Below are 113,378 nucleotides of genomic sequence, written 5' to 3'. Positions count from 1 at the left end.
TTTATCCGCTGCTTGCAGCGTAATCTTCATATCGACTCGATCCAAGAAAGGACCCGATAGTTTTCGTTGATAACGCTTTATTTGTTCTGGAGTACAAACACAAGGCTGGCGTTGACTACCAAAATAACCGCAAGGACAAGGATTCATCGCAGCAACGAGCTGAAAATCAGCTGGAAATTCCGCTTGATAAGCCGCACGTGAAATCGTCACCCGACCTGACTCGAGTGGTTCACGTAATGATTCTAAAGCACGTTGATTAAACTCAGGCAATTCATCGAGAAAAAGAACACCACGATGCGCTAAAGACACTTCTCCGGGTCGTGGTGGACGCCCCCCACCCACCAGTGCCGCGCAGGAAGCCGTGTGATGCGGCGCGCGAAAACTTGGATATTGCCAATGATTCGATTTCCATTCTTTTTGTGTAATCGAATGAATCGTTGCCGCTTCAATGGCTTCCTCTTCAGTTAACAACGGAAGAATACTGGTTAAGCGATTCGCTAACATCGTTTTCCCCGTACCGGGTGGCCCAACCAATAACAAACTATGACGACCACTTGCCGCAATTTCGAGTGCACGTTTAGCATGCGCTTGCCCAGTAATTTCATTAAAATCGTATCGGAAAATCGGCGGTGAACACATCGGCGCCCGATTATACGCACAAAGTAAGGTTTCTTGATGAAGATGCGCACAAATTGCCAATAAATTTTTAGCGGGCAAAATACGAGTATGCCCACTAAAACTGGCCTCTTGAGCATTTTCTTCCGGTAAAATTACGGCATGATCCGCTTTTTTCGCAGCTAATGTAAAAGGCAATATCCCAGATACCGGACGCAACTCGCCGGATAAAGCGAGTTCACCAATAAATTCATACTGATCTAACGCTTGTTGTGGAATTTGTTGTGATGCCGCAAGAATCCCTAACGCAATTGCTAAATCAAAGCGACTGCCTTGTTTCGGTAAATCCGCCGGTGCGAGGTTAATCGTAATCCGGCGGGTGGGAAAATTAAACTGGCTATTTAAAAGCGCACTGCGCACGCGATCGCGACTTTCTTTAACAGCCGTTTCCGGTAAACCGACGATCACTAAACTCGGTAATCCATTGGAAAGGTGCGCTTCGACCGTGACGCTAGGCGCCGTAATCCCCAGACTAGCGCGTGTTTGAATCAGTGCTAATGACAAAATAGTTCCCTCTATTCTTATTATTCGTTATTAGAATGTCATAATGTCGTGTTTATTTACTTTAGCCTTAATTTTCGGCTTAGATAAACCTTTTTCGAGTTCTGCAACTTGTTTTCCTAAGGTATTTAATTTTGTTCGTGTCTTGAGAAGTACGTTTTTTTGTAAATCAAATTCTTCTCGCGTCACTAAATCCATCTTCATTAACATTGATTTAAGCACGGCACGAAAATTTTTTTCAACTTCTTTTTTCGCTTTTTTTAAGTCCGTGGGCAAACTTTCACTCAGTCGTTTAGCCATATCATTAATAAATTTTGTATCAAACATAAAATAAAAACTCCAATTAAAGGGTACGTATATGATTAATAATGATTAAGATAACATTTCTATATGATTATTGGAAAAAATTTTTTCGAGTGCTTTTTTTTGACTCGCTTTCTCTTCGGTAAGAAGAAAAGTATACTTTTTTTCTGCTTCATTTAATGGTTCAATTATCTTTTGTTGTTCTGTTAAAATAGATAAATCCGCTTCAGAAATCGTATCGCAGCGTGCATGGCGCTGTTTTACTCTTTTTTCTAAGATTTTTTCGCTCATTTGACAATGTAAAATATAAAAATCGACTGCATGTTTTTTCGCTAAATTTTGAAATGCTTCTCGTTGCGCACATTGCAAGAACGTAGCGTCCACTAGCACACTAAAACCACTATCGAGAATTAAGTCCGCTAAATCCAGTAAGGTTTGATACGTTTTTTGAGTCGCCTGTGGGGAATAAATACCTTGGTTCAACGCTGAATGCGAACTCGCCTGTAAAGGAATTCGATGGAGTCGTTTACGAACCACATCTGAGTTAATTTGAATCACACCACTTTCTTTGACAAATTCTCGCGCCACCGCGTTTTTCCCGAACCAGATAATCCATGCATAATTAACAAACAGGGTTTGACGGCTTGTGTATAGAACGTAGCAAGCCGCATGAAATTATGATAATCCTCTTGAATCCGCTTTTTTTCTTCACTGTTCACATCGATTTGTTTTAAGCGCAATAAAGCGATTTTCGCACGAACCACAGCGCGATAACTTAAATAATACGGTAAAATGTAAAGGCCTTGATAATCACTGGTCGCCTGTAAATACGTATTCAACAATTGACGCGCAAACCCAATATATTTTTTTCCGTTAAATCCATCATTAAAAATGCCAAATCCGCCATCACATCGGTCCAACGAAATGTTTCATTAAATTCTAAACTATCAAAGAGTAGCGGCTGACCTTTATAAAGAACAATATTGGCTAAATGTAAATCACCGTGCCCATTTCGAATAAATCCATTTTTTTTCTGGCTAAAAACCGTGCATAATGTTGTTGGAATTGTTGATCAGCCCAGTTTTTTAAGTTATTTAACTGCACTAGATCGGCCTGATCCTCAAGAAGAGGCGTAATCTGCGTAAAATTTTGCTGAGTAGGTGCATGCACTTCTTCTGGTGTACCAAATGAACTTTCTTCTGTTGCCGAAGCAATATTTTGATGAAAATCAGCGAGTAATAGACCCAGTGCTTCAACCATCGCTCCGGTCAACAACCCACGTTGAAGGAGATGATTAAATAAATTTTCCTGAGGAAATTCACGCATCATTAAGGCATATTCCAAGATGGGCCCTTCTCCAGATAACTGAGGATGCGCTACACTTCCTGTGATGGGAATAACTTTTAGATAAATTTCAGGCGCTAATCGCTGACCTAAATCAAGTTCTTTTTGACAATAAAAGCGCCGTTTTTCAAGGCTAGAAAAATCAAGAAACTTTAATCTTATAAGCATATTGTCCAGTCAAAAGCACCCAAGAAACATGGGTTTCAATCAATTTAGCATGAGGAAAACTTGCAAGTAAATTTTTTATCAAATTTGTACTGGACATAATCGTTTTGCACCGAGTTAACTATAGACAAGAAAACTATAACGTAACTTTACTTCGGTTGTAAAAGGAATACTGGATTTATTGAGCGTTTCCAAGGAGATTTTATGGCATTTACCATTACAAAACGTATCATTGAATCGCTATTAAATGAAGTCGATATTCAAATAAACGGCACGCGTATTCATGATATTCAAGTGCACACTGATCATTTTTATCGCCGTATCTTGCGTGATCCCATACTCGGTTTAGGAGAAGGCTACGTTGCAAAAGAATGGGATTGTGCACATCTGGATTGTTTTTTTTATACGATTTTGCGCACAAATCTAGAAAAAAAAATCTATAAAAATCCGTTTTTTTCCTACTTTATTTTGAAAAGTCTTTTTAATGAATTGATTGCCCGTTTTTGGAATCGACAAAGCATTGCACGCGCGCCCACTGTCGCAAAACGGCATTATGATAAAGGAAATCTTCTTTACACGTTGATGCTCGATTCAGGACTCAATTATAGTTGTGGTTATTGGAAACAAGCCGAGTCACTCGACGACGCGCAATATGCCAAATTAGCGTTAATTTGTCAAAAATTAGGCTTAAAACCAGGGATGCGCGTCCTCGATATCGGTTGTGGTTGGGGAAGTTTCTGTCGTTATGCCGCAGAAAATTATGGTGTTTCGGTTGTCGGAATCACCCTATCTCAAGAACAATACCAATTCGCTACCACTCTTTGTGCACATCTACCGGTACAGATTCATTTACTGGATTACCGTGCGGTGCGTGGCACGTTTGATCGAATTTGCTCGATTGGAATGTTTGAACATGTTGGACCTAAAAATCATCGCCACTACATGAAAATTGTACACCGCTGTTTAACTGACGAAGGATTATTTTTATTGCATACCATCGGCAGTAATGTATCTCTGTATCGGCCGAACCCATGGATTGATCGCTATATCTTCCCAAATGGGGTTTTGCCTTCAATGCGCCAAATTAGTTCAGCCAGCGAAGCGTTTTTTGTAATGGAAGATTGGCATAATTTTGGTGCAGATTATGATCAAACGCTTATAGCATGGGTCAACAATTTTGAAAAAAACTGGGGGCGCTTATCCAACACCTATGACGAAACGTTTTATCGCTTGTGGACGTATTATTTACGCGCCTGCGCTGGTGCATTTCGCGCACGAGTTCTTCAGCTCTGGCAAATTGTTTTCTCAAAACAAGGTATGCGCGGCGGCTATTCCTCGATTCGCTAGCATCGAAATAAATAGTTTAGTTTATTATAAAACCTTTATCTTTTTATATCTTGATTGATTCATCTATAAACGCCTATGACTGAATATTGAAATGATCTCTCATGAAGATTGCCATCAAGATAAAAGGAAATAGACTACTTTATCTTGAAAAATGGCATAAATACGTTAAAAATCTGAGCAAAACGCGTGTTTTTACTGGTAATTAATAACGTAGTTCTATATAGTGATACGTTTTCCATTCTAACGCGACTTTGTGTTTTAAGTTAATAATGAAAGGAGCATCTTATGGCTATCCGTGAACTCGAAGAAATCACCTTACGGCTCAAGGCTTATGGAAAAGGGATCTTGGCTGCAGATGAAAGCCAAGCGACCATTGAAAAACGCTTCTCTGGACTACAAATCGAATCTACCGTAGAGAATCGACGTGCTTATCGTGAAATATTATTTACAACGCCCGGTCTTGAATCATTCATTAGTGGCGTCATTCTTCATGAAGAAACCCTAGGACAACGCAATAAAGAAGGCGTTCTTTTTCCTGAACTGCTCACCGAACAAGGGATTATTCCCGGTGTTAAAGTAGATAAAGGCTTGATCCCACTCAATGCTGAAGAAAAAATTACTGAAGGATTTGACGGCTTAGCCAAGCGACTTGAAGTTTACAAACATTTAGGTGCTTGTTTTGCAAAATGGCGCGCAGTTTTTACGCTTTCCGATCAACTTCCTTCTTCTCTAGCACAATTTGCGAATGCGCAAGCACTTGCTCGTTATGCCGCGATTTGTCAAGCGAATGACGTGGTTCCAATTGTCGAACCCGAACTTTTAATAGATGGTAATCATTCTCTCGAACGCTGCGCAGAAGCGACGATAAAAACCTTAAATATTGTTTTTGAAGCGCTTGCCCAACATCAAGTAATCACTCGCTGTATTTTATTAAAACCCAGTATGCGGGAATCAATATCATCCACAACCGAGCATTCATGAAGTCGCCCAAGCAACGCTTAATGTACTCCTCAAAACAGTTCCTCCAGAAGTTCCCAGCATTAATTTTCTTTCAGGCGGACAATCTCCTGAGTTGGCCACCGCACACTTAAACGAAATGAATCGTTTAACCGACTTATCTCGTCCTTGGCATTTAAGTTTTTCATACGGTCGGGCACTGCAAGATCCTGCTTTAAAGGCTTGGAATGGCAAGGCACATAATGCAAAAATAGCTCAATCCGCTTTATATCATCGTGCAAAAATGAATGCCGCCGCCAGTAAAGGAACTTATGACAAGACGATGGAAGTCGAAGATAGCGAAACGGAGCCAGTTTTTGTTTAATATTTATTTAAATCGCTTTGCTTAAAATAACGATGATATAAACAATGCTTAGCCTAGGTAAAAAGATTGGCTATCTAGGCTGTCTTGGTTCTGTTTAATCAGTTATATACCGTTTGTTCAAGCTGAATTCTTGGATTCCTCGGCGCAGGCGATTGCTAAACGTCTTGCGCCAATTGGTTCTGTAAAAATCGATCGGCCCCAGCCCATTTCCCCAGCAAACACACATACTTTATTGGCTTCTTCAGAACACCTAGGTCAACAGATCGTGACGACGCGTTGTATTTTGTGTCATGGCCACGGGATAGGTGATGCGCCGCGATTAACAGTAAAAACAGATTAGGCTAAACGTCTTGAGCAAAATAAAGCGGTGTTATTTGAGCATCTTGAACACGGCTATCGGGCCATGCCACCCAAAGGTGCTTGTTTAGAATGTTCAAATAACGATTTACATGCCACATTGGATTATTTACTCAAGAAAATTGAAGTACTTGCTTCCTAAGAACAGTAAACTAATTTAATAGTAAGACGTTACGAAACGTTTATCTATTTTTCAAATTGAATAGGCCACTATCCAAAAAACTTTTTTGATCAAATAGTTATTTTTTAATAGAAAGACCCCTCACGTGTCGCTCCATTCGACAAAGTGAGGGGTCAATAATAAATAAACTAGCTGGAGTCATTCCAATTAAACAGCTGTGTTTGTTATTCTTTTTATTTGAAAACCACCTGTTTAATCTCCATTGACCCAAAATAGTAGGTAATTAACCAATCACAATGCGATCACGATTTTTGTCGACCGTATGTTTACCAATTCCTTTGACATCCGTTAACGCATCGATTGACTTAAACGGGCCATGTGCATCGCGATATTCAATGATCGCTTGCGCGCGTTTTTGGCCAATACCACTGAGCCCATGCGCTAACGTTCCCGCATCGTCATGATTAATATTGACTTGATTATTAATCACTTGCGGGGCAACGTTCGTTAACGAAACCGAATAAACTTTTGGTGATACCGTCTGAGTTTCACCATGATTAGGCAGTGTGGTTGCAACCGCATTCACGGCAAGAAAAGAAGTAAACAGGGTCATTAAAAAAGCAGAACGAACACTCATAAACGAATCTCCTTATTATTTTTATGAATGAGTGGAGGTATTATCGTAAGCCGAGAAGCACAATGATGCAATGAATCAATTGGTCATGTGCTTATGCATTATTGTCAAATAGTCCTGCACGCCTTGCTCAATTGATCGAAACGTTCCGTCATAACCGGCTTGTCTTAATTGTGCAAGATCGGCTTGGGTAAAACTTTGATAGCTTTTTTTAAGTGATTCTGGAAACGGAATATAACGAATCGATCCATGACCATAGAATCGTATTACCGCGTTGGCCAACTGATTAAACGTTTCACTCTGACCCGTTCCGACATTATAAATACCACTTTTTCGTGATTCTAAACACCACAAATTGACATCGACGACGTCTTCAACATACACAAAGTCACGGCACTGCTCACCATCAGGATAGGTGCCACACCCTGCAAATAAAGTAATCGTCCCTTTTTCTTGTAGCTGGCGAGACGCATGAAAAACCACACTGGCCATCGATCCCTTATGCGCTTCACCGGGACCATACACATTGAAATAACGTAAACCGACAATGGGACTTTTTGCAGAAGGCAATACACGCCGAACAAAATGATCAAAGAGATATTTTGAGTAGGCATACATATTAATTGGCTTTTCATTGCGTGGATCTTCAGCGAAAAGGGTTCCCGTACCATACACCGCCGCGCTCGAAGCATAAATAAAGGGTACGCGCCGTTGTAAGGCAACTTGCAATAAGCGTTTTGAATATTCGTAATTCGTTTTCATCATATATCGCCCGTCCCACTCAGTGGTCACGGAACAAGCACCTTGATGAAAAATCGCTTTTAGCTTTGGAAAAGCAGTCTTTTTTTCAATTTGGAGAAGAAAGTCGTCTTTGTCGAGATAATCACAAATCTGACTACCACAAAGATTGGTAAACTTAATACCCTGTTGTAAATCATCCACTACCAAAATATCGGTATCCGGATAACGTCGATTTAATCCGCGAACTAATTGACTGCCAATAAACCCCGCGCCTCCTGTTACAATAATCATCTCTGAACCCTTATTCATTTTTTAATGCAGTCAAAACCGCCGTTGTCGAGCACCCTTTTACTAAATCGAGTAACTTCATTTCGCCACCATAACGTTGTACCACTTGCGCTTCAGGAAGCTCACTCAATTGATAGTCGCTGCCTTTTACCCAAACATCGGGTTGAATCCATTCGATCAAACGTTCTGGTGTCGCGTCATTGAATGAAACCAACCAATCTACGGCGCTTAAACCTGCCAATACTTTTATCCGTTGCTCTAACGTATGAATAGGGCGCTTTTCACCTTTAAGACGTTTAATCGAAGCATCGTCATTGACTGCCACAATTAAGTAATCACCCAGTGCTTTCGCTTCAGTTAGATACGACACATGTCCGGCATGAAGTATATCAAAGCAACCACCGGTCATAACAATCTTTTTACCTTGTGCTTTGACCGCTTTAACAACAGTTTTTAATGCCGCTTCGGACAACCTTCCGGTTTGGAGTGAAGTCGATTTTATTGAAGCAGCCAAAGTCAGTTCCGCAGGATCAATCGTTGCCGCGCCCAGTTTACCGACCACCAAACCGGCGGCAATATTGGCTAACGCAGCGGCGGAAACCCATTCTTTTTGAGTCGCTTGATAAGCCAAGGCCAAACAAGCGACAACCGTGTCGCCTGCACCGGTCACATCGTAAACTTGCTGAGCGAGCGCTGGCAAATGCATGGCTGGTTGATCACGTTGCACCAAGGTCATCCCTTGTTCGCCACGCGTAATTAACAAGGCTTCCAGCGCATACTGCGCCAACACCGCACGTGCTTTTTTGACGAGTCATCTGCGCAAGGACCAACCATCTCTTCAAAATTCTCGACGATTCGGCGTCAGAACCGTAGCACCTTGATAAACATTCAAGTCACTGTGTTTGGGATCAACAAAAATAGGTTTATTTGCCTGGCGGGCTAAACCAATCCACGTTGCCATATTCTGCAAGCAACCTTTGCCGTAATCAGAAAAAATAATGATATCGGCGGATTCAACTCGACGCTCAAAATCAAGTTTTAATTGTTCTAATGTTAACTGCGGCGTGCCTTCTTCAAAATCAAGGCGAAGCAATTGTTGATGGACACTTAATACCCGTAACTTCAGCGTCGTGCTAATCGATGCTAAGCGATGCACATGACAAGCAATACCCGCATCACTCAACATGTTTATTAAGCGATCGCCCGCTTCATCTTGTCCACAATAACTGATTAAGTCGACTTGTGCGCCTAACGCGGCAAGATTCAGCGCGACATTCCCGGCACCCCCAGGGCAACCTTCGTCACCTGGACAACGGGAACCGGTGCTTCAGGAGAAATTCTTGATGTCGGTCCTGACCAATAACGATCCAACATCAGATCGCCAACCACAAGAACACGGATGGATCGAAACGAAGAAATATCAATTTTCATGGTGATCTATATAGTGATGAGTGGTTAGTTTATGCGATAATGACGTGCAGAGTCTATTCTTGCTCTTGATTTTCACACACAGAAGGTATCCTCGCTATGACTGACGCCAGAAAGAAAGCCCTGAGTATCGCATTAAGTCAAATTAAAAAACAACACGGCGAAGGCGCCGTCATGCGTTTGGGTGATTCCAGCCAAGTACCGGTCGAAGCTGTTTCAACCGGCTCATTAGGTTTAGATATTGCATTGGGAATTGGTGGCTTACCTCGTGGTCGGATTATTGAAATTTACGGTCCGGAGTCGTCAGGTAAAACGACGTTAACGCTCCAAACGATTGCAGAATGTCAAAAAAAAGGCGGTATCGCCGCGTTTGTCGATGCGGAACATGCATTAGATCCGATTTATGCTGCGAAACTCGGTGTTAACATTGATGATCTATTGGTTTCACAACCGGATACCGGTGTCGTTGTCGATTCGGTCGCCGCGCTCACGCCGCGTGCAGAAATTGAAGGTGAAATGGGTGATTCACACATGGGTTTACAGGCTCGTTTAATGTCGCAAGCACTGCGTAAATTAGCGGGAAATATTAAACGTTCCAATACATTAGTTATTTTCATCAACCAAATTCGTATGAAAATCGGCGTCATGTTTGGTAACCCAGAAACCACCACCGGCGGTAATGCACTGAAATTCTATGCCTCTGTACGTCTCGATATTCGGCGTATTGGCGCAATAAAAAAAGGAGATGAAATTGTCGGCAGTGAAACACGGGTTAAAGTCGTGAAAAATAAAGTCGCGCCTCCGTTCCGACAAGTTGAATTTGAGATTCTCTACAATCAAGGTATTTGTCACCTTGGTGAAATCCTAGATTTAGGTGTCAACGCCGGTCTTATTGAAAAAGCGGGTGCTTGGTACAGCTATCAAGGTGAGAAGATTGGACAAGGGAAAGATAATGTTAAGCAATTTTTGCGTGAGCGTCCGGAAATCAGGCAAACTCTAGAAACACAAATACGTGAGCAGCTCCTTGCCCCACTCACATCCAGCGCAACCCCTTCGGTGGAAGAATTAGAAACTGAAACGTTTGAATAATTCATTCGGCGAAAGATAAACCAGGGATGGTTTTTTATTGATAGGAAAGAACGTACGTCATGCCTGCGAATGAACCAAATATAACTGAAGAAAAGTTAGTCGAGCAACAAGCCTTGGCTTATTTACAAAATCGAGAATATACCCCGTTATTGTTACAACGCAAGTTGCAGCAAAAGGGGTTTTCGATGACGTTAATCCAGCTCAGCTTGCAACGCTTAAGTGAAAAGGGCTGGCTGAGTGAAGCCCGTTTTACCGAAGGTTGGCTGGCACAACGTCTTCGTCAAGGTTATGGTCCGGTGCGGATTGAAATGGAATTACGTCAGCAGGGCGTCACTGAGCCCACGATTAAAGACCAATTTACCGAAATAAGTGAAGCACGCTGGCTTGATAGTTTGGGCAAAGCACTGCAACGCAAGTTTCCTACCTCATCCACCCAAACAACACTGACTTTACAACAAACAAAATATCTCCACTATCGTGGGTTTACCCGTGAACAGATTAAAGCATACATGCAATCGGATAATAAGGCTTAAATTGAAACTATGAATTCCACAACGATGCAGTTACCACGGTTTAATGAAATTAATCCGCAAACGATTGTCCAAGATTTAGAAAAATTATTGGACAAAAACCGTATAGAATTAGCGCAATTACTGACTGAAGTCACGCCATTAGACTGGAGCTTTATCGAAAAAATCGACGATTTAAGTAATCAAATTGATCATTTTTGGTCGCCGATTAATCATCTTTATGCTGTCAACCAAACGCCTGAATTACGTGCTGCTTATCATCAATGTCTACCCAAGTTAAGCGCATACCAAACCGAATTGCGTCAAAACCATGCGTTATATCAAGCAATTCAATCTTTAAGCCGAAGTGAATACCCTTTTAATTATGCACAAGAAAAATATCTCCAAAATGAACTGCGCAATTTTCATTTAAGTGGGGTCGATCTTAATGAAGCAGATAAACAACGTTATGCAGCGATTCAAGCACGTCTGACGGAGCTGAGCAATCAGTTTGAAGAAAATTTACTCGATGCCACCGCCGTGTGGTCTTATCAAGTCACTGATCACCAAGCGCTATCCGGTCTTCCCGATTACGTATTTGCCGTTCCGGCCAAACGGGGGGGGGGGGGAAACCAACCTGGGCCTTTCTTTACACTGGATTACACGTGTATCCGGTCTTCCCGATTACGTAATTGCCAGTACCGCCAAAACGGCGGAGGAGAGAAAACAAACTGGGCATATCTTTACACTGGATTACACGTGTTATTTTGCGGTACTCACTCATGCAGATCAACGTGAATTACGTGAAAAACTTTATAAAGCACATATTACCCGCGCCTCGGATCTGGGCTCTCCGGTTGATTTTGACAATAGTGCCATTTTATTTGAAATTCTCCAATTACGTCATGAAGTCAGTCAATTACTCGGATTTGCGAACTATGCTCAAAATAGTCTTGCTGCCAATAAAATGGCAAAAAATGTACAGGAGGTGATTGAGTTTTTAGAAGGATTACTCAAAACAGCGCGGCCAAAGGCACAAAAAGAATGGCAATCTTTAGTCGATTTTGCAAAAGATAGAGACGGAATCGATCATTTACAACCCTGGGACATCTTATATTATCGAGAAAAACAGCGTGAAGCTTTGTTTAACATCCGAGAAGATCAGTTACGTGCTTATTTTCCAGTAAAACAGGTGTTATCTGGTCTTTGTAAACTGGTTAACTACCTATTTGGTATTCAAATACAAGAAGTCGCCGATGTCGAAGTTTGGCACCCTTCAGTCCGTTTTTTTCGATTACCGATGATCAACAGCAAATACGTGGTCAATTTTATTTAGATTTATATGCCCGCCCCAACAAGCGTGAAGGTGCTTGGGTGGACGATTATCAATCCCGGCGTCGTTTGGCGGATCAAACGGTGCAAATTCCGATTGCCTTTTTAACGTGTAATTTTTCTGCACCTTGTGATAAAACACAAACGGCGTTACTGAACCACGAGGAAGTATTAACTCTTTTTCATGAATTCGGGCATGGTTTACAACATATGCTCACGCAAATTGAGTATGAAGGTGTTTCCGGAATCAATGGAGTGGCATGGGATGCCGTAGAACTACCGAGTCAGTTTTTGGAATATTTTGCTTGGGAAAAATCGATAATTGATCTGATCAGTTGTCATGAGAAAACGCGTGTATCCTTACCTGAAGATCTGGTCCTAAAAGATGTACGCCGCTAAAAATTTTCAATCGGGTTTGCAATTACTACGCCAAATTGAACTAGCTTTATTTGATTTTCGATTGCATGCTGAATTTGACCCAACGAAAGGTTATCCACAAATTCAACAATTGCTTGAGCAAATACGACAACATATTAATATCACACCCACTTCTGAATGTAATCGATTTCAGCACGGATTTTCTCATATCTTTGCAGGCGGTTATGCCGCCGGTTATTACAGTTATCTCTGGGCGGAAGTTTTAGCTTGTGATGCTTTTTACGCTTTTAAAGAAAACGGTATTTTTAACCAAGAAATCGGTAAATTGTTTTTAGAAACAATTTTAGAGCAAGGTGGCGCAATCGATGCGGTGGAATTATTTAAAATGTTTCGTGGTCGTGCTCCGAAAATTCAACCTTTTCTAGAAAGCTTGAGTATTTTTTCCTGAAAAAGATAGCGTTTCAAATAACTTAAACTTTCTTTTAAAATTTTGATCATTCTAATTATATGATCAAATCAGTCTTTCTAAATAATCTGAAAAAATAGATTCCATCTTGTTTTATTAAACAATACTATACTTTTTCCAAGTAATAGAAATTCTTTGTCTTGCAAGAAATGGCTACTTAACCACATTTTTTTAAAAAACGTGTAAACAAAAAATGTATTTTTAAATTACGATACGTTACAGAAATAAAATTTTTCTATTAATAAGAAGAAACGCTTAATTTTGTCGAGTACATCCAGATTATTTTTATATCCTTATTAAATAAAATTATAGTATTGAAGATATTATTGAGGTATCATAATCTAATGTTTTCTTGGATTATCCATTAAAACATTAAAAAATCTATTTTGGTAATAACAATTAAAAACATGCGAATCACACTAAGGCAATTACAAGTTTTCGTCGCCATCGCCAAATCAGGGAACGTTAGCCACGCCGCAAAAAAAATGCATCTCTCTCAATCGGCGTGCAGTATGGCGCTTGCAACACTCGAGGAACAATTGCAAGGCTCGATCTTTGATCGACACGGGAAACAACTTTTTCTGAATGAAAGAGGGCGTACATTACTTCCCAAGGCTACGACAATCATATCTCAGATAAAAGAACTCAAAGATATGATGAGTGAAAATAAAAAAGAAAATCTATCTGGGCAGTTGATCATAGGTGCCAGTAAAACGATTGGTAACTATTTACTGCCACAGCTTATTTCTGAGTTCATTCAAGATCATCCGAAAATACAAATTAAATTAGAAATCTCTAATACGGAAGCAATTCTTAGCAAATTACTCTCATTTAGTATTGATTTAGCACTCACCGAAGAGAATTGCTATACAGACAAAATCTGTTCTCATCCCTGGCGAAAAGATCAGTTGATTATTATCGCTTCGCCTCGAGACCCGATCACTACGAAGAAAAAACTAAATTTTTCAGATATCGCGAATGCACGTTGGTTACTACGAAAAAATGCTTCGGAAACACGTGTTAAACTGGAAGAAGCCATGGGCGGTAAAATACGTCCTTTCTTGGAGCTGGATGATGTCGAGGCGATTAAACAATCTGTTCAAGCTGGATTAGGAATTGGATGTTTATCGAGAATTTCTGTAGAGGATGCCCTAAAAAATAATCAAGTCATTGAACTTAGAACACCTTTTTTAAATTTAGATCGTGAATTTTTTGTGCTTTTACACAAAGAAAAATACAAATCAACAATCCTGTCTGAGTTTTTACGGTGCTGTAGTTGACGATCGGTTCTAAAAAGTCACTTATGGTATATCAAGCGATTCCACGATAAACTCATAGTTATCTGAATCGCTATACTTTAGGAGTAATGCCTTTGGGGGCTATATTAATTCTGGGGGCAACGTCGTCTATTGCGCGCGCTTGTGCGGAGCTTTTTGCCCAACAAGGTTATTCATTGTTTCTCGCTGGGCGTGATGTATCTGAACTGTCACGTCTAGCGAAGGACTTACAGATACGCTTTAAAGTAACTGTAGATTACGCATGTTTCAATATCTTAGAAAAAACTTCCTGCACTCACTTTTTTGAACAAGTTCTCCATCAAGTCCAAACGTTACAAGGCATCGTTATGGCCGTTGGCTTATTAGGAAGCCATTATTCTCAAAAAGAGATTATTACTGCAAATTTTCTAGGTCCGGCTTGCTTTTTAGAAACGTGTCTTCCTTATTTTATTGAACAAAAAAAGGATTTATTTTAGGGTTAAGCTCTGTCGCCGGTGAGCGGGGACGGCGCGCGCACTACGCGTATGGAGCAAGCAAAGCGGCTCTCACTACTTATCTACAAGGGTTACGTAGCTATTTACACCCATACTCGGTACAAGTGTTAACCATAAAACTAGGGTTAATTGATACTAAAATGACCTTTGGAGCGACACCTTATCCTCTTTTTTTGGCCGCCACCCCACAAAAAACGGGAAAAAAGATTGTCCAAGCGTTAAATAGTAAAAAAGAAAGCGTTTATATCCCAAAACCCTGGAGAACGCTTATGTGGATCATTCGCATCATACCGGAAAAAATTTTTAAACATTTTTCTTTTTAACCCGACGGTAAAACCAATCGATTTTATATATACGAGATATAGGTAATATTATCTTTTTGATTTTTATCCTATAAAACATAATTTTTTTATTTTTTATGTCTATATAGTTTGAGGGGTTAACAATAATCTTCTTGATAAACTAGAACTGTAAATGGATTTAGGATCCCATTGGTGTTTAACATTCAACCATTGTGCATAACGCGGATACATCTCACGAAAATTTTCTGGTTTTAAGCGCGCGTCTTTTGCAAGATATACACGACCACCCACTCGGATAAGCAAAGCATCTAATTCATCTAAACACAAAAAAAGTTCGGGGTGGCGAATCGGTAAATCGATAGCAAGCGTCAGTCCTGGACATGGAAAAGAAAGAAAAGCCTGGTTCTCCACTCCTAAACGTTTAAGCACTGCTAAATAAATAGGGCAATGTTTTTTACGTAAAATCTCAAAAGCCGTTTGAATCGTCGATGCCGCCACTTCGTTAGGCATCACACACTGATACTGCAAAAAACCACGTTTCCCATATAATTTCGGCCAAGCGTGAAGGCGATCCAGTGGATAAAAATAGTTACAATACGTTAAAATTTTAGGGCTTGTTTTTTTAGTTGCCTGTTTATAATAATAGCGATTAAATGCTCGAACAAAAGTGGGGTGCAGCATACCGTTTGGTAAATAACCAGGAAACGTATAGGTTGCTTGAGAAGGCACCTCCAATGGTTTTTTTTGATGGGCTAAGGATAAATCTTCAAGAATCGCATGTCGCGCGCACATAAACACACCGGGAATCGTCGATCCGCTTAACCCATCTAGCCAAGCAACTTGATATTCTAATGATTCATTCTTATCTTGATCAAAAAAAAATCGGCGACGTACGTTTGAACATGCATCAATGCACTTTTGATCGGCTTTAACTGAATGGTGACCGTGCCAATTAATCCGGTCAAACCCATCCCACCCAACGTTGCCCAAAAAAGCTCTGGATTTTTTGTTGGGCTGCACACGACAGCCGGGTCGTTGGCTGTTGCCAACGTCAACGATAAAACGTGTTGACCAAAAGCACCTTCTACAAGATGATTTTTACCATGTACATCTGCCGCCACACAACCACCCAATGTAACCTGCATTGTGCCTGGAGTCACCGGTAAAAACCATCCACGTGGGACAATCACCGTTAAAATCTTGGCTAAACTGATTCCAGCCTCGGCACACAAAATTCCACGTGTTTCGTCAAACTCTAAAAAACGATCCAAACGTTCTGTTAAAATGATCCGCCTATTCTGATTCAGCGCCGCATCACCATAGCTACAACCCAATCCGCGCGCAATCCCTGGCGTATTATGTAATGCCTCTAAAGCTGAATAACTTTCAGGACGTTCAATTGTTTGCGGCAAATGACAAGGGAAACCATTAAAGCTTGTTTTATACTTTTGATAAATATTCATAGGTTCAGATCCAACGCAGAAGAAGAGACAGAATGCATACCTAAGTTTAAATACGAAAAAGTATGATTCAAATAAGCTTTAATTTTTGCAGACGTTTCCTTTTGCAAAATAATTTTTAATACGTCCTGTGCTTGCTTAAAGGTAATTTGGCGAATCACCGATTTAATATGTGGAATCGAAAATGAATTCATACTTAACGCATCAAACCCCATGGCCAATAATAATGGAACAGCTAAAGGGTCACTAGCCATTTCACCACAAATACTAATTTGTTTTTTTGCTTGGTGCGCGGCTTGCACAATCTGGAAAAGAGCTTGCAAAACCGAAGGTTGAAAAGAATCATAAAGCGGAGCGACGCGTGCATTGTTTCGATCGACCGCTAACATATATTGTGTTAAATCGTTACTCCCGACTGATAAAAATTCAACACGATCGGCTAGGGCTGAGACTTGATAAATTGCTGAAGGGACTTCAATCATAATTCCGATGGGTGGTTTTATCGTGTTACCTTCTTCAGCCAGCAAACTAATCATCGGTAACATAATCCGTAAATTACCAAACTCTTGATTTGCACGTAACATGGCACGAATTTGAATCAAAAAAATTTCAGGGTGATCTAACGTGACTCGAATACCGCGCCAACCTAAAAAAGGATTATCTTCTTTTATTGGAAAATAGGGGAGCGCCTTATCGCCGCCAATATCGAGTGTACGCATCACCACCGGGCGTGGTGCAAACGCAGCAAGTAATTGCCGATAGAGACCATATTGTTCCTCTTCTGCCGGGAAACAATCACGAATCAAAAAAGGCATTTCAGTACGATATAGGCCAATACCTTCAGCACCGGCAGTTAAAGAAAGATTGGCATCAGCCATCAATCCGGTATTGACCCACAGTGCTATACTATATCCATCCAAAGTCTGTGCAGGTAATTCCCGCAACGCTTCTAAACTATTTGTAAAAGCACGTTGTTGCTCAATAAGTTGAGTGAAATTTTCACAGACCCGTTCAGAAGGCGCAACGGTAATTCGTCCCTGTGAACCATAACCGGTAATTATCAACGCCGGTGACAGCAGGAATCCCCAAAGAACGTGCCAAGATAGATAAGTGCGAATGACTCGAACCTTTAATCGAAATAATTCCGACTAACCGTCCTTCTGGAATTTCAATTAAACTAGAAGGCATCACTTCTTCACCCACCAAAATCGTTTTTTCTGGGTAAAATACCGGCGCCAACGCCCCCTGAGTTTGTAAATGCATCAAAACACGTCGTCCTAAATCGCGTAAATCGGCGGCACGCTCGCGCAAATAATCATCATCGACTTTTTCAAACTGATGAACATGTGAATCAATCACTACTTGCAATGCAGATTGCGCCCATTGATTGGTTTCTTTAATTACATTAATCACTTCTTTCTCTAAACTGGCTTTATCCAAAATAGCCAGATAAACATCAAACAGGGCGCGCTCTTCTTCGGGTAAAACTGAAAACATATGCTCTTTTAAACGATGAATATCCTTACGAGCGGCCTTAAATGCTTTATTCAACAGCGCAATTTCACTGGAGACTTCTTCGGTTTTTTTATAAGGAACTGCTTCTAAATCCGCGGCCGGGTAGGTCACAACCGCTTGACCCATTGCAATACCTGGCGCACTGGGAATACCGTGAAAAACAATATCTTGTTGAATCTTTCTTTTATGCTCTTCAGGTGTCGAAATAAGTTCACCGGTCGCTTCAGCATGCGCTAAAACACCGCCCAGTTGCGCAGCCATAGTGACAAGAAACGCTTCTTCTGTCTCATCAAAGTAGCGGCGCTCTTCTTGCTGCACAACCAAAACCCCTAACAAGGCTCGATTATAGATAATCGGGACACCAAGAAACGCTTGATAACGTTCTTCGCCTAAATCTTCTATATAGAAAAAATTTTCATGCTCTTGTGCGTTATCAATATTAATGAGCTCACGACTATTGCCAACTAAACCCACAAGACCTTGATCAATTCCCAAACGAACGTTACCCATGGCCTTAGGATTTAAACCTTGCGTCGCAAATAACACATAATGTTGATTATTATCGAGTAGAAAAACCGTACAGGCATGCGTATGCAATGCCTCGCGAACTCGACTCACTAGAATTTGTAATGCTTGTGCAAAGCTTGGCGCACTACTTACTTCTTGAACAATACGACGTAGTACTTTTAACATAGGTGATCACCTAGGTGGGCAAACAAAGAACGATCCTGTTTTGTTAAAAAATAAATTTCGGCTCTCCTTTTTTGCCGAGTTAAAGACGATTTAGTTAATCCACATCTTCAGCATGGCGTTATAAGTCCGCTCAGAGGAAAAAACAAGTCCAACGAAGGGGGCTAACTCTTCTAACGCGCGGCGGTAAACGTGCCGTTTAAAATTGATTACCTGTTTTATCGGATAAAAATACGGCACCCAACGCCATCGATCAAACTCAGGTGAAGGAGTCGTATCGAAACGTATTTTAGCAGGATCGCCGATCAGTTTAAGTAAAAACCACTTCTGTTTTTGGCCAATACACAATGGTTGAAGATAGGATCGGCGCAAATGTCTGGGTAACCAATAATATAACCAACTTTTCGTATTACCTAATAATCTAACATCAAATGGCTCTAACCCCAACTCTTCATAGAGTTCTCGAAAAAGAGCTTGTTCAGGAGTTTCATATCTATTTAAACCACCTTGAGGAAATTGCCAAGCGGTTTGCTTGATTCGACGCGCCCAAAGAACTTGTCCTTTATCATTTGTAACAATTATTCCTACACCCAAACGAAAACCTTCCTCATCAATCACACTATAATCCCCCCTGATTTAAGCTACATTGTTCCATAAAAATAAAAACGGGTAAACCAGAACTAAGTTTATCTTAAATTGATTAGAGTCATTCCTAAAATTTAGAAAAAACGAAGGCGATAGATAACCACAGAATTATGCCGCTTAAACGGTCTAAACATCGAAACTTTTAGAAAAAAGTCTAAATAAAAACTGCATCGCAGCTATTCCGGCATGCAATCACTTGTCACCCATTATTACAAAGTTCTTTCTGTTCTATTTAAGAAAGAATACTTTACATCAAGATAAGCTAGTTAGCTCGACTTGTTTTATTAGAAAATACTCTATCTATTTAATCACTAAAAATTATTGTCTTTTTTATATTGACTATGTTTATCTTGTTTACTTATCAATACAAACCAGAGTAAAAACACGGCAAAGAAAAATTAAGTATTGAAATGAACCATAAAACTAACTAAATATTCTACACAAAAAATCAGTAGAAATTTTATAGGGATTGTTTATTATAAAAAATATTTTTTCGGTGATAAGTTGATATTTATCTAAAAATATTCACTTTTCCTATTTTTAGACAAGAATCCTTAATGAGCAAATCAAACAATAATGATCGGGACAATAGGTACTATTCAGAAAAGATTCATTTTCACAAAAAAAACAGTAGGATTTGGTATCCAAGGATAAGGAGCAAGAACAGATCGTATAAACGCATCGCCCGATCTGAACAATCAGGTTTTCAAAAATATTAACGAGAAAGTTTGATTTTTTTAAAAAAGGTGGGCAAACTGCACCACTAAAGTCGGTTTTACAATTTGCCCAAGACAAATGACAATCTAATCTTTTGTGATGATATCCGTTACTTGAGTCGAAACCGTTTGATAGTCCGGCATCTGATCAAAGTTTAAGTAACGATATAATTCAGCGGCCATGCTATCAATCAAGTTCATTTTTGAATGATATTCCTCTAATGTTGGGAGATGACCGAGAATAGAAGTAATTGCCGCTAACTCAGCCGAGGCTAAATAAACTTGAGCACCACGCCCCATCCGATTGGGGAAGTTACGTGTCGATGTCGATACCACCGTTGCATTATCTTGAACACGTGCTTGATTACCCATACACAAAGAACAACCCGGCATTTCAGTTCGAGCCCCAACCGATCCATAAACCGAATAATAACCTTCTTCCATTAATTGATGCGCATCCATTTTTGTCGGTGGTGCAATCCAAAGGCGACACGGTAATGCCTGTCCAAAATTTTTCAGTAATTTTCCAGCTGCACGATAATGCCCAATATTCGTCATACAAGTAGCCAATAAACACTTCATCCACATGGACATTCGCCACTTCAGAAAGTGGTTTAATCTTATCGAGCTAAAAGTGGTTCTTTAATTATATTGAGGATCGATCTCAATCACCGCGGCGTATGAAGCATCCTGATCTGGGGCTAATAATACAGGGCTCTCTAACCAACGCTGCATCGCATTGATACGTCGTTGCAAGCTCCGTGCATCCTGATAACCATTGGCTATCATCCACTTGAGTAATGAAATGTTCGACGTTAAATATTCGATAATCGGTTCTTTATCTAAGCGCACGGTACAACCATTTGCCGATCGCTCAGCAGAGGCGTCCGCAAACTCAAAGGCTTGTTCGACTTTCAGCTGAGGCAAACCTTCAATTTCGAGAATACGCCCAGAAAAAATATTTGTTTTATTGGCACTATCTAACGTCAACAACCCTTTTTGTAAGGCTACATAGGGGATGGCATTGACGAGATCACGTAACGTGATACCTGGCTGAATTGCCCCGGAAAAACGTACTAATACCGACTCAGGCATGGTGAGAGGCATCACTCCCATGGCCGCCGCAAATGCCACCACACCTGATCCACCTGGAAAACTAATTCCAATCGGAAAACGAGTATGTGAATCACCACCTGTTCCGACGGTGTCTGGCAACAACATACGGTTTAACCAAGAGTGAATAATGCCGTCGCCAGGTCGTAAAACGATACCGCCACGCGAAGTAAAGAAATCTGGCAAGCTATGCTGGGTTTCAATATCAACTGGCTTAGGATAAGCGGCTGTATGACAAAAACTTTGCATCACTAAATCGGCTGAAAAACCTAAACAAGCCAGCTCTTTTAATTCGTCTCGTGTCATCGGTCCAGTCGTATCTTGTGAGCCCACAGAAGTAATCTTAGGTTCGCAATACGTTCCAGGACGAACACCAGGTAATCCGCACGCTTGTCCCACCATTTTTTGGGCAAGCGTAAATCCTTGTCCACTTTTTTGTTCCACAGGGGGTCGATAAAAAGCATTTGATAAGGGCATTTTAAGCGCTTCGCACACTTTGTCGCTTAATGAACGGCCAATGATCAGTGGAATTCGACCTCCGGCACGTACCGCATCGATCAGTGCTAAATTAACCTCAAACGTCGCAACAACTTCATCTTGCTCATTATGGATTTGCCCAGTATAAGGGTAAATATGCAGAATATCGCCCGTATTAAAATGACTTACATCCACTTCAATCGGAAAAGCCCCTGAATCTTCCGCCGTTGTCCGAAAAATAGGCGCTATTTGGCTCCCCAAAATAATACCGCCGCGATGTTTATTTGGCACAAACGGTATCGGATCACCTATATGCCAAAGTAAAGAGTTTATTGCGGATTTACGCGACGATCCAGTTCCCACGACATCACCGACAAAGGCAACCGGATAACCTTTCGTTTTCAGCTGTTGAATTACTTGCAACGCGTCCGGCAAACGATTACGAAGCATCGACAGACTGTGTAGCGGGATATCGGGTCGACTCCACGCTTCAGTTGCTGGAGAAAGATCATCTGTATTAATTTCTCCAGGCACTTTAAATACGGTTACTGTTATTTTTTCAGGTACTTTCGGTTTATTGGTGAACCATTCCGCTTTCGCCCAAGCATCAACAATCGATTGCACAAAAGGATTTCCGGCCTGCGCAATTTCCAGCACATCGTGATAAGCATCAAACATGAGTAAAGTGTGTGCTAATTGTTGCGCCGCCATCTCGCCCAAAGCAGCTGATTTAAGCAGCTCTACCAAAACTGGTACGTTGTAACCACCTAACATCGTACCAAGCAGAAAAACCGCTTGCTTTGGGTCGATAAAAGAAGAGTGTACTTCACCTTTCGCCACAGCGGCGAGAAAACTTGCTTTCACATAGGCCGCTGCATCCACGCCAGGCGGAACACGCTGGCTTAATAAATCCACTAAAACTAAGCCTTGCTCTTGGGTTAAGGGTTCTTTTAACAAGGCGACTAACTTAGCAACTTGTTCTGCTGTCAAGGGCAAAGGCGCCATTCCTTCTGCGGCGCGTGTTGCCACATGCTGTTCGTAGTCCGCTAAAAATGAGGTGATCGACACAACGGGGCCTCCGATTTGTTTTTTTAACTCAGCCGGATTATACGCTTTTAGCGAGGAGAGGGAAGCAATAGACCCAAGTTCTCTCTACTTAATGAAGACTCAGCGTTACTTTACCTAAACCCCATTTATAGCCCTTCAATGAGGGGAGACGCGGGCATGAAGCGCGAATGCGTGCCGGAGGACGCCGGAAGAATCGCGGCCACTGCCAGCCGCGTGATTCGAGCTAAATTTTGGGTCAGATGGCCAAAATTTTTCGTGAGAATAGTGGCCGATTAGTTTTAGAGCCTAAAACGTGAATTCAAGTAATTAATGCAACGCTTTTTTTGTTATTCGAGTCAAAAACTTAACAAGTTGTTGGAACACCATTCAACAAGCAAGTTACTCCTCCGCTCAATGTAGTATTTGGACCTGAACTAATAATAGCGCTATCTACTGATAATGTACCGTCTATCCTGTTTTGAGACGAATAAATTGTGTCTGTAGTAAGTGAATTTCCGGGTCCAGTAGTTGCTACTGCACTTACAGCACTATCATTAATAATCGTGACAGAAGATCTCTTATAGAACGAATACCAACTACAGAGCTTGTAGTTCCTGAAACGGTTATTTGGCTATTATCAAGTAATAAGTTGCTTACCGATAGTCTTATACCCGATATTGCTACGCCGGTTGTATCTAAAGTATCAAACTGACTATTCTTAACAGATACTCTACTCTGATTTTGTGCACTCAGACCGATTGAATTACCAAAAATACTATTATTAGTAACGTTAAGCTGGCTTGCATTTAATATAAGTCCTATCGTATAGCGGTCTCCTGTACTACAAATTTGACTTCCGGTAACGACATTATTGGTACCACCTGTAATCCTGACCCCATTGCCGCCAATGGTTGCAGGAGTGGATAGTAAAATAATATCGTTCAGGGCATTATTACCATAAAGGATAAATGCTCCATTAAAGGTCGAGCGTCCTGCGTCTGTGGCGGGCTGATTATAATCAGCTGTACGCGAAGAAATGCTTTGGCTCGCCTGTAAAGTTACTCCGTTTGTTCCTAAAGGCACATTTAAAGCGTCATAGGCACCGCCATTAAAATACATTTGCGTATTGGGGAGTAAACTATTTAAGGTACTAGCACCTAAATCAGTTAGATCGGTCGGTCCATAAGGACTCTCGAATGTGCAATTTTCCAAAGTTAAACCTATCCCACCATTATGAGGTTCACCGGTTTGACTAAAAATACAATATTGTTTGCTATAACCGTTTGGCCTAATCTTTGTGTTGGAGCTTTTCGAGACGAAATAGCAGAACCTCGCCCTAACTCAGAAAGATAACGTTCAACCGGATCCGTTATACGTTCTTCTAAAGTCGGATTAATACGCTCTGTATGTGTACCACCAAATTCTCCACCTAAACCAAAGGCCACCGTACTATGACGCAGATTGTCGTAGGTATAACTTGTAAAGACTTTAACGTTGCTATCCATCCAATAATCTAAACCTGCTGCCCCGCCTCAAATATTGTTAGTTTTTACGGGATTAAAGAAATAACTACCCATATACCCCTTTAATGAAGACTGGGGGAAAAATTGATAACCGAATTTCACATCGACACCATTACTCGCATATTGTATCACTGGAAAAGATTCCCAACCTGAGAATGTCCAGTAAATGAAAAAGGGCCAAAGACTTGGCTTCCTAAGGTGTAGCTACGGTCACCCATCGTAATATATCCGTTTAGGCGAGCATCCCAGCGCGAACCTAAAGCCTCTATCCAAAGATTAGTACCCACAAGCGTGCATTATTATCGATGCGCGTGTAGCCTCCAAATAGGTATAAACCTAAAATAGGTGCATCATTTTTTATCTAACGATAGCCTAGACCTAAATCGGCATAGCCTTGATTGTCTGTTCCATAAGCAAGGTTAGGATCCAGATAAAAATTGTGACGTCGATCACCTGCTATCGGTAACATCAGATCCGCCCCTCCTATTATATAATCACTCGCATATCCATTCGCCGATAATCGAGGGGGTAAGGGAAAAGCGAGGGTCTGAGTTGTTTCTGTCAAAACACCAAGACTGAAAATAAAAGCTACAGTAAGATGCGAATAAACGGTAGTGATTATAGCGTATTTAATTTCCTCATCTAAGCGAGGATAATAATATTTTTCTAGGATTAAGGCTTAGCTTATCTTAGTAGAAATAATCGGAAATTAACAATTTTTTAGAGCCCGCCTGCATGCTATTTTATCCGTTTAAGAAGCTCAAAAAAGGAGCGCCAATGACGTTATTTTCAGCTGAAACAGTTGTTATCTCATAATCTTTTGATAAGCTACGAAAATGGTTGAATCATGAGAAAGTTCTTTCTACCCCCATTTTTGGGTAAAAGAGACCTTTGCTGTACTATCCATTTTGAAATTTTAATCGTTTTCTTTAACGCATGGATAACAAAAATTTTGATTGTTTTTCGATAACCCGTATCCGCACAAACACCAAGTAAACTAGGATATTTTTGAACCGGTTTTTCAAAAACTTTACAGCCAGCTACGGTACATGTGTATTCGCTGCATCCGCCGTTTTCCAGGTGGAAAATTATTGGGTAATTGGTGCCATTGAAAACCTGTCCTGGTTAAGTAAAAAACTGCATTTATAAGTTCTGTTTTCTCATGTTTGCTACGATTTCGATAATTTTCATATTCAAAGTATCCTTTAATTCGTTTCGGTGGCATGTCTGTTACGTCACTTGGATAGAACATTTTTTCTTATTATTAATTTCATAGCTTGTCTTTATAACCTAGTTTGCTTTTTATTCGAATCATAAAGACAGGTTCTAAAATCCGATAATAAAAATTTATCAGGTATGCTTTTTAGATTTAGGATAAGATCGTTGCTAACCTCCCACTCAAACTTTACTTTTTTCATCTCTTATGACTACGGCAAATATATTTCATATTGTCAAAATGATTAACCCATACTTTCATATTGATATCCTTTGCGAGGTTATTAAGAACCTGTCTTTATGATTTAAATTGCAGTCTTTTTTATAAGACGATTTAAGCGTATCTGAACATTATTGAACTTTTTATTCAAAAAAAATCGGAAATTAAACCATATAATTCTTTAGGGTAAACAGGTTGATAGCCTCTTACAAAAATTAAAGGTATCTCTTTTTCAAGTGTTATACTTTCTTCTTTATACCAACCCCCTTGAGAAGTTTGTATTTTTAGCAATGAAATCACTAATTATTTTGTAAGCAAGCGAAGCTTGTAATAAAAAATTCTTATATCGTTTTCTAAAATAATAGTTATTTTGATCTTCATCCGTAAAATATTTCATTAAAATTTTTAAGTAAATTAAATAAACGCTGTAGTTTCTCTCTAAGAAAAAAAGTTAAATCTATCTTCTTTATTTTATTTGATATTTTAGAAAAAGTTTTATTTTCCCTAATACAAATGAAAAACTATTTTTTATATAACTATTAAATTTGTCAACGCCGCATCGCTCAAATACTTAATAAACCAACACTTAACTCTATTTTTATTGGAACAATACAGTCCATATCGACTAACAAACCTTATTCCAAACCAAAATCGATTAAATTAACATCGAAGATGCTTTTTACAAAGTCAACGGGGCTCGCTAAAGATTGGCAACAGGTGAACCGCTTAAAAACGCTCGGTATAAACCGTCTGATTGGCAAAGACTTCCTGTAATTTACAATTAAGATCGATAAGATATTTATCAAATTGCTTTAAATTAGTCTGATAAATCACCATATAGATTTTTTGCTCAGACCAAACATGAGCGATAATATTTTGCAAGAAAAGATATTTATCTGTATTAAAAATAAATTTTTCAGGATTCATCTATCAACAAATTAATTGGTTATCTGTCTAAGCTATATTCATTACTGAATATAGCCTTATTGTGGGAAAAATAAATAAAAAGATAGGTAATAAAGAATAACTCACGTAAAAAAATAAAAATTATTGTTTTTTTACTATAAAAAGAAAAGTATATATTTAAAATAATTATTACCTCTTAACTTAAGAAATAATTTTCATATTCTTTAAAATATGCCACTTAAAATAAAGTTTTTTACAAAACTATTTATAACTAATTATTTTTTTAAAATAAAGAATTGATTATTAATCATTAATATGATAAAATAAAAATTAAATACTTAATTTATTTTAAAATTAATAATAAAAATTTTTACTTTTATTTTTTATTGTTATTTAATTATTTCTTATTTAATTTAAAATTTTTTAATTTTAGTTGATAAATTTTTTAAAAAATACCGTATAATAAATTAGATGGTTTTCTTCTTGCTTTTATTCTCTTATGTCACAATTATCCAGCAAACAATGTTACCAACAATTTAAAAAAAATCTTAATGAAGTCGAACAGCATTTTGGTCGAAAACCAGGCTCCGTCCAAGTGATCGCCGTCAGTAAAGGACAATCGATACAAAGTATCGAGGGGCTTGCTCAATGGGGTCAAATGCTTTTTGCTGAAAATTACTTACAAGAAAGCCTATTAAAAATAATCTCTTTATCTGACTTACCCTTACAGTGGCATTTTATTGGCGGCATTCAAGGTAATAAAATTCAAAAAATTAGCCAGTATTTCTCTTGGGTACATAGTCTTTGTGATATAAAAACGGCCCGAAAGTTCAATGATGCGCGAGAAAAAAGCGGGCAGGGCACGCTACAAGTTTGTCTACAAATCAATTTAGATCAAGAAAGCACAAAATCTGGTTTAGAAAAGGGCTCTGTCTTGCATGTTGCACAACAGTTACGCTCTTTATCCCATCTTCACCTCCGCGGAATTATGGTATTACCCAAAACAAGCGTTGATTTTGATCAACAAAGACAAACCTTTAAACGTGCTTGCTGGATTTTTGAACACTTAAAACAAGCTGGATTTGAAGTTGATACGTTATCGATGGGTACTTCACGTGATTTTATTGCTGCAATTGCCGAAGGCGCGACCCACATCCGTGTCGGTGAAGCACTCTTTGGCCCTAGAAAATAAGTCGCTCATCTAAAAAAGGGGGGAGTCACCCGCACTACGCATTTATTTTTAACGATAAAATCTCTGTATATATTCAATCAACTCGCTCACGGGGATACGTTTTTGTGCCATCGAATCTCGTTCACGAATGGTAACGGTTCCCGATTTTTCATTTTCCTCTGTTGTACAGAGCGTATCATAATCAATGGTAATACAAAGAGGCGTTCCAATTTCATCATGACGTCGATAACTTTTTCCAATATTTCCAGTATCCTCATAAGCAATTCGCCCTAAACCTAAACGTTGCAGGGAATGTTTTATCGTTTGCGCGGTTTCAACCAGTGCGGGTTCATTACGCTTTAAGGGAATAATTGCTGCTTTAATCGGTGCTAAATGGGGTTTTAATTTTAAGACAATTCGCTTGCGATCGTCAGATAAGGTTTCCTCATGAAACGCTTCAGTTAACACCGCTAAAACGCCTCGATCTAAACCCGCTGATGGCTCAATCACGTAAGGAATAAAGTGTTTTCCAGGCGGGTCTTGGACCGTTAACTTATGGACACTGTCTTTATTGACGGCTACATTTGCCTGAATAGCCACTTGCGCTTGACCTTGTGTATGCGAACCTAAATCATAATCGGTTCGATTGGCCACACCTTCTAGTTCTTCAAAACCATGCGGAAATTGATAGAGGATATCGACGGTCGCTTTAGCGTAATGTGCTAACTCTTCTGGACCTTGTGCACTCAGCGTTAAACGTTTTTCAGATAAGCCTTGTGCTTTCCACCAGGTCAATCGGCGCTCGACCCATTCTTGGTGCCAAGGCTCATCTTCACCTGGTTTTACAAAAAACTCTATTTCCATTTGTTCAAATTCACGGACTCGGAAAATAAAGTTACGTGGTGTGATTTCATTACGGAAGGCTTTCCCTATTTGGGCCACCCCAAAAGGTAACTTAGGTGAGAGGGAATCCATGATGTTTTTAAAATTAGTAAAAATCCCTTGTGCTGTCTCAGGACGTAGATACGCATAAGAATCTTGATCTTCAACCGGTCCAACAATGGTTTTAAACATCATGTTAAACGGTTTTGGTTCGGTTAAATCTTGAGAACCACAGTGTTCACAGCGTGCGTCGACTAAATGATCGACTCGCCAACGTTTTTTACATTTTCGGCAATCGACCATTTGATCGCAAAACGTAGTCTCATGTCCGGAATAAAAAAAGATTTTTTTCTGCGCTAAAATCGACGAATCTAAACCATAAATATTATCATTTTCATAAACATTCGCCTTCCACCACGCCGCTTTTAGATTATTTTTTAATTCAACGCCTAACGGGCCGTAATCATAAACGCCTTGTAATCCGCCATAAAGCTCGCCACTTTGAAAAATAAAACCTCTTCGTTTACAAAGTGAAATAATTTCTTCTAAATTTTGTGCGGCCATGGGATTTTTCCAAAAAAGCGTGAAAACGGTTCTTTTTCACAAAAAACAAGCTTGTCGATATAAAAAAATACTAAAGTAGGAAATTTATAACAGGTTTCAATTCATCTGTTAAGGGGGAAAGGGCATCTAGGTAAATAAAAAAGATCCCTGCAAGAAAGGAAAAGAGCAGAATCAGATTATAATCCTTATAAAAAAGGTAAGAAAATTATTCAAGAACCAGTATGTATTGAAAGAAAGTGGCTTCACTCTCGATAATTTTTGATCACCGGCGGATTCAGATCATAAGTGCAAGAACCTGTAAGTATTATCATTTAGTAAAACCTTTTTGCTTAGCAATGTTCTCAATTTCGACCATTTCAGTAGTATGATGTATCATGTTTCCATGAAATAAAATATCGAGATTTGGTCAAGTTTTTTTAATGCTAAACAACGTAATTGCCCCTGTTTTACCAATTTGGTTAAATTGTATACTAAGGGTTTGTAATTGCTTAAAATTACTTAAACATTATTCGGCTGAATTTTTTTAATTATTTTCATTATTTCTGGAATTTCATCATTAACTATTTCACAACCTGCTAAATTAGCAATTACTGAATCTACACTCTTATATATTTTATTTAATATTTCCGCTCTCATATTTCTTTCCTTAAAAATATTAAGCTTTTTAATATAAGTTTTATTTATATCTAGTATACTTGTTAAAGCTTAAAAAATTATTAATAACGCTCTAAAAAATGCCTTTTATTAACTATCTCTGGTATGAGTTTGCATAAAATACCTTTTGGTGTGGCAAAAAACCTAATGGTTTTCTAGAGGGGTTGTTCAATCGATCCATAATAGCCAAAAGCTCATTTTCTGTAATGTGGCCAAAGTCAGAACCTTTTTTAATACCGAGGATTAGTCGATTCGTATTCTCATTGAGGCCGCGTGCCCATAAGGAACAAGGATGTGCGCAATAAAAGTCAGTTTCTAATTCCAGGCTAATTTTTTAATGATACGAAAACTCACTCCCGTTATCCGCCGTGATTGTCAGAACTTTATCAGCTATCAGCTTCAGAGATGAAAGAAATGGAGGACGAAACTATTTGATTTATTGGTAGTTTCGTATCTCACCTCCCAAAAATCGTTTATTTTCCTAATAGTGTCGCCCACGGTATAATACCCGCTTACCTTAAGCAAAAACTTTAAAAAACTTATGTCGACGATTACTAATATTTCCGCTTATCGCTTTGTTTCATTACCTAAACCTTTTCTCAATGAGTTGCAAAATACACTAAAGAAAGAAACCCAGCGCTTAAGCTTAAAAGGAACTATTTTGCTGAGCACAGAAGGCATTAATCTCTTTATGGCCGGTGAAAAGAGAGCCATAGCCGAGTTTCAACGTTTCTTAACCCATTTTTCTTATTTTACAGACTTGTTTTTTAAAGAAAGCTTCTCAGATTTCATTCCTTTTAAGAAAATGCTGATTAAAATAAAAGCAGAAATTATTGCGTTTGGGGTCGAAAACATTCAACCAGAAAAAGTAACCGCCCCGAATCTAGCGCCTGAAACCCTAAAAAAATGGCTCAATGAACAGTCTGAAGTCGTTTTACTGGATACTCGTAACACATTTGAAGTGCAGTGCGGAAGCTTTGAAAAAAGTATCCATCTCGATTTAAAACACTTTAGAGAATTCCCTGATGCAGTCCAAAAAATTCCACAAAATCTCAAAAAAGTACCCATCGTTACGTTTTGCACAGGGGGTATTCGTTGTGAAAAAGCCTCAGCACTCTTACTCAACGCCGGCTTTGAAAAAGTTTACCAACTAGAAGGTGGGATCCTCAATTATTTTGAAAAATGTGGGAGCGCCCATTATCGTGGTCATTGTTTTGTTTTTGACGAAAGAATCGCGTTAACCCCTACACTTGCTGCCGTAACAGAAGAATCAGAGAGCGCCTCACTTAAGTAATGAAGAGAACTGGACAAGTGATTCTCAGGATAAAAAATGTTTCACGTGAAACATAAGGAAGTGAGTGGGTGGGTCAATGTTATTAGGCCAAGTAGCGCTCTTTATGTAAAATATTGATAATAAAAACTCATTTTACGAGGCTATTGTTCAAGAAATATAAAAATCTAAGCTAAGAATTTAGCCGAAACCTGCCCTTGTTCCACGTGAAACCAATATGCATCCACCTTCTTAGCCCACTGTTCTAAAGGTTTCTCATCAATGATGGTCACAAAAACCTGGGCCTGTAATTTTTTTAAAGATTCAACCAAATAATCTCTGCGCTGTGAATCCAGCTCAGCAAACAAATCATCCAGAAGGTAAATACATGATTTATTCATTCGCTGTTTTAATAACAAGCCCTGCGCCAACTGCAAAGCGCAAGCCAATAACTTCTGTTCTCCTCGAGATAACACCTCATGCGCCGGATGCCCATGCAATTTAATCAATAAATCTGCGCGCTGTGGACCATATTGCGTGTAACCGAGTGCTTTATCCCGTTGTGAGTGACGCATTAAAATGACTTCTAAAGGAAACTCAGTATTCCAGCCCGAATAAAAATCAAGCGTCAATCCTTCAAGAGGCATAAAATCTTGTAACAATTCATTCACTAGAGGAATTAAAGCCTGAACGTAATCTGCACGTAAGGTTGTAATTTTCAAACCTATTTCACTAAACTGGGCATCCCAACTTTTCATTAAATCCGCTTCTCCTCGTATATCTTGGAGAAGCGCATTACGTTGTTTGAGGATTTGCTGAAACTGTTGCCATAATAAAAAAAAGAAGGTTCCACGTGGAACACACCCCAATCAATAAACTGTCGCCTGACTCTTGGGCTCCCACTGAGCAGGGTATAACTATTAGGGTTAAGCACTTGTGCAGGTAATAATTTAGCCAAATCACTGATTGAACTGGATTGATTGCTAATTTTAATGCGTGTTTTACCTTGTTTATTCTTTTCTAAACCAATATTAAAGGTTGTTTCGCCTAAAATAGTAGAAAAAATATGAAACTGTTCTGTTTCATAGCGGATGGCACGGCTCGCCAATGCGCTACGAAAGGAACGCCCCACACTCAAAAAATAAATGGCTTCCAATAAACTCGATTTTCCACTCCCATTTTCACCGTAAATACAGTTAAAACGCGATGAAAATTCGAGTTTTTGACTGGCTAAATTTCGAAATTGATTGGTTTGCAAACAAAGTAAGCGCATAATGCTTACAAATGCATCGGCATCACAACATGAACACTTGAGATATCTTGTGGTGATTCAATACGTACCCCTTCGTTATGAGAGTTCATCGTCATGCGAACGGTCCCGGCCGGTAAGCTAGTCAAGACATCAATCAAATACATCATATTGAAAACAATGGTTAACGGTTCGCCTTGATAGTTGACTTCAATTTGATCTTCTGCGGCATCGGTTTTATCAAAATTATTAGTAAAAATACGAAGTATATTGTCTTTTAACTCTAAACAGATGCTTTTATTTTTATCATTCGATAAGATACCCACGCGAATCAATGAAGATTTAAACGTATCTCGTTCCACCTCTAAAATTCGATTGCCCCGCTGTGGAATCATGCGCCCGTAATCTGGAAATTTTCCTTCAATTAGCTTTGAACTAAAAATATAATTCGGCATGATGACGCGTAATTGATTCATACTTAAAGAGACGGTTAACATTTCGTCGTCTTCAGTCAACAAACGTGATAATTCATAAATCGCTTTTCTGGGGACAATGACTTGGTTTTCTTCAAGAATATCACCTTCTTTGAGACTTAGCGCTAAACGGTGACCATCGGTCGCCACCATACGCAATCGACCTTTTTCAATCTCCCATAACATCCCATTTAGATAATAACGAACATCTTGCTGAGCCATCGCAAAATTAGTCGCTTCAATTAAATCACGCAAAGCTTTTTGTGAAAAAGTAAATTCTAACGGTGTGGCGGGCGCTTGTGCGAAGTCTTGGGCACAAGGAAAATCACTTGCCGGTAAGGTTGCTAAATTAAAACGGGCCCGGCCACATTGTACCGCTAATTTATCGGCTTTTTGTTGAAATTTTATAGTGCTCCCTTCGGGTAAATTTTTACAAATATCAAATAATTTTCGCGCCGGTACCGTTGTTTTACCACATTGCCCCGATTTTTCGAGCAAAACGCGCCCTGATAACTCGACTTCCATATCTGTTCCGAGTAAAGATAGACGTTTCTTTATCTAAACTGAGAAACACATTAGAAAGAATCGGGAGCGTTTGCCGACGCTCAATGACCGAAGTAACGAGTTGCAAAGGGTTTGAGCAACGCTTCTCGGTTAATCGTAAATTGCATTTTTAGTTCCTCAACTCGATAAAGTACGCAATAAATTTATAAAACGCAATGCCGGTATCATTTTTGCTAACGCCATCGCTACTTGCCGAGCACGCGCTAACGAAGCGGTACGACGTTTAGAAAGTAAATCAGAAACTTTTATTTTATAATATTCCGCTACGGTTTTAATAATATTATCCACCGTAACCAGTTTATCTTGTAAAGCCAAGACATCTTTAATCGCTTCTTTGACTAAATCCAACGTAATGAATCGTCCTGTAAACTGCGCATACGCCACCACTCGTTTTAAAACACCTTCTAGTTCACGGACATTCGAATGAATCCGTTTTCCAATAAAAAAAGCCACTTCTTGAGGTAAGCAAATACTGGATTGCTCTGCTTTACTGATTAAAATTGCCACACGTGTTTCTAAGTCCGGCGGTTCAATCGCGACGGTTAACCCCCAACCCAAACGTGATTTTAAACGTTCTTCAACGCCCGACATTTCTTTAGGATAACGATCGCACGTTAACACAATTTGTTGTTGCCCTTCGAGCAGGGTATTAAACGTATGAAAAAATTCTTCTTGTGAACGATCTTTTCCAGCAAAAAACTGAATATCATCGATTAATAAAGCATCCAAGGAACGATAATAGGTTTTAAAATCATTAATCGTGTTTGTTTGTAACGCCTTAATCATATCGGCAACAAAACGTTCAGAATGAAGATAAAGTACTTTTGCGTTGCGATTTTTTTTCAAAATCGCATTACCAATCGCGTGCATTAAATGGGTTTTACCCAAACCCACCCCACCATACAGTAACAAAGGATTATATGCACCCCCTGGATTTTCAGCAACTTGCACACTGGCCGCACGAGCTAACTGATTCGATTTACCTTCTACAAAATTTAAAAAAGTAAAATTCACATTGATATGACTGGTTAACGATTTCAATGCCTTCGGTTGCAACTTGACTTCAACCGTCGGTGCATAATGAAGCGATGTTTCTGGAGAGGGTTGTGATAAAGATCGACTCCCCACTCGTAAAACAACTTCCGGTGGAACATCATCCAATTGCATTAAAATTTGATTAATTTGTACTAAAAAACGTTCATTCACACAATGTAAGACAAACTGGTTAGGCGCCCACAATACAAGTTGATCTTCTTTTTGCTCTGCCTGCAACGGGCGAATCCAGGTATTAAAATCTTGAAGCGAAATATGGTTTTGTAATCGATCCAAACATTTATCCCAAACAAACGTTGCTTCGGCAGTGGTCACAATAATTCCTCTGTTAAATCAAAATGCTGAATATCGGTCTCTGTTCATATCACAATTTCTTAGTCTTATCCATCAAAAGCAGTTTCCAGATGATTACTAAAAAATTAAGAAAATCAAATGATATCTTCCTTAGATTTCGAATACAAAAAAATTATGGGTAAGAGAAACCTAAGCGTAGGAGAAAGCGCAAATGGTTAGTTTGTTGGTAAATAACCCACCAAAAATATCACACCACAACTAGAAGAGAAAAAGCAATGACTAAAAAAGATCTTTTCATGCTCATCATTCCAAGCAATCATTTCTACGCTTGGTTACCCCCCAAAACCACCTATGAGTAACTGTGTATAAACTCGCTAAAAACTGTGCATGAAACCGAGCTTAATCACACCCCCTCGGCAGAGACCGCTCATTTCGTGGTAGTCATCCCCCGCTATACCCAGTTTATCCCGCCGCCTTTTATACTATATATAGTTGATAAAACAGACTTTTATTAAGTTATCCCCAGAGTTATTCCTGTATTATCATCAACACTATCTATTTAAATAAATTAATTATAATAATAATGGTGTTGTGTCTTATGAAAGAACAGGTTGAAATAACACTTCGTAACGCCGTTTAAAACACAAACTATGAATTGACAATCCCATTAGGCCTCGCCTAAGATAACGCCTCTAAAAAAATCATTCATTTTCTGAGTTATCCCTATCATGAAAAGAACCTTTCAACCGAGTAATTTAAAACGAAAAAGAACACATGGGTTTAGAGCTCGGATGGCTACCAAAAACGGTCGTCGTGTTCTGAAAAATCGTCGTGCTAAAGGCCGTTATCGGTTAACCGCATAACTCACGCTAAAAACAAGAGTTTTTCTGTAAAGAAAAAGCGGACGTCTGTTTTTTTACTCCATGTTAATTAATTCACGCTTCGGCCTCTTTTTACGATTTTTTAGTAAAATTTAATCTAACTGAATGATTATAGAGGTTTTTTTGGATAAAACGCGCTACAGTTTTCCTCGGTCGCGTCGGGTGGGTTCCCCTGAAGACTTTACCACTGTATTTAAAGAAGGTTTTCGGTTTAAGCAGGGGTGTTTGATTATGTATATAAAGCCGAATGGGCTGTTGTGTCCGCGGCTAGGTTTAGCGGTGAGTAAAAAAGCGATCCCTAAAGCCGCGGAAAGAAACAAAGTAAAACGCTTGATCCGGGAAAGTTTTAGACTTTATCAAAACCAGTTAGCGAATATAGATATTGTCGTCGTGGTAACGCGACATTATTTTGAAGCGCAACCCTCGTTTTGGAGTGATTTAGGTAGACAATGGTCAAAATTAGTCGTTTATTACAAAGAACATTAGTTATTTTTATTCGTATTTATCAGGTCTTGATCAGTGCGGTATTAAAACCTGCTTGTCGATTTTATCCTTCTTGTTCAGAGTATGCTGTACAATCTATTCAACAACAAGGGAGTTTGCAGGGAACGTACTTGACTGTAAAGCGTTTACTGCGCTGCCATCCTTGGCATCCGGGTGGTTACGATCCGATACCTGATTCTCCCATTAAACAACCCAATATAACGAGTTAATTTATGGAACTGGCCCGTGTTTTCTTATTAGGCCGCTTTATTTTTAATCGCTTTTATGCTGTGGAATGCCTGGCAAAATGAGCATGTTGCTCCCGCTGTGACCGGAGCCGTCGTTTCGACAACTGCAAAAAACGTCGGTATCGCCGATAAAAGTTGGGTCAAAACACCACCACTACCGGGTGTTGCGCAGCAAATAGTGGTTGATAACAATGAAAAATCACGTTTTATCGAAGTAAAAACCGACGTTCTCGATGTCTTAATTGATAAGCAAGGTGGCTCAATTGTCCAAGCAAAGCTTTTGAAATATGATCAAAATCCTCGTGAAAAGAATACTCAACCGTTTAAATTATTAAGTTCTGATGCAGCAGACTATTATGTTGCGCAAAGCGGGGTGATGGATCAAACCAATAAACCAACGATTCATTATCAAACCAGCCAAAATAGTTATGTATTGACACCCGGTCAAAAAGAACTCGTGGTAAAATTAGTCGGCCATAATCCGCAATCTATTTTGGTTGACAAGCAGTTTGTGTTTAAACCAGACGATTATCAAATTTTGGTTAACTATAAGCTACTCAATCAAGGGCGTTCTCCGTGGCAAGGCCGAATTTTTAGCCAACTTCAGCAAAAAAAACCGGAAGTGACGCACAGTTTATTTAATATTAGTGCTTATACCGGGGGAGCGATTTCTACCCAGGAAAAGCCCTATCAAAAAATTAGTTTTGAGAAAATGGGTGAAGGGTTATCTTTAGCGACCCAAAATGGGTGGGCAGCGATGCTCCAGCACTATTTTTTAAGTGCTTGGGTGCCTCCAACCGGGCAAACTCACCAATTTTATAGCGCGGCACAAAATGGTATTTATACATTAGGGATCCTCGGTCCAAGCATTCAATTGACCCCAGGACAGTCTTATTCACAGCAGCTTAAACTTTATACCGGCCCCGACGTTCTGGATCGCCTCAAAGCGGTGGCACCCCATCTCGATTTAACCGTGGATTACGGTATTTTATGGTTTATTTCAATGGCCCTTTTTTGGCTATTAAAACAAATTTACCAAATTGTCGGCAATTGGGGTTGGGCAATTGTTATTTTAACCGTTTTGATTAAATTAGCGTTTTATCATTTATCTGCAAAAAGTTACCGATCTATGGCGGCGATGCGTAATCTACAACCTCGTCTTGCCGCACTCAAAGCGCGTTACGGCGATGATCGTCAAAAATTAACTCAAGAAACGATGGCCTTGTATAAAGCCGAAAAGGTCAATCCGTTAGGTGGGTGTTTACCTATTTTGGTTCAAATCCCGGTGTTTATTGCCTTGTATTGGATGATTTTAGAAAGTGTTGAGTTACGTCAGGCGCCGTTTATTTTATGGATTCGTGATTTATCTGTGAAAGATTCGTACTATATTTTACCCATTTTGATGGGGGTGACGATGTTTATTCAACAAAAACTCAATCCACCACCGGCCGACCCAACGCAAGCAAAGGTTATGCAGTTTTTGCCCATCTTTTTTACGGCACTCTTTTTAAACTTTCCTGCGGGATTAGTATTGTACTGGGTCGTTAATAATACGCTTTCTATTTTACAACAATGGTTTATTACCTATCGTTATGAGATGGAAATAAGTCGTAAAAAGAAACGCTAAGCAATCATGTCCTGGGTAGAGTATTCAGGAGAGATGGATACGATCGCGGCGGTGGCGACGCCTTCTGGGCGAGGAAGCGTGGGTATTGTACGGATTTCAGGCCCTAGGGCATCGGATATAGCGATTGCCTTACTTGGGCACTTACCTAAACCACGTAATGCCGTGTTGAGCGGTTTTAAGGCCCAAGACGGTAGCTTAATTGATCAAGGGTTGGTTCTCTATTTCCCTGGGCCGCACTCTTTGCGGTCCCTGGGTGCTGGATGCGTTACTGAAACGTGTTTTAACTCTCGGTGCGCGTTTAGCACGGCCCGGTGAATTTTCAGAACGGGCTTTTCTCAATGGTAAAATTGATCTCAGTCAAGCCGAAGCCATTGCCGATTTGATTGGCGCTGAATCGGCGCACGCGGCCCGTGTGCAGTGCGTTCTTTGCAGGGTGAATTTTCTCGGCAAATCCAGAAAAATGGTTGATGCGTTAATTGAGTTAAGAATGTACCTGGATGCCGCGATTGATTTTACCGACGAAGCCATCGATTTTTTATCTTCAGAGTCTGTCGAGCAAAAGCTAACTGAAATTTTAGCAAAGATTGCACATATCAAAAAAACCGCCCGCCAAGGTGCATTGCTCCAAGAAGGTTTACGAATAGCGATTTTAGGCCCGCCGAATGCTGGAAAATCGAGTTTATTAAACACACTTTCTGGACAAGATACCGCTATTGTGACCGAAATTGCGGGTACAACACGGGATGTGATTCGTGAAAAAATCTATTTAGAGGGCTTACCGATTCAATTAATTGACACGGCGGGTCTTCGTGAGACAAGCAATCAAATTGAAAAAGAAGGGATTCGGCGCAGTTTAGCGGAAATTGAAAAAGCCGATTTTATTCTTTGGTTGGTCGATGGCCATCAAATTCCAGATCAACCCAGTGCTTGGTGCGAACACATCAAGACGTGGCCTTTAATCGAACAAGCCGCGGCGCGCCTTACGTTTATACGGAACAAAATTGATCTCAATCAAAAAGAAGAAGCACGGATTACTCAGTATAAACAATGGGATATTATTCATTGTTCTTTAAAAGAACAAAAAGGATTGTCACTGTTAACAAACTATTTGAAAGAAAAGTGTGGTTTTATTTCAGGATCGGAAGCCTTATTTAGCGCACGCCGCCGCCACTTAGAAGCGTTAATGCATGCTGAAAAAGCGTTAGAGCGAGGATTAAAAAATGTTTTGCAACACGCTACACCTGAGTTATTAGCTGAAGATTTACGTACTGCACAACATTATTTAGGCGAAATAACTGGGGAATTTACAACAGAAGACTTACTCGGAAAAATTTTTTCCGAATTTTGTATTGGAAAATAATTGCGTACAAAATAAGTTTTTTATAAAAATATTTATTTTTTATAAAGAGACAAAAATAAATTAAAAAGGCGGCGATTATGTTGAATAAAATTCAAAAATTTAGTCAATAAGCGCATGTATCGCTTGTAAAACTTGTTTAGGTGTTATTTTCGTCAAGCAATCTACGTGACCGAAGGCACATTCACGTTGAAAACAAGGTTGGCAAGCGAGGGCAGTACTTAAAATGATTGCGTGCTCGGTTAAAGGAGGCGTAAAACGTGGGCTGCTTGCCCCATAGATAACAATGAGCGGTTTTTGTAATGCCGCCGCACAATGCATTAATCCCGAATCATTACTGATCACTAACGTGGCTGCGGACAAGATATCTAATGCTTCAGAAAGTGTTGTTTGTCCAATTAAATTAAAAGCGACTTGACCACTTTGTTGTTGAATTTGCTCCCCAACCCTCCGATCGTGTTGCGCACCGAGTAAAATAACTTGCCAGCCTTCGTTGTGTTTAACGCGGATTATTTCGGCGAAATAATGGTTAGGCCACTGTTTTGCCGAGCCAAAAGCGGCACCTGGGCATAATATTAATCGTCGGATCGGCCTCTTGAGAAATGGCCAGCGTTGATGCGTTTTTTGAGCTGAAATAGAATCAGGATGAAGGCGCGGCTGATAAATTTCCCAATTAGAGATCGCTTGATGACCAATAGGAAGTGTTCCCAAGGCTAAAAAACGTTTTTGTTGAGCTTTTTTTGATGTGTTAATACACCAAAACGCATTTCGCCTTGCCAGCCAACACGACATGGAATTTGTGCTGCCCACGGAATGAGCGCTGATTTCCAAGAGTTAGGGAGTACGATAGCTTGCTGGTAACTTTTTTTCGTAAAGATCGGCCTACATGCCAACGCTTTTTTAAAGCGAGTTGTCCATGGCCAAAGGGTAGATCCAAAATATGATCAATTTCCGGCATCCGTTTAACTAGACCATGACTCCAAGCAGGGGCAATGATATCCAGTTTAACTTGAGGTCTTTGTATTTTTAGATACCGGAACAAGGCTTGCGCAATGACGATATCGCCTAACCAAGCTGGGCTGACTAGTAAGAGAGATTGTGAGGATGAAACCACAAGATGTTTAGCGAATACGCTCCTCGAGTACGTAAGTTGTGCCACAATAAGGGCAAGTTGCACGACCAGTTTTAGCAATAGGTAAATAGACTTTTGGATGCTTATTCCAAAGCACGTCTTGCGGTAACGGGCAAGAAAGTGGTAGTTGGCGGGTGGTAACCATTAAGCAGGGGGTTGGATCCGGATCAGGAAATGGGTGTGACATAGGGTATACCTTTAAAAAATGGCGCTATAATTTTGTAAGCAAATGATAAACTAGACAAACCAATAACGATTATTTAAATCAAATGAAGTTATTTCTAAACCAAATTATTAGCGACGAAACTCCACCAAGAACAAATCACAATGATGCGTTCCTTTTTAGAACCTGCGCAACATTTTTTCCTTAATTTACGAACCCATTCTAAATCAATTTTCAGAGTTCGTCCAAAATTTACCGGAGACAAAACTCGGTTTTTTTGGTCGAGAAAGTGAGTTTTTAACTCAAGGGTTAGAACGTGCTACACGAACACTCTCCTTGATTTTAGGTACTTTTTTTGAGGGAGAAAGTGATTTTTCTGTACTGACTGCTCGTGAGGCTTTATGGCTGTATGCCGCTTTTACGGCTTCTTTATTGTTGGATATCGGGAAAATAGCGGTTAAATATTCGATCTGGGCTTATCAAAAAAATCCAAAAAATTTAAAAAAATGGAACCCCTACACGGGAACTTTACGTACACAAGGGGCTCAATACTATCGTTTTGACTATGTTAAACAAAATCTTGACCATCTTCGTCAACAAGTGACTCCGTTATTAGCACGACAATTGCTTGATGCGGCGTATGGCGATACGCACGAGGGCTTAGGATTTAATTGGATTGCCAGTGATCCGGTGATTCTTGAAGCATGGCTTGCCATGCTCATGGGCGAACAAAACCGTATTCCGATGACTTCGTTTATGGCGGTGATTCCAAAAGCGAACATTGAGTTACTTGATCATCATAAAAACCGACAGAAAGCGATGGCGGTTCATCCCGCAGGAGAGCAATTTTTAGTTTGGCTTCGACAGCAGCTCCAAGAAGGAAAAATAAGCATTAATCAAAAAGATTCAAGTATTTACGTGACCGAAAAAGAAGTACTGTTATCGAAAAGCCTTTTTGAAGCGTTTGCCCAGAAGCACCCCAAACATAACCATGTCGGAATCGTTGAAAAACAATTTATCGATGTCGCACAGCTCTACCAAATCTCGATTAGTGATTTAGATCAGCGTTATCGAGCACATGGCGGTATTTCTGGGTTAGGTGATATCGGTAAACGCTATCGTGCTATCGGTGGTTTAGCTTCGGTACAAGAAAACACCAAAAATAACCTGGCCTCAAACGCACGTTTTTTAAAAGGTGGAATCGGTTTATTAGCATTAATTACTCCGCCACTTTTGCATAAAGAATTATCCATTAGTCTTCTAAAAAATAATGAGGTAATATTAAATACCTCTTTCACCGACACAGAAATTTTAACTTAAGCCAACAATATGGCGATTTATGTCGTAGGCGATATTCAAGGTTGTTTGGATCCATTGCAGCAGCTCCTTGAAAAAGTAAACTTTGATCCGGCCAGGGATGCTTTATGGACGACGGGCGATTTAGTTAATCGCGGCCCGTCTTCGTTAGCCGTCCTACGTTTTTTTTATTCCTTAAAAAACAGCCAGATTGTGTTAGGAAATCATGATCTGCATCTTTTGTCTGTATTAGAAGGTCAGGCGACGCTCAGTCCGGCCGATACATTAGATTCTATTTTAGATGCGCCCGATAGCGATCAATTAGCTACTTGGTTGCGTCATCAACCCTTACTTTATTATCATCAATCATTGAAGGTCGTTTTAGTCCATGCAGGATTACCACCTGAGTGGGATTTAACACACGCTTTGCAGCATGCAGCCGAAGTAGAACGAGCTTTGCAAGGACCCGATTATCGAGAGTTTTTAGCACAGATGCGTGGTAATTTACCGAATCGTTGGTATGAAACCTATCAAGGCTGGGATCGTTTACGCTACATTACTAATGCGTTAACTCGGTTACGTTTTTGTGATGCGCATGGCGCACTGGGTTTTGATTATAAGTCGACTCAAGCACCGCCAGGTTATCTACCTTGGTTTGAGGTGCCAGGTCGTCGTAGCGCGGCATTAAAAATTTTATTTGGTCACTGGGCTTCTTTAGAGGGAAAAACCAATCAGAAAAATGTGATTGCGCTGGATACGGGTTGTGTTTGGGGGCATTGTCTTACAGCGCTTCGGTTAGAAGATGGTGTTTTTTTTCGTGTGAATTGCCCGGCTCCTTAAAACAGTAAGGTCATTTATTTTAACAATACAAGATAAGCGTAAATCTCCTGTGTACTAATTCTCAGGAGATTTTACAAGATAAACTGTCTTATGTTGTGCAGGATAAACAATACGTTTTATTTGTAGTGGAGTCAGTTGTTCAAAAAGCACTTCACCTGCTGCGGGACTCGGTTGTTTTAACACATGATGTGTCGCTTGAAATTGTAAACGCCAAGTTTGTTGTGAATGAATCATCCCGACCCAAAGTGGCCAATTATTTTCAAAGCGAATCGGTGTTTCCCATAAAAGAAGTAATAAGCGGCGATGGGTTTGGGTTAAACACAGACTCATTACTAAGATAGGTTGTTTTCCTGCATAAAAGGGTCTTATAAACAGAGGCATCGTTTCCTCATTTTGACGTGTTGTGAACCGGTATAATGCAGACCAGAAATTTTTTATGGGAATCACTCGCCAGCCTTTCTTTTCTAATTGTTGTTGGATGGAAGAGAGCGGACCGGCCCATTGTAAATTTAATATATCGATGCGTTCACCCAACGCATTGGTACGATACAGCGGTTTTGTATCTTGGGTGTGTGACCACCAATCCTCTAAGCGTTGAGATTGCAATACCGGTTTTTTTAGTTGATAGCCGGCTAATTCTCTCCCATACTCTCGATAAAGGTTTCCTCCCCAGATCGCGACTAAACTAAGCAATGCTAAGCCGACCCATGAGTTTTTGGTGAGAGAAGGTCTATTTTTTTTACGTTGATAAGATAAAGTGAGCGCAAAGACGATACTTAGACCAAAGAATAAGCCACCTAACACATCGGTAAACCAGTGCGCTGTTAAGTAAACTCTCGAAAAAAAAATGACAGAAATAAGTAACGCGGTTGTACCGTAAATGAGATTACGTGTTTTTTGCTTACGATCCAGTGCGATCAACACAGCAAAAAAACCTAAAATACAGACACTGCTGAAGGTATGGCCGCTCGGAAACGAGAATCCAGAAGGCGTTTGTACTAATCCCGTTGGTCGTGCAATCTGGAATATATTTTTGACAAGATTGCCAAGGCCGTAACTAAAAAACAATAAAAACACCCAATGTAAGGTTGCCCAAAAATAGCGTTTTATAAGAAAAATCAGTAGTACTACGCCCCAAAAGACAATTAAAACACGTGGACTGATTTCGGTCACCGTAACAAAAAATCGATCGAGGCCAGGACTGCGTAAACTATGCATTAAATGATAGATAGGTTCGTTCCAGGCAGTTAAAACCCCATGATTTTTCACACTTAAGGCCACTAAAATAAAACCAAACACTGAAAAAACAGCGCCTAAAAACAGAGTCAGCGCCGTATGCGATTTTGGGTGATAAGGATCCATCAAAAAAGAAGTCAGTGGCTGTAGGCGAGGATGTCGTTGCGTAAAGTGCCAAAGCCGAGCAATTTGCGCATCGAGCGCATGACTAAACCACGCTGAACACGAACGTATTAAGGAATAAATCACCCAAAAGAGGGTTAAGACTAACACCACAAATAACAGCAATTTTGTTGCCACGTCCGACGGTAGTTGCTGCGAGGCTTGCCCCAAGAGAATCCCGGGGAGCATATAAATAGGTGCCCAAAAAAACGCTGAAATTGAATCAGCGATAATAAATTGACTTTTAGGCATACTCACCATGCCCGCAATCAGCGGTAGCACGGGACGAAGCGGTCCAATAAAACGACCGATAAAAATACTTTTAATACCGTGTTTATCAAAAAAATCGTTACCTTTTTGCAATAATTTGGGATAGCGATAAAACGGCCAAAGCGTTGCGGTTCGTTCTCGATAATGATATCCGATTAAAAAGCTAACGACATCGCCGGCGATTGCGCCAGCAATGGCCCATAAGGTGATCGAAGTAAACGGTAAAACACCCATACCGATCAATGTCCCAATCGCGGTCATGATCACTGTCCCAGGAATCAATAAGCCCACCAAAAGCAGACATTCAAAGAAACAAACCAGAAAGGTGACACCTCCTGCGGCAAGTGGATTTAATTGTAGCCACTCGAAAAAAGGCTTAATGTCTTGCAACGTCATTAGGTTATCGATTCTCCCGCAGCTTGTTTATCAGCGTGATAAGAGGAGCGAACTAATGGACCACTGGCGACTCGCTCAAAACCCATTTTTTTGGCAAGTTCAGCTAAGTAATTAAATTCTGCAGGGGTGACGTAGCGTGCCACGGGAAAGTGATGCTGACTCGGAGCAAGATATTGGCCAATCGTCAGCATATCCGCTTCATGGGCACGTAAGTCTTGCATTAACGCTTCCACTTCTTCCATGGTTTCACCTAACCCCATCATAAAACCGGATTTAGTTGGAATACCTGGAAAGCGTTTTTTAAACTGCTGCAAGAGATTCAGTGACCACTGATAATCGGAGCCCGGTCGCGCGGGTTTATACAGCCGGGGGACGGTTTCGATATTATGGTTAAATACATCCGGTAGCGCCGGAGCCATCGCTTCTAATGCGACTTCCATCCGACCACGAAAATCAGGAACCAATACTTCTATCTTTAAGGATGGGCAAGCTTGCCGTAACGCTTGTAAACAAGCAGTAAAGTGGCCCGCACCGCCGTCGCGTAAATCATCGCGATCCACCGAGGTAATCACCACATAGCGAAGGCCCATTTGTTGAACCGTTTTGGCCAAATTGATCGGTTCATTTGGATCTAACGGATCCGGCCGCCCATGACCGACGTCACAAAATGTGCATCGCCGCGTACATTTATCCCCCATGATCATAAAGGTTGCCGTACCATGACTAAAACATTCATTTAAATTGGGGCAAGAAGCTTCTTCACAGACCGTATACAGACGATTTTCACGGAGCATGGTTTTGAGTTGTTCGACGACCGGTGTTTGAGCCAGTTTAATACGAATCCAATCCGGTTTACGCAAGGGTTCTTTACGTTCGATTTTAATCGGAATTCGCGCCATTTTGGCAGCACCGCGTTGTTTTTTTGTAGGGTCTAACGTTGTCATAAGCGTTCGTCCGGTTCGAGAAGCAGCGCAGTCATTCTAGCATAGCTTTTTATCAGATTAACCTCCCTTTAAACCATCATTTAATTGTGAGTTGATCGAATCCTTGATTCAAGTATAACGTGGTTAATTGCTCTACTAAACGTGAACCGATTGCTTCAGCGACTTGCGGTAAATTACAAGAAACACCCAAATCGACTAATTGTGTGATCGGAAGTTTTGCAAAACCCGACAGGGATTAATCCCGGAAAAAAGGTGTTAAATCCATCGCGACATTGAAGGCGATACCGTGATAACAACAACCCCTTCGAATACGTAAACCTACGGAGGCAATTTTTGCGCCGTTCACGTAAACACCGGGCGCGTCTTGGCGGGTTTCGGCGATAATCGTGTAATCGGCAAGAAAGTCGATGATTGTTTTCTCTAATAAACTGACGAGACTCCGAACATTTAAACGGAAGCGGCGTAACTCTAACAAGGGATAAATGACCAGCTGACCTGGGCCATGATAGGTAACCTGACCACCCCGATCCGTTTTTTCGATGGGGATCGCATGTGGATTCAGGAGATGTTCCCAACGACCCGCTTGCCCTAATGTGTAAACGGGCTCATGCTCAATCATCCAAATTTCATCCGCGGTGTCTGACGAACGCTGTACTGTAAACTCCTGCATGGCCTGATAAATAACCCGATAAGGTGCGCGGCGGAGTGGTTTGAGAAGAATTTGATGAGCCATCATAATTTAAAGATAAGATAACAAATAAATAAGATAAACAGAAAAACCGCGATCTATTTCGCTTGTTCTCTTGAAAATGGAGCCAATTTAGCATGAAATTGTCTTTCGCTTCTTATTTTTTATTTTTCTGGATCCCTTTTGCTTCCGCAGTACCGAACCCGGCGTCGGTGCATTGTGTTCAACATGGAGGCAAGCTGTTTATTCTTGATCAAGGCGGACAGGTTGGATTTTGTCTGTTTCGTGATTTGAGTTATTGCGAAGAATGGCATTATTTTCGCGGCACTTGCCACCCAGATACCTATTTTTTACCAGAACAACGAAAAGGAACCACTTATTGCTTCACAGAAGAAGGTAAAGAAAATCTAATTATTTACTTGTGTAAAGCGAAAAAGTGATAAAATACGACCCAATCTTTTGGGAAAAGTGAGTCATTTTATGTTAGATCAAAAACGTCGTCACCATCTACAACAAATGGGTGTAGTTTTATGGACCACTAAAAAAAAAGATACACTAGACAATCCGCAAATGACTTCTCCCGCATCGCAAAAACCCTCTCCACAAGACATGATGACTAACAATGTTGCCCACTTAGATTGGGCGGCGCTTGAAGCGGCGGTGGCGCGTTGTCAAGCGTGTTCACTTTACAAGACGCGAACCCAACCGGTTTTTGGTTCGGGTAATAAACAAGCAGATTTACTTGTGGTAGGCGAAGCCCCGGGTGCGAATGAAGATAAACAAGGCTTACCTTTTGTCGGTCGGGGCGGCCAACTGCTCACCCAGATGTTACTCGCCATAGGTTTAGCGCGTGAAGATATTTATATCGCAAATATTCTTAAATCACGCCCAGAAAATAATCGTGATCCTTTACCACAAGAGGTAAAAGCGTGCACACCGTTTTTATTACGACAAATTGAGTTGCTTCAACCAAAGCTTATTCTCGCTGTCGGCCGAATTGCAGCCCATTTTTTGTTAGAAACCAATAGCCCGATGAGCCGCTTACGTGGCAACCTTTTTTATTATGGACCTCGTAAAACGCCTTTATTGGTGACATATCACCCGGCTTATTTGTTGCGTTCACCACGAGAAAAAAGGAAAGCTTGGCAGGATATGCAATGTGTTAAAGCACAACTATACGGATCAGTCTCTTGAAAAAATCAGTTTGGGATTTAGTTTAATCGAGCTCCTTTTTGCTGTCACGGTTTTAAGTATTTTAACTGGTTTTACATTAACTTTTTATCAAACTAGCTTATTGGAGACACGCCTAACGACTTTAATAGATCGGTTTCAAGCGGTTTTATATTCGGCACAAAGTGAAGCGATTTATCGCCACACGCCGGTCACATTATGTAAAAGTCAGGATGGTCTTCACTGTGGTGGAACATCGCAATCCGGTTGGTTACTGTTTTTGAATCGTTATACGGATCACCCTCACTCTGCGCAGCGTTTGCGTGTTTATCCACATTTCGATCCCAGTGAGCGTATCCTGTGGCGCGGTGCAGGCGGACGCGATTACTTAACGTTTCAGGCGGATGGGTCGGCACGAGGTTATAATGGTCGTTTTATTCTTTGTGTTAAGGTGCTGACTAAAACACGGGGACGTTTAATAAAAATAAGCCCAACGGGAAGGATTCGCAGCGAAATATTAGCCGATCAACAAGCGTGTGTTCACGAAATAAAATAGCATTGACGAAACCTATGTGCTTTGCGTATCTTTTCTGCTGGTGGGTTATTGAAAATAGAGAGTGATTTTATGAAAAAATGGTTTGTATGGTTAGGGGGATGGTTTGCTCAACAAGTAAACGCATTACCACCTAATTCATTAGGTGATTTATCAGATAAACTTCTGTTTCCGATGTCGGTGTTAACCGCTGCGCTGTATAACATTAGTTTAGCCATAGGCGTTGCTTTATTATTTGGTGCCTTTATTCAATACCGTAACCATCGAAAAAATCCAGGGCAAGTCTTGTTAAGTCGACCGGTCACGTTGTTGGTGTTTGGTTTAATTTTATTGGCTTTACCGATCGTAGTAAAAATTTCGGAAAGCTCACAGTTAGTCTCTCGGGTGAATTAATGAAAATTCTAATTAGTAATGATGACGGTGTGCACGCAACGGGGATCGCTTTTTTAAAAAATGCATTAGCCCAAATTGCTGAAGTGACCGTGGTCGCCCCCGATCGGGATCGCAGCGGGGCCAGTAATTCCTTAACCTTACAACAGCCTTTACGATTACGTTATTTAGAAGAAAATGTAATTAGTGTGCAAGGTACACCTACCGATTGTGTTCATCTTGCGTTAACGGGCTTACTCAAAGCGGACCAAATGCCCGATTTAGTGGTTTCTGGAATTAATGCCGGCTCGAATACTGGCGAAGATGTTTTTTATTCCGGTACAGTTGCAGCAGCGATGGAAGGACGCTTTTTAGGCATACCGGCGATTGCCTTTTCGTTAGCAGGCTCTGACCCAAATTATTATTCCACCGCTGCCGAAGTCGCGAAACGTTTGGTGGTTCGTCTTTACGAAAAACCATTACCGGCCAAAACAATTCTGAATGTCAATGTGCCGGATATCCCTTTTGATGCGATTAAAGGATTTACCGATACCCGTTTGGGCACACGTCATACTGCCGATCGGATGCAACCCAGTCTTGATCCACGTGGCCATACTATTTACTGGATTGGTACATCGGGTAAGGAAGATGATGCAGGCCCTGGTACGGATTTTTATGCGTTAAACCACCAACAAGTCAGTATTACGCCTTTGCAACTTGATTTAACTCATCACACTCTACGGGAGCAGGTTCGTGAGTGGGTTGTGGATGGTGAAGTTTAAAGGTTTTTCCCGGCGAAAAGGGGTGGGTTGTTAACGATAAAATGAGTTTATTTGCTAAATTGTACGATAAAATGCTGCGATGGGCGGCGCATCGGCATGCACCGTACTATTTGTTTGCGCTCAGTTTTGCTGAATCCTCTTTTTTCCCGTTGCCTCCGGATATTATGCTTATCCCGATGATGTTAGCGCAACCACGCTTGGCCTGGCGTTATGCAACGTTAACCACGGCGGCATCTGTGTTAGGAGGACTGTTTGGCTATTGGATTGGCTGGATTGCTTTCGATTGGATTCACCCTTATATCATCCAGTTTGGATATGAAAGCGCTTTTTTACAAATCGAGCAAGGTTTTAAAGCCTGGAATTTTTGGATCTTATTTTTAGCGGGCTTTACGCCACTACCCTATAAATTGTTTACGATTGCGGCGGGCACCTTGCATGTTTCTTTATTACCCTTTATCTTAGGTTCTTTAATTGGACGAGGCGGTCGATTTTTTTACTGGCTTGTTTGCTGCATTGGGGTGGAGCACGGGTCGATAAATTACTTCGTCTTTACATCGATCGGTTTTCCTGGTTTATTCTAGGAGCCCTTTTGTTGATAATTATCTATCTCAAGTGGCTTGCACACTGAGGCAACGCGAATAACAATTCATTTAATTAGAGAATCGTTTCTACTACAGAGTGGACGACAATCTATCATAAAAATCATAATTTCATCTAGTCTGTTTTTTTTGAATAAAAATAATGAAGTATTTTCTGATTTATATTTTATAGCGATCGGCATACGTTATACCTAAATCAAAAGGAGAGGGTTATGCAAAAGGAGTTTGGAAAAAAGAACGTGCTGAAACGGCCTATTCGAAAAAAAAACAGTGCGATAACTGGTGCATTTGAAAAAAAACCGGTTGCAGAAGAAGAATCGTTTGTTACAAAAGAATTAATAGGTGATACCGAACTCGAGGTGCCGCCGCCGACGCCGCGTTCGACACGACGCGATGAAACATTTGGTGTTACGCAGCTTTATCTAAATGAAATTGGATTTTCACCATTGTTAACTGCGGAAGAAGAAGTTTATTACGCCCGCTTAATTGCAAAAGGGGATCAAGATGCACGTAAACGAATGATTGAAAGTAATTTACGTCTTGTTGTAAAAGTAGCGCGGCATTATAACAATCGTGGTTTGCAGTTTTTAGATTTAATTGAAGAAGGCAATCTCGGCTTAATGCATGCCGTTGAGAAATTTGATCCAGAGCGAGGATTTCGTTTTTCGACTTATGCCGTGTGGTGGGTTCGGCAAGCGATAGAACGTGCGATCATGAATCAAGCTCGAACGGTTCGCTTGCCGATCCATGTTGTTAAAGAGTTAAATGTGTATTTACAGGCCGCACGAGAATTGTCACAAAAGCTCGATCACAAACCGACGGCGGATGAAATTGCGAAGTGGTTGGATCGGCCTTTTGAAGAAGTTGAAAGAATGCTGGGTTTAAACGAACATATTACTTCAGTAGATGCTCCCGCCAGCAGTGAGGCCGATAAACCCTTATTAGAAACCCTTTCTGATAATCGTGAGAATGATCCAGAGCATATTCTCGAAGATGAGAACCTTCGCAAACGGCTGGAAGGTTGGCTGAAAGAGCTTACCACCAATCAACGAGAAGTGATCGCTCGGCGTTATGGTTTACTGGGTTGTGATCGGATGACACTCGAAGAAGTGGGCGAAGTGATTGGTTTGACTCGCGAGCGTGTTCGGCAAATTCAGGTAGAAGGACTAAAGGCTTTGCGCAAGATTATGGAGGATCAAGGTTTTTCTGCCAGTTTATTGTATGATAACTAAGTTTTTATCTCTTTTAGAATGAATTGCTTTTAATAAGACTCCTAATTTAGCCACGGATAACCACGAAAATGATACGTACCACGAAAACAATAAAAAAGCGTCAAGAAGCCGGGGAGCTGGTTTTAGATCGCGCTAAACGCTTGGCAAAAGAAGGAGTACGCTTTGTTTATCACTATAAATATAGTTTTGTCTATGTCGCATTGATCGTGTTGTTGAACACCTTGTTTGCGCGGATCCCCTTGATGCAAATAGCGGGTTCGGAGGTGTCTCCAATGGACTGGACGGTTGGCGTTGTATACGTACTACGTGATTTTTCACAACGTGAACTCCATCATAAGGTAATTCTTGCGATGTTAGTCGGCAGCGTGTTGAGCTATTTTTTGGCCGATAAGACCATCGCTTTAGCGAGTGTGAGTGCTTTTTTAGTGGCTGAATTTATTGATTGGGCCGTGTACACCTTCACGCGCCGACCGCTTTCGCAACGTATCCTCTGGTCGGCAAGTTTAAGTGCGCCAGTCGATAGTAGTGTTTTTCTGTGGATAGTGGATCAATTGAATGGTCTTGGAGTCGTGATTCTTTCTTTAGCAAAAATAGTCGGTGTGCTAGCGGTTTGGTATTGGTGGCGGTTACGCGAGCAGCGCTCAAAATCAGAACCTGCTTTTCAGTCGTAGACAGCGATCAAAGGCGAATTACAGAAATATTAGTTAATTTTTACATTGGATGTAGAAAATCTTGATGAAATATTTGAAATCACCAGTTTAATAGTAACTACTTTGATTGAGAAAGAGCTCGAAAATATAATCAGAACACAATTTAAGAATGAAAATAGTTTTATATTCAATCCAGATAAAATTTTACGGATCATTGATAATATCCTCGAACACGGATTAAACTTTAAAAACTACAGAAAATATGCGGGTTATGAACAGCTTAGAGACGAAGAAAAACTTATTTCAAGTTAGCAGCCAAATATAGCAATAAAGTATTTGAGAATTTTGAAGCAATTGTATTGAATAAACAAAGAGGAGAAAGCGAGCTTGGTAGCAAAATTAGCACCGCCTGTAAGCCAGAATTTATGTCTAAAGACCCGCGCGTTACTAATCAAACCTATCAAACGCGAAACACCTTAACTAACTTTCTATACAGCATTGGAATGGTTGCTTCTAATGATAAAAAACTCAAGCCATTCGCCACTGAATCTTTCATCGAAACATTAACTACTCTAAAAGAGAAAGCCGCCGAGAATACAGAAGATGAATTTCAACCTAATCCGCGTTTAATGCCACTAAATCATTTCGACACGTATCCACAACCATACCATTCTGTACCTTCACAGAATCCCATGATGTCACAAGGGTTTTCACCCCAGCCACAATACCCCCATGGCAGTCAAGCACAATATCAAGCACAATATGCTAATCGACTACCATCAACAACGCCCGATGAACCTCCAGTACAGCAACCTGAACCTAATCAATATTTGATTTTTTCGGATTCAGATTCTGCCCAAACTAGACAATACGCCGATACCCATCCCTTCGCACAGATGAGTACCGAATCTAGCGCACACACTCGAACAAATCCATTTCTCCCTAGTTATGAGGATTCTTCGAGTAGATTTTTCAGACACACTTCCCCAAACCATGACAACGGAGAGGCACTCCAAAACCAGCTCCCTTCTTCACTAATCTGTAGCGATGTATGAGCCAATAAAGCGATTCTATTCATAAATCTTCTGCTTTTTTGTAGAAGGTCTATTTTTAAAAATAATTCATTAGATAAAATCAGGAGAATAAAAATAATGCCGCATTTGACACAAACCTCAAACTTAAAAATGATGCAACCGAAGACGAGGACACAAGAGCCAAATAAGCCACCAAGAAGAAATAACCCTTCTTCTAGAATTCAAGAAATTAATCAAAACATAACTGATTTTTTAATGAAGAGATATTTTAAATCAGCTGATGAAAAGAAAAAAAGAACAATCAGACCCCAAAAAACACTATTAGTAGACTTAGCGAAAGCGGACGTTGAGCACTTGATAAAAATCAGTAAAAATGTGAAATATAACTTGGATGATATCCTCTCAAATATCGATAGCAGTACGTTTGATAGTGCTTCTAACCATTCTAATGAGAAAGATAACTCGGGGAGGGTATCCCCCAAATACTGAACATGACATAATGAACACCGAATCTACTGCACGCACTCGAACAAATCCATTTCTTCCTGGTTATGAGGATTTTTCGAGTAGTTTTTTCAGACACACACCCTAACCATGACGACGAGGAGGCTCTCCAAAACCAGCCTCGTTTTATTTACTTATATACTACCGGTGTCAATATAAAAAAGAACGACCTGCTTCGGGAGTTGGGTTATGGCTCGAAGTCTGGGGTTGTGAGAAGAATGTAAATGTATTACTTGGAGAAACAAATGGATTTGTAGCGGCATAGTATCCAGGAGTATCAAAAAGGCCTTCTATCATGGGCACACATGGACTCTTTTGATGTGGATATATACCGTCGTGTGCGCCCATAGGCTGTGTTTGAAAAGGGGATTGAGTTTGAGGGTGTGGGTTATTGGTGTGGTGTTCAGTTTGAGCAATATTCGAATGGGTATCATCACGCTCTTGGTTCTCATCGTTAATTTCCTCATAGATATGTTCTTCATGAATTGCCGCTGCAAGCGATTCTAAAAAACGCTCACGTTGAGTGAGCGAGTATTTATCCATGAGTAGTTTTCCAACAATGGCGAGACAGAATTTCATTTTATTGCTTAACGGATGTTTATTCCCATTCTCTTTCAGCTTAGTTTCGATTATTTTTTGAATAGAGCGGGTGATCGCGAAATCTTCATATTTACAAATTTTTTCTGGATTGCACGCTTTTTTACTGATTGTTATCAAGTGCTCAGCGTCCGCTTTCGCTAAGTCTACCAATAGTGTTTCTTGGGGCGTCAATTTTGCCTCATGCCCCATGAGTTTTCTAAATATATTAGTGATGTTAAGTTTAAGCTTAGTTTTAACACCAGGGCTTAGTTGGAGTTGATCATTTAATTTTGTGATTGCCGCTAACGTAGCTAGGTGACCAATAAGATCCCAAAGATCTTCTTCATCCATTTCTAAGTTTGGGATTTGTTTGTGTTTTGTGATTCTTTCTTTTTATTTTCCTGATTTTATCTAATGCATTTTTTTAAAATAGACCTTCTACAAAAAAGCAGAAGGTCTATGACTAAACTCATTTTATTTACTTATATGCCTACAGATCTGTGAAGAATGGGGCTGGTTTGGGAGCACCTCCCCGCCGTCATGGTTAGTGTGTGTGTGTCGGAAAAATCTACTCGAAGAATCCTCATAACCAGCGAGAAATGGATTTGTTTGAGTGTGTGCGCTAGATTCGGTACGCGTCTGTGCGAAGGGATTGGTATTGGCGTATTGTGGCTGGGGTGAAAATCCTTGTGACATCATGGGATTCTGTAAAAGTACAGAATGGTATGGTTGTGAATGCGTGTCGAGATGATTTGGTGGCATTAAACGCGGATTAGGTTGAAATTCATCTTCTGTATTCTCGGCGGCTTTCTCTTTTAGAGTAGTTAATGTTTCGATGAAAGATTCAGTGGCGAATGGCTTGAGTTTTTTATCATTAGAAACAACCATTCCAATGCTGTATAGAAAGTTAGTTAAGGTGTCTCGCGTTTGATAGGTTTGATTAGTAACGGACGGGTCTTTAGACATAAATTCTGGCTTACAGGCGCGGCTAATTTCGCTACCAAGCTCGCTTTCTGCTCTTTTTTAATACAATTGCTTTAAAAGTATCAAATACTTTATCGCCATATTTGATTGCTAAGTTGATAACAATTTTTTCTTCTAATTTGAGTGTTTTATAAATTTTCATTTTTTTTATAGTTTTCCCCGTATTTGATGATCGTCTCAATGATCTTTAAAACTCTGTCTGTAATGAATCCTCGGTTTTTTTTACATCGTTAATTTCCTCATAGTTAATTTCCTCATAGATATGTTCTTCATCAATTGCCGCTGCAAGCGATTCTAAAAAACGCTCACGTTGAGTGTGAGTGTATTTATCTATGAGTAATTTTCCAATGATGACGCAACAAAATTTTATTTTGTCATTTAGCGGCGGATACTTCTTCATAATCTCTTTCAGCTTATTTTTAAGTATTTTTTCAATAGATTCATGGATCTTTAATTTTTTATCTTGATTAGTTTCTGTTTTATTACTCATTTTTTCAATGATATCGTTCAATTTTTTAGCGTCTGATTGAGCTAAATCTAACCATTGTTTTTCTTGGGGGGGTAATTCAGCCTTACTACTTAAGAAGTTAATTGAAGGAAAATAATCAATAAATTTGCCCTTCGGTCTAGCACTATGTGCTAGCTGACGTTGATCGTTTAACTTTGTGATCGCCGCTAACATGGCCAGGTGATTGATAAGATCGGAGAGATGTTTCGCACTATTTTTAGGAACCAAACCAACACCTAAGTTTCTCTGAGAATTGTGCGAAGTGTCCCACGTGATTTTAATTTTTTCTGAGAGTTGATTAACATATAGCTCGACCGATTGATGAGAAAATAAAAGCTCGTTATTGGATTTTGAATATCTCTTCTTTATCACCATATTTGATTGCTAACTTGGCTGCGGCGAGAGGATTAAAACAAGCCGTTACTCCACAAATAACTGCTGTTGCAATAGCGAAGGAAAAAAGCGTGTCAAAGGATCTTCTCGTTTTCATCCCGGCCAACGAACAACGCTCATAGGCGCTTTAGGTTGTCAAGGATTTAAGGCTGGTCTGTTTGGCTCATGGTTATACCAATGGTTCTATCTTTTTAACATTCATCGAAAAAACTTAGCGCCTAGTTTAAACCCAGGGGATGTTGTAGTCATGGATAATCTTTCGGCGCATAAAGTAGACGGTGTGAAGGAAACTATTGAAAAAGTAGGTGCTCGTTTGCTTTATCTTCCGCCGTATGGGATTTATCTCCTATTGAGCTAGCTTGGCCTAAGATAAAAAATATATTAAGAAAAAGCTCTGCTATGACTAACAAGAAATTATATCACTCCATCTGTAAGGGTTTTCGTTCCGTGACAAAAAATGATTCTTTCGCTTGGTTAAAACATTGCGGCTATAACATCAATACTTTTTGAAAATGTAATAACATAAATTCCTTGTTAGAATGTTATTGAAATAGACCTCGGCTATCTCCACGAATCGCGTTTTATTGGCGCTGCGCTTTAATTGAATAACGATAGGAATAATGGATTGAATAATATAACGTCAGTCCCATTCTAAGCTGCGTGCGCACCTCGCTCCCACAAATCGACTCTACGGCGCGGCGTGCTTCCTGCTTTGCCGTCAACGTGCGCCTTTCGCGGGCTCTTCGACTGCGCATTGCTTTCGCAATGCTCTCCTTGTCTTATCGAAAGTGATATTGAAAGATTTTTTTAACAATACTCTCAAAATCTTGCAATATCTCACTATATTGCAATATCTCACTACTGAAAAATCAGTTTTAGGCTGTTTTTTCAGGTCAAAACGAATATTGCATGGCGGAAATGCTTATATTTACTAGCTCAAAATAATATCTAAGCTGGATAATATTTATTTGTCCTTAATTTATCGTTAATTTTGTGCTCATTTTAGTTTAATTATTTAATTATAAGATGCATGGCCAATATATCTAAGAAAATAAAGGTCCAAACTTCATGCTAAAAAAATCATCCATATTTAATTTAAGGAGCTGGGCAGAACTTTGGAATAGTGGTAGAGATGGTAGTAGAGACACAGGCTCTATTGCGTCACCATCACGTCACAATAGTTCATCCGGCTATAGTTCTTTAACTAGAAGTAGTTCTCTTAGAGATCCACGAAGAAATAGCCAAGCAAGTGATGCATACTCTGTTGCTCCGTCATCTAGAACTGGCTCTCTTACTGGCTCTCTTAGAAGGGATCCAAGGATTGCTAGAGATCCACGAAGAAATAGCCAGGCAAGTGATGCATTCTCTGTTGCTTCGCCATCTAGAACTGGCTCTCTTAGAAAGGATCCAAGGACTGCTGCCTCGGTTGCTCGATCACATCATTCCATTTACACCCCGCTTAATGCGCCATTCAATGATATGGCCTCTGTCGCCTCGTCACGTAATACCGGATCAGTTTATAGCGTACGTAAGCAAGCTCCTAACGCGCATGATATGAGTGCTGAGACCTTATCTAGTTACCATCTTAGTCTACTGGGCTTAGATGAGGATGCACACACAGAAAAATTAGAAAGCACCATGAAGCTTTATTTCGATACGTTTATTCGTGAAGCTATGGTTGCACTCGGCATTCCTGTCTATGCCAGCCAACGTCCAGAAAGATTATTGCCTGAACAGAAAAAAAGACACGACCTCAAGAGCGGTGTACATAATCAATTGCTTAAAAAAATCCTTAAAACACAGACACAGCTTAATTCGTCCGTAGCTAATCAAGTTTTTAAGAAAAATGGAAATGTGATGCCTGTCTCTAGCGGTCTGAGTGTAGCTGTAATGACCGTTGCTACGGCTATAAATCCTGTTCTAGGCGCAGGCGTTGGGGCAGCCATTGCTATTCTTGCTATGGCTTATCTGACAGGCGAATTTCATAAGGCTAAAGAAAACAAAGCGCATGCGGACAAACTGAAAAGCTACTTACCCGGCGAAAATAATCACATACACAGTGAAATACTAGAAATAATCAGCTTGCTTACTGTTTTAGTAGTTAAAGATAGGATAGATACCGAGCTGCAAATAGAACAGCAAAAAAACTGAAATTTGATTTTCGTAGACTATCAGATGTAGTTAATAGCCTTAATACGGGTTCAGACGTAGACCTTATTACATCGGCGTGGACTGAGCAAGAAAGAGAAATTGCTCAATTAGCGCAATGCTATGCAACAGAAATCTTTAATAATCTTATAGATTATGCCTATCAGAAAAGAACTGATCAAATAAATAATAAAATTTTTGAAATTCTTGTTCCATCGTTTATGCAAACCAATGTTTCGGTTCGAGTCACCCAAAATAGAGTGGCGTTAACTGGTTGGTTAGCCGCATTGAGTATGAAATTAAGCAACAATCAGACATACGCGCATGATGCTTTACTGGCTTATGCAGATATGGAAAAGGTACGTGATCGAACAGATTGTGAAATCGTACAAATTGAAAAAAACGATCAAGCAGAACAAAACTTAATCTGATGCATCTGACTCATTGTCACAAACCTCGCCGCTTCATACAAAAGTATCAAGATGGTTAGTTGACATTGAAAACGCCACTGACCAGCGCTCCGAGAACAGTGACAACGACAGTACTTATGAAAGTACTAGAAGTACTACTAGTCATCGTTCTTCAGCTTCAAGATCATCGTCTCGCGCAGCTTTTTTTAGAAGTGACGAAAAACCCCAACTAGAACTCCAAGAATGGGCTTAATGAGTTCTGATGTTTAAAACGAATAACAATACTTAACTTTAATTTAACTATAAAAATAATAAGAGGAAATCCTATGCCAAGTAGCCAACATTCCACCACTTCAGGTTATACACCGCGTAACTCCGCACCACCCGGTTCCGTTGTATCAAGCGCTTCAGGTTATACACCGCGTAACTCCGCACCACGCACCGGTTCCGTTGTATCAAGCACCTCAGGTTATACACCGCGTAACTCCTCAAGATCACGTGCCGGTTCTGCCGTAGGTTCCGCTGCATCAACACGTTCGGGTTATACCGCTCGTGGAACGAAAGAGCTTCCTCCCATGAGTGCGGAATTAAATGCCGAAGGAATAGAACGATTATTTTCTGATTATTCAAACACGCTGGTTCAAAAAGCCATGGTTATGCTTGATATTCCCGTTAATGCCAGTGAACGTCCAGAACAGTTAACGAAACAACAGAAAAATAGACATACCCTTCATCAAGCTACACATGATCAACTGCGAAAAAAAGTGCTTCAAACCACTATGCGCGCTAACACACGACTATCCAAACAAGTTTTTGATAAAAATGAAAGTACGGTAACTGCTACCAGTAGTTTAGCTGGCATTGGACTCACCATTCTTGCGGGTTTCAATCCTGCTGCAAGCGCCGTGACTGGTGCCGCATTGACTGCTTTTTTTGTGGGTTACCTGGTACGCGAATTTTATATGGCTAAAAAAAGACCAAGAGATTGCTAAAAAAGTGGAAGGTTATTTACCTCGAGAAGACAGCCAAATACTAAAAGTCATCAGTTTACTAACTGTTTTACTCGTTAAAGATAAATTAGATACGCTGTTACAAACAAACCATGGCATAAAATACTCATTTGATACAAGTAAACTGCTGACGTTAATGAACAGTCTTCTGCATCCTTTTGCCAGCGCTTGTAGTGATGATATTACAAAAAGCTGGAGTGATCAGGAACAAGCTATTGCAAAGTTAGCAAAAAACTATGCCAATGAAGTATTTAAAAACTTAGTACATTATGCCAATAAAACGAAAAAGGATAGAATCAATAATCGAATCTTTGACGCTCTGATACCTGAATTCATACAAAATAATAAATCCGTAAAAACAACACAAGATAGAGTAGTTTTAACGGCTTGGTTAGGTGCTCTCAGTATGGTCGTCAGCAAAGAATACCAACATCATGGGGAGTTTTTTTATTCAGAAGTAGAGAAACTTCGTGATCAAGTAGACTTAAGCATAGAACAAACTGCCATGGCGCAAGAACAAGATTTAGGTGATCAAGATCGAACAGCAAGCTGGCTGCAAAAAGAACCTGTTGAGGAAAACGACAACGGCTATGATGTTGCCAGCCTGGTAAGTCATCGCTCTTCCACGAAGAGCAACAAGCCTGCTGCACCTACTTCGACAGCTGCTCACGCCGCTTTTCATAGCAATAGAAGCACGACGGCAGACTCTGAGCACTCTCATTGCAGTAAACGCTCTCAGCATAGTGAAACTACTCATCACAGTGCAGTACGTCCTTCTAGACCGTAAGACCTGCAGTACGTTTTTTGTAAGCAACAAGGCTAGCCAGCCTTATTGCTTCATTAAGCACATTAATTCTTTTTATAAATGAGATTAAAAAAATGCCACGTTATCAAAGCCAAGAAATAAAAGAAAGATTAGCTAGATTAGAAGCACTAAATCCAGAGTTCAATATCATTGAAATTAACGAACTAATTGCTTCCTATATCTCACAGCATGATGGTGAAGAATATACGCCTGAAAAAGCAGAGCACTATAAAGCTAAACTTGAACAAGAGTTTTTAAGACAAAAAGCAAAAGCTGAAAAAAATAAATCGGCTCTCGTTGCTGTAAGCAAGCCTGCATCTCGGCAAAAACCCGCTGGGCCAGGCGCAATAGAAAACTCAATAACAGCGAAAAAAAACCAAGCTGTTGCGGCAGCAGCAGCCAGTGGCAATCCTGCACTGGCTGTAGGAATACAAGCCGCACATACCGTTGGAGGGGGTATAGTCAAAGGCGCTAAAGCCATCGGTAACACCGCTGTACATCTGGCTACGGAAACCGATTTAAGAAAAACAGGGGCAAGAGTCGTATCTGCTGCCGCAGCGGTTGCTGTGGGAGGACTTGCTGCGGGAGCAGTCACCACCGGAATGGCTAACGGCGGTAGAGCATTCGTACGCGGTGCTATTAGCAATGCTTTCAAAGATGTCAATGATGGCTTTCTAGGATTCGCTACCCGTCCGGTTACAGAGGCAATCGGTAATGGATTAGGTGGTGTTGCAGGAGCCGTTATCGGCGTTGTTCTACCAATTGCACTGCTTTATCTTGCTGTACCGCGACTTTATAATTTATTTTTTTATGGCTTTAAACTCGGAATTAATGCCTGGGATAATCGTCATAGCGCGGTAGATCTCAGTATATTACCGGAAGAAGGACCTCTGTTGGATCTTATTGGTCATCTTTCCACCTTATCCATGATAGAAGAACTCGATACCAAACTAAAATTAAAAGGTATTGCTAATATTAAGTTTAATATTTCTAATCTATTTCAAAAAATAATGCATCCCGGTAGCAGCCCTACCTTGAGTCAAGAAGAAGAAGCGCTTTATCAATTGGCCCAAAGAAATGCCAAAAAAATGATAGAGATTAGTAAAAAAGCAACTAATGACCCTGAAAAATTAAGAAAATATCAAAATTACTCAACGACTCGAAGCCTTATAAAAATCGTCGAGACGCATCTTCCAAGCGATTTTGATAAAAATAGAGAGATTAGTAAGCAAATGCGCTTTTGCCTCACTGTTATTGGAACGTTAATTCAAAAAGAACAAACATCCGATATACAACAATCTTTCCTTTCCGCACTTAAATCTGCACTCGCTGCTCCGAGAACAAACCTTAGTTATGCCGCTTCTACTCATAGTGAGCACATCTACGAAACGATTCCTGAAAATACTCCAGCTGTATATCAGAACGGTACACCGGCCGCGAGAGCAGAGTTTCAGCCACCCGCCTCCTTTGCGAATTCAGGACATGCATTCATAGGAGGCAGGAAAAGTGCACAGTCACAAGCAAACCACGCTCGGACGCCTCTGTATAGTGATACCGAATCACAAACAACTACCTCATCATCACGACGACATCTTGTTAATTAATAACCTAGTAACTAGCTTCTCTAGTTACTAGGTTATTCTCTTCATATTACAGTCTATCGGGTTTAATCGTACTCCAATTACGACAAGATGGACAAAACCAATCTAAAATTCTGCTGTTTAAGCAAATTTATTTGGCTATGCAAATTATCGCCAAAAAATGGACCATGCCTATTCGCGACTGGAAACCTGCCTTAGCTCGATTTACTATCAAGTTTGATGGCAGAATTTAATATGGCATTACAACTAATTTACAAAAAATTTATTGCAGACTCTAGATAAAATGACTAGCCTCTTGTGTTAATTCTTTGATGTTTTTTTGGTACCGCTTGAACATATTTCTTTAACAGCCAGCTACTTGCTATTTTTTTATTTTTATAAAAATCGACACGTTGGAATATCCCTTGTTGCGATATTTTCCTTTCTAGGTTAATTTCTTCCCCTTACTATATTAACGATCAATTTATTAATTTGATGTAAAAAAAGCAAGGTGTCCGGTTGTTGAGGCATTACTTTAAGTTGTTCTTTTACAGACTCAGTTTCTGTTAGCCTTAGAATGAAATTAACGTATTTATGCGGGTATAAATAACTTTCTTGTAAGGGCAGTTGGTCATCTTCGCACTAAATAGGAATAATTTGCCAGGGCGTATTTTCGAGTTTCGGCCAATGTGTTTTATCAAAACGAAATGAATAACCATTATTGCATTTTCAGAAAGTATAGATGTAAATTAAGGCGATAACTTATTAAGTTATCGCAGAAGAGAAAAAGATGGCATTATCAAATGAGATTTACTTTCACCTTTTGGTTTATTACTAAATAACTTTATAATTAAATTTTTGATTTTCTACCTATTTATCTTATATTTTGGTAGTAAAAAATACGACTGGAAAGCTAAACAAATATTAACGATAGATTAAGGCAAAATATAAGCTATAACGACCAAACAGAGTTTTATAAGTTAGTTTTAAATTTTAATTGTAAAATTATCTATAAAATAGGTTATTACGTCTCTTAAATGAAAATTTTTATAAAACTTTGTCGGTCAAACTGTGGGTTTGGTTAAAGGTATGTAACTAATTAATAAAAAAGATTGTTATTTTATCCAATTATCTTTATTGTTTAGAGCTTGTAGTATGAGGTTTATGGAGGAAACGTAGCCTACTTAGGAGAAGGGAAGCACGCTTGAAATAGCGATTGTGGCGACAAAATAACTGAAAATTGTCATAAAATTACTTACAAAAAACACGTTTTATTGCAAAAATATTGATAAATTATCATTTATTTAATAAGCGTGGCATAATTCTTTTCCAAGTTGGAAGGATTGCAATTTTTGTGAAAACGACGGCCCTTAACATTCCCTGAGACAAAGCGGTCAGTGTTAGAGACACTTTGAAAAAATCAAGATCAGGTTCAATGGATAAGCCTATTTTTTAGTTACGTGATAGGACTCATTTTCAGGGTAAGCGGCCGAAATCTTTCATGAAAAAGAGCAATTTGTTTTTCTGCTAGTGGGGTAATAGCTAAATTTCTGTGTTTTTAAAGGATATCACTTACAAAAATACCAAATCTAAATGGTTTATTTGCTATGGTAGTGAAAATAAGAAAAAATAGCCAACGTATATTTATGTTCGATCGTGCCAACGCCCTGGTTAAAAAGAGTGGCGGCTTAGTTTATCGTTATAAATACAGCTTGGTTTATATCGCACTGATTGTATTGTTAAACGTCTTATTTGTCCGCATTCCCTTGATGCAAATTGTAGGCTCTGAAGTTTCACCCATCGCATGGATGGTTGGGATTGTCTATGTATTACGTGATTTTGCACAGCAAGAATTACAGCATAAGGTCATTGTGGCAATGATAATTGGTAGTATTTTAAGCTACTTTTTTTCGGAGAAAGCAATTGCTCTGGCGAGCGTCAGTTCTTTTTTAATCGCTGAATTTATTGATTGGGCCGTATATACGCTTTACGCGTCGCCCCCTTTCTAAGCGAATTTTATGGTCGGCAAGTTTAAGTGTACCGATTGATAGTATTGTTTTTCTATGGATGATTAATCAATTCAATGGTTTGGGTGTCGTAATTCTTTCTTTAAGTAAGCTGATCGGGGTGTTGGCTGTTTGGTATGGATGGAAATTACACGAGCAGCGTTTAAAGCCAGCACCTTCTTGTTAGGATACGAAGAGACTCTCTTGCTTGTTCAGAGATAAACATTGCGCTAAGCCCCCCCATAAATATTTGTATAAGTATTTTTTTAAGATTAAAGATAACCTAATTTTCACTGGAACACATTTAGGAAAAGCTGAATTTATTATCTTGAAAAATAAAAAATGATGGCATGCTGATCCTGAACGAAAGCAATACTGGAGCGATATGACCTTTTTACGTCTAAGAAAAGCATTAGCTTTTAAAAAATGGATAAATAAGCCATCGCTCAGTACGCTTTTTAGAAAAAAGGGTCTTATAAAATGCAATGGAAACCCACTATTTCCTCACGATACTGCAGATTATGCGTCCACAACACTGGATCAAAAATGGGTTAGTCGTGATGCCCTTGGTGGTCGGTTATCATTATCATTCTCTTGAAGCATTACGCAAAAATATTATTGGTTTTACGGTGTTTTGTCTGTTAGCTGCCAGTGTTTACGTTATCAATGATTGGGTAGATAGGGAACACGATGCACAGCACCCTTATAAAAAAAATCGTCCTTTCGCTTCAGGACAATTATCTCCACAAACAGTGTATTGGTTGATACCCACTTTATTTTTTAGTGCGCTGTCACTCATGTATTATTTACCCATCACTTTTTTTATAGTGGCGGTGAGCTATTATCTAACGACTTTTTTCTATTCGTTCTTCTTAAAAAAGAGAAAATGGTTGGATATTATTACCTTGGTGTGGCTTTATTTGCTACGAATTTTAGCCGGGATGACACTGGTTGAAAATGGGTATTCACCTTGGTTATTGTTTCTCGGGTTTTTTCTATTTATGAGTCTAGCGCTCGTGAAGCGATATGCTGAACTTTGTCGCGTGCACGCTACGGGGCAATCGACCTTGTTGGGGCGCGCCTATGGCTGGCAAGATAGTAATACGGTATTTGTTCTAGGTCATCTCAGTGCTTATGCTGCGACACTTGTTTTCGTTTTCTATATTTTTTCACAAAAAGTAGCTTTATTTTATCCTCACCCCTTCATCTTAATACCCATTAACCCTTTGTTGCTTGTTTGGATAAGTCGATTATGGTACCTGGCCGCGCAAGGAAAAATTCAGGATGATCCGGTCTCTTTTACGATAAAAGATCGTTTTAGTTGGTTAATCGTGTTGATTATTGCTTCCATTGCTGCGCTAGCACGACACGCTTAACAGGTAGAATCCCTGCTTGCATTCTTCCCTAAGATCACATTAAATTGGCAGTGTCGGTTGTATTAAAGCCAAATAAGTTCAAAAATGATTAATCCCATTGATGCGAATCAAGTTCGACCCCAATTTAATCGGGCGGCTACAACGTACGATCGTGCCGCGCTTTTACCATGCACCGTGACAGAAACCCTATTACAACGATTAGCGATTATTCGTATGCAACCGGAATCGATCCTTGATTTAGGTTGCCGTACTGGATATTCGACACAAGGCTTACACCAGCGTTATCCAGCGGCAAAACAAATTGCGGTTGAACAAGGAGAATGTTTTTTAGCGCAATTACGAAAAAAAGAACATACGCTCGGTAAAAAGACAGGTTGTGTTTGTAGTGGGACATCCCCTTTACCCTTCAAGTCAAACTGCTTTGATCTCGTCTATTCCAACTTAACGTTACATTGGAGTGCAGATTACGCTTACGTCCTGGCGGTTTATTCTTATTTTCAACCGTTGGAGTGGATACGTTAACTGAAAAGTGGATGATAAATGTCATGTTCATCTTTTTCCCTTGACCGTAAATTATCAGTATTTTCAGTCATTATTACGTGATTTAAAAGACCTTGGTGTGCAGAATCTTGCGACCGATCGTCGTTGTGGACTCACCCCACGAAAAACATTTCAACTACTTGAGCATCACTATGAGCAGTTACGGGTGGGTACTGGGAAACTACCTGTGACTTGGGAGATTATCTATGGCCAAGCATGGAAACCGCTGCAAACGCGCGACTCAGGCTCCCCTCATGAAGCTAAGATTGCGGTTCACCAAATTGGTGGGCGAAAAACAGCATCCCAATCTTCAACGTAAATTATTTTCTTATTTTAACCTACCTATCGTTTTTTTAGATTTCTGATGAAAAAACACATTTTTACTTTTTTATTCATTTTGCTGAGTCCAGTTGTCTATGCACAGACAGCGGAGCAAGCCACTGCAAATTATTTCGTAACGATTCAAGAAGACCCGACACGCCTCGCGCGTTTTTGCGAGCGATGCCAAAAGGGGGTGATTTACATAATCATCTTGGTGGGGCGAGCTTAGCGGAAAATATGCTAGCTTACGCAAAAAACGATTCGTTGTGTATTAATAAAAAAACACATGTCGCTTGGTTTTATCCGAATTGCTCTACAGACGCTTCTGTAAAATATCTGCCGGGTTATCCTGTTTTATACAATGCGACGATTGATGCGTGGTCAATGCGTTTTTCAAGCTGGAAAAGAATCTGGACATGATCATTTTTTTGCAGTGTTTGGTAAGTATCATGCTATTTTAACGCGTCATCCTGGAGAAATGATCAGTGAAGTCGTTGAACATGCTTGTCAACAAAATTTACTTTATTTAGAACTGATGGTTACGCCAGATGATAATGCGTCTGGCCAGTTAGGAGCAAAAATAGGTTGGCATGCAAACTTACCTCAATTACGTGATGCGCAATGGTGTAAAAGACATCGTACATACTAACATTACCCGCTTGAATCAAGATGAAAAAATACTGCGTGCTTCCTTACAGCAGCAGACAAAGAACAAAAGATATTGTAGCGATTTTACGCTACGCTATCTTTATCAAGTGCTTCGTGAACAGCCACCGGAAAAAGTGTTTGCTCAATTACTAACCGGGTTTGAGCTCGCGAATCACGATCCGCGCGTTGTTGGCATTAATATCGTGCAAGCGGAAGATGGAAAAATAGCAATGCGTGATTATACACAGCAGATGAAAATGATCGCCTTTTTGAAAAAATGCTATCCAAACGTACGAGTGAGTTTACATGCCGGTGAATTAGTTCCGAGTTTGGTTCCGAAAAGCGGTTTACGTTTTCATATTCGCCAGGCGGTCGAGATTGCGCATTTCGCTATGAAAATCATGCTGAACAATTACTTTAATTTAAGCAGTAATGAAGCCATCCTTGGTGTAAAAGGTGCAGCACATCCTATTGTACTGTATAGGCGTTATGGCGTGCCCGTCACCCTATCCACCGATGATGAAGGTGTGTTAAGGACGAATCTAAGTGAACAATATAAAAAAGCGGTTTTAACTTATCATTTTTCCTATAAATCCTTAAAAACCTTGATTCGAAATAGTTTGCATTATAGTTTTTTACCAGGAAAAGCCTTGTGGCAAGATGATCACTACCAAAAAGTTGTACCGGTTTGTCAGAGTAGTCTGCAATCTGGAGTGATTCCTGTGCCTTGTCAACAGTTTTTGAATACAAATGAAAAAGCCAATTTACAATGGAAATTAGAGGTACAGTTTTCTATTTTTGAACGTTCATTTCTCAAAAAATAAACCTTACTATTTAGACGCATAACGGGTGGTGTGACTAAAAAGGATGTTTGTTTGAAAGGGGGGGTATTTTCAATTTATCTAGTGCCTCCCGTATGCGTATAATCTAAGTAACCCTTTGGGTTCTGGCGGGATGTGCAAACAATTATGCAGCGAACCGCTGCGATAAGTAATGGCTACTTAGCTAGATAGCCAAAACGGTTGAGCGTCTTATCCTTTCTTTCAACGACGTGAATAAGCTATAGTGTTTAAAATGACAGTCTGTTAGTCAAGTGGCTGAGCCCTATTTTGGAGTGATTCACGTGAGGGGCGGGGGCGCCAATGTGTTGGGCGATGTCTGCATCGGAATCACTATCGAATTTACTGCATCAGCTCAAGAGCGTGCAGGCTAACTTTCAGCAGAAGGTAACCGATGTGAAAGGAAACGTATTACAGCAAACAAGTGGCCACCTATTTTTACAACGCCCAGGACGTTTTCGTTGGGAGGTGAACGCAGCCGACAAAACAACTTTTAGTGGCTGACGGTCAACAAATTTGGTTTTATGATATTGCGTTACAACAAGTGACGAGAAAAAAACAACCTAAATCTGAAAATTCACCGATTGCGCTGTTAAGTGAAGCACCTAAGAACTTAACTCAAAATTATGTCATTACTTTTTTGATGGATGTTCAAGGCTTTTATTTGATCCCACGCGATAAAAATGCACTTTTTCGATCGATTAGTTTGATTTTTAAAAAAGATAAACTTCAAGAAATGCGCTTATTGGACAAGTTAGATCAGGAAACGGTGATTGATTTTGATCACGTAGTCGTTAATCCTAATCTGACGCCACAATTGTTTCATTTTGTGGTGCCTAAAAATCAGAATATTGAAGTAATACAAGGTTAAAATAGATGTCAGCTCACCACCATCACCATTCTGCCCAGGTTGCGCCTAACTATCTCACGGTTAAGTTAAACATCATTTTTACTTTGGCGGTATCGCTTAATTTAGCTTTTGTGTTTGCCGAGGTTCTTTATGCGTTCACGGCCAATTCAGTCAGTCTGCTTTCGGATGCTGCTCATAATTTTGCGGATGTACTCGGTTTATTGATGTCTTGGGGGGCAGCCTTCTTAGCCAAAAAACGTGGTACGGCTCGTTATAGCTATGGGTATAAAAAACTAACGATTCTTGCAGCCTTAACGAATGCCTTATTATTGGTGTTTACTTCAGGATTGATCGTTTACGAAGCGATAGTTAAGTTACGATATCCTATTCCTATCAATGAACTGATCGTTATTGTGGTCGCTGGGATCGGTATTTTAATCAATGGTGGCACGGCGTTGCTGTTTATCAATCAGAGAATGTCCGATTTAAACATTAAAAGTGCCTTTTTACATCTCGCTTATGATGCACTGATCGCTTTGGGTGTCCTCGTTGCTGCGGCAATCATTTATTTTACGGGTTGGCAATGGCTCGATCCATTGGTAGCGTTGATCATTGTGTTGATTATTGCTTGGGGCAGTTGGAATTTGCTACGTCGCTCGGTCGAGTTAATTTTGGGCGCAGTTCCCTACGAAGTCGATGCGCAAGCGGTGGCCAACTATTTAAGCCAACTACCGGGTGTTGAAGCTATACACGATTTACATATTTGGGGAATGAGTACCCAGGAAAATGCATTGACCGCCCATCTAATTATGCCTAAGCAGCATCTGAGTGATGCGAGCTACCAAATGATTCGTCATGTGATGCGCGAAAAATTTCATATTCAACATGTGACGTTGCAGATTGAACGAGGAGAAGAGAAATATCCTTGCCCACAAGCGACACTTTGCCAACCCTGAAAACAGGACCTGTGACTTTAATTTAGATTCATAAAGAATGACTGCTTACCCTCTCTATTTTGCTTTAGGTGCCATGGCGGGCTTTTTATCCGGTTTACTAGGTATTGGTGGCGGTGTTTTATTAGTTCCAGGATTCTATTTTTTCATATAATAGTTTTAGTCAATATTATGTGATGCATTTAGCCACAAGCACGGCGTTGGCCTCGATTATTTTTAGTGCGCTGATTGCGGTGTTTTATCAACAGCGTCGCGGTGCTATTCACTGGCCTATTTTTGGGCAATTAATGCCGGGTATGTTGTTAGGTTTATTAGGTGGGGCGTTTCTTTCTCTGCGGTTATCAACCGAAACACTTAAAATTTTATTTAGTTTATTCTTATGGGCGATGGCCTTAAAATTATTCATGTACAAAAAAGACGAAAAGCTTCATAAAAATGAACATCCGCTTTTGATCGTGCAATGGGTGATGGGCGCGTTTATTGGGCTGATTTCGGGTTTACTTGGCATCGGTGGGGGCGCGGTTGCGGTGCCTATTTTATTACGACTTGGGTTCACGTTTTTGTTTACGTTGACGAGCCTGCATTTATCGGGCTTACCGGAAGGAATCCATAGTTTTGTTTATTGGCCTGCCGTATTCGGTTTAGTTTTGGGTAGTCTGCTTTGTGTACCCCTGGGTGTGCGTTTGGGACAACGCTTATCTGGTTCTAAACTTAGAAAATGTTCGCTTTTTTTCTTTTAGTCGTCTCTTTCACCTTGTTTTTATTTTAAAGAGAAAGCTTATGTTTGAAGCGTCTTCACCGATTGGAATTTTCGATAGCGGAATGGGTGGGTTGACCGTTGCCAAAGCGGTGACTCAACAGCTTCCTAGTGAATCGATTGTGTATTTTGGCGATACAGCACATGCCCCTTGGGGTGATAAATCGGTTGCGGCCATACAGGCTTACGCCGTCAAAATTTGTGACATCCTATTGCATCAGCACTGTAAGCTTATTTTGATTGCGTGTAATTCAGCCTCGGCAGTGGCTTATGATTTAGTAAAAGAATACGTGGGACATCGAGTAACTGTGATTGATGTCGTTAATCCGATGGTAGACTATCTTGCCACACATTATAGTAAAAAAAGGGTTGGGTTGATTGGTACCCAGCAGACCGTCGGCTCGGATATTTATGGAAAAAAGATTCAGCAGCGTGGAATAGCGATCCGGTTCAATGCGTTAGCGACGCCTTTGCTTGTGCCGTTGATTGAGTCGGGTGAGCGTAATCCGAAGGTCATAGAGGAAGTCATTAAATCGTATCTTTTAAGCCCTCAATTACAAAATATTGATGCGTTGGTTTTGGGTTGTACTCATTATCCATTGATTAAAGACCAAATTAATGCATTTTACTCTGGGCAAACCGCGGTGATAGACGCAACCGAAATGGTGGCCAAGGCAGTAAAGAACCAGTTACAAGCGCAAGATTTATTGGCCTCGGCAGGGCAATTACCCCAAAGAACCTTTTACAGTTCAGATTATACTCAAGCCTTTTCAGCCTTGGCACGGCGGTTTTTTGATGAGCCCGTCCGCTTAGAACGATACGCCCTATGGGACTGAATGACCTTATGTTAAAATCGGCCATTATCATTACGAAGAGAGGGGAATATGGCTTTTATTGAAACAACATCTCGGAAACAACACGAATCGGTGGTATCAACCAATGATGTTTTACGAAATACCTATATTTTATTAGGCTCCACCTTACTGTTTAGTGCCCTCACGGCGGGGATGGCCTTGATCACCCATGCGCCCCCTTTAAACGTTTGGGTGACTTTAATTGGCTATTTTGGCTTACTTTTTTTGACAAGTGGATTACGTAATAGTCCTTGGGGTATCGTCTCGGTCTTTGCTTTGACCGGCTTTTTAGGTTACACCTTAGGTCCTTTGCTTGGCCATTATCTGGATACGTTTACAAATGGTAGCCAGCTGGTGATGATGTCGCTGGGAACGACCGGTCTTGTTTTTTTTGCTTTATCTGCTTACGCGTTGACAACCCGTAAAGATTTTAGCTTTATGTCCAGCTTTATTATGATTGGAATGATTGTGGCGTTCGTGATGGGCATTGCAAATTTATTCTTTCATGTTCCTGCCTTGGCATTAGCGACTTCGGCGATGTTTGTCTTTTTATCTTCGGGCGTCATTTTGCTACAAACTAGCCAAATTATCCATGGCGGTGAAACAAACTATATTATGGCAACGGTCTCTCTGTACGTTTCTTTATATAACATTTTTGTTAATTTGCTCAGCTTATTGGGCGCTTTTTCGGGTAACCGAGATTAAAAAAGAACATTTTTCTTTTCGATAAGGTAACCAAAGCACGATCTTTAATATTCGTGCTTTGTTATATCCGCTTGGCGAAAATTGCGTTTTGATAAACTAGAGCAAGCCTTGTACGCTGGTGTAGAGTCAAATAATTCGTGATAATAATGGGTCAAGCAGTCAATCGATTTACATAGGCCAAAAAACTGTATAGGGCTTTATCACAGTGAAGTGAAAAGTATCAAAGAGATATTAATCAAATTTTTTAAAAATAAAAGTGGCGTCACTTTAATTAGTTTTTTATTAAAAAAAGATAGTGAATTGATTTTAAAAAAAATACACTTTTTTATAAAATTTTCTATAATCAGTTTCTGGTATTTCCATCATGTGGCACTGAGTGCTGCAGTAACTAACCGTTAAAAGAAATCGGCAGTATTTTCTCGTTTTAAGGATAACAGAATGGGCTTATTAATTAATGGCGAAGAAATTCTTACTGATAAGTATGGCTATTTAATTCATTCTGCAGACTGGCATGAAAGTATTGCGTCGGCTATTGCGGAAAAAGAACGGTTGACACTCATTAAAGATCATTGGTACGTTATTTATTTCCTGCGTAATTTTTACCAGCAGTACCATAAAACTCCACCGATTCGAATCTTGATGAATCATCTTGCTGCGCAAATTGGATCAGAAAAAGCGACAAGTATTTATCTGAACGACCTCTTTCCTAAAGGTGTGCTCAAGCAGGCGAGTAAGTTAGCCGGACTTCCTCGGCCAGCCAGGTGTTTGTAGCCGAGCAGCAGAAGTATTCAGGTTAAATGTCGTCTTCGTTAATCTATTTGGGGGTTTTTACGACTAGATTGGTATTGAGTTGAATCTTCTGATTCGGTTGAGGCAAATCAATCGTTGCTTCGATATGAGATAGCATTTGTTTACAAGACTTAGCTTCTTCAAAAAAAGTCCCATAAGGGGGCGGCGGTGGGGTAGTTGATATAAAGCAAGTATGCTCAGTGGTAAGCGATTGTGGCGGTGCTCATTCTTAAATTTTCAAGTTGTTTTCTTTCGATACGACACGCTTCTTCATAAGAGAGTAATTGCTTTTCATCCTCTTGTCTGATTTCTTCGTAGGTGGGTAATTGATCACTGTATTGATTCTGATCCGGTGTATTGAATGCGTCGATGACTTCACTTATTGTTAAAATACACAAGACGCTACATAAAGTACACAAGCTAAAGAGAAGAGTCACTATGATTGATAGGAATAATGATGCAGCAATTGCGGTGCCAATAGGATTAGGGCAAGCCAAGAAGACGATCAAAGAAGTTAAACCAAGCACTAGTATTACTGGTACAAACCAATAAGGCCATTTACATAGAGCATAAATTCTTCTTAATAGGCTTGTATTATAAGTAAGCGAAGCGTCTGGCATTAAACCTATTCCTTATTATCGCAATCGGTTAATTTGAGTGATGAGTGAATACAAACTATATAAGTGATACTTACTCGACATTCACATTAATTGTCCTTTTGTCTGTAAATATAAAATAAATAAAATAATTTATCTATCTATTAATCATCAATTTATAATTATTTTTTTTCGATAATCAAAGGCCATAGAATAATGTTTCTTCTCGGTAAATGTTTCTACAAAAAAATTTGCTTCTTGTTGCTGAGTAAAAAAAGAGTTTTTAGCTATGTTTTATTTTTAAATGACAAAAGGTATTATTTCATTCGGTTCATTTTATTTCTCTTATAGAATTTTTTAGATCTAAACAATCTAAAGAGATAGTTTCTTTCGGGTGAATACAGCGGATTATAAGTTCAACCGGAGCTGAAATAATCGCAATAGCTGTCAATACAATCAGTGTAGTAAGAAATAAAGTAAAGATAATAACAGTTAACGCTAAAGCAAATGCTAAACTAAGTGGAGTAAAAATGATAGATAACAATAAGATAGCGCTTTTTAAGAGGAGTGAGTCAGGTAACTTATTAGAGAACCTAGGATTTTTCAATGGAGTGTTTGGTCTTGGATCCAGCTCTGATTGAATGAATGTTTTTTGGTTGTTAGAAGATGTTTGCGTTCTTAAAAAGCTTTTATCTGAGTTTTGATTTAGGCGCTCCTCCCTTTTTTTTAGTAACAAAAATTTATACTTTCTTCTTATCAAATCAAAAATGATCAAAGACATAGTTATTTATCTTCTCATGTTATGAAAATAGTATCAGGTAAATTATTATTTAATTTTGTTCATTAAAATTTAAGTAATGAATATCAAAAATTATACATATAATGTAAGTAAAAAAGAAAAACAAGAGATCTTAAAGTTAAGATCAAATCGAGTTTAAGAAAGAATTAGATTACGCAATGAAAAGCAATAACATAATTCTTGTTTTGTTAAAATTAGGTAAACAACAAGATAGGGTAAAAACCAGATGGTGAATATAAGCGATATTACAAGACATCAAGAAGCACCATTTAATAGTTAGAAAAAAGATATTTCGTTTACTTTACTTAAACCGTGAGCTTGCTTTTGCGATATAGATATAATTTAAGTTTAAGTAATAAAAACTAAGGATAGTAAACGTTTAGCTTTATTATTTGTTTATTTGATATTATAGTAGGTTATTGCGCACTTTTATTTAAAGTAGTTTTAATCCTTTGAGATCAATGTTGACGGTTATTTTTTAAAAATATTCTATTTTGATTGGTGTTGATTTTACTTCTTAATGCTAGTTTAAAAACAAGTATTCTTCACTTTAACTCAAAAAACTCTTTAGGTGATATGGCTAAGCTCTATTTTTATTATTCTGCAATGAACGCTGGGAAAAGCACCATTTTATTACAGGCCAGTTATAATTATCAGGAACGAGGGATGGATACGGTATTGTTTTCACCGCATATTGATACCCGATACCAATCCGGTAAGATTTGTTCGCGTATTGGTTTAAGCGCGAAAAGCCATACCTTTACTGATCAAGATGATCTATTCGCATTAGTGGCGCATAAAAAGACAGAATATTCTAAAATAAAGAGTGTTTTTGTTGACGAGGCTCAGTTTTTAAGAAAACAGCAAGTGCAGCAACTTAGCGATGTGACTGATCAACTGAGTATCCCGGTGTTAGCCTATGGTTTACGTAGTGATTTTCTTGGCGAGCCTTTTGAAGGCAGTCTCTATTTGCTTATCTGGGCGGATGAAATTCATGAAATAAAAACGATATGTCATTGTGGTGCGAAAGCGACGATGAATATGCGTGTGGACCAGCAGGCTCAAAAAATAGTGGCGGGTCAACAGATTGAAATAGGTGGTAATGAGCGCTACGTCTCTGTTTGCCGAAAGCATTTTAAAATGGGTCAGGCGCGTTAAATCAGGGCCCCTGTTTTTTGTAAGCATTTTGCCTTGTTGTAAGAATTTGACCGAATAAGTGGGAAATTTCTTAGAAAGCTTGATTTTTTTTTAGACAAGGCGCTTTTCTTGCTATAGACTACGCGCCAACGTCGTCCATTCGCATCCCTTAGAATTTTGTATGATGTTATCTTGCCCCAGACAAAAAATAGATCGCTTTTTTTCTCAATATCAGCCTTGGTTTGTCTGTGTCGCAGCGGCGCTTTTTTCTTTTATGAATTTATTCAAATGGGGATGTTCAACTCGATTAGTCAGGAGTTGATGCATGATTTTTCAATTACGGCTTCTCAATTAGGCTTTTTGTCGGCTACCTATTTCTACGCCGATGTTATTTTTTTGCTTTTTGCTGGAATATTGGTCGACCGGTTCTCGGTGCGTACGATTATGCTCACGGCAATGGCGATGGTCGTCGTGGCAACCTTTATTTTTGCGTTGAGCCACACCTTAACGCTTGCTGCCGTAAGTCATTTCGTCGCAGGCATAGGCAATGCTTTTTGTTTTTTGAGCGCTATAAAACTGGCTTCGCGTTGGTTTCCTTCGCATCGTCTGGCCTTTGTGATTGGTATTATTGTGACGATTGCGATGTTAGGCGGGGTGGTCGCACAAACCCCGTTTACCTTACTCGCGAATACGTTAGGATGGCGCGGTGCTGTACTCATTAATGGGGGGATTGCGGTTTGTTGAAGATTACCCTCAGGGTTCACCACAGATTGAAAAAAAGGGTGCGATTGAAAAAAAACCTATTTCCATTCGACGGAGTATTTTTTTGGTTTTGACCAATACGCAAAATAGTTTAGCTGGGTTGTATACCTGCCTGTTAAATCTACCGATTGTTTTACTCGGTGAATTGTGGGGAGTCATGTATTTGATGCAAGTTCATCATTTAAGCAAAGCGCAGGCCGCGTCGGTGACGATGATGCTTTTTTTTGGGACAATCGTGGGCGCACCGTTAATGGGGTGGCTTTCCGATACATTGAGTCGACGTCGGCTACCGATGTTAATGAGCGCTTTGATTTCATTATTGATTATCCTTGCTTTGATGTTTTTACCGCATTTAAATCTACTGAGCTTGTTAATACTTTTTTTTCTGCTCGGATTTTTTACGAGTGCACAAATCATCAGTTACCCTTTAATTGCTGAGAGTAACCCGAAACCGCTGACTGGGACGGCCACCGGTTTAGCTTCGATCCTAATTATGGGTGGCGGCGCTGTGTTTCAACCTTTATTTGGTGGGTTAATGGATCGGCATTGGGATGGAACTTTGGAGCACGGTATTGCACTTTATACACCGACAAACTACCTCTATGGATTAGCGATTATGCCGATTGCTTTTCTGATTGCTTTTCTAGCCGCATATTGTTTGCGAGAAACGTATTGTCAACCTTTTTCTGAGGATTAAGCTATGCAAAACCTATCTGCACCTCAACTGAATGTAAGCGATTATTCAAAACGGGGGTTGCCATGGATAGTGTGTTTGTCCGCCGCGCTTTTCTTTTTCTATGAATTTATTCAGCTCAATATGTTCAATGCGATTAGCGCCGATTTGATGCATGATTTTGGATTGCATGCTACCAAATTAGGCCGGCTTTCCGCATTTTATTTTTACGCTAATTTGCTTTTTTTGCCGGTTGCTGGGGCATTACTGGATCGTTTCTCTACACGGCGTATCATTTTAATCGCACTGTTTTTATGTATCATCGGTGTTCTTGGTTTTGCAAAAACACACTCTTTTGCCTTGGCTTGTTTTTTCCGTTTTATGAGTGGAATTGGGAGCGCTTTTTGTTTCTTAAGTACGATTCGTCTCGCTTCACGTTGGTTTCCAATTGAAAAGATGGCTTTAGTGACCGGTTTAATTGTGACCATGGCGATGTTTGGCGGGATGGTCGCGCAAACACCGCTAACGCTTCTGGCTGAAACCTTGGGTTGGCGTAATACGTTGTTAATTGATGCCGGCTTAGGTTTGCTAATTTTTGTCGTTATTTTTTCCTTGTGCAAGATAACCCCCCTGAAAAAATGGAAAATGAGGGTGCCGGTTCATCGACTGCACCGCATCCGGTTGGTTTATTAAAAAGTTGGCAACTCGCTTATTTGAATCGCCAAAATCTCTTATGTGGTTTGTATACGTGCTTAGCCAATTTACCTATGGCGTTGTTCGGCGCACTTTGGGGTAGTTTGTTTTTAGAGCAAACCGCGAATTTTTCAGCCACACAAGCCTCTTTCGCACCAAGCATTCTTTTTTTAGGCGCCATTATTGGTGGACCCGTAGTGGGTTGGATTTCCGATAAAATGGCGCGCCGTATCCCTCTTATGCGCTGGGGTGCGTTTGTTTCTTTATTGATTGTCTTTTTTATTATTCGTTTACCCCAGTTTCTTTCTTTTCCTGTTGTGCTAACGCTCTTCTTTGCATTAGGATTTTTTACAAGTAGCCAAGTTTTAAGCTATCCATTGGTTGCTGAAAGTAATCCAAAACATCTTACCGCGACCTCAGTGAGTGTAGTTTCTTTTTTTGCAATCGGTGGTTATGCGGTGTTTCAACCCTTATTTGGTCGATTAATGGATTGGACGTGGAAAGGTACGGTTAAGAATCAAGTGAGTATTTACAGTCTATCGGATTATCACCATGCATTAATTATTTTGCCGATTGGTTTTTTGATAGCGCTCTTAGCAACGTTATGGCTGAAAGAAGGTTGAACGCTTTGTGTGCCTGAACGGGGCATCGCCGGGGTTGCGTTTATCTTAATGTAGATAATTTAGAGGAAGAAACTCTTTAATTTGTTAATAAATGGATAGTTGCTGTGAGTTCGGATAGCCAATCAAGTTGACAGTTGAATTCTTTACTTTTACGATGACCCTCCGGTTTTACGCAATGCCGATGTCACGGCACGCTTCTAGACCCCATCACAATAAAACTGATTTGATCTTTAAGTGAGATAAGATAATGGATAATTATACAACCTTTACCTCTGAGTCGGTGTCCGAAGGGCATCCAGATAAAATCGCAGACCAAATCTCTGATGCGATTTTGGATGCGCTGCTCGCTCAAGATAATCATGAAACACTTGTGAAAACTGGGATGGTGTTGTGGATGTGGAACAAATTGTGCGTCAAACCGTGGAGGCGATTGGTTATAATAGCTCTTCGATGGGGTTTGACTGGCAATCCTGTGCGGTGATGTCGGCGATTGGGAAACAATCTCCCGATATCGCACAAGGCGTCGATCGGAAAAATAAGCTCGATCAAGGTGCAGGCGATCAAGGACTCATTTTTGGGTATGCTAGTGATGAGACGGATGTGTTGATGCCTGCGCCTATTACTTATGCACATCGTTTAATGCAAAGACAGGCCTTGCTTAGAAAAAATGGTGTTTTAAATTGGTTGCTACCGGATGCAAAAAGCCAAGTGACACTTCGTTATCAAGACGGGAAGCCGGTTGCAGCCGATACCATCGTTTTTTCGACCCAACATACCCCAGAGATTGCCTATTCAGAATTAAAAGAAGCGATTATTGAAGAAATAATCAAACCGTTATTTCCTAGCGAATGGTTGACTCAGACACACTACCATATTAATCCAACGGGTCGTTTTGTTATTGGCGGACCGTTAGGGGATACCGGACTAACGGGACGAAAAATTATTGTCGATACGTACGGTGGGATGGCACGTCATGGTGGAGGTTGTTTTTCTGGAAAAGATCCCAGTAAAGTCGATCGTTCCGCGGCGTATGCGGCACGTTATGTCGCAAAAAATATTGTAGCTGCCGGCTTAGCCAAGCGCTGTGAAATTCAGGTTTCCTATGCCATCGGCGTTGCGGAACCGACCTCTATTTCAGTAAACACGTTTGACACAGCAAAATTAGAAGAGCGTCAAATTATTCAACTGATTCGTCAGCATTTTGATCTGCGTCCTTATGGTCTGATTGAAATGTTGGATTTACTGCGCCCGATTTATCAACCGACCGCCACTTATGGACACTTTGGACGACAAGATGAGTGTTTCCCTTGGGAGAAAACCGATAAGGCGGGCTTATTACGTGCGGCATTACAAGACAAGGTAACCACAAATGATCATTGAAAAAAACCGAGTGCAAGATATGGATTATAAAGTCGCTGATATGGCGTTAGCTGAATGGGGGCGTAAGGAAATTACGATTGCCGAATCTGAAATGCCCGGACTGATGGCGCTACGTCAGCTGTACGGACAGCAAAAGCCATTACAAGGCGCGCGCATTGCCGGTTGTTTGCATATGACGATTCAAACGGCAGTATTAATTGAGACGCTGCTTGAGCTGGGTGCGGAAGTACGTTGGTCCTCCTGTAATATTTTTTCCACGCAAGATCATGCGGCGGCGGCGATGGCCGCACGCGGTGTGCCGGTGTTTGCTTGGAAAGGGGAAACTGAAGAGGAATTTTGGTGGTGTATTGAGCAAACGGTACAAGGACCTAATGGTTGGCAGCCGAATTTATTGTTGGATGATGGCGGTGATTTAACCGTTTTGATGCATGAAAAATATCCGTCACAGCTTGCTCAGGTCAAAGGCGTGTCGGAAGAAACCACAACCGGCGTACATCGGCTTTATCAAATGCAAGCGCAGAACACACTGCTTTTACCCGCGATCAATGTGAATGATTCTGTAACGAAGTCTAAGTTTGATAACTTATATGGTTGTCGAGAATCGTTGTTAGATGCCTTAAAGCGAGCAACCGATGTCATGATTGCGGGGAAAGTGGCTGTTGTCTGTGGATATGGAGATGTTGGTAAGGGGTGTGCGCAAAGCTTACGTGCGTACGGTGCGACGGTATGGGTTACAGAAATTGATCCAATTTGCGCGTTGCAGGCCGTGATGGAAGGGTATCGTGTGTTCACCTTAGAAGAAGTGGCCGGTAAAGCCGATATTTTTGTGACCGCCACCGGTAATGAGCGCGTCATTACGCTCGAACATATGCAACAAATGAAAGATTTAGCGATTGTTTGTAATATCGGGCATTTTGATTCGGAAATCGATGTTGCGGGTCTTCGCCAATTTGAATGGATCAATATCAAGCCGCAAGTTGATCAAATTGTTTTTCCAAGTCAAAAACGTCTCCTTCTCCTTGCTGAAGGGCGCCTGGTTAATTTGGGTTGTGCCACGGGTCATTCAAGCTTTGTGATGTCAAATTCTTTTACGAACCAAGTGCTGGCGCAAATTGAATTGTGGCAACACGCCGCACGCTACCAAGTCGGCAAGGTCTATCGGCTACCTAAACAGTTGGACGAACAGGTGGCACGGTTACATCTTGATAAAGTGGGCGCCAAGCTGACAACATTGACTCCTGAACAAGCGCGTTATATTGGTGTTCAGGTCGAGGGACCCTATAAGTCGGATTATTATCGTTATTAATATAGCGGTCAGCCTGAGAGAGGAATAATTTCAGCGAGAAGAGAAACGTGTCATAGAGACACCGCTCTCTTCAAACGCTTTCAAAGTAATGTTTTTCGTTCCAAGACTTGTACTTCGTTTGCCGAGGCTAATAACAAGGTATCGGCCGGACGTTCAGTAAATAAGCCGCTACAAACTACCCCGGGGATTGTGGTGAGTAAACGCTCTCGGATCTTTACAATCCAAAAACTGGGTGTCTAAGATTACATTACCATTGTCCGTTACAACACCTTCCCGGTAAACAGGAAAGGCACCGAGACTCACTAATCGTCGGGCTACATAACTTCTTCCCATTGAATGACTTCGATTGGAATTGCTTTCTCTCCAAGCAGGCTCACAAACTTACTTTCATCCGCAATACAAATAAATTGTTGACTGGCCGAAGCGATAATTTTTTCTCGAGTGAGGGCACCACCTTTACCTTTAATTAATTGTAATTGTGCATTAACCTCATCGGTTCCGTCGATATAAAGCGGTAGGACTCCAGCATAATTTAGGTCGACTATCGGGATCTGCGCGGCTTTGAGACGTGCTTCTGTGGTGGTAGAGGCAGCGACGACGCCTTCCAACTTATGGCGATTTAATGAGAGGGCATCGATTAAAGCATTGACGGTGGACCCACTGCCTAACCCAATAATGGAGTGTTTTTGGATAAAGTCGAGAGCCGCTTCGGCGGCTTTTTTTTTCATATACGCTTGTTGTCGTGGCATAAAATGACCTTAAAAAATAAGGAGACCGAAACAAAAAACATTTTAATTTAAGCCATAGTAATAGCTGACACGTTAGTGTAGGCCAATTTTCATATTTTTTTATACTTAGGTTGAAGATGCTGGCATAATTTTATTTGAAAAGAAAGCCGAATTTACTTTTAGATCATCCGCTCTCAATAATTTGTTGATTAGTAACGTTTGGTGCAACGTGTTTGCAAAAAACAATTATTGATACAACTACACAGAGAAATATTGCCTAAATGACAAAAGCGCGGTTTGTATTGAGCAAAATCCAGCGTGCGCCAAACTCTGTAAAGAGAGCGCACGAGTTATAAACGAGCGTGTAGGCAAGAGTGGCGAATCACGATTTGCTTTTCAGCAGGGGACTGACCACGTTACAAGCGCATAAGTGTGAAGTTTTTGTGTGTCTGGCCCACTTCACTTGCTGAGACAGCCGCGACTCGGTTCAATGTCATCATTGCGTAGGAACAAGGGCCTTTTTCCGGCCAAATACCGTTTTAGCATTGCATTCAAGAGAACCCCTTATTATACTGTCCGCCAACCCGGGAGGGGACGGAGAATGACAAGAATTCGTAAAACCCAGTACCCACGTAAAATGTTGCGTAAGATTTTGGATATTGGTTTGTTGAATACACTATGGATAAGCCTAGGTGGGTGTTTCTTTTATAGTTGGCTGATCACCTATTCGCTGTGGTGGGGTGTGTTCTTGTGGGTTCTACCCAATAGCTATTTTACGAATAAAATTTTTCAAAGCTTAGGTCAGGTACCGCCGGCAAAGCAGCTTAACGTTTTTTATCGTGCGGAAATAATAAAGCTTGTACTCAGTGGGATCATTTTTGTGATGTTAATTCAAAAAATATCAATCAGTATTCCAGCGTTGCTTGTCGGCTATTTCATGTCACAGGTCTTTTTAGCTATGCATCTGGTAAGAAGCTTTCATTATAAGGAGCGGTTTGTATGAACGCCGCCCAAAGTCCTGCTCATTATGTTCAACATCACCTTGAGCATTTAACGTTTAATTTAAAGACCGGCCAATTTGGTGATACGGGATTCTGGAATCTTAATCTCGATACCTTTTTTCTATCGTTGGTTTTAGGTAGTGGTTTTCTTTTTTTGTTTTACCTAGTGGCCAAAAACGTAACGGCCGGTGTGCCCAGTAAAGTTCAGAATTTTATTGAAATTTTAATTGAGTTTGTCGATAAGACGGTCCGTGAATCTTTTCAAGGGAAAAGTCAGTTGATAGCGCCCTTAGCGTTGACTATTTTTGTGTGGATTTTCCTGATGAATTTTATGGACTTGGTCCCGGTTGATTTTTTACCGACTATCCTTTCTTTATTTGGGATTACTCATTTTCGCTCGGTTCCTACCGCCGATCCCAATGCAACATTTGGCATGTCGATCGCCGTATTCTTTTTGATAGTTTACTATAACTTTAAAATAAAAGGCATTAAAGGCGTCGGTAAGGAAATGTTTACTGCGCCGTTTGGACTCTATCTTTTTCCGATTAATATTCTTTTTCGGTCTCGCTTTCTTTACGGTTATTCGGTAATTTGTTTGCAGGTGAGTTGATTTTTATTTTAGTTGCGCTGCTCCCTTGGTGGGTACAGTGGACATTTGGTGGAATTTGGTCGATTTTCCATATTCTGATCATTTTGATCCAAGCCTTTATTTTTATGATGTTAACGATTGTTTATTTAAGTATGGCTCATGAATCGCATGGGCACGATGGACATTAAAAAATAAAGATGAAAAAGATTATTTTTCAGTTTAAATTGAAAGAAATTTTCGTTAGCATGCAGCGTTGTAGAGGGAACCTTGGCTGAAATGAGGTTTAGCTCGGTTAAGCAAGGTGTTCTGAATACAAAGAAAAATTTTAGAGATAACTTTTTAATATAAAGAGAGGGTGTAAAAAATGGTGGAAGTTGCAGGCGTTGTTGCAAATGTACAGGGGTTAACGGCTATTGCGGCCGCGTTACTCGTTGGTTTAGCGGCACTCGGTACCGCGATTGGTTTCGGTATTTTGGGGGGTAAATTCCTTGAAGGGGTAGCAAGACAACCTGAATTGACATCGATGCTGATGTTACGCATGTTCTTGATGGCGGGTTTAGTTGACGCATTTGCCGCGATTTCTATCGTAATGGGTCTGTATTTGATTTTTGCGAAAAACCCATTCCTGAGCGAAGTGTTGAAATTCGTCAGTAAACCGATCACAGGCTAAGAAAAACTTTATTGAGAGACTGTCGTGGAAATAAACATTACCTTACTAGGCCAATTAATAACCTTTGCGGTGTTTGTTTGGTTCACCATGAAATTTGTGTGGCCACCTCTCATCAAGGCCATAAAAGACCGTGAAGCACACATTGCAGAAGGTTTAGCCGCTGCCGAGCGTGGCCAAGCGTCCTTGGCGTTGGCTCAACAAAAAGTCGAGGAACAATTGCAGCAAGCGAAAGAGCAGGCTGCAAAAATCATTGATCAAGCCAGTAAGCGCGCGACGCAACTGGCTGAAGAATCCAAGCAGCAAATAAAAAAAGAAAGTGAGCGTTTGCTCGCGCTGGCTAAGGCAGATATTGAGCAAGAATGGCATGCCGCACAGCAACGTTTGCGCGCTGAAGTGGCGAACCTGGTCATTACTACGACAGAAAAAGTCCTTGCGCGCTCACTCGATAGTGGTGCTCAGCACGCGTTACTTAAACAGTCTTTGGAAGAGATTTGATGACGCCGCAAAAACAGCTATCCGTCGCCAGGCCTTATGCCAAAGCGGTCTTTACCCAAGCGATTGAGGATAATCAACTCAAAGCATGGGGCATATTACTTAATCAAGTTCGCTTAATCATTGAGGCGAAGCCGATGCAAGCGTTGCTGGGTGATCGCCGCATTGATCCACAGGTTGCTTTAGCCTGTTTACTTGAATTTGTGAACCACAGTTATTTGAGAAAGGAAAAAATTTCTTGAAGGTCGTTGCTTTAAATCGACGCCTTTTAGCCTTGCCGGCGATCAGTGAGTTGTTTGTCCTATATAAAAGGAAACAAGTGAATCAAGTGAATGCGAAAGTAACGTCAGTGGTTCCATTGGATAAAACGGAAGAACAGGCTTTAAAACACGCTTTAGAAGGGCGCTTACACCAAAAAGTGACGTTAGAGTATGTGCTTGACCCGCAATTACTCGGTGGTTTAACCATACAAATTGAAAATTTTGTGATTGATAACTCTTTGCGCGGAAAGCTTGAACGCTTGCGTGCAACACTAATGAATTAATAAGAGGCATACGTTATGCAGCAACTGAGCACATCCGAAATCAGCGAACTCATTAAAGAACGTATCCAAACGTTTGATGTTTCTGCCGAAACGCGGACGGAAGGGACGATTGTTAGTCTGCGTGACGGTATTGTCCGCATTTACGGGCTGGATGAAGTGATGTTGGGTGAAATGGTTGAATTTCCTAACCAATGTTATGGATTAGCCCTCAATCTCGAACGTGACTCAGTGGGCGCCGTAGTGTTAGGGGATACCGAATCGTTGAGTGAAGGACAAACAGTTCGTTGTACGGGCCGTATTCTTGAAGTTCCGGTTGGTGATGCGTTGCTCGGTCGCGTGGTCAATGCGTTAGGTCAACCGATAGACAGTCGTGGTCCCATTGCAAGCGAAGCAACGGCCCCGATTGAACAAATTGCCCCTGGGGTGATTTGGCGACAAAGTGTTTCGCAGCCTTTACAAACTGGTATTTTAGCGATCGACAGTATGGTTCCGATTGGTCGTGGACAGCGTGAATTGATCATCGGTGATCGTCAAACTGGAAAAACGGCGTTAGCGATTGATGCGATTATTAATCAAAAAGACACCGGTGTTAAATGTATTTATGTAGCGATTGGCCAGAAAGCTTCTTCAATCGCGGCGGTGGTGCGTAAACTAGAAGAGCACGATGCCCTCAAACATACGATTATTGTCGCGGCCAGTGCCGCCGACTCCGCTGCGATGCAGTTTATCGCCCCTTATGCCGGTTGTGCGATGGGTGAATATTTCCGCGACCAGGGTCAAGACGCGTTGGTTGTTTATGATGATTTAACTAAGCAAGCATGGGCTTACCGCCAAATTTCTTTGCTATTGCGTCGTCCTCCGGGTCGTGAAGCGTATCCAGGGGATATTTTTTTACTTGCCATTCCCGATTACTAGAACGTGCGGCGCGTGTTAATGCGGAGTTTGTTGAAAAAGCAACGCATGGTTGTGTGAAAGGCAAGACGGGCTCTCTGACGGCTTTGCCGATTATCGAAACTCAAGCGGGTGACGTGTCAGCGTTTGTTCCGACAAACGTGATCTCGATTACCGATGGTCAAATTTTCTTAGAAACGGATTTATTTAATGCAGGGATTCGTCCGGCGATTAATGCGGGGCTTTCGGTTTCGCGAGTGGGTTCGGCCGCACAAACTAAGATTATTAAGAAAGTTGGTGGCGATGTTCGGTTAAGTTTAGCTCAATATCGTGAACTTGCCGCTTTCTCTCAATTTATGTCGGATCAATTTATGTCGGATCTAGATGAAATTACTCGTAAACAGTTGGAGAGAGGCCAACGTGTTACCGAGATGCTCAAACAGAAACAATATCAGCCGCTGAGCACTGCTGAAATGGCCTTGTTATTGTTCGCAGTGGGGTAAAGAAGGCTATGTGGATGACGTGCCCCTCAATCAAATTGTTCCATTTGCGGAAGGATTGTTGGCTTATATGCGTTCACAAAAAGACCCGCTTTTTGCTGAAATCAATAAAACAGGCGATTACAATGAAGCGATTGTTGACTTAATGCGCAAAACGATTACTTCTTTTAAAGCTACGCAGACTTGGTAATACACATGAGCTTTGCACAAGAGATCCGTGGAAAAATAACCAGCATTAAAGGCACGCAAAAAATTACCCGTGCAATGGAAATGGTGGCAGCAAGTAAGATCTTTATCACGGCCGTATGCGCGTAAAATGCTTGATGTCGTTCATCATGTGGCAACGAGTCGTAGTGAGTATCCGCATCCTTATCTCCAAGTACGTGAGGTCAAACGAGCCGGCTTTATTATTATTTCTACGGATAAAGGATTATGCGGCGGACTCAATGCCAATTTATTTAAGTTAGCTTTACAACAGCTTAAACAATGTCAAGCCCAAGAGGTTGCGGTGGACTTAGCCTTAATTGGCAGTAAAGCCAGCGCATTTTTTAAACGGGTCGGTGGTAATGTTGTGGCACACGTTGATCATCTGGGCGAAGCACCGCAAGTCCAGGATTTAATTGGTGTGATTAAGGTTCTGCTAGATCATTATAAAGCTGGCCAGTTAGATAGCCTGACCTTGATCTATAACGAATTTATCAATACCATGGTTCAAAAACCAAAAAGTTTGTCGTTGTTACCCATCATTCCGGTGGTAAAATCGAAAGTAAACCATCGTTGGGATTATCTCTACGAGCCTGACTCCAAAAGTTTGCTAGAACTCGTTCTCATACGTTACATTGAATCCCAAATTTACCAAAGTGTGGTTGAAAATACCGCTTGCGAACAAGCAGCGCGCATGGTGGCGATGAAAAGTGCAACGGAAAATGCCGGTGAGCTCATTAACGACTTACAATTGGCCTATAACAAAGCTCGCCAAGCGGCGATTACCAAAGAATTGGCTGAGATTGTCGCAGGAAGTGAAGCCGTTTAATTAGGTGACTAACTTTATTATGAAGAGAAAAATTATGAATCAAGACGCAACTGGAACCATTGTCGAAATAATTGGCGCCGTGATTGATGTACAATTTCCAAGTGGGCAAGTCCCTAAGATTTATGATGCGTTGCGGGTCGACGATCACCCACTCGTCCTGGAAGTCCAGCAGCAATTAGGTGATGGCGTCGTGCGCACCATTGCGATGGGGCCAAGTGAAACGCGGCTTGGTTGTTCAGAATACCGGCGCACCGATTACCGTGCCGGTTGGGAAACAAACACTCGGTCGAATTATGGATGTACTGGGTCACCCGATTGATGAGCAAGGGCCGATTGCAACCGAACAAATGTTGCCAATTCATCGTAAAGCGCCTGATTTTTCAGAGCAAGCCGCGAACGAGCAGCTTCTTGAAACCGGTATTAAAGTGATCGATTTACTTTGTCCGTTTGCTAAAGGCGGGAAAGTCGGACTTTTTGGTGGAGCGGGTGTTGGTAAGACCGTCAATATGATGGTAATATTGCGATTGAACACAGTGGTTATTCAGTTTTTACCGGTGTTGGGGAGCGAACACGAGAAGGGAATGATTTTTATCATGAAATGAAAGATTCCAACGTGGACAAATGAATGAACCACCGGGCAATCGTTTGCGGGTTGCGCTCACCGGTTTAACGTTAGCGGAAAATTTCCGTGATGAAGGCCGTGATGTGCTCTTGTTTATTGATAATATCTATCGTTATACCCTCGCAGGGGTGGAAGTTTCAGCACTTTTAGGTCGTATGCCTTCTGCGGTAGGTTATCAGCCGACCTTGGCGGCAGAAATGGGTGCGCTGCAAGAACGGATTACGTCAACGAAGACCGGTTCAATTACTTCGATTCAAGCGGTGTATGTTCCGGCAGACGATTTGACGGATCCTTCTCCAGCGACTACCTTTGCACATTTAGATGCAACGGTTGTTTTATCTCGACAGATTGCGGAACTCGGTATTTATCCCGCCATCGACCCTTTGGATTCAAGCAGTCGGCAACTGGATCCTTTGATTGTTGGCCAAAAACACTATGATGTTGCGCGTGCTGTGCAAAAAACACTACAGCGTTATAAAGAACTTAAAGATATCATTGCGATTTTTAGGGATGGATGAGTTATCCGATGAAGACAAATTAATTGTGACGCGTGCTCGCAAAATACAGCAGTTTTTATCACAGCCTTTTTTTGTGGCAGAAGTGTTCACTGGCGCACCCGGTAAGTATGTCAGTCTTAAAGATACGATTAATGGCTTTAAAGCGATTCTCGATGGTGAATACGATCGTTATCCAGAACAAGCGTTTTCGATGGTCGGAAAGATTAGTGAAGTTGTGGAAAAAGCAAAAACCTTATAAGGTTGGGTATTATGACCAAAACCATGCAAGTTGAAATTGTGAGTGCCGAGGCGGAAATTTTTTCAGGTGAAGCTAAGCAGTTTACCGCTACCGGTTTGCTTGGTGGATTAGGAATTTATCCTGGCCATACCCAACTGTTAACGGCACTTAAACCCGGCCCAGTTCGCTTTATTAAGGCAGATGACGAAGAAGAAGTCTTGTATGTATCAGGCGGAATCTTAGAAGTACAACCAGATTGTGTGACACTTTTGGCAGATACCGCAATTCGGGCAGTCGATTTGGATGAGGCGGCAGCGGCTGAAGCGAAACAACGTGCTCAGCAAGCCTTGCATGATAAGCAGACTGATATTGACTATGCCAAAGCCACGGTTGAATTGGCACAAGCCGCGGCCCAATTACAAGCGATCGCTAAGTTGAAAAAGAAGGCAACAGGAAAGCGCTAAAATGAACCGTTTACGGTTACAAAGAAAGCGCGCGAATCAAAGCTCTTTATTTGCAACACGGACTTTCCCTATCTTTTCATCATGAAGCCAGACAAGTTGTCTATGAATGATTATCCCCTCTCCTTGGAGGTTGTGGTGCTTGCGGCCGGTCGTGGCAAGCGAATGCACTCCAATTTACCAAAAGTATTACATCAGTTAAACCGTTACTGACAATATATTGTACCGAAACCGTACATCAAACTTAAGCCAAGAAACTATTTTTGTGGTCTATGGGAATGGCGGGTCCCAAGTTCCCAATACACTTCCCGACTTACCTGTCATTTGGGTAAAACAAAAGAAATTTTAGGAACTGGGCATGCTGTCGCGCAAGCGATTCCACATATAAAAAAGGAAACAAGTCGCGTTCTTATTGTCTTGGGCGATACGCCGTTGGTGAATTTAGAAACCCTCACTGAGCTCATCGCACAGACGGGAGAAAACCAAATTGGCTTAATTACAGTCAAAACTGAGCAACCATTTGGCTTAGGACGAATTTTGCGTAATATTCAAGAAAATGTTGTGCAAATTGTCGAAGAAAAAGAAGCTACGCCCGAACAAAAAAAATAAAGGAAATTAACAGTGGTGTTTTTGTGTCCCGGCGGCTTTGTTAAAGCGGTGGCTTCCTGAAATTAAGCAAAATAATGCGCAAGGGGAATATTATTTAACTGATATTGTAGCGATGGCAGTGCGGGATGAAATTCCTGTTGTGACTGTCACTTCGAATAACCCGGGTGAAATGCAAGGTATTAATGATCGTGTCGCAAGCGGAAGCGCTTATGCTTCAGGGACTGACTTTACGTGATCCACAGCGTTTTGATTTACGAGGTGAATTAACTATCGGTAAAGACGTAGTGATTGATGTGAATGTCATTGTTGAAGGAAAAAATACCATTGGTGAAAATTCCTATATTGGCCCCAATACGGTTCTCAAAAATGTTGAAATTGGAGCGAATGTAACGATTAAAGGAAATTGTTTTATTGAAGAAGCCATTATTACCGATCAATGTACAGTCGGTCCTTTTGCACGGATTCGCCCAGGAACTCGGCTTGAAGCCAATGTCCATGTGGGCAATTTTGTTGAAATTAAGAATAGCCATATTCAATCAAATACCAAGATTAATCACCTCAGTTATGTCGGCGATGCTACGATTGGGCAACATGTCAATATTGGTGCAGGAACCATTACCTGTAATTATGATGGTCAAAATAAACATCGGACGACGATTGAAGAAGGAGTATTTGTGGGTTCAAATACTGCGCTGGTTGCACCAATTTATGTGGGTAAGAATGCAGTGATTGGTGCGGGCTCAACGCTCAGCAAATGCGTTCCCGCAGAACAGCTCACCGTCAGTCGTGCGAAAGCACGTAGTTTAGCGAACTGGAAGCGCCCGACTCGTAAAGCAGATACTTCAGGCGAAAATACTTAAGTCTATAAAAATAAATAATTAATTTACGTTAAGTTACGCCTCCCTCTTTTAAAAAAAGAGGAAGGACCGATTTTTTCATACAATAAATCGAAGTGATTCTCTAAGTGGATGCAGTTGCGGTGTTTGTTACCGATGAATTTTTCACTTCTGGAAAATATTTGTGCAGGAGGTTTTCTAAAATAGCGAGTGTTTCTGCATCCGGTTCACCTGAATAGTTACTCGGTCGAAAATGCATTTGAAAAGCACAAACAACATTCTTAGTTTGCATATCTAGCTTCCCGGTTAATTCAATGGGATAACCGTATGTACGTAGATTTTTTTGTAGTAAAGCAATATCGAGTGTTTGGTGCGCTTTTAAATCCAGAGCGTGTTCGTCATACCAAGCACCGATTCCCGCTTCATATAATTTTTTCCAAGGAAAGAGCGGACCTGGATCAACTTTACGACCCGGAGCAATATCACCATGTGCAACAATACACGTAGGATGTAATTGATAATGTTCTACAATCGGTTTAGCTAATGCAATGACGCAGTCAATTTGATAATCAGGAAAAGGGTAATATTGACGTTGCCCGCTTTCGTCTTTGTAGCCTAAGTTAACTATTTCAATACCAATAGAAGAATCATTCAAGCCAGACCGTTTTTGCCAAGTGCTTACCCCGGCGTGCCACGCTCGTTTAGATTCATCTACTAATTGAAAGATTTTATTTTCTTCTTCAATCGGTGTTTCGGGAACTAAATAATGTGCACTGACTTGTGCATTCGGATTAGTTAATTGATTTAATGAGCTCTTACAATTAGCCGCCGTGTAATGGAGAACCAGATAAAAAAATACGTTCATTATAATTAGGAGAAGGATGTGTTTTGTCGATTATAAAATCAATTTTACTGCATTTCATAGAGAACCTTTATTTATTTTATTGATTAATACTATGCTTTTTTGGATTTAATTTCCCACCAATTGTTTTTGAGGTAATCCATTAAATCTTCAGAAGCCGCATCTATAAAGTTTTTTGAGAGATTCGCTAAAACGACTTGTTTAACCTGTTTATCTAATTGTGCAAGCAAAACACCACTCACATGGGGTGTCCCACAAATAATAAGTTGCGTATATTGATTTTTCATTTAACCCTTTTTTTAAGCGATCCGCGACATAATGCGTAAATCGACCGAGTTCAACTTCCTGTGGATCTGAGGGCCATTCATAAGCACTTCGTGCGGTATGTGAGGTTTGATAACGGCCGGGTCGATCAGTTAATAGATCACTTTCTTTAAGATGCCCCGCCGGATTTTCAACGCATTCAATTTCAGTCAGACGGTCTAAGGGTTGATAAGTATAGATACGCGCCAAACAATGGCTTAGGCTGACAATCCAAATCATAAAAACTGGTTTGTTTGACCGATTCGTTAAATAAAAAGTTTTCTTTTATAAAATAGGCTCCTTGACTGAATTTAGTTTAGATATTGTTCAGCGAAAGGGAAATAACGTAAAGTAAACGTTAACAAAATCTTTCCTAGGTTGTCTCACTATTTATCAAGCCAACTATTGAATAAACAAAGATTTATTTTTACTTTTATTATTTAAGCAGAAATAAGCACTTTCAATGCTTTATTTTGCGCGGCATTTTCAAATACAGCGTATGCTTTAAGAATATCATCAAAAGAAAATTGATGGGTAATGAGCGAATCACTTTTTATTTTTCCCGAGCGAATCATCTTTAGCAACATGGATACGGTGTTTGTATTGACGAGCCCCATCGAAATGACGATATTTTGGGCCCAGAGTTTTTCAATATGTAATTCAACACTTTTTCCGTGTACACCGATATTAGCAATATGACCTCCCAGAGCAATGATTTGTTGGCATAAAAAGAATCTGTAACCCCTACGGCTTCGATTGCCACATCAACACCCACTTGATCCGTAATCACCAATAAACGCTCAATCACCTCTTCAGTTTTTGGATTGATAATGTCATTTGCGCCAAATGTTTCCGCTATTTTAAGACGATTAACATCGGTATCAACCACAATAATACGCGCAGGAGAATAAAATTGCGCAGTCAGTAAGGCCGCCATACCAATAGGACCGGCACCTATAATCATGACCGTATCACCTGGCTTGATTTATCCTGATAATACCCCGATTTCAAAGCCATTTGGAAAAGTATCACTCAGCATAACAAGTGATTTTTCATCAATTCCTTTGGGAATTCGATATAGACTATTGTCTGCATCAGGAATTCGTACATATTCTGCTTGAGTTCCATCGATTAAATGTCTAAGAATCCAGCCACCATCATTGCAATGTGAATACAGCTGACACAACGGCCGCAAGAGGTTACGCATGAAATGAGCACAGAGTCACCGACTTTAAAATTTTTTACATTTTCTTCAATCGCCTCTATTTTGCTGACCCTTTCATGTCCTAAAGTTCTACCGACAGCCATTTCAGGAACATCACCTTTTAGAATATGTAAATCCGTGCCACAGATCGTGGTATGGGTTACTTGAACAATCGCATCGGTTGCCTGAATAATGGTTGGTTTTTCTTGATCAACCAGTTGTTTATTTTTTGGACCATTAAATATAAGTGCTTTCATATCTTGATCTCGATTATTCACTGTAATTTTATTATTAGAGTTTTCTTGCTGAATAATTTTTATACAACGGTCCTCTTTTAGAGATCAATGTGTCTCTAAAATTTGTTTTGTCACCAATGAATATGTCAGCTGATTTCGCCTCTTTTTTGTGTAAAGCAGCGTTTTTTGCTGAGTCTTCATGCTGTATCTGACGTTATGATACGCAGCATGATGTATTAGTTTTGCCTATCAACGGCGTTTGCTCCTGCTGACGCGAGTCGGAAAAAGGCCCCTCTGACGAGGAATTGGTGGGCATTCTAAGAACACCGTGTTGGCTGAGAAGTTTGGCTTTGATCGATTGAGTTCTGGTCACCTGCTTCATCATATTCTTCTTTTTCTTGGCTAGGGTCCAACTTGTTCTTTTGTTCAATAGAACTTATTTTTGGAGACGCCTTCTCTATAAGAAAATAATCATCATTCTCAATTTCAGCAAACGATTCTTCTTTATTTAGGAGTGTATTCTTAGCAGGCAGTTTACTTTCTTTGACCCCGGGCGTTTTTTCGAAAGGTGTCAGAAGCGAAAATAATTGCGTTGTAATAAAGCGGAGCGTTTTACTTAAGTCAAGTAATGGATAAATAATTAAGAGCAAAGCACTGCGCGCATATTGCGTAATCGATGCCTTGTTTTCAGCTAAAAATACGTTATCTTGCCAGTACTGAAACGTTTCAGTAATTAGATTAATAGGTAAGGTAATGATCAAATTTATTAATAATTGCAGAGGATGAAGAATAAACGTTAAAGATAAGAAATAAATTATCTGATCAGACAGGCGATTTTCTAATGGCCAACCGAATACGATATGCTGAAATTTTTGTTTTTTACGTGTTTGTTCATCGACACCATTAAAAAAAGTTTTATTCCATGCAAGGGCGATATAATCGCGATAACGAAGAAAAGAAGTATTTTCTTGTTCTAAATAAATGATTTCATTTAAAGCACGAGGCAGGCTTTCTTTAATAAGGGGATCGTTTGAAACTGAATTTAAGGATGAGCGAAGCGCTTTAGAGGAGAGCGCTTCTTTTTCCTCAATAATCAAAACTAATTTCAGAATAGTGGATAAAGTATGATAGCCGCAAGAAATCCCATCAAAATAAGACTGATAGCCGGTACTTAAATAGTCAATGGACTCAAAATAAAAGTCATTAGGCTGTAAAGTTGTTTGATAGTTAGGAATCAATGCACGAAAAACACCTTTGAAAGCACCCTTGAACGTTTGTAACAAGTTTTGCTTTGAAGGTTTGAAGAAAGACTCTGGATCACTGGTTTTAGAATCAATAACAAATGCTTTTTTTGCGCAGCCTTTTGGCTTATAGAGGGTAGCAATATGTTGCCCTGCGATTCCGTTTCCAATAACAGGCAGGATAAGGTGGTAATTATCTAAGCGTTCCGCGCCTAATTTTTCTTGAAGGGCCGATAAGTAATCCGATACGTTTACTGTATTAAGCGGCGTGGCAAAAATAATTTGCTTATTTTGTTCATCAATAAGGTAAATTGCGGGATTAGGTATAGTGGGTAATTTTACCTCAATACATTCAGACTTTAGCGTATAGTTTTTTAAGGCTTTAACCAGAATCGCTACAGAAGTTTTTGTGTTCAGTTGCGCTAATTTTTCGATGGGGGGCATGGTAACGTTTTATTTTAAAAAGGGTTAGGGGCGAAATCTTTTAGACGTCCTAATTAACTATTTATAACTAAAAGAAGATAGTTTGTCAAAGATATAATCATTTTTTATTATCTATAGAGAAAAAATAAAAATGTAAAATTTATAAATTTTTTATATAAAATTTAATTTTATTTATCATTTTGTAATATAGGTGGGCCGATGAATTTTGACCATTACCGGACAATGTGATAAATAAGAAGATTAGATAAAAAAATCGTGAGTAAATATGTCGTTGCCAGCTAATGAAATAACCTTTCGCTCCATGGTGTTGTCTATCATTTTGGCTGTCGTTTTGGCGGCGGCGAATGCTTATTTAGGGCTAAAAGTTGGTTTGACTATTTCTGCTTCAATTCCCGCAGCAATCCTTTCTATGGGAATTTTACGTTTCTTTAAATCCCCCTCCATCCTGGAAAATAATATTGTCCAAACCGGTGCTTCAGCGGGTGAAGCGTTGGTTGCCGGAGTCGCCTTTATTTTGCCTGCGCTGATCATCTTACATTATTGGCAACATTTCGATTATTGGCATACGGTCTTTATTAGTTTGACCGGCGGTATTTTGGGCGTACTATTTTCGATCCCTTTACGTCGAGTCTTATTAGCTGATAAAACGTTACGTTTCCCAGAAGGTACGGCGATTGGTCAAGTTTTAAAAATCAGTGAAGGCGCCTCAGGTCATCTAAAAGAGCTGACTCACGGTGGCTTACTCGGCGCGATCATTGCCTTATTTCAGGGTGGATTTCAAATTGTCGCAGACAATACTCATCTTTGGTATAAGGCGGCAAATAAGTTTGTTTATGGTTTTACGTTTGGTTTTGAGCCGGCACTCTTGGCCGCCGGGTACATTGTTGGTGTTGGCGTTGCGATGAGTACTTTACTCGGTGTTTTCTTGGGTTGGGTGATTGGTATTCCCTTGTTCAGTTATTTACATCCCCATTATCGTCGGTTCTAGTGCAGAGAGTATCGCGATGTCGGTTTGGCAAACTTATATCCGTCCGATTGGTGTTGGAACGATGCTTGTCGGGGGACTGTGGACGATGGCTTTGTTAATCAAACCGATCCTTCGCGGTGTTCACTCTTCCTTTCAATCCTTGCAAACCATTAAGCAAAGTGGTTATGCAGCGTTGCCCAAGCATGAACGTGATATTCCGATTCATTACACCCTCGTTTTATTATTGGTCTTAATTATTCCTTTGGCTTATATTTTAGTCAATGTGATTTGGAATCCATCCTTAGGTTTAAGTTTACCCATCCAATTGACGACCTTAATCGTTGGGGTGATTTTTATTTTGGTGACGGGTTTTTTCTTTTCTTCGCTGTGTGGTTATTTTGCGGGGTTAGTGGGCAGTAGCCAAAGTCCTATTTCAGGTGTTTCTTTATCCGTATTACTGTTAGCCTCGCTCGTTTTACTCGGCTTGTTTAGCTGGGCGCCTGGCTTTACTCCGGACACGCAACATTTACTCGCCGGCGAAGGGCTCGCTATTATCATTGGAACATTAGTGAGTAGCAGTTGTGCAATTACGAACGATACCATTCAGGATTTAAAAGCAGGTCAAATCATTGGTGCCACACCTTGGGAACAGCAAGTCATTCTAATATTAGGAGTGGTTGTTTCCGCGTTGGTTTTGGCGCCGACACTGGAACTTCTTTTTAATGCCTACGGAATTGGTGGTGTTTCGCCTCCTGGACGTCATATGGATCCAGCACAAATGCTTTCAGCGCCACAGGCTACATTAATGGCCAGTCTGGTGATGGGTGCTTTTCGACACAATTTGCCTTGGGGATTAATCGGTATTGGTTTTGGTGTCGCCGCGATTTGTATAGTGATCGATCATTTTCTACAAAAACGTCATTTACGTTTACCGGTATTGGCTGTTGGCTTAGGGATTTATTTGCCCCTGGATACTTCTTCGGCACTTATTTTAGGAGGTTTAGCTTCATACTGGGTTGAAAGAACCTTAGCGAAGCAACATCAAACGCTCCGGGAAAAACAAGCTCAAGAGAAAATGCTTGCACAACGCCAAAAGGGGTTGACGTTGGCCTGTGGTTTAGTGGCGGGCGCCTGTTTAATGGGCGTTGTTTTAGCTATCCCTTTTACTTTAGCGCAGTCGACCAGTGCGTTGCGTGTCATGCCCGCCCACCTCGAAAATGTAGCGAGCTTGTTGGGTGTTTTAGCAACGTTACTTGTTTTGGGTTTGATTTATCGCGCAGTTTGTCAGGGTAAAGAACAGAATGGCCAATAAACTTTGACATCAATGCAGAACAAAATATTAAATATTGACAAATAAAAAGAACGAGACTAGGCTTCCCTGAAATTCTAGGGGGCAAATATCTACCTCTCCTCTGTAAGAGTGCACAGTGGGGGTAAATATCTGCCTCCCCAAAAATAGATTTGGGGGATGGCACTATGTCTAAGCTCTATACGTTCCTTTACAATACTCGTTTTGCTCGAAATAGCTTAAATCGTTGGGATTTAATCGCCTTTTTATTAGTATTAGGTATTTTAGCGGCATTTGTTTGGGGAGCTAAACAGATGGCCTCACCTTATGAGCTGGGTCAGAGTTTACCGATCTCCTTAGACCCCATGCAACTCCCTAAATACGCGTTATTTACCGTGTTACGTTTAGTGACAGCGATGGTTTTTTCGTTGCTGTTTACGTTTACAGTCGGTACTTTAGCGGCTAAAAATAAACGCGCGGCCAGTTTTATCCTGCCTTGCATTGATGTTTTACAATCTGTGCCCGTGATTGGTTTTTTATCGATTACGGTGATTGGATTTATTGTCTTATTCCATGGAAGTCGTTTAGGACCGGAAGCCGCGGCAATCTTCGCTATTTTCACGGCTCAAGTGTGGAATATAACTTTAAGCTTTTATCAAAGCTTACGTTCAGTGCCACTTGAATTGAAAGAAGCAGCGGATATGTTTCATCTTTCTGCTTGGCAGCGCTTTTGGCGTGTAGAGGTGCCGTTTAGTATTCCAGGATTACTCTGGAATATGATGTTATCGATGTCGGGCAGCTGGATATTTTTGATTGCCTCAGAAAGTATTTCGGTTAATCAGCAAACCATTATGTTGCCAGGAATCGGTTCTTATTTAGGCTTAGCGATCAGTCAATCAAGCGTCAGCGCGGTATTGTATACCATCTTGACGATGCTGATTGTCATTTTAATTTATGACCAGCTTTTTTTTAGACCGCTTCTTCATTGGTCAAAGAAATTTACCTTTGAAACGGTGAGTCAAATACAGCAGACCCCTTCTTGGTTAACGTTATTATTACAGCGTTCTCAGTTAGCGAAATACTGTGGCCACGGGTTTGCGCAGTTTAGCGAGTATTTTGTTAACTTACCTTTCTTTACTCGTTCGTCAACAAGATCCGAGGGGAAAAATCCCTATTGGAACCTACTTATGAATTTACTCGGGTATGGATTACTGACGGCTTGTTTGGTTGGATCGTTTTATCTCTTACTTGAATTTATTATCCAGCACATTGCGGTGAGCGAAATCATCCATGTTTTTGGTTTCGGGCTGGTGACGATGTTGCGGGTTTTAGTTGTGACCTTGTTATGTAGTGTCATTTGGATCCCGTTGGGGTATGGATTGGTTTGAATCCACGTGCCGCGGTGATCGTACAACCGGTAGCGCAATTTTTAGCCGCATTTCCAACGAATGTGTTATTTCCGATTGTCGTTATTTTAATTTTAAAATATCACTTGAATGTCAATATTTGGGTCACACCTTTAATGTTGTTAGGCACACAGTGGTACATTTTATTTAATGTCGTGGCGGGGGCGTCTGCTTTGCCAGAAGATCTAAAACAAGCCACTGCTAATTTCGGGGTGAAAGGATGGCAATGGTGGCGACATCTTATTTTGCCGGGCATTTTTCCTTATTGGATTACCGGCACCTTAACGGCAGTGGGTAACTGTTGGAATACCAGCATTATTGCCGAAGCAGTCAGCTGGGGTTCCACGACGCTTGTAGCAACCGGTTTAGGTGCTTATATTACGCAAAAATCTGCATTAGGTGATTTTCCACGTGTGGCATTAGGGATTGCGGTCATGAGTGTCTTTGTTTTTCTGATGAATCGCTTAATTTGGCAACCATTGTACCGTTTAGCGCAATCCCGTTATAAATTCGATTAAGAGGGGTCGACCATGGAAAAACAAACTATTTTCAGTGTAAAAAATATCACGAAATCGTTTAAAAAAGCCGATCAACAAGAGTTGTTGGTTTTAGACAACGTTAATTTTCAAATGTATGAAGGCGAAATCGTTGCGTTACTCGGTAAATCTGGGTCAGGGAAGTCTACATTATTGCGAATTATTGCTGGATTAATTGCACCAACTTCTGGGACGGTGTATTACCGTGATCAGAAAGTAAAAGGCCCCGTCCAGGGAATGGCGATGGTTTTTCAAAATTTTGCGTTATTGCCTTGGTTGACGGTTCTCGAAAACGTAGAGTTGGGTTTAGAAGCCTTAGGTATTTCCCGTGATGAGCGACGTGTTCGTGCGCTCAAAGCGATTGATATCATTGGTTTAGACGGTTTTGAATCGGCTTATCCGAAAGAATTGTCCGGCGGTATGCGGCAGCGGGTCGGTTTCGCACGCGCGCTGGTGATCAATCCTGATGTTTTATTAATGGATGAGCCTTTTCGGCGTTAGATGTTTTGACCGCTGAAAACTTGAAAAGTGATTTATTAGACTTATGGGAAAGCAAACAAGCTGGCACACGGGGTATTTTATTGGTTACGCACAACATCGAAGAAGCGGTTTTGTTAGCGAATCGGATTATTGTCTTTGATAGTGACCCAGGCTCTATCCGTGCCGAATTGGCCGTTGATTTACCTTATCCTCGAACGGAGCAAACACCTGAATTTCGTCATTTGGTCGATCAAGTTTATGCTTTGATTACCAAACAAATGGATGAACGTAAAAAATTACTTCATAAAGCCCAACTGCCGCGTATTACCGATATTGGTTATCGTTTGCCGGATGCCGATATTTCGGAATTAAGTGGTTTACTGGAAACGTTAGACGAAGCAGAATATTCTGGCCATATCAGTTTGCCTGAATTAGCTGAATCGTTGCATTTGGATGTCGATGATTTGTTTCCTCTAACTGAAGTATTAGATATTCTTGGTTTTGCACAAGTCAGTGCAGGTGAATTGGTGTTAACGGAGGCGGGTAAACAATTTGTCAATGCGGATATTTTGGAACGAAAGAAAATATTTGCCGCGCATCTTTTACGTTATGTGCCGTTAGCAAAACATATTCGCCAAGTTTTAGAAGAACGAGAAGCAGAACGTGTATTACGTTATGCTGAACTGTTTGCTTATGCTAATAATACCGGAATGCTCAGTTTGGAGAATCCCAACTGAGCCAGAGAGTCCATTTTGCTAGCTAAGTCTCTCATAGTACAATGCACACAAGAGAAGCTTTGTAGATCGCGTAATGTCACCTAATTCTTATCGTTTGTAGGGAGCTGATCATTGCAGATTGAAAACCGTCGATTCAGTTGTGCTGCATGGCCTTGATTCGTCAAAGCAGTTTTAAAAGAGCGTAATTCTTTTTCATTTGAAAAAATTAAAGGAAAATCTGGTTTCTTGGAAAAAGGATTTGTATTTTCTGCGCCGTGGTGTACTAAGCGGCCTCCTGAGTTCTGGATTCTATTTTTGTGTTGAGAGGGTAGAATCTTTTTGACTTCAAGTAGTTGATTAAAAATTTTAGTAATGCTACTTTCAGCGCGAGTGACTAATCGATCGGTAACCGGAATGGGCGTTATATTGTTTGCTTTATTATTGTTTGGAAAAACACAAAACAGATCATAGTCTGCGGTGACAATCGATTTAGGGCCAATAGGGGATGATTCATTCGCAATCGGCGGATTAACGAATCCTTCTCTGGGTGTTAGTATTTCTTGATCGTCTATTTTTTCAAGCATAAACACTTGCCAAGGTGTTTCTGGGTACTCTGAATTATTTTTTAGAATAAATTGATAAGTGTAATCTTTATATTGGGTTTCGACTAACCATTCATTTACACTTGTATTTAGCGCGCGCATTTTACCTTCTTGCAGTAAGGTTTCGACTCATTCGGTAGAGAGATAAAGAGGGAAAGTACGACATCTCTCTTGCTTGAGCGCTTTATCAATCATAGTTTGTTGCCATTCTTTATCTTGGATACCATTTTTTCCAAGAAGGGGATCCGTCACTACAAAACTGGGGTCGGTCCTTCGGTACTGGATTTGGCTTTAATATGAAAACCTTTACAGCCATAACCCTCTTGTAAAAGAGGTTGACCCATTTTGTTTGGATCACGAAGCCCAATGACGACTTTATTTTTCTCTGCAACCTTTTGCAGAACGTCTGAATAGAGCGGAGCGGTGGCTGTGGTCAATTGTTTAAAATCAGAATAAATAGTTGTATTTTGATCCACCAGTTGATCTAGAACCGCATTAAGATCCGATAAGTTGGTATAGCCACTGTCTTCGGAGTCATTTCTTGATAAATAAGCAGAGTTTTGATTTTGAGTAAAAGACGGAAAAGGCGTTCGGCCACGATGAGAGCAATGAACATGAGCCGATAAATTTTCCTGGTCGAGGCCTAGCGAATCAGTAGGTGAGAAATGAGAGGTATCCCAACCGGAGGATAGAGATCAAAATAAATCATTTTCTGAGCGACTTTTTCTCTCTTTTGAATTAATTTGTTGCCCGGCAAAGCGAGATAAGGCATGAGCGGTTTGCTGTATAGCGTCTGTTTTTGATTGTGCTAACTTAAACATAAGCGCTATCCCAATATTAGTACTCTGCACGCATTTTCTACTGATTTTCGAATCGATGCATTAATCGATTAAGTATATAAGCATAGCGTGTGTGTGAGTTGTACTGTTAAATCATCATTGATTGCTCAAAAATTAACATTTTATTTGAAGATTGGCAGCGATTATCTATAACTAGAATAGTAAAGTACTCCCCCTCGTGCTGAGTTTTTACGCATGTGGATAGCGAATCACGCCGAGAAAATTAGGATCTTCGGGCAAAGAAGCAGTACGGGTTGAAGTGATATTGATCTAAAAACAAGCGTATAAACCTATCGCTTTGTTTTTCAGCGAAGAGATCTAGATGAAATCAGATATCGTTAACTATATATTATAAAATAAACATTTTTTGCCCTTATTTTTAGGTGTTTTACTGAAAAACAGTCTGATAGCGCAATAAACTAATGCAAAGTACCTATTTTTATGATAAAAACGCATTACTTTTTGTTACCGACACCTATGCCCACAATTTATGACCAGACAAAAATTCTGTTTCTCTGGACGCCGTGTTATCGAAACGGAGGCAAGAGCCATTGTTGGGCTAGCTAATCAGTTGGGTCCTAGCTTTGAAGAAGCTTGCCGCGTATCCGGCTTAGGGAAATCTGGGCATATCGGTAAACGCTAGCGAGCACGGGGAGTCCGGCCTTCTTTCTGCATGCCGCAGAAGCGAATCACGGTGATTTGGGAATGATTAACCCCAAAGACGTTGTTTTGGCGTTATCTCATTCCGGCGAGACCGATGAATTAATTAGTATTATTCCAACGCTGAAACTGTTTAATATCCCGCTTATTTTGATAACCGGTAATCCGCGCTCGACGTTAGCACAGCAAGCGACGGTCACCCTTAATATTGCTATCGAAGAAGAGGCCTGTCCGCTTGGGTTGACTCCGACTTCAAGTAGTACCGCGGCGCTGGTGATGGGTGATGCGATTGCGGTGGCCTTACTCAAAGCACGTGGTTTTACAAGCGATGATTTTGCCAAAGTACACCCTCGTGGTAGTTTAGGACGACGTTTACTGCTTCGTGTGGCGAATATTATGCACACTGGGTCAGCCATTCCGCAGGTTTTATCCGGGACACGTGTGATCGATGCGCTGATGGAAATTTCACGAAAACGCTTAGGTTTAGTTGTGGTAACCAATCAAGAACAAGAACTTTTAGGCCTTTTTACGGATAGTGATTTGCGGCGAGCATTGGAGCAACAGTTAAATTTATATACCACTGCGATCGATGACATTATGACTCGGAATTGCAAGATTATTGATGCCGATAGATTAGTGACTGAAGCTTTGCGCGTCATGGAAGAAAACAAAATAACTGCGCTGGTGACAGTGGATCCGCTGAAAAAATTGCAAGGAGTTGTCCATATTCATGATATCTTAAGCCAAGGCATTCAATAAAACGTATCTTTTTTATGACACGTCGCGAGTCGTGTCTGTTGAAATAACATGTTTTTTAAGTCTTTTTGGCTCAACATTGCGTTTGTTTGTTTGATCGTTTTCGGTTTGGGACTGATTTGGGTACAACAGATGATTCCATCTGCCCATATGCGCCCTTCTTCGAAGCCAGATTTTTACGCGGTGAACGTCACTATTTTGCAAACCGATGACCAAGGACATCCTGCTGATCGCTTGTCCAGCCCTTTGCTGGTTCATTTCCCGAAAGACAATCATTTACAATTATCTCAGCCACTGTTTGAAATTTACACCAACAATCAAGAAAATTGGTGGCTCTCGGCACGTTATGGTCGGCTATTGAATGATCAAGATACCCTGCAACTTTGGGAAGATGTTCAACTTAAGCAATATCACAAGACAACCCTGATGACGACTTTAAAGACAACCACACTGACGCTGCATTTAAAGGAAAAAACGGCACACACGCAAGCGCCCGTCGTGATTACGCAAGCGAACCAAGTGATTCACGCAACTGGGCTTAACGCCGATCTGAATAAAAAAACGTTGCAATTATTGTCGGATGTTCAAGGGCAAATCAAATTACCTAAGCACTAGTGGAGTGAATGGGATGTTAAAAGCCGTTTACTCTCTTATCAGAAAACAAAACAAGGCCTGGCTAACTAAGTGGGTGGGCATGATCTTGTGTGTGCTTAGTTTTCTGACCAACGATAGCGTTTGCCACGCAAAACCACTTCGGCCTTCAGATTTTCTGGTTTTTAAGGCAGATTCAATTTTGTTTGATAAAAAGAAACAGTGTATGACGCTCCAAGGGCGTATTGTTCTCAAACAAGCCGATCGCCAGTTGACTGCAGAGCGGCTGATTACCTATACAAATGAGCAAGGTTACATTAAAAAAATGGTAGCTATCGGTCATCCTGCAACCTATCGTGCATTCGTTTTCCCGAATCGTCCGTGTCTTATCGCGACGGCCCAGATAATTTATTATTATCCGTTAAAAGACCAATTGGATGCGGTAGGGGATGCACAGATTATACAAGGAAGTAATCACTTTAAAGGACCACGCTTGTATTATGATTTTAAAAGCAAAACGCTGGAAACCCCACCTTCCAAGCAAGGACAGACCCATATTTTATTAGCTGAATACATTACAGGCGATACATCTTTGCAAAAAGTACCCGAACCGGACCGTGGTCAAAGACGTTTCGCTTACCTTACGAACCGGCGAAGTCGTTGGCTTATTGGGGGCCTAATGGCGCCGGGAAAACAACAAGCTTTTATCTGATGGTCGGTCTTATCAGCAGTACGCAAGGTCAAATCAAACTCAATGATCAGGATATTACCGAGTTACCGATCCATGCTCGTGCTAGAGCTGGGATGGGTTACTTACCACAAGAACCTTCTATTTTTCGTAAACTTTCTGTGCAAGACAATATCTTGGCTATCTTGGAATTACGCCGCGATTTAACTTCTGAACAACGTCAACAGCATCTAGAACAATTACTTCACGAATTTAATATTCATACGATTCGCGATACATTAGGTATTAGTCTCTCGTGGGGGGGAGCGTCGTCGTTGAGATTGCACGCGCTTTGGCCATGGAACCTAAATTTATGTTACTTGATGAACCCTTTGCGGGTGTTGACCCCATTTCTGTTATCGATATCAAGCGGATGATTCTGCATTTAAGTCAACGAGATATCGGTATTTTAATTACCGATCATAATGTCCGAGAAACACTCACAATTTGCCAGCGCGCCTACATTGTCAGTGAAGGAGAAACCATTTACCACGGGACGCCGAAAGAAATATTAGCCAATCAACGCGTTCGAGAAGTGTATTTAGGAAATGAGTTTGATTTATAAGCGCTGCGTTTTTATAAAATAAGATGTTTAATTTAGTTAAATTAACACAGATTTTTGCTGAATCTACTTTATGGACGGAAGCTGCGATATACTCAAATAGATTGCTATAAATAATATAGAAAAAGGGGCCCATTATGCAAATTACCATTACCGATGATGGCATCAAGGTAACCGAAGCATTGCGTCAGTATATCCTCGACAAGTTCAAACGCTTAGAGCGGATCACAACGGAGTCGGCGGCACTGCATATTACCCTTAGCCTTGAGCATGTTGAACAAGTGGCGAAAGGTCTTTTACATACCCACGGCGCAGAATTTTATGCCAGTGCTAAAGCGGAAAGTCTTTATCCTGCACTCGATGAGTTGGTTGATAAAATGGAACAACAAGTCAATAAGCATAAAGAAAGAGAAAAAGAAAAGCGACGCAGTCATCCTAAAGGATGGATAGCCGATGACCAGCAGACGCTTGATGAGAATGAAACCTGAGTGAGCAAGACACTAAAAAGTGTGAGTAGACACACAATGATCTCACTTAGAGTGTGAATGATTGTGTGTCAATCAAAATGAATTGTTGTTGAATGAGGTGGCTTGTGTCCTTAAACTCCCTAAATGCATTGTCTCCACTCGATGGCCGTTATGCACATAAAGTCGCGGCTCTGAGACCTATCTTCAGTGAATCCGGATTATTTCGTTTTCGAGTGTTTGTTGAGATTCAGTGGTTGCAGTGGCTTGCTGCCGATCCGGCTTTTTTAGAGTTAGCACCGTTTTCTACTGAGACACAACAACAACTTGAGGCAATTATCACGGGTTTTTGAATGAAGCGGCTGTGCAAAAAATTAAACAATTTGAAGCGGTAACGAATCATGATATTAAAGCCACTGAATATTATCTTAAAGAAGTGCTGGTCACGATTCCCGAGTTAAAAGATAAGATTGAATGGATTCATTTTGCGTGTACTTCGGAAGACATTAATAACCTGGCTTATGCGTTGATGCTCAAAGAAGCGCGTAAAAAAGTATTATTACCGAGTATGCAACAATTAGTTGAGCAATTGACGGTTTTGGCTCATCGTTATGCTGAGCAGGTTATGTTAGCGCGTACACACGGACAGCCCGCCATCCCCACGACCGTGGGCAAAGAATTTGCTAATTTTGTTCATCGTTTAACCCGGCAAAAAAACAATTTGCCGAGGTTGAATTGTTGGGAAAATGTAATGGCGCCGTCGGTAACTATAATGCACATCGTGTCGCTTACCCGCAAATTTATTGGCCTGAGTTGACACATAAGTTCATTCTTTCTTTAGGGTTAACGCCAAATCCTTATACCACCCAAATTGAACCCCATGATACGATTGCTGAATACAGCGATGCCCTCAAACGATTCAATGCCGTATTGATTGATCTTGCGGCAGATATGTGGCGTTATATTGCGTTAGATTATTTTAAACAGCAAGTAAATGAACAGGAAACCGGCTCTTCAACGATGCCACATAAAATTAATCCGATTGATTTTGAAAATGCAGAAGGAAATTTGCATCTTGCGAATAGTTTATTGGCCTGTTTTTCACGCACGCTTACCCAATCAAGATGGCAGCGTGATTTGCGAGACTCGACGATTCTACGTAATCTTGGTGTAGCGCTCGCACACAGCTTGATTGCTTATCAGAGCTTAGAAGCAGGATTAAAAAAAATAGCGGTTCATGAACAACGTTTAAAAGAAGACTTGAATCAACATTGGGAAATTTTATCTGAGGCGATTCAAACATTACTACGTAAAGAGGGTGTGCCGCTGCCTTACGAACGACTCAAAGCACTTTCTCGCGGCAAAACTTGGAGTCAAGCGACTTTACTCGCATTAGCTGAACAATTGGATGTTTCGGAAACGATTAAAAAACAAATCTGTCAGCTGACACCTGAAAACTATCTCGGCTATGCTATTGAGCTGGCAAAAAACAGTTAATCATTGAAAAGTTTAGACGACCTTTCTCTAAAGTGTGCGGGCAAGACTAAAGTAAGATGTTCGGCATTGGCCACTCGTCCGGTGATGTAACCGTGGCCGCCTTTACTTTTCTCTTATAACAATATTACAATTCCCGTACGCATCTGTTTCTCGGACGTATTTGTATCTGTATCTTCGAATGAATCGCTTTGAGAACTTTGCTCCGGAAGGGGTAGATTAAAAATTTTCGAAGTTTTTTTAGATTGTGCAGAAGTGGATCCTGCTTTTATTAATGTATTTCACGTTGTCTCCTCAGATGAAATAAGAGTAAGGCTATTTCTTTTATTTGGATCTTGTTCAGTCGCTTCTTCTGCTTTAGAATAATTATCACTACCTATTTTATTGATACCTAGATTATCCGCTTTTTCTAAATCTTTAGAATATTGACTAATCAATAAAATCTTACTTTTATCTGTGTTTTCTTTAAGTTCAAGATAATTAATTAATTTGTCAATCAAGCCATGAGTACCCTGCTTGAACAAAGAACCTTGAAAGGATAAGGCATGTAAAGATTTTTTGTAATTTCTATGGGCCTGAAATTATCACCCTTAATATCTTTTTCTGCAGGTAATTTCCAATTTTCTGTTAAAAGATTATTAAATTCAGATACGATCTTATCGATATTTAAATAATTTGAGTTAGAAATGAAATAAACAGGCTTTCCTGACTTTATTAAATTTTGTAATTTGTTTTTTGAGTCTTGATCCACAATTATTAAAGAGTTACAAGCCTCCTTTAATAATTTTTGAGAGTCTGGCACTTGTTCGTTATTTTTAAGAAAAGAAAAAATATCAAGTAGCTTTTCAATAAATTGATCGGTGTTGATATTTCCAAGTTTATATTCGTTAATATCGTGACGAATAAATAAATACTTCCAGCTAAACTACAGATAGCTATATAACCAGCTATTTAGCCAACTTTTTGAGTAATCTATGTGTAACTTAGAAAATTCATTTAGGACAGCGGATATAGGGTGTAGTTTATGTATTGCTGATAAATTGACAATAAAACAGTCTGAGGATGTTATATTTTTCATATGGTTCTCCATTTTTTTATAGACATGATTAATCGACATGCACCTTGTTGCAGCATAATTTGATTTTCTTTTGGATAAGTTTCTGGATAAATGAAAATCGGGGTAGACACTTGTAGGCCTTGAAAACTAGCGGTGATAAAGGCCCAACTCCAACCTTTAAGGTTCGTTTTGGGAAGTGAAATAATGGTTTGATTCTTCCCGATTTTTAAATGGGTGGGTTGGTATCTAATGCCACATGCATAACGAAAGTCTCGAGTAATCGGATTTTGAGCGAACCAAAAAATCAGTTTATCTGGACTTTTTTGATAGGGCGATAAATTTATTTTTTCTATCTTGAAGTCTTTTTGAGTCGAATGAAGGCATCGCTTCGTGATGGATGACTCGATTATAAAACGCGAGAAGAGAAGAAGCGAGCATGTTTACGTGCGTCGAATATTCAACATAATGATTGGAATTCGGAACATAAAACAATAATTTTTGTACTGGACGCATTAAAATAAAATCGCGAAGCATCTGGCACAAAGAAATCATCACCACTTGAGTTCATAATGTATTTTGGAAGATTGGCTAATTTAGTTCGATAATATTTGCTCGATAAATAAGTAAAAGGATCTTCGATATTTAGCAACTTTAAATAGTTTTGATAAAATGGATTAGTTGGCATTGCATAATTGGGAATGTTTTCTTGATAGTAATCGAGAAAGGCAATTGGCCAATGATGGCCATAGGTTTTAAATATATGTGGAATTTGTTCCCGCCTATTTAAAATATTGGTCACCATCGGAATAATCGCAACAACTCTGTGATCCAATAACGCAGTTAACCAAGTTGCCCCACCTCGTTTTGAAAGACCTATTACTATAGAGTTTCTTATTGAAATCTTTTTTTCTAATAAGATTTTTTGTGTTAGATCGATCGCCTTTGATACGGCGACCACCATGGGCACATGTAGCGGGTAAAAGGAAAGATTTGGATTTAAAATAAATTTATTCCAAGAAAACGTAATAATTTGATCTTCTTTTATATTTTTCCGATTTATATTGAGAAATTGGTTCGGTATGTTTTTAAGAACGATAACAACGGTATGTTTGATTAATTCGCTTAAGATAGGGTCAATATAGCTTTCTTTTTTAGTTATTTTTTTATTAAAACCACCTGTCACATAGAGTACAACCGTACTAGAATAAGCTTCTTTTTTTGTGGGAGTAAAAATAGTTATTTCATGTGTCCAAGTTCTAGGATAAATAGCGTCTTGCTGTATTTTATCGGGTCAAGAAAGCGAGATAAAATGATAAGTATATTCGGTATAGGCGGCAGTTTTGACTTCACTTATTTTTTTCCATTAAAGCAGCAAAATCGGTAATTCTTGTTTTGCGCAATAAAGCATATTTTCTGGATGTAATTTTAAATAAGGATTTTGATAACTCACCTTGTCACTTGCGGCAAGTAAAGATGAAGTAGAGAATAGGAGTAAGAAGAGTGCAAAAAATAATTTTTTTTCATATCTGTATTATGTAAAAAGTAAGAAAATCATAGTAAGTACCGTGCTTATTTAATGTATAATTAAACTGCACCGCGCTCATATAATATAAAATTTAGATAAAAAGCTAATGAAATTGAGAAAAAATCATTAACTATATTATAGCTAACCCGCATTTTGTATTTTTCGTTAGAGGTACGCTTTCTCGACGTATTTCTTATTTGCTGAAAAAGGAAAATTTATACTTATGCTGGAGAGAAGTGTTTTTAGAGTACCCGTTTGTTGAATATAACGATTTTTTTGCAAATGGGTGTCAAGACAAACTAAAATAAACTTATATCACTGAATTTTAGCTAGTACACCGTTGATACGTTGCTTGTTAGGGCGCTGATAAGTGAATTGACACGGTAACCTGTTTTCTCATTCACCCGTAGCGAGCGAATGAGAAAATGGATATAAACTTATTTTTTCATGGAATCAAAAAATTCGTTATTGGTCTTGGTTGCACGTAAGCGATCAATTAAAAATTCCATAGCAGCGACTTCATCCATAGATTGCAGAATTTTACGTAAAATCCACATTTTTTGTAGTGTATCAGGCTTAGCAAGTAATTCTTCGCGACGAGTACCCGAACGATTCAAGTGAATGGCCGGATAAATACGTTTTTCCGCAATACGACGATCCAAATGAATTTCCATATTACCTGTCCCTTTAAATTCTTCATAGATGACTTCATCCATTTTAGAACCAAAGAAACGTTTTGGACGTTGTAGCGCATTCGCATCGACACCTCCAGTTAACACCTTTCCAGAAGAAGGAATCACCGTATTATAGGCTCTGGCCAAGCGGGTCATTGAATCTAATAAAATAACGACGTCTTTTTTGTGCTCAACAAGACGTTTTGCTTTTTCAATCACAATCTCAGCAACTTGCACGTGACGTGTCGCCGGCTCATCAAAGGTACTTGCAATGACTTCACCACGAACGGAACGCCGCATATCGGTGACTTCTTCTGGACGTTCATCAATTAACAAGACAATGAGATAACAATCTGGGCAGTTATGCGCAATCGATTGTGCAATATTCTGCATCATCATGGTTTTACCGGCTTTGGGCGGTGAAACAATTAAACCCCGTTGCCCTTTCCCGATCGGCGCCACTAAATCGATCACCCGAGCAGTAATATCTTCTGTACTACCATTCCCTCGTTCTAAACTAATCCGTTCATCAGGAAAGAGTGGGGTTAAGTTTTCAAATAAAACTCGATTTTTTGCATTTTCAGGGGTATCGAAATTAATATCGTTGACTTTTAATAAAGCAAAATAACGCTCGCTCTCCTTGGGAGGGCGAATTTTTCCAGAAACGGTATCACCCGTATGGAGATTAAAGCGACGAATTTGGCTTGGCGAGACGTAAATATCATCCGGGCCGGCGAGATAAGAGGCTTCAGCCGAGCGTAAAAAACCAAACCCATCGGGCAAAATTTCTAAAACGCCATCTCCATAGATGTCCTCACCGCGTTTGGCATTCGCCTTTAAAATTGAGAAGATCATATCTTTTTTATGGAGACGACCTAATCCTTCAATTTTAAGTTCTTCAGCGATACTAACGAGTCCAGCAGGAGATTCTTTTTTGAGTTCGGTTAAATTCATAGTATTGGTTCTTTCATAAAGGGAAGTGTGAAAATATTTGAATAGCCTTATTATTAAAGCCAAGTGGAATAATTAAAGTTTAAGAAAAACAGCTTCAAGAGCTCAAAGTTACCAAAGCGGTCTTATCGCCACTTTTATTTATTAAATAAGTTAAGTTAACAACAATATAAGAAACAGAACTCCAATCAGAGATTACCACAAATATATCTGAATTTATATAATCTAGTCGATAATAGGCCAAAAAAACTTAAAAACAGTAATTTGCACCTTTAAAATAATACTTAAAGCCGCCAACAAATTTTGTTACGCTACAAAATAGCCAGCGGCTACACCTATGCAACAATCACTTAGATTAAAGATGATCTTCTAAGAAACCACTCAACTGTGTTTGAGTTAAGGCACCTGTTTTTGTCGCTAACACGGCTCCGTCTTTAAAAAGGATTAAAGTTGGTATTCCACGGACCCCGTATTTTGCCGGTGTTTTTGGGTTATCGTCAACATTTAATTTACCAATGACCACTTTTCCAGCGTATTGCTTTGCAATCGCTTCAATCTCTGGCGCTAATCTCTTGCAGGGCCCACACCATTCTGCCCGACAAGAACGGGAGAGGTGGATTGCAAAACAACCGTTTCAAACGACGCATCCGTGATCGTTACAACAGAAGAATCATTTTCAGACATAACAATTTGACCTCAAAAAAAACAATGATGCAAGTTATCTCATGGTTTAGTAGTGTAATACAAGCAATTGAAACGTTATTCTAAATATAACCAGTACAACTTATTTAAATAAAGTATCGATGTCAAGTTAAACACGAAAAAAAAGATCCTATACGTTAGATAAACCACTGTTTTCGTAAAGTTAAGCGTAGAAGGATGTTCGTTCCAGATAGAGAAGGCTATTGAGTTGAGCGCCTTCTTTATCTAGGTTGGAGCGAATAATGAGGCTTATTCAGGCGCGACGACATAAATACCCGGCGCGTTACGTAAGTAACCTTCATAATCCATGCCATAACCAAACACAAAACCGTCATCCATGCTGATCGCTGTAAAATCGGCTTCTTTTGTCCCGCCTGGTGCACGCACGACTTTACGTTTATCAAGCAGTACCGCTGTGTAGACGGCTTTTGCGCCTTGTTGTCGGCAATAATCGATAATGGCCGCTAGCGTGACGCCCCCATCCAAGATATCTTCAATAATTAATACCGTCCGATCCTTTAAGGAAACACGTGGTTTGGCTACCCAGTCAATTTTATCTTGCCCCACCTTTTCTTTTGCGTAACGTGTCGCGTGAATATAATCGAGCTCTAGGGGGAAATCGAGACGAGGGAGCAAATTCCCGGCAGGAATTAAGCCGCCGATGAGGACGCACAATACCACAGGGTTGCTTTCACTTAATTTTTCATGAATGGCTTTGGCCATGTTATCTAAGACGAGTGGCCTTTTTTTCGATTTCTTGAATATGTGTGGGAATTAGCATGAATAAAACCTAATGTTCGTTTAATTCGCTTAGCAGACGAACTGCACGTTGCCAAGCGCCGTTTCGGGGAAGTGCAGCGCCGTCTAGTGTGCGGGGTGCTAACAAGTTTTGCAAGCGATTACTACGATCGATTAACGGTTTTGTTGTGCGTTCAAGGTGCTCAAGGGCGGCAATCGCATCTTGGCGATGATTACAGATCAAGAGACCATCGACCCCTGCTTGCTGCGCAAGAGAGACACGTTCGATGATATCGCCGACGGTGTGTACGCCTTTCATCGAAAGATCATCGCTAAAAACCGCACCGGTAAACCGTAGTTTTTCCCGTAAAATCGTCTGTAGCCATTTTTTCGATAAGCCACAAGGTAGGCTATCAATATTTTCGTAAATAATGTGTGCGGCCATGATTGCGTCTAAGTCAGAGGTGAGTTCAATGAAAGGATATAAATCTTCTGTAGCCATCGTGGCGTAATCCCGAGTATCGCGCGCCACTTCGGTATGGGTATCTTGTGTGACGCAACCATGACCTGGAAAATGTTTGCCAACGGTACGCATCCCAGCGCGTTGTATGCCTCGTATGACCGCACGCCCGAGCGTGGTCACGATTTTAGGATCATGATGCAAGGCACGTAAGCCAATCACAGCGTTAAGCTGTTTATCGAGATCTAAGACCGGAGCAAAACTGAGGTCCACACCAAGCGCTAGGACTTCACTCGCCATTAACCAACCATGGGTTTCAGCGAGCAATTCGGCACGGATGGGGTCTTCTCGATAGAGCGCGCCGATGTTGCCAAGCGAGGGGAGGCAGGTTAATCCTGATTGGAAACGTTGTACTCTTCCACCTTCTTGATCGACCGTTAATAACAAGCGTTGCCGACTGTGTGCACGGACTTCACGAATCAGTTCTTTTAATTGCATGGGCGATTCATAATTACGCGTAAAAAAAAGGAGACCACCGACCTGTGGATGTTGGATCAGTTCACGTTCTTCGGCAGAAAGCGTTGTGTCATTTAGATCAAGAAAAATAGGCCCCATAGCGATGTACTCGATAGTTAGATCATTCGTAAATATTGTCAGTCAATTCAAGTGAGATGACAAATTATTTAAAATGAAATAGACCCTTGACAGAGTTAAAAAATGTGTTTAAATTGCGGTGTTTTTGTGTTTTATCTCTGAGGCGCTGAAGAGG

131 protein-coding genes and 17 pseudogenes (1 of these 148 running past the window's edge) are annotated in these 113,378 nt (G+C 40.3%); 87 read left to right on the top strand and 61 right to left on the bottom strand.

The genetic code is table 11. The annotated features are described in order from the left end of the window. The 5 genes from S3O_RS0109685 to S3O_RS16080 form a co-directional block, all read right to left on the bottom strand. Window positions 1-1,179: the 5' portion of a YifB family Mg chelatase-like AAA ATPase gene (locus S3O_RS0109685; RefSeq protein ID WP_010598927.1), read on the bottom strand. It extends 306 nt beyond the left edge of the window; the window shows 1,179 of its 1,485 coding nt (coding positions 1-1,179); its start codon is at window positions 1,177-1,179; its stop codon lies off the left edge, out of view. 30 nt (window positions 1,180-1,209) lie between these two features. Further along, window positions 1,210-1,503: an accessory factor UbiK family protein gene (locus tag S3O_RS0109680; RefSeq protein WP_010598926.1), complete on the bottom strand. Its 294-nt coding sequence runs from the start codon at window positions 1,501-1,503 to the stop codon at window positions 1,210-1,212. Between the two features lie 45 nt (window positions 1,504-1,548). After that, the gene (locus tag S3O_RS16090; protein WP_010598925.1) at window positions 1,549-2,067 is read right to left on the bottom strand and encodes an AAA family ATPase; all 519 of its coding nucleotides are present in this window, start codon (window positions 2,065-2,067) and stop codon (window positions 1,549-1,551) included. After that, window positions 2,034-2,399, bottom strand: a complete 366-nt coding sequence (locus tag S3O_RS16085; RefSeq protein WP_010598924.1) for a hypothetical protein — start codon at window positions 2,397-2,399, stop codon at window positions 2,034-2,036. The genes S3O_RS16090 and S3O_RS16085 overlap by 34 nt, the downstream gene beginning before the upstream one ends. 67 nt (window positions 2,400-2,466) lie before the next feature. Beyond that, entirely contained in the window at window positions 2,467-2,991 is a 525-nt protein-coding gene (locus S3O_RS16080; RefSeq protein WP_010598923.1) for a hypothetical protein, read from the bottom strand. A 201-nt stretch (window positions 2,992-3,192) separates the two neighbouring features. Here S3O_RS16080 and cfa point away from each other — a divergent pair, with 201 nt between their 5' ends. The 4 genes and pseudogenes from cfa (at window position 3,193) to S3O_RS19940 (ending at window position 6,155) form a co-directional block, all read left to right on the top strand. Next, window positions 3,193-4,335, top strand: coding sequence for a cyclopropane fatty acyl phospholipid synthase (cfa, locus tag S3O_RS0109660; RefSeq protein ID WP_010598922.1), 1,143 nt, complete (start codon window positions 3,193-3,195; stop codon window positions 4,333-4,335). Window positions 4,336-4,620: 285 nt separating this feature from the next. Beyond that, window positions 4,621-5,656 (top strand): annotated as a pseudogene (locus tag S3O_RS14820) (class I fructose-bisphosphate aldolase). A 130-nt stretch (window positions 5,657-5,786) separates the two neighbouring features. After that, on the top strand, window positions 5,787-5,996 hold the full coding sequence (locus S3O_RS0109650) for a hypothetical protein (RefSeq protein ID WP_010598919.1): 210 nt from the start codon (window positions 5,787-5,789) through the stop codon (window positions 5,994-5,996). Between the two features lie 27 nt (window positions 5,997-6,023). Continuing rightward, entirely contained in the window at window positions 6,024-6,155 is a 132-nt protein-coding gene (locus S3O_RS19940; protein WP_010598918.1) for a hypothetical protein, read from the top strand. A 262-nt stretch (window positions 6,156-6,417) separates the two neighbouring features. Here the strand turns inward: S3O_RS19940 and S3O_RS0109640 are convergent, their stop codons facing one another. The 4 genes and pseudogenes from S3O_RS0109640 to S3O_RS19240 form a co-directional block, all read right to left on the bottom strand. After that, window positions 6,418-6,771, bottom strand: coding sequence for a ComEA family DNA-binding protein (locus tag S3O_RS0109640; protein WP_010598917.1), 354 nt, complete (start codon window positions 6,769-6,771; stop codon window positions 6,418-6,420). A gap of 75 nt (window positions 6,772-6,846) precedes the next feature. Then, window positions 6,847-7,800, bottom strand: coding sequence for an ADP-glyceromanno-heptose 6-epimerase (rfaD, locus tag S3O_RS0109635; protein WP_029463774.1), 954 nt, complete (start codon window positions 7,798-7,800; stop codon window positions 6,847-6,849). Window positions 7,801-7,810: 10 nt separating this feature from the next. Next, window positions 7,811-8,206, bottom strand: a complete 396-nt coding sequence (gene rfaE2, locus S3O_RS19245; protein ID WP_235776259.1) for a D-glycero-beta-D-manno-heptose 1-phosphate adenylyltransferase — start codon at window positions 8,204-8,206, stop codon at window positions 7,811-7,813. A 180-nt stretch (window positions 8,207-8,386) separates the two neighbouring features. After that, a pseudogene (locus S3O_RS19240) lies at window positions 8,387-9,028 on the bottom strand (PfkB family carbohydrate kinase); the annotation flags it as partial. A gap of 296 nt (window positions 9,029-9,324) precedes the next feature. Here S3O_RS19240 and recA point away from each other — a divergent pair. The 9 genes and pseudogenes from recA (at window position 9,325) to S3O_RS20595 (ending at window position 15,093) form a co-directional block, all read left to right on the top strand. Continuing rightward, window positions 9,325-10,314 (top strand): recombinase RecA, encoded by a 990-nt coding sequence (gene recA / locus S3O_RS0109625; RefSeq protein ID WP_010598913.1) that lies wholly within the window; start codon window positions 9,325-9,327, stop codon window positions 10,312-10,314. Between the two features lie 59 nt (window positions 10,315-10,373). After that, the gene (locus S3O_RS0109620; RefSeq protein ID WP_010598912.1) at window positions 10,374-10,847 is read left to right on the top strand and encodes a regulatory protein RecX; all 474 of its coding nucleotides are present in this window, start codon (window positions 10,374-10,376) and stop codon (window positions 10,845-10,847) included. A gap of 9 nt (window positions 10,848-10,856) precedes the next feature. Next, window positions 10,857-11,621, top strand: coding sequence for a gluzincin family metallopeptidase (locus S3O_RS19235; RefSeq protein WP_010598911.1), 765 nt, complete (start codon window positions 10,857-10,859; stop codon window positions 11,619-11,621). After that, a complete protein-coding gene (locus S3O_RS18315) occupies window positions 11,515-12,159 on the top strand; it encodes a M3 family metallopeptidase (protein WP_235776258.1) in 645 nt (214 codons plus the stop codon). The genes S3O_RS19235 and S3O_RS18315 overlap by 107 nt, the downstream gene beginning before the upstream one ends. Beyond that, the gene (locus tag S3O_RS19935) at window positions 12,090-12,554 is read left to right on the top strand and encodes a M3 family metallopeptidase (protein ID WP_029463771.1); all 465 of its coding nucleotides are present in this window, start codon (window positions 12,090-12,092) and stop codon (window positions 12,552-12,554) included. Before S3O_RS18315 ends, S3O_RS19935 begins: the two co-directional genes overlap by 70 nt. Then, window positions 12,541-12,981, top strand: coding sequence for a M3 family metallopeptidase (locus S3O_RS19930; RefSeq protein ID WP_010598908.1), 441 nt, complete (start codon window positions 12,541-12,543; stop codon window positions 12,979-12,981). Before S3O_RS19935 ends, S3O_RS19930 begins: the two co-directional genes overlap by 14 nt. Before the next feature lie 425 nt (window positions 12,982-13,406). Next, entirely contained in the window at window positions 13,407-14,279 is an 873-nt protein-coding gene (locus tag S3O_RS0109595) for a LysR substrate-binding domain-containing protein (protein ID WP_010598907.1), read from the top strand. Between the two features lie 86 nt (window positions 14,280-14,365). Continuing rightward, a pseudogene (locus S3O_RS12745) lies at window positions 14,366-14,878 on the top strand (SDR family NAD(P)-dependent oxidoreductase); the annotation flags it as partial. After that, on the top strand, window positions 14,875-15,093 hold the full coding sequence (locus S3O_RS20595) for a hypothetical protein (RefSeq protein ID WP_050816898.1): 219 nt from the start codon (window positions 14,875-14,877) through the stop codon (window positions 15,091-15,093). The pseudogene S3O_RS12745 and the gene S3O_RS20595, both read left to right, overlap by 4 nt. A gap of 99 nt (window positions 15,094-15,192) precedes the next feature. Here the strand turns inward: S3O_RS20595 and S3O_RS20200 are convergent, their stop codons facing one another. The 12 genes from S3O_RS20200 to S3O_RS0109545 all read right to left on the bottom strand — a co-directional run bounded on the left by S3O_RS20200 (window position 15,193) and on the right by S3O_RS0109545 (window position 26,620). After that, a complete protein-coding gene (locus S3O_RS20200; RefSeq protein ID WP_328264377.1) occupies window positions 15,193-15,582 on the bottom strand; it encodes a D-arabinono-1,4-lactone oxidase in 390 nt (129 codons plus the stop codon). 338 nt (window positions 15,583-15,920) lie between these two features. Next, the gene (locus S3O_RS16045) at window positions 15,921-16,535 is read right to left on the bottom strand and encodes an FAD-binding oxidoreductase (RefSeq protein WP_050816896.1); all 615 of its coding nucleotides are present in this window, start codon (window positions 16,533-16,535) and stop codon (window positions 15,921-15,923) included. Further along, window positions 16,532-17,596 (bottom strand): phosphoenolpyruvate--protein phosphotransferase, encoded by a 1,065-nt coding sequence (locus S3O_RS19220; protein ID WP_010598906.1) that lies wholly within the window; start codon window positions 17,594-17,596, stop codon window positions 16,532-16,534. The genes S3O_RS16045 and S3O_RS19220 overlap by 4 nt, the downstream gene beginning before the upstream one ends. Beyond that, window positions 17,544-18,740, bottom strand: a complete 1,197-nt coding sequence (locus S3O_RS19215) for a phosphoenolpyruvate-utilizing N-terminal domain-containing protein (protein ID WP_010598905.1) — start codon at window positions 18,738-18,740, stop codon at window positions 17,544-17,546. Before S3O_RS19215 ends, S3O_RS19220 begins: the two co-directional genes overlap by 53 nt. A gap of 90 nt (window positions 18,741-18,830) precedes the next feature. Continuing rightward, window positions 18,831-19,355 (bottom strand): RNA pyrophosphohydrolase, encoded by a 525-nt coding sequence (locus S3O_RS12725; protein ID WP_010598904.1) that lies wholly within the window; start codon window positions 19,353-19,355, stop codon window positions 18,831-18,833. A gap of 830 nt (window positions 19,356-20,185) precedes the next feature. Further along, entirely contained in the window at window positions 20,186-20,680 is a 495-nt protein-coding gene (locus tag S3O_RS19210) for an aconitase family protein (protein ID WP_235776254.1), read from the bottom strand. 60 nt (window positions 20,681-20,740) lie between these two features. After that, window positions 20,741-22,756: a bifunctional aconitate hydratase 2/2-methylisocitrate dehydratase gene (locus S3O_RS14795; protein WP_010598902.1), complete on the bottom strand. Its 2,016-nt coding sequence runs from the start codon at window positions 22,754-22,756 to the stop codon at window positions 20,741-20,743. A gap of 519 nt (window positions 22,757-23,275) precedes the next feature. Continuing rightward, window positions 23,276-23,947, bottom strand: a complete 672-nt coding sequence (locus S3O_RS0109565) for a right-handed parallel beta-helix repeat-containing protein (protein ID WP_010598901.1) — start codon at window positions 23,945-23,947, stop codon at window positions 23,276-23,278. Between the two features lie 8 nt (window positions 23,948-23,955). Continuing rightward, window positions 23,956-24,240: a hypothetical protein gene (locus tag S3O_RS0109560; RefSeq protein WP_010598900.1), complete on the bottom strand. Its 285-nt coding sequence runs from the start codon at window positions 24,238-24,240 to the stop codon at window positions 23,956-23,958. Between the two features lie 379 nt (window positions 24,241-24,619). Beyond that, the gene (locus S3O_RS17580; protein ID WP_010598899.1) at window positions 24,620-24,823 is read right to left on the bottom strand and encodes a hypothetical protein; all 204 of its coding nucleotides are present in this window, start codon (window positions 24,821-24,823) and stop codon (window positions 24,620-24,622) included. A gap of 465 nt (window positions 24,824-25,288) precedes the next feature. Further along, entirely contained in the window at window positions 25,289-25,483 is a 195-nt protein-coding gene (locus S3O_RS20590) for a transposase (RefSeq protein WP_192805939.1), read from the bottom strand. 936 nt (window positions 25,484-26,419) lie between these two features. Further along, a complete protein-coding gene (locus S3O_RS0109545; protein ID WP_010598898.1) occupies window positions 26,420-26,620 on the bottom strand; it encodes a hypothetical protein in 201 nt (66 codons plus the stop codon). Between the two features lie 478 nt (window positions 26,621-27,098). On the opposite strand from S3O_RS0109545, the gene S3O_RS0109540 reads away from it, so the two are divergent. Continuing rightward, window positions 27,099-27,791 carry a YggS family pyridoxal phosphate-dependent enzyme gene (locus S3O_RS0109540; RefSeq protein WP_010598897.1) on the top strand — a complete coding sequence of 231 codons (693 nt, stop codon included), beginning with the start codon at window positions 27,099-27,101 and terminating at the stop codon, window positions 27,789-27,791. A 48-nt stretch (window positions 27,792-27,839) separates the two neighbouring features. On the opposite strand, the gene S3O_RS0109535 is transcribed toward S3O_RS0109540, so the two are convergent. Together S3O_RS0109535 and S3O_RS17575 are read right to left on the bottom strand one after the other, a co-directional pair. Further along, window positions 27,840-29,216 (bottom strand): glycine--tRNA ligase, encoded by a 1,377-nt coding sequence (locus S3O_RS0109535; protein ID WP_010598896.1) that lies wholly within the window; start codon window positions 29,214-29,216, stop codon window positions 27,840-27,842. Between the two features lie 498 nt (window positions 29,217-29,714). Beyond that, window positions 29,715-29,852, bottom strand: a complete 138-nt coding sequence (locus S3O_RS17575) for a hypothetical protein (protein WP_156792876.1) — start codon at window positions 29,850-29,852, stop codon at window positions 29,715-29,717. A gap of 559 nt (window positions 29,853-30,411) precedes the next feature. Here S3O_RS17575 and trhO point away from each other — a divergent pair. After that, the gene (trhO, locus tag S3O_RS12715) at window positions 30,412-31,164 is read left to right on the top strand and encodes an oxygen-dependent tRNA uridine(34) hydroxylase TrhO (RefSeq protein ID WP_010598895.1); all 753 of its coding nucleotides are present in this window, start codon (window positions 30,412-30,414) and stop codon (window positions 31,162-31,164) included. A gap of 164 nt (window positions 31,165-31,328) precedes the next feature. On the opposite strand, the gene recF is transcribed toward trhO, so the two are convergent. Genes recF through dnaA form a run of 5 tightly spaced genes read right to left on the bottom strand, consistent with a single transcriptional unit; the run spans window position 31,329 to window position 34,794 of the window. Beyond that, complete coding sequence (gene recF / locus S3O_RS16040) at window positions 31,329-32,009, bottom strand: DNA replication/repair protein RecF (protein WP_083827761.1); 681 nt, start codon at window positions 32,007-32,009, stop codon at window positions 31,329-31,331. Beyond that, entirely contained in the window at window positions 31,898-32,413 is a 516-nt protein-coding gene (locus S3O_RS16035) for a DNA replication/repair protein RecF (protein ID WP_050816894.1), read from the bottom strand. Before S3O_RS16035 ends, recF begins: the two co-directional genes overlap by 112 nt. Window positions 32,414-32,418: 5 nt before the next feature. Continuing rightward, complete coding sequence (gene dnaN, locus S3O_RS14785) at window positions 32,419-33,387, bottom strand: DNA polymerase III subunit beta (protein WP_010598894.1); 969 nt, start codon at window positions 33,385-33,387, stop codon at window positions 32,419-32,421. Further along, window positions 33,332-33,493, bottom strand: coding sequence for a hypothetical protein (locus S3O_RS20585; RefSeq protein WP_202798043.1), 162 nt, complete (start codon window positions 33,491-33,493; stop codon window positions 33,332-33,334). The genes dnaN and S3O_RS20585 overlap by 56 nt, the downstream gene beginning before the upstream one ends. 50 nt (window positions 33,494-33,543) lie before the next feature. Then, window positions 33,544-34,794 (bottom strand): chromosomal replication initiator protein DnaA, encoded by a 1,251-nt coding sequence (dnaA, locus tag S3O_RS0109510; protein ID WP_010598893.1) that lies wholly within the window; start codon window positions 34,792-34,794, stop codon window positions 33,544-33,546. Between the two features lie 707 nt (window positions 34,795-35,501). Between dnaA and rpmH the strand changes: the two genes are divergently transcribed. From rpmH to mnmE, 6 genes and pseudogenes are all read left to right on the top strand, one after another. Then, window positions 35,502-35,636, top strand: a complete 135-nt coding sequence (gene rpmH / locus S3O_RS0109505) for a 50S ribosomal protein L34 (protein ID WP_010598892.1) — start codon at window positions 35,502-35,504, stop codon at window positions 35,634-35,636. A gap of 123 nt (window positions 35,637-35,759) precedes the next feature. Next, window positions 35,760-36,140 (top strand): ribonuclease P protein component, encoded by a 381-nt coding sequence (gene rnpA / locus S3O_RS12700; RefSeq protein WP_010598891.1) that lies wholly within the window; start codon window positions 35,760-35,762, stop codon window positions 36,138-36,140. Next, entirely contained in the window at window positions 36,104-36,367 is a 264-nt protein-coding gene (gene yidD / locus S3O_RS0109495) for a membrane protein insertion efficiency factor YidD (RefSeq protein ID WP_010598890.1), read from the top strand. Before rnpA ends, yidD begins: the two co-directional genes overlap by 37 nt. Window positions 36,368-36,422: 55 nt before the next feature. Then, the gene (gene yidC / locus S3O_RS12695; RefSeq protein WP_010598889.1) at window positions 36,423-38,012 is read left to right on the top strand and encodes a membrane protein insertase YidC; all 1,590 of its coding nucleotides are present in this window, start codon (window positions 36,423-36,425) and stop codon (window positions 38,010-38,012) included. Window positions 38,013-38,018: 6 nt separating this feature from the next. Continuing rightward, a pseudogene (locus tag S3O_RS20580) lies at window positions 38,019-38,298 on the top strand (hypothetical protein); the annotation flags it as partial. Beyond that, window positions 38,281-39,372: a tRNA uridine-5-carboxymethylaminomethyl(34) synthesis GTPase MnmE gene (gene mnmE, locus S3O_RS14780; protein ID WP_235776257.1), complete on the top strand. Its 1,092-nt coding sequence runs from the start codon at window positions 38,281-38,283 to the stop codon at window positions 39,370-39,372. The pseudogene S3O_RS20580 and the gene mnmE, both read left to right, overlap by 18 nt. Before the next feature lie 99 nt (window positions 39,373-39,471). On the opposite strand, the gene waaF is transcribed toward mnmE, so the two are convergent. The 3 genes from waaF to S3O_RS16795 form a co-directional block, all read right to left on the bottom strand. After that, the gene (gene waaF, locus S3O_RS16030; RefSeq protein WP_010598886.1) at window positions 39,472-40,161 is read right to left on the bottom strand and encodes a lipopolysaccharide heptosyltransferase II; all 690 of its coding nucleotides are present in this window, start codon (window positions 40,159-40,161) and stop codon (window positions 39,472-39,474) included. Next, window positions 40,083-40,262 (bottom strand): glycosyltransferase family 9 protein, encoded by a 180-nt coding sequence (locus tag S3O_RS20575; RefSeq protein ID WP_083827767.1) that lies wholly within the window; start codon window positions 40,260-40,262, stop codon window positions 40,083-40,085. Before S3O_RS20575 ends, waaF begins: the two co-directional genes overlap by 79 nt. 228 nt (window positions 40,263-40,490) lie before the next feature. Further along, window positions 40,491-40,688, bottom strand: a complete 198-nt coding sequence (locus tag S3O_RS16795; protein WP_033227512.1) for a zinc-finger domain-containing protein — start codon at window positions 40,686-40,688, stop codon at window positions 40,491-40,493. Between the two features lie 162 nt (window positions 40,689-40,850). Here S3O_RS16795 and S3O_RS0109475 point away from each other — a divergent pair, with 162 nt between their 5' ends. Further along, a complete protein-coding gene (locus S3O_RS0109475; protein ID WP_083827760.1) occupies window positions 40,851-41,984 on the top strand; it encodes a TraI domain-containing protein in 1,134 nt (377 codons plus the stop codon). Between the two features lie 9 nt (window positions 41,985-41,993). Continuing rightward, on the top strand, window positions 41,994-42,800 hold the full coding sequence (locus S3O_RS0109470; RefSeq protein ID WP_010598882.1) for a symmetrical bis(5'-nucleosyl)-tetraphosphatase: 807 nt from the start codon (window positions 41,994-41,996) through the stop codon (window positions 42,798-42,800). 54 nt (window positions 42,801-42,854) lie between these two features. Here the strand turns inward: S3O_RS0109470 and S3O_RS0109465 are convergent, their stop codons facing one another. From S3O_RS0109465 to lipB, 3 genes and pseudogenes are all read right to left on the bottom strand, one after another. Then, window positions 42,855-44,864 (bottom strand): bifunctional DedA family/phosphatase PAP2 family protein, encoded by a 2,010-nt coding sequence (locus tag S3O_RS0109465; protein WP_010598881.1) that lies wholly within the window; start codon window positions 44,862-44,864, stop codon window positions 42,855-42,857. Continuing rightward, window positions 44,864-45,808 carry a lipoyl synthase gene (gene lipA, locus S3O_RS0109460; protein ID WP_010598880.1) on the bottom strand — a complete coding sequence of 315 codons (945 nt, stop codon included), beginning with the start codon at window positions 45,806-45,808 and terminating at the stop codon, window positions 44,864-44,866. Before lipA ends, S3O_RS0109465 begins: the two co-directional genes overlap by 1 nt. A 190-nt stretch (window positions 45,809-45,998) precedes the next feature. Beyond that, a pseudogene (lipB, locus tag S3O_RS14770) lies at window positions 45,999-46,541 on the bottom strand (lipoyl(octanoyl) transferase LipB); the annotation flags it as partial. Window positions 46,542-46,633: 92 nt separating this feature from the next. Here lipB and S3O_RS0109450 point away from each other — a divergent pair. From S3O_RS0109450 to S3O_RS0109400, 11 genes are all read left to right on the top strand, one after another. Next, window positions 46,634-46,936: a DUF333 domain-containing protein gene (locus S3O_RS0109450; RefSeq protein ID WP_010598878.1), complete on the top strand. Its 303-nt coding sequence runs from the start codon at window positions 46,634-46,636 to the stop codon at window positions 46,934-46,936. Between the two features lie 40 nt (window positions 46,937-46,976). Next, window positions 46,977-47,690, top strand: coding sequence for a uracil-DNA glycosylase (locus S3O_RS0109445; RefSeq protein WP_010598877.1), 714 nt, complete (start codon window positions 46,977-46,979; stop codon window positions 47,688-47,690). Continuing rightward, a complete protein-coding gene (locus S3O_RS16020) occupies window positions 47,656-48,222 on the top strand; it encodes a GspH/FimT family pseudopilin (RefSeq protein ID WP_010598876.1) in 567 nt (188 codons plus the stop codon). The genes S3O_RS0109445 and S3O_RS16020 overlap by 35 nt, the downstream gene beginning before the upstream one ends. A 21-nt stretch (window positions 48,223-48,243) precedes the next feature. After that, window positions 48,244-48,612 carry a hypothetical protein gene (locus S3O_RS0109435; RefSeq protein WP_235776252.1) on the top strand — a complete coding sequence of 123 codons (369 nt, stop codon included), beginning with the start codon at window positions 48,244-48,246 and terminating at the stop codon, window positions 48,610-48,612. After that, complete coding sequence (gene surE, locus S3O_RS0109430) at window positions 48,612-49,370, top strand: 5'/3'-nucleotidase SurE (RefSeq protein WP_010598874.1); 759 nt, start codon at window positions 48,612-48,614, stop codon at window positions 49,368-49,370. The genes S3O_RS0109435 and surE overlap by 1 nt, the downstream gene beginning before the upstream one ends. Before the next feature lie 71 nt (window positions 49,371-49,441). Then, window positions 49,442-49,951 (top strand): YqaA family protein, encoded by a 510-nt coding sequence (locus S3O_RS14765; protein WP_202798041.1) that lies wholly within the window; start codon window positions 49,442-49,444, stop codon window positions 49,949-49,951. Window positions 49,952-50,181: 230 nt separating this feature from the next. Further along, the gene (rpoS, locus tag S3O_RS0109420; RefSeq protein ID WP_010598872.1) at window positions 50,182-51,201 is read left to right on the top strand and encodes an RNA polymerase sigma factor RpoS; all 1,020 of its coding nucleotides are present in this window, start codon (window positions 50,182-50,184) and stop codon (window positions 51,199-51,201) included. A gap of 68 nt (window positions 51,202-51,269) precedes the next feature. Then, window positions 51,270-51,872: a hypothetical protein gene (locus S3O_RS0109415; RefSeq protein ID WP_010598871.1), complete on the top strand. Its 603-nt coding sequence runs from the start codon at window positions 51,270-51,272 to the stop codon at window positions 51,870-51,872. A gap of 45 nt (window positions 51,873-51,917) precedes the next feature. Next, window positions 51,918-52,163: a hypothetical protein gene (locus S3O_RS0109410; protein ID WP_010598870.1), complete on the top strand. Its 246-nt coding sequence runs from the start codon at window positions 51,918-51,920 to the stop codon at window positions 52,161-52,163. A gap of 113 nt (window positions 52,164-52,276) precedes the next feature. Beyond that, complete coding sequence (locus tag S3O_RS0109405; RefSeq protein ID WP_156792874.1) at window positions 52,277-52,906, top strand: hypothetical protein; 630 nt, start codon at window positions 52,277-52,279, stop codon at window positions 52,904-52,906. Between the two features lie 96 nt (window positions 52,907-53,002). Beyond that, window positions 53,003-53,374: a hypothetical protein gene (locus S3O_RS0109400; RefSeq protein WP_010598868.1), complete on the top strand. Its 372-nt coding sequence runs from the start codon at window positions 53,003-53,005 to the stop codon at window positions 53,372-53,374. A gap of 165 nt (window positions 53,375-53,539) precedes the next feature. Here the strand turns inward: S3O_RS0109400 and S3O_RS0109395 are convergent, their stop codons facing one another. The 4 genes from S3O_RS0109395 to S3O_RS17570 form a co-directional block, all read right to left on the bottom strand. Further along, on the bottom strand, window positions 53,540-54,319 hold the full coding sequence (locus tag S3O_RS0109395) for a hypothetical protein (RefSeq protein WP_010598867.1): 780 nt from the start codon (window positions 54,317-54,319) through the stop codon (window positions 53,540-53,542). A 123-nt stretch (window positions 54,320-54,442) separates the two neighbouring features. Then, window positions 54,443-54,934: a hypothetical protein gene (locus S3O_RS0109390; RefSeq protein ID WP_010598866.1), complete on the bottom strand. Its 492-nt coding sequence runs from the start codon at window positions 54,932-54,934 to the stop codon at window positions 54,443-54,445. A gap of 205 nt (window positions 54,935-55,139) precedes the next feature. Then, a complete protein-coding gene (locus S3O_RS0109380; protein ID WP_156792873.1) occupies window positions 55,140-55,688 on the bottom strand; it encodes a hypothetical protein in 549 nt (182 codons plus the stop codon). Window positions 55,689-55,800: 112 nt separating this feature from the next. Next, the gene (locus tag S3O_RS17570; RefSeq protein WP_156792872.1) at window positions 55,801-55,959 is read right to left on the bottom strand and encodes a hypothetical protein; all 159 of its coding nucleotides are present in this window, start codon (window positions 55,957-55,959) and stop codon (window positions 55,801-55,803) included. Between the two features lie 12 nt (window positions 55,960-55,971). Between S3O_RS17570 and S3O_RS20570 the strand changes: the two genes are divergently transcribed. After that, complete coding sequence (locus S3O_RS20570) at window positions 55,972-56,211, top strand: transposase (RefSeq protein WP_408005683.1); 240 nt, start codon at window positions 55,972-55,974, stop codon at window positions 56,209-56,211. 223 nt (window positions 56,212-56,434) lie between these two features. Here the strand turns inward: S3O_RS20570 and S3O_RS17560 are convergent, their stop codons facing one another. Then, the gene (locus tag S3O_RS17560) at window positions 56,435-56,608 is read right to left on the bottom strand and encodes a hypothetical protein (protein ID WP_192805938.1); all 174 of its coding nucleotides are present in this window, start codon (window positions 56,606-56,608) and stop codon (window positions 56,435-56,437) included. A 724-nt stretch (window positions 56,609-57,332) separates the two neighbouring features. Here S3O_RS17560 and S3O_RS17555 point away from each other — a divergent pair. From S3O_RS17555 to S3O_RS0109275, 20 genes are all read left to right on the top strand, one after another. Beyond that, on the top strand, window positions 57,333-58,004 hold the full coding sequence (locus S3O_RS17555) for a hypothetical protein (RefSeq protein ID WP_192805937.1): 672 nt from the start codon (window positions 57,333-57,335) through the stop codon (window positions 58,002-58,004). A gap of 218 nt (window positions 58,005-58,222) precedes the next feature. Continuing rightward, window positions 58,223-58,432 carry a hypothetical protein gene (locus S3O_RS0109360; protein ID WP_010598861.1) on the top strand — a complete coding sequence of 70 codons (210 nt, stop codon included), beginning with the start codon at window positions 58,223-58,225 and terminating at the stop codon, window positions 58,430-58,432. A gap of 305 nt (window positions 58,433-58,737) precedes the next feature. Next, window positions 58,738-59,403 (top strand): hypothetical protein, encoded by a 666-nt coding sequence (locus S3O_RS0109355; RefSeq protein WP_010598860.1) that lies wholly within the window; start codon window positions 58,738-58,740, stop codon window positions 59,401-59,403. Further along, window positions 59,345-60,208, top strand: a complete 864-nt coding sequence (locus S3O_RS0109350) for a hypothetical protein (protein ID WP_192805936.1) — start codon at window positions 59,345-59,347, stop codon at window positions 60,206-60,208. Before S3O_RS0109355 ends, S3O_RS0109350 begins: the two co-directional genes overlap by 59 nt. Window positions 60,209-60,300: 92 nt before the next feature. Continuing rightward, window positions 60,301-61,830 carry a hypothetical protein gene (locus tag S3O_RS0109345; protein WP_010598858.1) on the top strand — a complete coding sequence of 510 codons (1,530 nt, stop codon included), beginning with the start codon at window positions 60,301-60,303 and terminating at the stop codon, window positions 61,828-61,830. 1,622 nt (window positions 61,831-63,452) lie between these two features. Continuing rightward, window positions 63,453-63,815 (top strand): hypothetical protein, encoded by a 363-nt coding sequence (locus S3O_RS14760; protein ID WP_010598857.1) that lies wholly within the window; start codon window positions 63,453-63,455, stop codon window positions 63,813-63,815. Next, window positions 63,772-63,999 (top strand): hypothetical protein, encoded by a 228-nt coding sequence (locus S3O_RS19190; RefSeq protein WP_235776251.1) that lies wholly within the window; start codon window positions 63,772-63,774, stop codon window positions 63,997-63,999. Before S3O_RS14760 ends, S3O_RS19190 begins: the two co-directional genes overlap by 44 nt. Before the next feature lie 298 nt (window positions 64,000-64,297). Beyond that, the gene (locus tag S3O_RS12655) at window positions 64,298-65,188 is read left to right on the top strand and encodes a UbiA family prenyltransferase (protein ID WP_010598856.1); all 891 of its coding nucleotides are present in this window, start codon (window positions 64,298-64,300) and stop codon (window positions 65,186-65,188) included. An 84-nt stretch (window positions 65,189-65,272) separates the two neighbouring features. Continuing rightward, on the top strand, window positions 65,273-65,710 hold the full coding sequence (locus S3O_RS0109330) for a methyltransferase domain-containing protein (RefSeq protein WP_010598855.1): 438 nt from the start codon (window positions 65,273-65,275) through the stop codon (window positions 65,708-65,710). A 7-nt stretch (window positions 65,711-65,717) separates the two neighbouring features. After that, entirely contained in the window at window positions 65,718-66,047 is a 330-nt protein-coding gene (locus S3O_RS0109325) for a biotin biosynthesis protein BioC (protein ID WP_010598854.1), read from the top strand. Window positions 66,048-66,229: 182 nt separating this feature from the next. Further along, window positions 66,230-66,469, top strand: coding sequence for a hypothetical protein (locus S3O_RS19185; RefSeq protein ID WP_010598852.1), 240 nt, complete (start codon window positions 66,230-66,232; stop codon window positions 66,467-66,469). Further along, on the top strand, window positions 66,423-66,698 hold the full coding sequence (locus tag S3O_RS19180) for a hypothetical protein (protein WP_010598851.1): 276 nt from the start codon (window positions 66,423-66,425) through the stop codon (window positions 66,696-66,698). The genes S3O_RS19185 and S3O_RS19180 overlap by 47 nt, the downstream gene beginning before the upstream one ends. Then, window positions 66,640-67,521: an amidohydrolase family protein gene (locus S3O_RS19175; RefSeq protein ID WP_235776250.1), complete on the top strand. Its 882-nt coding sequence runs from the start codon at window positions 66,640-66,642 to the stop codon at window positions 67,519-67,521. The genes S3O_RS19180 and S3O_RS19175 overlap by 59 nt, the downstream gene beginning before the upstream one ends. A 318-nt stretch (window positions 67,522-67,839) precedes the next feature. Beyond that, entirely contained in the window at window positions 67,840-68,040 is a 201-nt protein-coding gene (locus S3O_RS0109315) for a LolA family protein (protein ID WP_010598849.1), read from the top strand. Then, window positions 68,033-68,407 (top strand): LolA family protein, encoded by a 375-nt coding sequence (locus S3O_RS0109310; protein ID WP_010598848.1) that lies wholly within the window; start codon window positions 68,033-68,035, stop codon window positions 68,405-68,407. The genes S3O_RS0109315 and S3O_RS0109310 overlap by 8 nt, the downstream gene beginning before the upstream one ends. Window positions 68,408-68,412: 5 nt before the next feature. Continuing rightward, complete coding sequence (locus S3O_RS0109305) at window positions 68,413-69,342, top strand: cation diffusion facilitator family transporter (protein WP_010598847.1); 930 nt, start codon at window positions 68,413-68,415, stop codon at window positions 69,340-69,342. A gap of 173 nt (window positions 69,343-69,515) precedes the next feature. After that, window positions 69,516-70,079: a sulfite exporter TauE/SafE family protein gene (locus tag S3O_RS0109295; RefSeq protein ID WP_010598846.1), complete on the top strand. Its 564-nt coding sequence runs from the start codon at window positions 69,516-69,518 to the stop codon at window positions 70,077-70,079. A gap of 40 nt (window positions 70,080-70,119) precedes the next feature. Beyond that, window positions 70,120-70,932: a glutamate racemase gene (gene murI, locus S3O_RS0109290; RefSeq protein WP_010598845.1), complete on the top strand. Its 813-nt coding sequence runs from the start codon at window positions 70,120-70,122 to the stop codon at window positions 70,930-70,932. A gap of 48 nt (window positions 70,933-70,980) precedes the next feature. Beyond that, window positions 70,981-71,655, top strand: a complete 675-nt coding sequence (locus tag S3O_RS0109285; protein WP_010598844.1) for a Bax inhibitor-1/YccA family protein — start codon at window positions 70,981-70,983, stop codon at window positions 71,653-71,655. Window positions 71,656-72,093: 438 nt separating this feature from the next. Beyond that, the gene (locus S3O_RS0109275; RefSeq protein WP_010598842.1) at window positions 72,094-72,426 is read left to right on the top strand and encodes a TusE/DsrC/DsvC family sulfur relay protein; all 333 of its coding nucleotides are present in this window, start codon (window positions 72,094-72,096) and stop codon (window positions 72,424-72,426) included. Window positions 72,427-72,641: 215 nt separating this feature from the next. Here the strand turns inward: S3O_RS0109275 and S3O_RS0109270 are convergent, their stop codons facing one another. After that, window positions 72,642-73,064, bottom strand: a complete 423-nt coding sequence (locus S3O_RS0109270) for a hypothetical protein (RefSeq protein WP_029463766.1) — start codon at window positions 73,062-73,064, stop codon at window positions 72,642-72,644. 307 nt (window positions 73,065-73,371) lie between these two features. After that, window positions 73,372-73,821 (bottom strand): hypothetical protein, encoded by a 450-nt coding sequence (locus tag S3O_RS0109265; protein ID WP_010598840.1) that lies wholly within the window; start codon window positions 73,819-73,821, stop codon window positions 73,372-73,374. Window positions 73,822-74,415: 594 nt separating this feature from the next. Here S3O_RS0109265 and S3O_RS0109260 point away from each other — a divergent pair. The 7 genes and pseudogenes from S3O_RS0109260 to ahcY all read left to right on the top strand — a co-directional run bounded on the left by S3O_RS0109260 (window position 74,416) and on the right by ahcY (window position 80,413). After that, entirely contained in the window at window positions 74,416-74,997 is a 582-nt protein-coding gene (locus S3O_RS0109260; RefSeq protein ID WP_010598839.1) for a thymidine kinase, read from the top strand. Between the two features lie 273 nt (window positions 74,998-75,270). After that, window positions 75,271-75,720: an MFS transporter gene (locus S3O_RS17550; protein ID WP_192805935.1), complete on the top strand. Its 450-nt coding sequence runs from the start codon at window positions 75,271-75,273 to the stop codon at window positions 75,718-75,720. After that, entirely contained in the window at window positions 75,683-76,435 is a 753-nt protein-coding gene (locus S3O_RS17545; RefSeq protein WP_156792868.1) for an MFS transporter, read from the top strand. Before S3O_RS17550 ends, S3O_RS17545 begins: the two co-directional genes overlap by 38 nt. A gap of 3 nt (window positions 76,436-76,438) precedes the next feature. Next, a complete protein-coding gene (locus S3O_RS19170) occupies window positions 76,439-77,104 on the top strand; it encodes an MFS transporter (protein WP_235776249.1) in 666 nt (221 codons plus the stop codon). Next, window positions 77,050-77,727, top strand: coding sequence for an MFS transporter (locus tag S3O_RS19165; RefSeq protein WP_235776248.1), 678 nt, complete (start codon window positions 77,050-77,052; stop codon window positions 77,725-77,727). Before S3O_RS19170 ends, S3O_RS19165 begins: the two co-directional genes overlap by 55 nt. A 247-nt stretch (window positions 77,728-77,974) precedes the next feature. Beyond that, a pseudogene (metK, locus tag S3O_RS14740) lies at window positions 77,975-79,107 on the top strand (methionine adenosyltransferase). Further along, window positions 79,097-80,413 carry an adenosylhomocysteinase gene (gene ahcY, locus S3O_RS0109240; RefSeq protein WP_010598836.1) on the top strand — a complete coding sequence of 439 codons (1,317 nt, stop codon included), beginning with the start codon at window positions 79,097-79,099 and terminating at the stop codon, window positions 80,411-80,413. The pseudogene metK and the gene ahcY overlap by 11 nt, the downstream one beginning before the upstream one ends. An 80-nt stretch (window positions 80,414-80,493) precedes the next feature. Here the strand turns inward: ahcY and rpiA are convergent. Beyond that, window positions 80,494-81,141: pseudogene (gene rpiA, locus S3O_RS14735) on the bottom strand (ribose-5-phosphate isomerase RpiA). A 601-nt stretch (window positions 81,142-81,742) separates the two neighbouring features. On the opposite strand from rpiA, the gene S3O_RS0109230 reads away from it, so the two are divergent. The 13 genes and pseudogenes from S3O_RS0109230 (at window position 81,743) to S3O_RS19130 (ending at window position 90,148) form a co-directional block, all read left to right on the top strand. Beyond that, window positions 81,743-82,144 carry an ATP synthase subunit I gene (locus S3O_RS0109230; protein WP_010598833.1) on the top strand — a complete coding sequence of 134 codons (402 nt, stop codon included), beginning with the start codon at window positions 81,743-81,745 and terminating at the stop codon, window positions 82,142-82,144. Beyond that, a pseudogene (gene atpB / locus S3O_RS14730) lies at window positions 82,141-82,919 on the top strand (F0F1 ATP synthase subunit A). The gene S3O_RS0109230 and the pseudogene atpB overlap by 4 nt, the downstream one beginning before the upstream one ends. Before the next feature lie 176 nt (window positions 82,920-83,095). Continuing rightward, complete coding sequence (atpE, locus tag S3O_RS0109220) at window positions 83,096-83,401, top strand: F0F1 ATP synthase subunit C (RefSeq protein ID WP_408005681.1); 306 nt, start codon at window positions 83,096-83,098, stop codon at window positions 83,399-83,401. Window positions 83,402-83,425: 24 nt separating this feature from the next. Further along, window positions 83,426-83,896: a F0F1 ATP synthase subunit B gene (locus tag S3O_RS0109215; protein ID WP_010598829.1), complete on the top strand. Its 471-nt coding sequence runs from the start codon at window positions 83,426-83,428 to the stop codon at window positions 83,894-83,896. Further along, window positions 83,896-84,135, top strand: coding sequence for a F0F1 ATP synthase subunit delta (locus S3O_RS19925; RefSeq protein ID WP_010598828.1), 240 nt, complete (start codon window positions 83,896-83,898; stop codon window positions 84,133-84,135). The genes S3O_RS0109215 and S3O_RS19925 overlap by 1 nt, the downstream gene beginning before the upstream one ends. Continuing rightward, window positions 84,132-84,437, top strand: a complete 306-nt coding sequence (atpH, locus tag S3O_RS19920) for an ATP synthase F1 subunit delta (protein WP_010598827.1) — start codon at window positions 84,132-84,134, stop codon at window positions 84,435-84,437. Before S3O_RS19925 ends, atpH begins: the two co-directional genes overlap by 4 nt. Window positions 84,438-84,452: 15 nt before the next feature. Then, window positions 84,453-86,018, top strand: a pseudogene (atpA, locus tag S3O_RS14720) (F0F1 ATP synthase subunit alpha). A 5-nt stretch (window positions 86,019-86,023) separates the two neighbouring features. Beyond that, window positions 86,024-86,861: pseudogene (atpG, locus tag S3O_RS14715) on the top strand (F0F1 ATP synthase subunit gamma). Between the two features lie 19 nt (window positions 86,862-86,880). Continuing rightward, window positions 86,881-88,239, top strand: a pseudogene (gene atpD, locus S3O_RS19915) (F0F1 ATP synthase subunit beta). Window positions 88,240-88,250: 11 nt separating this feature from the next. Beyond that, window positions 88,251-88,682, top strand: a complete 432-nt coding sequence (locus S3O_RS0109185) for a F0F1 ATP synthase subunit epsilon (RefSeq protein WP_010598818.1) — start codon at window positions 88,251-88,253, stop codon at window positions 88,680-88,682. Window positions 88,683-89,003: 321 nt separating this feature from the next. Further along, entirely contained in the window at window positions 89,004-89,288 is a 285-nt protein-coding gene (locus S3O_RS19140) for a UDP-N-acetylglucosamine pyrophosphorylase (protein WP_010598817.1), read from the top strand. Window positions 89,289-89,325: 37 nt separating this feature from the next. Next, window positions 89,326-89,523, top strand: coding sequence for a glycosyltransferase family protein (locus tag S3O_RS19135; RefSeq protein WP_010598816.1), 198 nt, complete (start codon window positions 89,326-89,328; stop codon window positions 89,521-89,523). After that, window positions 89,498-90,148, top strand: coding sequence for a DapH/DapD/GlmU-related protein (locus tag S3O_RS19130; protein ID WP_010598815.1), 651 nt, complete (start codon window positions 89,498-89,500; stop codon window positions 90,146-90,148). Before S3O_RS19135 ends, S3O_RS19130 begins: the two co-directional genes overlap by 26 nt. Before the next feature lie 100 nt (window positions 90,149-90,248). On the opposite strand, the gene S3O_RS14700 is transcribed toward S3O_RS19130, so the two are convergent. From S3O_RS14700 to S3O_RS0109145, 7 genes are all read right to left on the bottom strand, one after another. Beyond that, window positions 90,249-90,989, bottom strand: coding sequence for an N-acetylmuramoyl-L-alanine amidase (locus S3O_RS14700; protein WP_010598814.1), 741 nt, complete (start codon window positions 90,987-90,989; stop codon window positions 90,249-90,251). Window positions 90,990-91,078: 89 nt separating this feature from the next. Then, window positions 91,079-91,216, bottom strand: a complete 138-nt coding sequence (locus S3O_RS19910) for a hypothetical protein (protein ID WP_268869477.1) — start codon at window positions 91,214-91,216, stop codon at window positions 91,079-91,081. Beyond that, window positions 91,197-91,529: a host attachment protein gene (locus S3O_RS0109165; RefSeq protein ID WP_010598813.1), complete on the bottom strand. Its 333-nt coding sequence runs from the start codon at window positions 91,527-91,529 to the stop codon at window positions 91,197-91,199. The genes S3O_RS19910 and S3O_RS0109165 overlap by 20 nt, the downstream gene beginning before the upstream one ends. A 200-nt stretch (window positions 91,530-91,729) precedes the next feature. Then, window positions 91,730-91,876, bottom strand: coding sequence for a hypothetical protein (locus tag S3O_RS19125; RefSeq protein ID WP_010598812.1), 147 nt, complete (start codon window positions 91,874-91,876; stop codon window positions 91,730-91,732). Beyond that, window positions 91,867-92,253, bottom strand: coding sequence for a zinc-binding dehydrogenase (locus tag S3O_RS19120; protein WP_010598811.1), 387 nt, complete (start codon window positions 92,251-92,253; stop codon window positions 91,867-91,869). Before S3O_RS19120 ends, S3O_RS19125 begins: the two co-directional genes overlap by 10 nt. 167 nt (window positions 92,254-92,420) lie before the next feature. Then, window positions 92,421-92,750 carry an alcohol dehydrogenase catalytic domain-containing protein gene (locus tag S3O_RS19115; RefSeq protein WP_235776247.1) on the bottom strand — a complete coding sequence of 110 codons (330 nt, stop codon included), beginning with the start codon at window positions 92,748-92,750 and terminating at the stop codon, window positions 92,421-92,423. Between the two features lie 296 nt (window positions 92,751-93,046). Next, window positions 93,047-94,414, bottom strand: a complete 1,368-nt coding sequence (locus S3O_RS0109145) for a hypothetical protein (protein ID WP_010598810.1) — start codon at window positions 94,412-94,414, stop codon at window positions 93,047-93,049. Between the two features lie 265 nt (window positions 94,415-94,679). On the opposite strand from S3O_RS0109145, the gene S3O_RS19905 reads away from it, so the two are divergent. From S3O_RS19905 to S3O_RS14680, 4 genes and pseudogenes are all read left to right on the top strand, one after another. Further along, the gene (locus tag S3O_RS19905) at window positions 94,680-95,402 is read left to right on the top strand and encodes an OPT family oligopeptide transporter (protein ID WP_010598809.1); all 723 of its coding nucleotides are present in this window, start codon (window positions 94,680-94,682) and stop codon (window positions 95,400-95,402) included. Next, window positions 95,353-96,693 (top strand): OPT family oligopeptide transporter, encoded by a 1,341-nt coding sequence (locus tag S3O_RS15970; protein ID WP_192805934.1) that lies wholly within the window; start codon window positions 95,353-95,355, stop codon window positions 96,691-96,693. The genes S3O_RS19905 and S3O_RS15970 overlap by 50 nt, the downstream gene beginning before the upstream one ends. A gap of 164 nt (window positions 96,694-96,857) precedes the next feature. Beyond that, window positions 96,858-98,593, top strand: a pseudogene (locus S3O_RS14685) (ABC transporter permease). Window positions 98,594-98,605: 12 nt separating this feature from the next. Beyond that, a pseudogene (locus tag S3O_RS14680) lies at window positions 98,606-99,828 on the top strand (ABC transporter ATP-binding protein). An 80-nt stretch (window positions 99,829-99,908) separates the two neighbouring features. On the opposite strand, the gene S3O_RS0109125 reads toward S3O_RS14680, so the two are convergent. From S3O_RS0109125 to S3O_RS19895, 4 genes are all read right to left on the bottom strand, one after another. Beyond that, on the bottom strand, window positions 99,909-100,511 hold the full coding sequence (locus tag S3O_RS0109125) for a hypothetical protein (protein ID WP_010598805.1): 603 nt from the start codon (window positions 100,509-100,511) through the stop codon (window positions 99,909-99,911). A 27-nt stretch (window positions 100,512-100,538) separates the two neighbouring features. Further along, a complete protein-coding gene (locus S3O_RS19900; RefSeq protein ID WP_268869476.1) occupies window positions 100,539-100,661 on the bottom strand; it encodes a hypothetical protein in 123 nt (40 codons plus the stop codon). Then, window positions 100,661-100,885 (bottom strand): insecticidal toxin, encoded by a 225-nt coding sequence (locus tag S3O_RS0109115; protein WP_010598804.1) that lies wholly within the window; start codon window positions 100,883-100,885, stop codon window positions 100,661-100,663. The genes S3O_RS19900 and S3O_RS0109115 overlap by 1 nt, the downstream gene beginning before the upstream one ends. 219 nt (window positions 100,886-101,104) lie before the next feature. Further along, window positions 101,105-101,230: a hypothetical protein gene (locus tag S3O_RS19895; RefSeq protein WP_268869475.1), complete on the bottom strand. Its 126-nt coding sequence runs from the start codon at window positions 101,228-101,230 to the stop codon at window positions 101,105-101,107. Window positions 101,231-101,917: 687 nt separating this feature from the next. Between S3O_RS19895 and S3O_RS0109105 the strand changes: the two genes are divergently transcribed. The 8 genes and pseudogenes from S3O_RS0109105 to S3O_RS20565 all read left to right on the top strand — a co-directional run bounded on the left by S3O_RS0109105 (window position 101,918) and on the right by S3O_RS20565 (window position 106,505). Further along, window positions 101,918-102,667 carry a KpsF/GutQ family sugar-phosphate isomerase gene (locus S3O_RS0109105; RefSeq protein ID WP_328264376.1) on the top strand — a complete coding sequence of 250 codons (750 nt, stop codon included), beginning with the start codon at window positions 101,918-101,920 and terminating at the stop codon, window positions 102,665-102,667. A gap of 48 nt (window positions 102,668-102,715) precedes the next feature. Continuing rightward, window positions 102,716-103,279, top strand: coding sequence for an LPS export ABC transporter periplasmic protein LptC (lptC, locus tag S3O_RS15965; protein ID WP_010598802.1), 564 nt, complete (start codon window positions 102,716-102,718; stop codon window positions 103,277-103,279). Then, window positions 103,245-103,760 (top strand): annotated as a pseudogene (locus tag S3O_RS19890) (LptA/OstA family protein); the annotation flags it as partial. The gene lptC and the pseudogene S3O_RS19890, both read left to right, overlap by 35 nt. Before the next feature lie 61 nt (window positions 103,761-103,821). Further along, window positions 103,822-104,547: pseudogene (gene lptB, locus S3O_RS19885) on the top strand (LPS export ABC transporter ATP-binding protein). Window positions 104,548-104,681: 134 nt separating this feature from the next. Continuing rightward, entirely contained in the window at window positions 104,682-105,032 is a 351-nt protein-coding gene (gene hpf, locus S3O_RS0109090; protein WP_010598798.1) for a ribosome hibernation-promoting factor, HPF/YfiA family, read from the top strand. 104 nt (window positions 105,033-105,136) lie between these two features. Beyond that, window positions 105,137-105,361, top strand: a complete 225-nt coding sequence (locus S3O_RS19100; protein WP_010598797.1) for a hypothetical protein — start codon at window positions 105,137-105,139, stop codon at window positions 105,359-105,361. Between the two features lie 11 nt (window positions 105,362-105,372). Then, window positions 105,373-106,013, top strand: a pseudogene (locus S3O_RS19095) (lyase family protein); the annotation flags it as partial. Between the two features lie 15 nt (window positions 106,014-106,028). Beyond that, entirely contained in the window at window positions 106,029-106,505 is a 477-nt protein-coding gene (locus S3O_RS20565) for an adenylosuccinate lyase family protein (protein WP_408005682.1), read from the top strand. 278 nt (window positions 106,506-106,783) lie between these two features. Here S3O_RS20565 and S3O_RS0109080 read toward each other — a convergent pair whose 3' ends face one another. The 8 genes and pseudogenes from S3O_RS0109080 to nagZ all read right to left on the bottom strand — a co-directional run bounded on the left by S3O_RS0109080 (window position 106,784) and on the right by nagZ (window position 113,224). Further along, complete coding sequence (locus S3O_RS0109080) at window positions 106,784-107,002, bottom strand: hypothetical protein (protein WP_010598794.1); 219 nt, start codon at window positions 107,000-107,002, stop codon at window positions 106,784-106,786. Next, window positions 106,999-107,304: a hypothetical protein gene (locus tag S3O_RS0109075; protein WP_029463764.1), complete on the bottom strand. Its 306-nt coding sequence runs from the start codon at window positions 107,302-107,304 to the stop codon at window positions 106,999-107,001. Before S3O_RS0109075 ends, S3O_RS0109080 begins: the two co-directional genes overlap by 4 nt. Before the next feature lie 564 nt (window positions 107,305-107,868). Then, a complete protein-coding gene (locus S3O_RS20560; protein ID WP_408005680.1) occupies window positions 107,869-108,072 on the bottom strand; it encodes a PhoPQ-activated protein PqaA family protein in 204 nt (67 codons plus the stop codon). Further along, a complete protein-coding gene (locus S3O_RS0109070; protein ID WP_268869478.1) occupies window positions 108,017-108,826 on the bottom strand; it encodes a PhoPQ-activated protein PqaA family protein in 810 nt (269 codons plus the stop codon). The genes S3O_RS20560 and S3O_RS0109070 overlap by 56 nt, the downstream gene beginning before the upstream one ends. Before the next feature lie 695 nt (window positions 108,827-109,521). Further along, the gene (gene rho / locus S3O_RS0109060; protein WP_010598791.1) at window positions 109,522-110,712 is read right to left on the bottom strand and encodes a transcription termination factor Rho; all 1,191 of its coding nucleotides are present in this window, start codon (window positions 110,710-110,712) and stop codon (window positions 109,522-109,524) included. Between the two features lie 352 nt (window positions 110,713-111,064). Next, window positions 111,065-111,393: pseudogene (gene trxA, locus S3O_RS14665) on the bottom strand (thioredoxin). 267 nt (window positions 111,394-111,660) lie between these two features. Beyond that, window positions 111,661-112,134 carry a hypoxanthine-guanine phosphoribosyltransferase gene (locus S3O_RS14660; protein WP_010598789.1) on the bottom strand — a complete coding sequence of 158 codons (474 nt, stop codon included), beginning with the start codon at window positions 112,132-112,134 and terminating at the stop codon, window positions 111,661-111,663. A 67-nt stretch (window positions 112,135-112,201) separates the two neighbouring features. Then, the gene (gene nagZ, locus S3O_RS0109045; RefSeq protein WP_010598788.1) at window positions 112,202-113,224 is read right to left on the bottom strand and encodes a beta-N-acetylhexosaminidase; all 1,023 of its coding nucleotides are present in this window, start codon (window positions 113,222-113,224) and stop codon (window positions 112,202-112,204) included. Window positions 113,225-113,378: the final 154 nt, after the last annotated feature.

It is taken from the genome of Rickettsiella massiliensis 20B (assembly GCF_000257395.1).
GTDB lineage: Bacteria > Pseudomonadota > Gammaproteobacteria > Diplorickettsiales > Diplorickettsiaceae > Diplorickettsia > Diplorickettsia massiliensis.
Note: the sequence above shows the minus strand (reverse complement) of the source record. Positions and strands in the feature narration are given on the sequence as shown.

What these genes read in the sequence shown, in the direction of transcription:
- murI (WP_010598845.1), top strand. Translation starts at nt 70,120, where the DNA reads ATGTTTGAAGCGTCTTCACCGATTGGAATTTTCGATAGCGGAATGGGT.
- S3O_RS14760 (WP_010598857.1), top strand. Translation starts at nt 63,453, where the DNA reads ATGTTCGATCGTGCCAACGCCCTGGTTAAAAAGAGTGGCGGCTTAGTT.
- S3O_RS0109465 (WP_010598881.1), bottom strand. Translation starts at nt 44,864, where the DNA reads ATGACGTTGCAAGACATTAAGCCTTTTTTCGAGTGGCTACAATTAAAT.
- S3O_RS0109295 (WP_010598846.1), top strand. Translation starts at nt 69,516, where the DNA reads ATGCATTTAGCCACAAGCACGGCGTTGGCCTCGATTATTTTTAGTGCG.
- S3O_RS19895 (WP_268869475.1), bottom strand. Translation starts at nt 101,230, where the DNA reads ATGTTTAAGTTAGCACAATCAAAAACAGACGCTATACAGCAAACCGCT.
- S3O_RS0109640 (WP_010598917.1), bottom strand. Translation starts at nt 6,771, where the DNA reads ATGAGTGTTCGTTCTGCTTTTTTAATGACCCTGTTTACTTCTTTTCTT.
- recA (WP_010598913.1), top strand. Translation starts at nt 9,325, where the DNA reads ATGACTGACGCCAGAAAGAAAGCCCTGAGTATCGCATTAAGTCAAATT.
- S3O_RS0109270 (WP_029463766.1), bottom strand. Translation starts at nt 73,064, where the DNA reads ATGCCAGACGCTTCGCTTACTTATAATACAAGCCTATTAAGAAGAATT.
- lipA (WP_010598880.1), bottom strand. Translation starts at nt 45,808, where the DNA reads ATGACAACGTTAGACCCTACAAAAAAACAACGCGGTGCTGCCAAAATG.
- S3O_RS0109405 (WP_156792874.1), top strand. Translation starts at nt 52,277, where the DNA reads ATGTCTAAAGACCCGCGCGTTACTAATCAAACCTATCAAACGCGAAAC.
- rfaD (WP_029463774.1), bottom strand. Translation starts at nt 7,800, where the DNA reads ATGATTATTGTAACAGGAGGCGCGGGGTTTATTGGCAGTCAATTAGTT.
- S3O_RS19215 (WP_010598905.1), bottom strand. Translation starts at nt 18,740, where the DNA reads ATGTTAAAAGTACTACGTCGTATTGTTCAAGAAGTAAGTAGTGCGCCA.
- S3O_RS0109125 (WP_010598805.1), bottom strand. Translation starts at nt 100,511, where the DNA reads ATGCGCGCGCTAAATACAAGTGTAAATGAATGGTTAGTCGAAACCCAA.
- yidC (WP_010598889.1), top strand. Translation starts at nt 36,423, where the DNA reads ATGCTGTGGAATGCCTGGCAAAATGAGCATGTTGCTCCCGCTGTGACC.
- S3O_RS19120 (WP_010598811.1), bottom strand. Translation starts at nt 92,253, where the DNA reads ATGATTATAGGTGCCGGTCCTATTGGTATGGCGGCCTTACTGACTGCG.
- S3O_RS0109355 (WP_010598860.1), top strand. Translation starts at nt 58,738, where the DNA reads ATGCCAAGTAGCCAACATTCCACCACTTCAGGTTATACACCGCGTAAC.
- lptC (WP_010598802.1), top strand. Translation starts at nt 102,716, where the DNA reads ATGTTTTTTAAGTCTTTTTGGCTCAACATTGCGTTTGTTTGTTTGATC.
- S3O_RS0109390 (WP_010598866.1), bottom strand. Translation starts at nt 54,934, where the DNA reads ATGTCTAAAGACCCGTCCGTTACTAATCAAACCTATCAAACGCGAGAC.
- S3O_RS14660 (WP_010598789.1), bottom strand. Translation starts at nt 112,134, where the DNA reads ATGGCCAAAGCCATTCATGAAAAATTAAGTGAAAGCAACCCTGTGGTA.
- surE (WP_010598874.1), top strand. Translation starts at nt 48,612, where the DNA reads ATGAAAATTCTAATTAGTAATGATGACGGTGTGCACGCAACGGGGATC.
- cfa (WP_010598922.1), top strand. Translation starts at nt 3,193, where the DNA reads ATGGCATTTACCATTACAAAACGTATCATTGAATCGCTATTAAATGAA.
- S3O_RS0109395 (WP_010598867.1), bottom strand. Translation starts at nt 54,319, where the DNA reads ATGGATGAAGAAGATCTTTGGGATCTTATTGGTCACCTAGCTACGTTA.
- S3O_RS0109230 (WP_010598833.1), top strand. Translation starts at nt 81,743, where the DNA reads ATGACAAGAATTCGTAAAACCCAGTACCCACGTAAAATGTTGCGTAAG.
- S3O_RS0109185 (WP_010598818.1), top strand. Translation starts at nt 88,251, where the DNA reads ATGACCAAAACCATGCAAGTTGAAATTGTGAGTGCCGAGGCGGAAATT.
- S3O_RS19115 (WP_235776247.1), bottom strand. Translation starts at nt 92,750, where the DNA reads ATGAAAGCACTTATATTTAATGGTCCAAAAAATAAACAACTGGTTGAT.
- S3O_RS19180 (WP_010598851.1), top strand. Translation starts at nt 66,423, where the DNA reads ATGCGTGGTCAATGCGTTTTTCAAGCTGGAAAAGAATCTGGACATGAT.
- ahcY (WP_010598836.1), top strand. Translation starts at nt 79,097, where the DNA reads ATGATCATTGAAAAAAACCGAGTGCAAGATATGGATTATAAAGTCGCT.
- S3O_RS16035 (WP_050816894.1), bottom strand. Translation starts at nt 32,413, where the DNA reads ATGCGCTTACTTTGTTTGCAAACCAATCAATTTCGAAATTTAGCCAGT.
- S3O_RS19165 (WP_235776248.1), top strand. Translation starts at nt 77,050, where the DNA reads ATGGAAAATGAGGGTGCCGGTTCATCGACTGCACCGCATCCGGTTGGT.
- nagZ (WP_010598788.1), bottom strand. Translation starts at nt 113,224, where the DNA reads ATGGGGCCTATTTTTCTTGATCTAAATGACACAACGCTTTCTGCCGAA.
- S3O_RS20565 (WP_408005682.1), top strand. Translation starts at nt 106,029, where the DNA reads ATGCCACATAAAATTAATCCGATTGATTTTGAAAATGCAGAAGGAAAT.
- yidD (WP_010598890.1), top strand. Translation starts at nt 36,104, where the DNA reads ATGGTCAAAATTAGTCGTTTATTACAAAGAACATTAGTTATTTTTATT.
- S3O_RS19925 (WP_010598828.1), top strand. Translation starts at nt 83,896, where the DNA reads ATGACGCCGCAAAAACAGCTATCCGTCGCCAGGCCTTATGCCAAAGCG.
- S3O_RS0109315 (WP_010598849.1), top strand. Translation starts at nt 67,840, where the DNA reads ATGTGTTGGGCGATGTCTGCATCGGAATCACTATCGAATTTACTGCAT.
- S3O_RS16795 (WP_033227512.1), bottom strand. Translation starts at nt 40,688, where the DNA reads ATGTCACACCCATTTCCTGATCCGGATCCAACCCCCTGCTTAATGGTT.
- S3O_RS0109620 (WP_010598912.1), top strand. Translation starts at nt 10,374, where the DNA reads ATGCCTGCGAATGAACCAAATATAACTGAAGAAAAGTTAGTCGAGCAA.
- S3O_RS19930 (WP_010598908.1), top strand. Translation starts at nt 12,541, where the DNA reads ATGTACGCCGCTAAAAATTTTCAATCGGGTTTGCAATTACTACGCCAA.
- S3O_RS16080 (WP_010598923.1), bottom strand. Translation starts at nt 2,991, where the DNA reads ATGCTTATAAGATTAAAGTTTCTTGATTTTTCTAGCCTTGAAAAACGG.
- S3O_RS19130 (WP_010598815.1), top strand. Translation starts at nt 89,498, where the DNA reads ATGCTTCAGGGACTGACTTTACGTGATCCACAGCGTTTTGATTTACGA.
- S3O_RS0109360 (WP_010598861.1), top strand. Translation starts at nt 58,223, where the DNA reads ATGCAAACCAATGTTTCGGTTCGAGTCACCCAAAATAGAGTGGCGTTA.
- S3O_RS19905 (WP_010598809.1), top strand. Translation starts at nt 94,680, where the DNA reads ATGTCGTTGCCAGCTAATGAAATAACCTTTCGCTCCATGGTGTTGTCT.
- S3O_RS0109345 (WP_010598858.1), top strand. Translation starts at nt 60,301, where the DNA reads ATGCCACGTTATCAAAGCCAAGAAATAAAAGAAAGATTAGCTAGATTA.
- rpmH (WP_010598892.1), top strand. Translation starts at nt 35,502, where the DNA reads ATGAAAAGAACCTTTCAACCGAGTAATTTAAAACGAAAAAGAACACAT.
- S3O_RS0109260 (WP_010598839.1), top strand. Translation starts at nt 74,416, where the DNA reads ATGGCTAAGCTCTATTTTTATTATTCTGCAATGAACGCTGGGAAAAGC.
- S3O_RS0109330 (WP_010598855.1), top strand. Translation starts at nt 65,273, where the DNA reads ATGATTAATCCCATTGATGCGAATCAAGTTCGACCCCAATTTAATCGG.
- S3O_RS19235 (WP_010598911.1), top strand. Translation starts at nt 10,857, where the DNA reads ATGAATTCCACAACGATGCAGTTACCACGGTTTAATGAAATTAATCCG.
- S3O_RS19185 (WP_010598852.1), top strand. Translation starts at nt 66,230, where the DNA reads ATGCCAAAAGGGGGTGATTTACATAATCATCTTGGTGGGGCGAGCTTA.
- waaF (WP_010598886.1), bottom strand. Translation starts at nt 40,161, where the DNA reads ATGTCGTGTTGGCTGGCAAGGCGAAATGCGTTTTGGTGTATTAACACA.
- S3O_RS0109415 (WP_010598871.1), top strand. Translation starts at nt 51,270, where the DNA reads ATGATACGTACCACGAAAACAATAAAAAAGCGTCAAGAAGCCGGGGAG.
- S3O_RS0109535 (WP_010598896.1), bottom strand. Translation starts at nt 29,216, where the DNA reads ATGGCCGCACAAAATTTAGAAGAAATTATTTCACTTTGTAAACGAAGA.
- dnaN (WP_010598894.1), bottom strand. Translation starts at nt 33,387, where the DNA reads ATGGAAGTCGAGTTATCAGGGCGCGTTTTGCTCGAAAAATCGGGGCAA.
- S3O_RS19210 (WP_235776254.1), bottom strand. Translation starts at nt 20,680, where the DNA reads ATGAAGTGTTTATTGGCTACTTGTATGACGAATATTGGGCATTATCGT.
- S3O_RS0109680 (WP_010598926.1), bottom strand. Translation starts at nt 1,503, where the DNA reads ATGTTTGATACAAAATTTATTAATGATATGGCTAAACGACTGAGTGAA.
- S3O_RS0109285 (WP_010598844.1), top strand. Translation starts at nt 70,981, where the DNA reads ATGGCTTTTATTGAAACAACATCTCGGAAACAACACGAATCGGTGGTA.
- S3O_RS0109470 (WP_010598882.1), top strand. Translation starts at nt 41,994, where the DNA reads ATGGCGATTTATGTCGTAGGCGATATTCAAGGTTGTTTGGATCCATTG.
- atpE (WP_408005681.1), top strand. Translation starts at nt 83,096, where the DNA reads ATGGTGGAAGTTGCAGGCGTTGTTGCAAATGTACAGGGGTTAACGGCT.
- S3O_RS0109400 (WP_010598868.1), top strand. Translation starts at nt 53,003, where the DNA reads ATGCCGCATTTGACACAAACCTCAAACTTAAAAATGATGCAACCGAAG.
- S3O_RS19175 (WP_235776250.1), top strand. Translation starts at nt 66,640, where the DNA reads ATGCAAACTTACCTCAATTACGTGATGCGCAATGGTGTAAAAGACATC.
- rnpA (WP_010598891.1), top strand. Translation starts at nt 35,760, where the DNA reads ATGATTATAGAGGTTTTTTTGGATAAAACGCGCTACAGTTTTCCTCGG.
- S3O_RS0109595 (WP_010598907.1), top strand. Translation starts at nt 13,407, where the DNA reads ATGCGAATCACACTAAGGCAATTACAAGTTTTCGTCGCCATCGCCAAA.
- S3O_RS17560 (WP_192805938.1), bottom strand. Translation starts at nt 56,608, where the DNA reads ATGCGCAGTCGAAGAGCCCGCGAAAGGCGCACGTTGACGGCAAAGCAG.
- S3O_RS16045 (WP_050816896.1), bottom strand. Translation starts at nt 16,535, where the DNA reads ATGAATATTTATCAAAAGTATAAAACAAGCTTTAATGGTTTCCCTTGT.
- trhO (WP_010598895.1), top strand. Translation starts at nt 30,412, where the DNA reads ATGTCGACGATTACTAATATTTCCGCTTATCGCTTTGTTTCATTACCT.
- S3O_RS0109560 (WP_010598900.1), bottom strand. Translation starts at nt 24,240, where the DNA reads ATGGATAGCAACGTTAAAGTCTTTACAAGTTATACCTACGACAATCTG.
- S3O_RS0109165 (WP_010598813.1), bottom strand. Translation starts at nt 91,529, where the DNA reads ATGATTTGGATTGTCAGCCTAAGCCATTGTTTGGCGCGTATCTATACT.
- S3O_RS17575 (WP_156792876.1), bottom strand. Translation starts at nt 29,852, where the DNA reads ATGAGAGCGGAAATATTAAATAAAATATATAAGAGTGTAGATTCAGTA.
- S3O_RS0109450 (WP_010598878.1), top strand. Translation starts at nt 46,634, where the DNA reads ATGAAATTGTCTTTCGCTTCTTATTTTTTATTTTTCTGGATCCCTTTT.
- rfaE2 (WP_235776259.1), bottom strand. Translation starts at nt 8,206, where the DNA reads ATGACCGGTGGTTGCTTTGATATACTTCATGCCGGACATGTGTCGTAT.
- rho (WP_010598791.1), bottom strand. Translation starts at nt 110,712, where the DNA reads ATGAATTTAACCGAACTCAAAAAAGAATCTCCTGCTGGACTCGTTAGT.
- S3O_RS20590 (WP_192805939.1), bottom strand. Translation starts at nt 25,483, where the DNA reads ATGCCACCGAAACGAATTAAAGGATACTTTGAATATGAAAATTATCGA.
- S3O_RS14700 (WP_010598814.1), bottom strand. Translation starts at nt 90,989, where the DNA reads ATGAACGTATTTTTTTATCTGGTTCTCCATTACACGGCGGCTAATTGT.
- rpoS (WP_010598872.1), top strand. Translation starts at nt 50,182, where the DNA reads ATGCAAAAGGAGTTTGGAAAAAAGAACGTGCTGAAACGGCCTATTCGA.
- S3O_RS0109545 (WP_010598898.1), bottom strand. Translation starts at nt 26,620, where the DNA reads ATGAATCCTGAAAAATTTATTTTTAATACAGATAAATATCTTTTCTTG.
- S3O_RS0109305 (WP_010598847.1), top strand. Translation starts at nt 68,413, where the DNA reads ATGTCAGCTCACCACCATCACCATTCTGCCCAGGTTGCGCCTAACTAT.
- S3O_RS0109445 (WP_010598877.1), top strand. Translation starts at nt 46,977, where the DNA reads ATGTTAGATCAAAAACGTCGTCACCATCTACAACAAATGGGTGTAGTT.
- S3O_RS19125 (WP_010598812.1), bottom strand. Translation starts at nt 91,876, where the DNA reads ATGTTGCTAAAGATGATTCGCTCGGGAAAAATAAAAAGTGATTCGCTC.
- S3O_RS0109275 (WP_010598842.1), top strand. Translation starts at nt 72,094, where the DNA reads ATGGGCTTATTAATTAATGGCGAAGAAATTCTTACTGATAAGTATGGC.
- S3O_RS17555 (WP_192805937.1), top strand. Translation starts at nt 57,333, where the DNA reads ATGGCCTCTGTCGCCTCGTCACGTAATACCGGATCAGTTTATAGCGTA.
- S3O_RS14765 (WP_202798041.1), top strand. Translation starts at nt 49,442, where the DNA reads ATGCTGCGATGGGCGGCGCATCGGCATGCACCGTACTATTTGTTTGCG.
- S3O_RS0109265 (WP_010598840.1), bottom strand. Translation starts at nt 73,821, where the DNA reads ATGTCTTTGATCATTTTTGATTTGATAAGAAGAAAGTATAAATTTTTG.
- S3O_RS0109540 (WP_010598897.1), top strand. Translation starts at nt 27,099, where the DNA reads ATGTCACAATTATCCAGCAAACAATGTTACCAACAATTTAAAAAAAAT.
- S3O_RS20200 (WP_328264377.1), bottom strand. Translation starts at nt 15,582, where the DNA reads ATGCCTAACGAAGTGGCGGCATCGACGATTCAAACGGCTTTTGAGATT.
- S3O_RS17550 (WP_192805935.1), top strand. Translation starts at nt 75,271, where the DNA reads ATGTTCAACTCGATTAGTCAGGAGTTGATGCATGATTTTTCAATTACG.
- hpf (WP_010598798.1), top strand. Translation starts at nt 104,682, where the DNA reads ATGCAAATTACCATTACCGATGATGGCATCAAGGTAACCGAAGCATTG.
- S3O_RS20560 (WP_408005680.1), bottom strand. Translation starts at nt 108,072, where the DNA reads ATGCGTCCAGTACAAAAATTATTGTTTTATGTTCCGAATTCCAATCAT.
- S3O_RS0109145 (WP_010598810.1), bottom strand. Translation starts at nt 94,414, where the DNA reads ATGCCCCCCATCGAAAAATTAGCGCAACTGAACACAAAAACTTCTGTA.
- S3O_RS12655 (WP_010598856.1), top strand. Translation starts at nt 64,298, where the DNA reads ATGGAAACCCACTATTTCCTCACGATACTGCAGATTATGCGTCCACAA.
- S3O_RS19170 (WP_235776249.1), top strand. Translation starts at nt 76,439, where the DNA reads ATGCAAAACCTATCTGCACCTCAACTGAATGTAAGCGATTATTCAAAA.